The 113,792-nt window shown below is 71.6% G+C and carries 97 protein-coding genes and 3 pseudogenes (2 of these 100 running past the window's edge); 51 read left to right on the top strand and 49 right to left on the bottom strand.

Features of this window, described 5'->3' with window-relative positions:
- The 8 genes from hpnC to KKZ08_RS34130 form a co-directional block, all read right to left on the bottom strand.
- Window positions 1–731, bottom strand: the 5' portion of a protein-coding gene (gene hpnC / locus KKZ08_RS34165) for a squalene synthase HpnC (RefSeq protein WP_223778113.1). Its footprint begins 169 nt before the window's first position; the window shows 731 of its 900 coding nt (coding positions 1–731); the start codon lies at window positions 729–731; its stop codon lies off the left edge, out of view.
- A gap of 346 nt (window positions 732–1,077) precedes the next feature.
- The gene (locus KKZ08_RS34160; RefSeq protein WP_223779303.1) at window positions 1,078–1,830 is read right to left on the bottom strand and encodes an ABC transporter ATP-binding protein; all 753 of its coding nucleotides are present in this window, start codon (window positions 1,828–1,830) and stop codon (window positions 1,078–1,080) included.
- 61 nt (window positions 1,831–1,891) lie between these two features.
- Entirely contained in the window at window positions 1,892–2,830 is a 939-nt protein-coding gene (locus tag KKZ08_RS34155; RefSeq protein WP_223778112.1) for an ABC transporter permease, read from the bottom strand.
- A gap of 95 nt (window positions 2,831–2,925) precedes the next feature.
- Window positions 2,926–3,771 (bottom strand): glycosyltransferase, encoded by an 846-nt coding sequence (locus KKZ08_RS34150; RefSeq protein ID WP_223779302.1) that lies wholly within the window; start codon window positions 3,769–3,771, stop codon window positions 2,926–2,928.
- A gap of 44 nt (window positions 3,772–3,815) precedes the next feature.
- The gene (locus tag KKZ08_RS34145; RefSeq protein WP_223778111.1) at window positions 3,816–4,595 is read right to left on the bottom strand and encodes a CDP-alcohol phosphatidyltransferase family protein; all 780 of its coding nucleotides are present in this window, start codon (window positions 4,593–4,595) and stop codon (window positions 3,816–3,818) included.
- Complete coding sequence (locus KKZ08_RS34140) at window positions 4,573–5,637, bottom strand: iron-containing alcohol dehydrogenase family protein (RefSeq protein ID WP_223778110.1); 1,065 nt, start codon at window positions 5,635–5,637, stop codon at window positions 4,573–4,575. Before KKZ08_RS34140 ends, KKZ08_RS34145 begins: the two co-directional genes overlap by 23 nt.
- The gene (locus tag KKZ08_RS34135) at window positions 5,625–6,362 is read right to left on the bottom strand and encodes a phosphocholine cytidylyltransferase family protein (protein ID WP_223778109.1); all 738 of its coding nucleotides are present in this window, start codon (window positions 6,360–6,362) and stop codon (window positions 5,625–5,627) included. The genes KKZ08_RS34140 and KKZ08_RS34135 overlap by 13 nt, the downstream gene beginning before the upstream one ends.
- On the bottom strand, window positions 6,359–8,143 hold the full coding sequence (locus KKZ08_RS34130) for a DUF5941 domain-containing protein (protein ID WP_223779301.1): 1,785 nt from the start codon (window positions 8,141–8,143) through the stop codon (window positions 6,359–6,361). Before KKZ08_RS34130 ends, KKZ08_RS34135 begins: the two co-directional genes overlap by 4 nt.
- A 267-nt stretch (window positions 8,144–8,410) precedes the next feature.
- On the opposite strand from KKZ08_RS34130, the gene galE reads away from it, so the two are divergent.
- The 4 genes from galE (at window position 8,411) to idi (ending at window position 12,704) form a co-directional block, all read left to right on the top strand.
- A complete protein-coding gene (gene galE / locus KKZ08_RS34125; protein ID WP_223778108.1) occupies window positions 8,411–9,394 on the top strand; it encodes a UDP-glucose 4-epimerase GalE in 984 nt (327 codons plus the stop codon).
- Between the two features lie 186 nt (window positions 9,395–9,580).
- Window positions 9,581–10,519 (top strand): cation diffusion facilitator family transporter, encoded by a 939-nt coding sequence (locus tag KKZ08_RS34120; RefSeq protein ID WP_223778107.1) that lies wholly within the window; start codon window positions 9,581–9,583, stop codon window positions 10,517–10,519.
- 173 nt (window positions 10,520–10,692) lie between these two features.
- Window positions 10,693–11,964 (top strand): bifunctional class I SAM-dependent methyltransferase/N-acetyltransferase, encoded by a 1,272-nt coding sequence (locus tag KKZ08_RS34115; RefSeq protein WP_223778106.1) that lies wholly within the window; start codon window positions 10,693–10,695, stop codon window positions 11,962–11,964.
- Between the two features lie 146 nt (window positions 11,965–12,110).
- Window positions 12,111–12,704, top strand: coding sequence for an isopentenyl-diphosphate Delta-isomerase (gene idi, locus KKZ08_RS34110; RefSeq protein WP_223778105.1), 594 nt, complete (start codon window positions 12,111–12,113; stop codon window positions 12,702–12,704).
- Here the strand turns inward: idi and KKZ08_RS34105 are convergent.
- The gene (locus KKZ08_RS34105) at window positions 12,670–13,188 is read right to left on the bottom strand and encodes an ATP-binding protein (protein ID WP_223779300.1); all 519 of its coding nucleotides are present in this window, start codon (window positions 13,186–13,188) and stop codon (window positions 12,670–12,672) included. The two genes, idi and KKZ08_RS34105, sit on opposite strands and share 35 nt — an antisense overlap.
- A 129-nt stretch (window positions 13,189–13,317) precedes the next feature.
- Window positions 13,318–13,965 (bottom strand): DUF308 domain-containing protein, encoded by a 648-nt coding sequence (locus tag KKZ08_RS34100; protein WP_223778104.1) that lies wholly within the window; start codon window positions 13,963–13,965, stop codon window positions 13,318–13,320.
- A gap of 69 nt (window positions 13,966–14,034) precedes the next feature.
- Between KKZ08_RS34100 and KKZ08_RS34095 the strand changes: the two genes are divergently transcribed.
- Complete coding sequence (locus KKZ08_RS34095; protein ID WP_223778103.1) at window positions 14,035–14,787, top strand: enoyl-CoA hydratase/isomerase family protein; 753 nt, start codon at window positions 14,035–14,037, stop codon at window positions 14,785–14,787.
- Here KKZ08_RS34095 and KKZ08_RS34090 read toward each other — a convergent pair.
- The 3 genes from KKZ08_RS34090 to KKZ08_RS34080 all read right to left on the bottom strand — a co-directional run bounded on the left by KKZ08_RS34090 (window position 14,775) and on the right by KKZ08_RS34080 (window position 18,002).
- On the bottom strand, window positions 14,775–16,088 hold the full coding sequence (locus KKZ08_RS34090; RefSeq protein ID WP_223778102.1) for an MFS transporter: 1,314 nt from the start codon (window positions 16,086–16,088) through the stop codon (window positions 14,775–14,777). The genes KKZ08_RS34095 and KKZ08_RS34090 overlap by 13 nt on opposite strands.
- A 250-nt stretch (window positions 16,089–16,338) precedes the next feature.
- Window positions 16,339–16,971 (bottom strand): DJ-1/PfpI family protein, encoded by a 633-nt coding sequence (locus KKZ08_RS34085; protein ID WP_223778101.1) that lies wholly within the window; start codon window positions 16,969–16,971, stop codon window positions 16,339–16,341.
- A gap of 14 nt (window positions 16,972–16,985) precedes the next feature.
- Window positions 16,986–18,002 (bottom strand): GlxA family transcriptional regulator, encoded by a 1,017-nt coding sequence (locus KKZ08_RS34080; RefSeq protein WP_223778100.1) that lies wholly within the window; start codon window positions 18,000–18,002, stop codon window positions 16,986–16,988.
- 111 nt (window positions 18,003–18,113) lie between these two features.
- Here KKZ08_RS34080 and KKZ08_RS34075 point away from each other — a divergent pair, with 111 nt between their 5' ends.
- The 3 genes and pseudogenes from KKZ08_RS34075 to KKZ08_RS34065 all read left to right on the top strand — a co-directional run bounded on the left by KKZ08_RS34075 (window position 18,114) and on the right by KKZ08_RS34065 (window position 21,817).
- Entirely contained in the window at window positions 18,114–19,040 is a 927-nt protein-coding gene (locus KKZ08_RS34075; protein ID WP_223778099.1) for a hypothetical protein, read from the top strand.
- Between the two features lie 104 nt (window positions 19,041–19,144).
- Window positions 19,145–19,276, top strand: a pseudogene (locus KKZ08_RS34070) (LPFR motif small protein); the annotation flags it as partial.
- Between the two features lie 111 nt (window positions 19,277–19,387).
- The gene (locus tag KKZ08_RS34065; RefSeq protein WP_223778098.1) at window positions 19,388–21,817 is read left to right on the top strand and encodes a Tex family protein; all 2,430 of its coding nucleotides are present in this window, start codon (window positions 19,388–19,390) and stop codon (window positions 21,815–21,817) included.
- Between the two features lie 19 nt (window positions 21,818–21,836).
- On the opposite strand, the gene KKZ08_RS34060 is transcribed toward KKZ08_RS34065, so the two are convergent.
- From KKZ08_RS34060 to KKZ08_RS34040, 5 genes are all read right to left on the bottom strand, one after another.
- Entirely contained in the window at window positions 21,837–23,495 is a 1,659-nt protein-coding gene (locus KKZ08_RS34060) for an ABC-F family ATP-binding cassette domain-containing protein (protein WP_223778097.1), read from the bottom strand.
- Window positions 23,496–24,236: 741 nt separating this feature from the next.
- Window positions 24,237–25,268 (bottom strand): oxidoreductase, encoded by a 1,032-nt coding sequence (locus KKZ08_RS34055; RefSeq protein ID WP_223778096.1) that lies wholly within the window; start codon window positions 25,266–25,268, stop codon window positions 24,237–24,239.
- A gap of 90 nt (window positions 25,269–25,358) precedes the next feature.
- Window positions 25,359–27,038: a BCCT family transporter gene (locus tag KKZ08_RS34050; protein ID WP_223778095.1), complete on the bottom strand. Its 1,680-nt coding sequence runs from the start codon at window positions 27,036–27,038 to the stop codon at window positions 25,359–25,361.
- A 138-nt stretch (window positions 27,039–27,176) separates the two neighbouring features.
- The gene (locus tag KKZ08_RS34045; protein ID WP_223778094.1) at window positions 27,177–28,457 is read right to left on the bottom strand and encodes a M14 family metallocarboxypeptidase; all 1,281 of its coding nucleotides are present in this window, start codon (window positions 28,455–28,457) and stop codon (window positions 27,177–27,179) included.
- Entirely contained in the window at window positions 28,454–30,433 is a 1,980-nt protein-coding gene (locus tag KKZ08_RS34040; RefSeq protein ID WP_223778093.1) for a Xaa-Pro dipeptidyl-peptidase, read from the bottom strand. The genes KKZ08_RS34045 and KKZ08_RS34040 overlap by 4 nt, the downstream gene beginning before the upstream one ends.
- Window positions 30,434–30,634: 201 nt before the next feature.
- Between KKZ08_RS34040 and KKZ08_RS34035 the strand changes: the two genes are divergently transcribed.
- Window positions 30,635–32,146, top strand: coding sequence for a M1 family metallopeptidase (locus KKZ08_RS34035; protein WP_223778092.1), 1,512 nt, complete (start codon window positions 30,635–30,637; stop codon window positions 32,144–32,146).
- 69 nt (window positions 32,147–32,215) lie between these two features.
- Here the strand turns inward: KKZ08_RS34035 and KKZ08_RS34030 are convergent, their stop codons facing one another.
- The 4 genes from KKZ08_RS34030 to KKZ08_RS34015 all read right to left on the bottom strand — a co-directional run bounded on the left by KKZ08_RS34030 (window position 32,216) and on the right by KKZ08_RS34015 (window position 37,924).
- The gene (locus KKZ08_RS34030) at window positions 32,216–33,259 is read right to left on the bottom strand and encodes an oxygenase MpaB family protein (protein WP_223778091.1); all 1,044 of its coding nucleotides are present in this window, start codon (window positions 33,257–33,259) and stop codon (window positions 32,216–32,218) included.
- A 177-nt stretch (window positions 33,260–33,436) separates the two neighbouring features.
- Window positions 33,437–34,243, bottom strand: coding sequence for an alpha/beta fold hydrolase (locus KKZ08_RS34025; RefSeq protein WP_223778090.1), 807 nt, complete (start codon window positions 34,241–34,243; stop codon window positions 33,437–33,439).
- A 209-nt stretch (window positions 34,244–34,452) separates the two neighbouring features.
- Window positions 34,453–35,949, bottom strand: a complete 1,497-nt coding sequence (locus KKZ08_RS34020; protein WP_223778089.1) for an amino acid permease — start codon at window positions 35,947–35,949, stop codon at window positions 34,453–34,455.
- 160 nt (window positions 35,950–36,109) lie between these two features.
- Window positions 36,110–37,924: an AMP-dependent synthetase/ligase gene (locus KKZ08_RS34015; RefSeq protein ID WP_223778088.1), complete on the bottom strand. Its 1,815-nt coding sequence runs from the start codon at window positions 37,922–37,924 to the stop codon at window positions 36,110–36,112.
- Between the two features lie 190 nt (window positions 37,925–38,114).
- Between KKZ08_RS34015 and KKZ08_RS34010 the strand changes: the two genes are divergently transcribed.
- Window positions 38,115–38,885 (top strand): MerR family transcriptional regulator, encoded by a 771-nt coding sequence (locus tag KKZ08_RS34010; RefSeq protein WP_223778087.1) that lies wholly within the window; start codon window positions 38,115–38,117, stop codon window positions 38,883–38,885.
- 50 nt (window positions 38,886–38,935) lie between these two features.
- Here KKZ08_RS34010 and KKZ08_RS34005 read toward each other — a convergent pair whose 3' ends face one another.
- The 4 genes from KKZ08_RS34005 to KKZ08_RS33990 all read right to left on the bottom strand — a co-directional run bounded on the left by KKZ08_RS34005 (window position 38,936) and on the right by KKZ08_RS33990 (window position 44,948).
- Complete coding sequence (locus KKZ08_RS34005) at window positions 38,936–41,119, bottom strand: 3-hydroxyacyl-CoA dehydrogenase NAD-binding domain-containing protein (RefSeq protein WP_223778086.1); 2,184 nt, start codon at window positions 41,117–41,119, stop codon at window positions 38,936–38,938.
- A gap of 228 nt (window positions 41,120–41,347) precedes the next feature.
- Window positions 41,348–42,562 carry an acetyl-CoA C-acetyltransferase gene (locus KKZ08_RS34000; RefSeq protein WP_223778085.1) on the bottom strand — a complete coding sequence of 405 codons (1,215 nt, stop codon included), beginning with the start codon at window positions 42,560–42,562 and terminating at the stop codon, window positions 41,348–41,350.
- Between the two features lie 48 nt (window positions 42,563–42,610).
- On the bottom strand, window positions 42,611–43,753 hold the full coding sequence (locus KKZ08_RS33995; RefSeq protein ID WP_223778084.1) for an acyl-CoA dehydrogenase family protein: 1,143 nt from the start codon (window positions 43,751–43,753) through the stop codon (window positions 42,611–42,613).
- 55 nt (window positions 43,754–43,808) lie between these two features.
- Window positions 43,809–44,948 carry a CaiB/BaiF CoA-transferase family protein gene (locus tag KKZ08_RS33990; RefSeq protein WP_223778083.1) on the bottom strand — a complete coding sequence of 380 codons (1,140 nt, stop codon included), beginning with the start codon at window positions 44,946–44,948 and terminating at the stop codon, window positions 43,809–43,811.
- Between the two features lie 153 nt (window positions 44,949–45,101).
- On the opposite strand from KKZ08_RS33990, the gene KKZ08_RS33985 reads away from it, so the two are divergent.
- Window positions 45,102–45,551, top strand: coding sequence for a DUF523 domain-containing protein (locus tag KKZ08_RS33985; protein ID WP_223778082.1), 450 nt, complete (start codon window positions 45,102–45,104; stop codon window positions 45,549–45,551).
- A 70-nt stretch (window positions 45,552–45,621) separates the two neighbouring features.
- Window positions 45,622–46,863, top strand: a complete 1,242-nt coding sequence (locus tag KKZ08_RS33980; RefSeq protein WP_223778081.1) for a saccharopine dehydrogenase NADP-binding domain-containing protein — start codon at window positions 45,622–45,624, stop codon at window positions 46,861–46,863.
- 58 nt (window positions 46,864–46,921) lie between these two features.
- On the opposite strand, the gene KKZ08_RS33975 is transcribed toward KKZ08_RS33980, so the two are convergent.
- Window positions 46,922–48,367 carry a glyceraldehyde-3-phosphate dehydrogenase gene (locus KKZ08_RS33975; protein ID WP_223778080.1) on the bottom strand — a complete coding sequence of 482 codons (1,446 nt, stop codon included), beginning with the start codon at window positions 48,365–48,367 and terminating at the stop codon, window positions 46,922–46,924.
- 58 nt (window positions 48,368–48,425) lie between these two features.
- Window positions 48,426–49,115, bottom strand: coding sequence for an endonuclease V (locus tag KKZ08_RS33970; protein WP_223778079.1), 690 nt, complete (start codon window positions 49,113–49,115; stop codon window positions 48,426–48,428).
- A gap of 150 nt (window positions 49,116–49,265) precedes the next feature.
- Here KKZ08_RS33970 and KKZ08_RS33965 point away from each other — a divergent pair, with 150 nt between their 5' ends.
- From KKZ08_RS33965 to KKZ08_RS33950, 4 genes are all read left to right on the top strand, one after another.
- Entirely contained in the window at window positions 49,266–49,781 is a 516-nt protein-coding gene (locus KKZ08_RS33965; RefSeq protein ID WP_223778078.1) for a hypothetical protein, read from the top strand.
- 119 nt (window positions 49,782–49,900) lie between these two features.
- Entirely contained in the window at window positions 49,901–51,343 is a 1,443-nt protein-coding gene (locus KKZ08_RS33960; protein WP_223778077.1) for a flotillin family protein, read from the top strand.
- A gap of 13 nt (window positions 51,344–51,356) precedes the next feature.
- The gene (locus KKZ08_RS33955) at window positions 51,357–51,815 is read left to right on the top strand and encodes a GNAT family N-acetyltransferase (RefSeq protein ID WP_223778076.1); all 459 of its coding nucleotides are present in this window, start codon (window positions 51,357–51,359) and stop codon (window positions 51,813–51,815) included.
- A gap of 10 nt (window positions 51,816–51,825) precedes the next feature.
- Window positions 51,826–52,125: a YciI family protein gene (locus KKZ08_RS33950; protein WP_223778075.1), complete on the top strand. Its 300-nt coding sequence runs from the start codon at window positions 51,826–51,828 to the stop codon at window positions 52,123–52,125.
- Window positions 52,126–52,143: 18 nt separating this feature from the next.
- Here KKZ08_RS33950 and KKZ08_RS33945 read toward each other — a convergent pair whose 3' ends face one another.
- Window positions 52,144–53,271, bottom strand: a complete 1,128-nt coding sequence (locus KKZ08_RS33945) for an oxidoreductase (RefSeq protein WP_223778074.1) — start codon at window positions 53,269–53,271, stop codon at window positions 52,144–52,146.
- 213 nt (window positions 53,272–53,484) lie between these two features.
- On the opposite strand from KKZ08_RS33945, the gene KKZ08_RS33940 reads away from it, so the two are divergent.
- Window positions 53,485–53,901, top strand: a complete 417-nt coding sequence (locus tag KKZ08_RS33940) for an SsgA family sporulation/cell division regulator (RefSeq protein ID WP_223778073.1) — start codon at window positions 53,485–53,487, stop codon at window positions 53,899–53,901.
- A gap of 72 nt (window positions 53,902–53,973) precedes the next feature.
- Here KKZ08_RS33940 and KKZ08_RS33935 read toward each other — a convergent pair whose 3' ends face one another.
- Both KKZ08_RS33935 and KKZ08_RS33930 read right to left on the bottom strand, forming a co-directional pair.
- On the bottom strand, window positions 53,974–54,846 hold the full coding sequence (locus tag KKZ08_RS33935; protein ID WP_223778072.1) for an isocitrate lyase/phosphoenolpyruvate mutase family protein: 873 nt from the start codon (window positions 54,844–54,846) through the stop codon (window positions 53,974–53,976).
- A gap of 261 nt (window positions 54,847–55,107) precedes the next feature.
- Entirely contained in the window at window positions 55,108–56,040 is a 933-nt protein-coding gene (locus KKZ08_RS33930) for an SMP-30/gluconolactonase/LRE family protein (protein WP_223778071.1), read from the bottom strand.
- A 114-nt stretch (window positions 56,041–56,154) separates the two neighbouring features.
- On the opposite strand from KKZ08_RS33930, the gene KKZ08_RS33925 reads away from it, so the two are divergent.
- From KKZ08_RS33925 to KKZ08_RS33905, 5 genes are all read left to right on the top strand, one after another.
- Entirely contained in the window at window positions 56,155–56,601 is a 447-nt protein-coding gene (locus tag KKZ08_RS33925; protein ID WP_223778070.1) for an Lrp/AsnC family transcriptional regulator, read from the top strand.
- A 288-nt stretch (window positions 56,602–56,889) separates the two neighbouring features.
- A complete protein-coding gene (locus tag KKZ08_RS33920; protein WP_223778069.1) occupies window positions 56,890–58,542 on the top strand; it encodes an ATP-binding cassette domain-containing protein in 1,653 nt (550 codons plus the stop codon).
- Between the two features lie 10 nt (window positions 58,543–58,552).
- Window positions 58,553–60,886: an excinuclease ABC subunit UvrA gene (locus KKZ08_RS33915; RefSeq protein WP_223778068.1), complete on the top strand. Its 2,334-nt coding sequence runs from the start codon at window positions 58,553–58,555 to the stop codon at window positions 60,884–60,886.
- Between the two features lie 36 nt (window positions 60,887–60,922).
- A complete protein-coding gene (gene ddaH, locus KKZ08_RS33910; protein WP_223778067.1) occupies window positions 60,923–61,711 on the top strand; it encodes a dimethylargininase in 789 nt (262 codons plus the stop codon).
- 156 nt (window positions 61,712–61,867) lie between these two features.
- Complete coding sequence (locus tag KKZ08_RS33905) at window positions 61,868–62,839, top strand: acyl-ACP desaturase (protein ID WP_223778066.1); 972 nt, start codon at window positions 61,868–61,870, stop codon at window positions 62,837–62,839.
- A 616-nt stretch (window positions 62,840–63,455) separates the two neighbouring features.
- Here the strand turns inward: KKZ08_RS33905 and KKZ08_RS33900 are convergent.
- Both KKZ08_RS33900 and KKZ08_RS33895 read right to left on the bottom strand, forming a co-directional pair.
- On the bottom strand, window positions 63,456–63,704 hold the full coding sequence (locus tag KKZ08_RS33900) for a WhiB family transcriptional regulator (RefSeq protein WP_223778065.1): 249 nt from the start codon (window positions 63,702–63,704) through the stop codon (window positions 63,456–63,458).
- Window positions 63,705–63,910: 206 nt separating this feature from the next.
- A complete protein-coding gene (locus KKZ08_RS33895) occupies window positions 63,911–64,708 on the bottom strand; it encodes a VOC family protein (RefSeq protein WP_223778064.1) in 798 nt (265 codons plus the stop codon).
- A 232-nt stretch (window positions 64,709–64,940) separates the two neighbouring features.
- Here KKZ08_RS33895 and KKZ08_RS33890 point away from each other — a divergent pair, with 232 nt between their 5' ends.
- On the top strand, window positions 64,941–66,179 hold the full coding sequence (locus tag KKZ08_RS33890; RefSeq protein WP_223778063.1) for a glycoside hydrolase family 64 protein: 1,239 nt from the start codon (window positions 64,941–64,943) through the stop codon (window positions 66,177–66,179).
- 30 nt (window positions 66,180–66,209) lie between these two features.
- Here the strand turns inward: KKZ08_RS33890 and KKZ08_RS33885 are convergent, their stop codons facing one another.
- A complete protein-coding gene (locus KKZ08_RS33885; RefSeq protein ID WP_223778062.1) occupies window positions 66,210–67,241 on the bottom strand; it encodes a LacI family DNA-binding transcriptional regulator in 1,032 nt (343 codons plus the stop codon).
- Window positions 67,242–67,341: 100 nt separating this feature from the next.
- Here KKZ08_RS33885 and KKZ08_RS33880 point away from each other — a divergent pair, with 100 nt between their 5' ends.
- A complete protein-coding gene (locus KKZ08_RS33880) occupies window positions 67,342–67,707 on the top strand; it encodes an NUDIX domain-containing protein (RefSeq protein ID WP_223778061.1) in 366 nt (121 codons plus the stop codon).
- Window positions 67,708–67,759: 52 nt separating this feature from the next.
- On the opposite strand, the gene KKZ08_RS33875 is transcribed toward KKZ08_RS33880, so the two are convergent.
- On the bottom strand, window positions 67,760–68,794 hold the full coding sequence (locus tag KKZ08_RS33875; RefSeq protein ID WP_223778060.1) for a multicopper oxidase domain-containing protein: 1,035 nt from the start codon (window positions 68,792–68,794) through the stop codon (window positions 67,760–67,762).
- 198 nt (window positions 68,795–68,992) lie between these two features.
- Between KKZ08_RS33875 and KKZ08_RS33870 the strand changes: the two are divergent.
- Both KKZ08_RS33870 and KKZ08_RS33865 read left to right on the top strand, forming a co-directional pair.
- Window positions 68,993–71,537, top strand: a pseudogene (locus KKZ08_RS33870) (ThuA domain-containing protein).
- An 80-nt stretch (window positions 71,538–71,617) separates the two neighbouring features.
- Window positions 71,618–73,768 (top strand): family 16 glycoside hydrolase, encoded by a 2,151-nt coding sequence (locus tag KKZ08_RS33865; protein ID WP_223779299.1) that lies wholly within the window; start codon window positions 71,618–71,620, stop codon window positions 73,766–73,768.
- Between the two features lie 305 nt (window positions 73,769–74,073).
- On the opposite strand, the gene ligD is transcribed toward KKZ08_RS33865, so the two are convergent.
- Window positions 74,074–75,105: a non-homologous end-joining DNA ligase gene (gene ligD, locus KKZ08_RS33860; RefSeq protein WP_223778059.1), complete on the bottom strand. Its 1,032-nt coding sequence runs from the start codon at window positions 75,103–75,105 to the stop codon at window positions 74,074–74,076.
- Between the two features lie 73 nt (window positions 75,106–75,178).
- Here ligD and KKZ08_RS33855 point away from each other — a divergent pair, with 73 nt between their 5' ends.
- The 6 genes from KKZ08_RS33855 to KKZ08_RS33830 all read left to right on the top strand — a co-directional run bounded on the left by KKZ08_RS33855 (window position 75,179) and on the right by KKZ08_RS33830 (window position 80,965).
- Complete coding sequence (locus tag KKZ08_RS33855; protein ID WP_223778058.1) at window positions 75,179–76,252, top strand: ATP-dependent DNA ligase; 1,074 nt, start codon at window positions 75,179–75,181, stop codon at window positions 76,250–76,252.
- 124 nt (window positions 76,253–76,376) lie between these two features.
- Entirely contained in the window at window positions 76,377–77,309 is a 933-nt protein-coding gene (locus KKZ08_RS33850) for a TerC family protein (protein WP_223778057.1), read from the top strand.
- A 47-nt stretch (window positions 77,310–77,356) separates the two neighbouring features.
- On the top strand, window positions 77,357–77,590 hold the full coding sequence (locus KKZ08_RS33845) for a hypothetical protein (protein WP_223778056.1): 234 nt from the start codon (window positions 77,357–77,359) through the stop codon (window positions 77,588–77,590).
- A 30-nt stretch (window positions 77,591–77,620) separates the two neighbouring features.
- Window positions 77,621–77,995, top strand: coding sequence for a hypothetical protein (locus KKZ08_RS33840; RefSeq protein ID WP_223778055.1), 375 nt, complete (start codon window positions 77,621–77,623; stop codon window positions 77,993–77,995).
- Between the two features lie 189 nt (window positions 77,996–78,184).
- The gene (locus tag KKZ08_RS33835; RefSeq protein WP_223778054.1) at window positions 78,185–79,981 is read left to right on the top strand and encodes an FAD-dependent oxidoreductase; all 1,797 of its coding nucleotides are present in this window, start codon (window positions 78,185–78,187) and stop codon (window positions 79,979–79,981) included.
- A gap of 42 nt (window positions 79,982–80,023) precedes the next feature.
- Window positions 80,024–80,965: a DUF3048 domain-containing protein gene (locus KKZ08_RS33830; RefSeq protein WP_223778053.1), complete on the top strand. Its 942-nt coding sequence runs from the start codon at window positions 80,024–80,026 to the stop codon at window positions 80,963–80,965.
- A gap of 6 nt (window positions 80,966–80,971) precedes the next feature.
- Here the strand turns inward: KKZ08_RS33830 and KKZ08_RS33825 are convergent, their stop codons facing one another.
- Window positions 80,972–81,439, bottom strand: coding sequence for a MarR family transcriptional regulator (locus KKZ08_RS33825; protein WP_223779298.1), 468 nt, complete (start codon window positions 81,437–81,439; stop codon window positions 80,972–80,974).
- 188 nt (window positions 81,440–81,627) lie between these two features.
- Between KKZ08_RS33825 and KKZ08_RS33820 the strand changes: the two genes are divergently transcribed.
- From KKZ08_RS33820 to pcaD, 6 genes and pseudogenes are all read left to right on the top strand, one after another.
- Window positions 81,628–82,383: a CoA transferase subunit A gene (locus KKZ08_RS33820; RefSeq protein WP_223778052.1), complete on the top strand. Its 756-nt coding sequence runs from the start codon at window positions 81,628–81,630 to the stop codon at window positions 82,381–82,383.
- The gene (locus KKZ08_RS33815) at window positions 82,383–83,039 is read left to right on the top strand and encodes a CoA transferase subunit B (RefSeq protein ID WP_223778051.1); all 657 of its coding nucleotides are present in this window, start codon (window positions 82,383–82,385) and stop codon (window positions 83,037–83,039) included. The genes KKZ08_RS33820 and KKZ08_RS33815 overlap by 1 nt, the downstream gene beginning before the upstream one ends.
- Before the next feature lie 41 nt (window positions 83,040–83,080).
- Window positions 83,081–83,869, top strand: coding sequence for a protocatechuate 3,4-dioxygenase subunit beta (pcaH, locus tag KKZ08_RS33810; protein ID WP_223778050.1), 789 nt, complete (start codon window positions 83,081–83,083; stop codon window positions 83,867–83,869).
- Entirely contained in the window at window positions 83,869–84,438 is a 570-nt protein-coding gene (gene pcaG, locus KKZ08_RS33805; RefSeq protein WP_223778049.1) for a protocatechuate 3,4-dioxygenase subunit alpha, read from the top strand. The genes pcaH and pcaG overlap by 1 nt, the downstream gene beginning before the upstream one ends.
- Entirely contained in the window at window positions 84,435–85,856 is a 1,422-nt protein-coding gene (gene pcaB / locus KKZ08_RS33800; protein WP_223778048.1) for a 3-carboxy-cis,cis-muconate cycloisomerase, read from the top strand. The genes pcaG and pcaB overlap by 4 nt, the downstream gene beginning before the upstream one ends.
- A pseudogene (pcaD, locus tag KKZ08_RS33795) lies at window positions 85,853–87,009 on the top strand (3-oxoadipate enol-lactonase). Before pcaB ends, pcaD begins: the two are co-directional and overlap by 4 nt.
- 35 nt (window positions 87,010–87,044) lie before the next feature.
- Here pcaD and KKZ08_RS33790 read toward each other — a convergent pair.
- Both KKZ08_RS33790 and KKZ08_RS33785 read right to left on the bottom strand, forming a co-directional pair.
- Complete coding sequence (locus tag KKZ08_RS33790) at window positions 87,045–87,971, bottom strand: SDR family oxidoreductase (protein ID WP_223778047.1); 927 nt, start codon at window positions 87,969–87,971, stop codon at window positions 87,045–87,047.
- A gap of 23 nt (window positions 87,972–87,994) precedes the next feature.
- Window positions 87,995–88,759, bottom strand: coding sequence for an SDR family oxidoreductase (locus tag KKZ08_RS33785; protein WP_223778046.1), 765 nt, complete (start codon window positions 88,757–88,759; stop codon window positions 87,995–87,997).
- Window positions 88,760–88,827: 68 nt separating this feature from the next.
- Here KKZ08_RS33785 and KKZ08_RS33780 point away from each other — a divergent pair, with 68 nt between their 5' ends.
- The 4 genes from KKZ08_RS33780 to KKZ08_RS33765 are packed head-to-tail and all read left to right on the top strand — an operon-like array spanning window position 88,828 to window position 92,295.
- The gene (locus tag KKZ08_RS33780; RefSeq protein WP_223778045.1) at window positions 88,828–89,589 is read left to right on the top strand and encodes an enoyl-CoA hydratase family protein; all 762 of its coding nucleotides are present in this window, start codon (window positions 88,828–88,830) and stop codon (window positions 89,587–89,589) included.
- The gene (locus tag KKZ08_RS33775; RefSeq protein WP_223778044.1) at window positions 89,586–90,458 is read left to right on the top strand and encodes a CoA-transferase; all 873 of its coding nucleotides are present in this window, start codon (window positions 89,586–89,588) and stop codon (window positions 90,456–90,458) included. Before KKZ08_RS33780 ends, KKZ08_RS33775 begins: the two co-directional genes overlap by 4 nt.
- On the top strand, window positions 90,455–91,228 hold the full coding sequence (locus tag KKZ08_RS33770) for a CoA-transferase (protein WP_223778043.1): 774 nt from the start codon (window positions 90,455–90,457) through the stop codon (window positions 91,226–91,228). The genes KKZ08_RS33775 and KKZ08_RS33770 overlap by 4 nt, the downstream gene beginning before the upstream one ends.
- A gap of 17 nt (window positions 91,229–91,245) precedes the next feature.
- A complete protein-coding gene (locus KKZ08_RS33765; RefSeq protein WP_223779297.1) occupies window positions 91,246–92,295 on the top strand; it encodes a nitronate monooxygenase in 1,050 nt (349 codons plus the stop codon).
- Window positions 92,296–92,461: 166 nt separating this feature from the next.
- Here KKZ08_RS33765 and KKZ08_RS33760 read toward each other — a convergent pair whose 3' ends face one another.
- From KKZ08_RS33760 to KKZ08_RS33745, 4 genes are all read right to left on the bottom strand, one after another.
- Window positions 92,462–95,113, bottom strand: coding sequence for an AAA family ATPase (locus KKZ08_RS33760; protein WP_223778042.1), 2,652 nt, complete (start codon window positions 95,111–95,113; stop codon window positions 92,462–92,464).
- 171 nt (window positions 95,114–95,284) lie between these two features.
- Window positions 95,285–96,442: an acetyl-CoA C-acetyltransferase gene (locus tag KKZ08_RS33755; RefSeq protein ID WP_223778041.1), complete on the bottom strand. Its 1,158-nt coding sequence runs from the start codon at window positions 96,440–96,442 to the stop codon at window positions 95,285–95,287.
- Window positions 96,443–96,488: 46 nt separating this feature from the next.
- Window positions 96,489–97,076: a TetR/AcrR family transcriptional regulator gene (locus KKZ08_RS33750; RefSeq protein ID WP_223779296.1), complete on the bottom strand. Its 588-nt coding sequence runs from the start codon at window positions 97,074–97,076 to the stop codon at window positions 96,489–96,491.
- Between the two features lie 120 nt (window positions 97,077–97,196).
- Window positions 97,197–97,997: an SDR family oxidoreductase gene (locus KKZ08_RS33745; RefSeq protein ID WP_223778040.1), complete on the bottom strand. Its 801-nt coding sequence runs from the start codon at window positions 97,995–97,997 to the stop codon at window positions 97,197–97,199.
- A gap of 173 nt (window positions 97,998–98,170) precedes the next feature.
- Here KKZ08_RS33745 and KKZ08_RS33740 point away from each other — a divergent pair, with 173 nt between their 5' ends.
- The 4 genes from KKZ08_RS33740 (at window position 98,171) to KKZ08_RS33725 (ending at window position 103,578) form a co-directional block, all read left to right on the top strand.
- Window positions 98,171–99,373 carry an acyl-CoA dehydrogenase family protein gene (locus KKZ08_RS33740; RefSeq protein ID WP_223778039.1) on the top strand — a complete coding sequence of 401 codons (1,203 nt, stop codon included), beginning with the start codon at window positions 98,171–98,173 and terminating at the stop codon, window positions 99,371–99,373.
- Complete coding sequence (locus tag KKZ08_RS33735; RefSeq protein WP_223778038.1) at window positions 99,373–100,359, top strand: acyl-CoA dehydrogenase family protein; 987 nt, start codon at window positions 99,373–99,375, stop codon at window positions 100,357–100,359. Before KKZ08_RS33740 ends, KKZ08_RS33735 begins: the two co-directional genes overlap by 1 nt.
- 987 nt (window positions 100,360–101,346) lie before the next feature.
- Window positions 101,347–102,531: an anhydro-N-acetylmuramic acid kinase gene (locus tag KKZ08_RS33730; RefSeq protein ID WP_223778037.1), complete on the top strand. Its 1,185-nt coding sequence runs from the start codon at window positions 101,347–101,349 to the stop codon at window positions 102,529–102,531.
- 99 nt (window positions 102,532–102,630) lie between these two features.
- Complete coding sequence (locus KKZ08_RS33725) at window positions 102,631–103,578, top strand: DUF2510 domain-containing protein (protein ID WP_223778036.1); 948 nt, start codon at window positions 102,631–102,633, stop codon at window positions 103,576–103,578.
- A 153-nt stretch (window positions 103,579–103,731) separates the two neighbouring features.
- Here the strand turns inward: KKZ08_RS33725 and KKZ08_RS33720 are convergent, their stop codons facing one another.
- Window positions 103,732–104,316, bottom strand: a complete 585-nt coding sequence (locus KKZ08_RS33720) for a TetR/AcrR family transcriptional regulator (protein ID WP_223778035.1) — start codon at window positions 104,314–104,316, stop codon at window positions 103,732–103,734.
- Window positions 104,317–104,497: 181 nt separating this feature from the next.
- On the opposite strand from KKZ08_RS33720, the gene KKZ08_RS33715 reads away from it, so the two are divergent.
- Together KKZ08_RS33715 and KKZ08_RS33710 are read left to right on the top strand one after the other, a co-directional pair.
- Window positions 104,498–105,343 (top strand): phosphatase PAP2 family protein, encoded by an 846-nt coding sequence (locus tag KKZ08_RS33715; RefSeq protein WP_223778034.1) that lies wholly within the window; start codon window positions 104,498–104,500, stop codon window positions 105,341–105,343.
- Window positions 105,340–106,251, top strand: coding sequence for a DMT family transporter (locus KKZ08_RS33710; RefSeq protein ID WP_223778033.1), 912 nt, complete (start codon window positions 105,340–105,342; stop codon window positions 106,249–106,251). Before KKZ08_RS33715 ends, KKZ08_RS33710 begins: the two co-directional genes overlap by 4 nt.
- Window positions 106,252–106,347: 96 nt before the next feature.
- Here the strand turns inward: KKZ08_RS33710 and KKZ08_RS33705 are convergent, their stop codons facing one another.
- From KKZ08_RS33705 to KKZ08_RS33695, 3 genes are all read right to left on the bottom strand, one after another.
- The gene (locus tag KKZ08_RS33705) at window positions 106,348–107,235 is read right to left on the bottom strand and encodes a phospholipid scramblase-related protein (protein WP_223778032.1); all 888 of its coding nucleotides are present in this window, start codon (window positions 107,233–107,235) and stop codon (window positions 106,348–106,350) included.
- A gap of 196 nt (window positions 107,236–107,431) precedes the next feature.
- On the bottom strand, window positions 107,432–107,638 hold the full coding sequence (locus tag KKZ08_RS33700) for a valine--tRNA ligase (protein WP_223778031.1): 207 nt from the start codon (window positions 107,636–107,638) through the stop codon (window positions 107,432–107,434).
- 221 nt (window positions 107,639–107,859) lie between these two features.
- Entirely contained in the window at window positions 107,860–109,917 is a 2,058-nt protein-coding gene (locus KKZ08_RS33695; RefSeq protein WP_223778030.1) for a phospholipase C, phosphocholine-specific, read from the bottom strand.
- Between the two features lie 272 nt (window positions 109,918–110,189).
- On the opposite strand from KKZ08_RS33695, the gene KKZ08_RS33690 reads away from it, so the two are divergent.
- The 3 genes from KKZ08_RS33690 to KKZ08_RS33680 all read left to right on the top strand — a co-directional run bounded on the left by KKZ08_RS33690 (window position 110,190) and on the right by KKZ08_RS33680 (window position 112,620).
- Complete coding sequence (locus KKZ08_RS33690; RefSeq protein WP_223778029.1) at window positions 110,190–111,392, top strand: serine hydrolase domain-containing protein; 1,203 nt, start codon at window positions 110,190–110,192, stop codon at window positions 111,390–111,392.
- A 43-nt stretch (window positions 111,393–111,435) separates the two neighbouring features.
- Complete coding sequence (locus tag KKZ08_RS33685; RefSeq protein WP_223778028.1) at window positions 111,436–111,984, top strand: DinB family protein; 549 nt, start codon at window positions 111,436–111,438, stop codon at window positions 111,982–111,984.
- Between the two features lie 135 nt (window positions 111,985–112,119).
- The gene (locus tag KKZ08_RS33680) at window positions 112,120–112,620 is read left to right on the top strand and encodes an FBP domain-containing protein (protein WP_223778027.1); all 501 of its coding nucleotides are present in this window, start codon (window positions 112,120–112,122) and stop codon (window positions 112,618–112,620) included.
- Between the two features lie 41 nt (window positions 112,621–112,661).
- On the opposite strand, the gene KKZ08_RS33675 is transcribed toward KKZ08_RS33680, so the two are convergent.
- Both KKZ08_RS33675 and KKZ08_RS33670 read right to left on the bottom strand, forming a co-directional pair.
- Window positions 112,662–113,051 (bottom strand): (2Fe-2S) ferredoxin domain-containing protein, encoded by a 390-nt coding sequence (locus tag KKZ08_RS33675; protein WP_223778026.1) that lies wholly within the window; start codon window positions 113,049–113,051, stop codon window positions 112,662–112,664.
- A gap of 65 nt (window positions 113,052–113,116) precedes the next feature.
- Window positions 113,117–113,792: the 3' portion of a 6-phospho-beta-glucosidase gene (locus KKZ08_RS33670; RefSeq protein ID WP_223778025.1), read on the bottom strand. The gene runs 671 nt beyond the window's last position; 676 of the gene's 1,347 nt are visible here — the last part of the coding sequence; the start codon falls outside the window, past its right edge — the gene reads right to left on this strand; its stop codon occupies window positions 113,117–113,119.

The raw sequence follows: 113,792 nt of genomic DNA, 5'->3' as shown, positions 1-113,792 counted from the left end.
CCCACCAGGGGGGTGCCTTCATTCAGGAGGCCGCGGGCGCGTTCCGTTTCGTATGCGACCAGTGCGCGCACCGATGCGCCTGCTGTGGGCGCGGCCAGGTCGGCCTCGCTGACGTGGAAGAGCGACATGTCCTCGATGGGCAGGTAGATGCGGTCGCGTCGCAGGTCCTCGGCGACGTCCTGGATGTGCTCGACGATCTGGAGGCCGGTGCAGACGGCGTCCGAGCGGCGGAGGCGTTCGGGGGTCTCGGTGCCGGTGATGGCGAGGACCAGGCGGCCGATGGGGTTCGCCGAGAGCGCGCAGTACGCCACGAGGTCGTCGTACGTCTCGTAGCGGGAGACGTGCTGGTCCTGGCGGTTGGCCGCGATCAGGTCGAGGAAGGGGCCGGGGGTGAGGACACCGCGCTCGGCCGCCGGTCCCAGCGCCCGCACCAGCGGATGGCCCGCGACGCCACCCGCGAAGACCGTGCCCAGGTCGGCCTCGACGGCGTCGAGCATCCGCAGCGGGTCGCGGGCGTCGGCCGGGTCCACACCGAGGCAGCGGGCGTGACCGGCTGCGGGGGCGAGGTCGCCGTCGCCGATGTCGTCGATGAGCCGCACGACGCCGTAGACGGCCATGAGCTCCTCGCGCCAGGCACGGGGCAGGAAGAAGGGGGCCACGGGGAAGTTCTCGTGCGCGGCCTTGTCGAGGACGGCGGACGCATCGCGGAGCCGGAGATCTTCCGTAGCCATTGCCGTCACATCTCCCGTTCTACACTGCCGACCCAATACATCCTATTTCGGACACGCCGCCCAGCCCTGGCCGAGACGGGCCGTGGCCCGGCCGGGGCGCCGCGCGATATCGCCCCACTTGCCGCGAATCAGCACCGGTACAGCTTACGTTGTACAACCCCGCACGCATCGTCGGGGTGTTCGGCACATCACAACAGCACACCGATTGGCGTCAACCTTCCCCGTACGCCGACGAGTTGGGAGCCGGGTGGGGCGCGGCGGGACCGGAGACACGGCAGGGCCCCGCCGGGAAGATCCCTGCGGGGCCCTGCCGCCGAACGAGTACGTCCGCGATGGCGCAAACGGACTACTTGCCCGTGAACTTCTCGTACTCCTTGATGACCTCGTCGGTCGGGCCGTCCATGCGCAGCTCGCCGCGCTCCAGCCAGAGCACGCGGTCGCAGGTGTCACGGATGGACTTGTTGTTGTGGCTGACGAGGAAGACCGTGCCGGCCTCCTTGCGCAGCTCCCGGATGCGGGCCTCGGAGCGCTTCTGGAACTTGCGGTCGCCGGTGGCCAGGGCCTCGTCGATCATCAGGACGTCGTGGTCCTTGGCCGCCGCGATGGAGAACCGCAGGCGGGCCGCCATACCGGAGGAGTAGGTCCGCATCGGCAGGGTGATGAAGTCGCCCTTCTCGTTGATCCCGGAGAAGTCGACGATCTCCTGGTAGCGCTCCTTGATCTGCTCGCGGGACATGCCCATCGCGAGTCCGCCGAGGATGACGTTGCGCTCACCTGTCAGGTCGTTCATCAGGGCCGCGTTCACACCGAGCAGGGAGGGCTGGCCGTCGGTGTAGACCTTGCCCTGCTCGGCGGGGAGCAGGCCCGCGATGGCGCGCAGCAGGGTGGACTTGCCCGAGCCGTTCGAACCGATCAGGCCGATGGCCTCGCCGCGGTAGGCGGTGAAGCTGACGCCGCGCACGGCGTGCACCTTGCGCACACCGCGCTCCTCGCCGCGCCGGAGGATGCGGCTCAGCGCGGAGGTGGCGCTGCCCTTGCCCGTCTTCGCGCCGTTGACGCGGTAGACGATGTGCAGCTCGTCGGCGATGACGGTGGGGATGTGCCCCTTGTCGAAGTTCTTGCCGGCGCTGTCCGCGGCACTCTTGTCGGCGCTCTTGTCGTCAGCCACGGCCGTACCGCTCCTCAGCCTTCCAGAAGTACACGAAGCCGCCGACGGCGAGCAGCACGGCCCAGCCGAGTGCGACCGCCCAGACGTGGTTGGGCAGGTAGTCGTTGCCGTAGCCGTCGATGAGCGCGAAGCGCATCAGGTCCATGTAGATGGCCGCCGGGTTCCACTGGAGCACGTCCGCGATCCAGGCGGGCTTGCCCTCCAGCATGACGGGGATGGAGAACATCACGCCGGACGCGTACATCCACGTACGCATCACGAACGGCATCAGCTGCGCGAGGTCGGGGGTCTTGCTGCCCAGCCTGGCCATGATCATCGCGAGGCCGGTGTTGAAGAGGAACTGCAGCGCCAGGACCGGGATGATCAGCAGCCACGACAGCCGGGGATAGTGGCCGAAGCCGATCGTGATGACGAACAGCACGATCATCGAGAACAGCAGCTGCTGGAGCTGCTGGAGGGAGAACGAGACCGGCAGCGAGGCGCGCGGGAAGTGCAGCGCGCGCACCAGGCCGAGGTTGCCCGAGATCGACCGGACGCCCGCCATCACCGAGCTCTGCGTGAAGGTGAAGACGAAGACGCCCGTCACGAGGAACGGGATGTAGACGTCGCGCTCGAAGCCCCGGTCGGCCTCCAGGATCAGGCCGAAGATCAGGAAGTAGACGAGCGCGTTCAGGAGCGGCGTCGCGACCTGCCACAGCTGGCCGAGCTTCGCCTGGCTGTACTGCGCGGTCAGCTTCGCCTGGGAGAAGGCGAGGATGAAGTGGCGCCGTCCCCAGAGCTGGCGGACGTACTCGAAAAGTCCGGGCCGTGCGCCGCTGACGGTCAGACCGTACTTGGCGGCGAGTTCGGCGCGGGAGAGCCCGTCATCGGGCGGCGGTGTCGACGGGGATGCTGTCACCGCGACTCCGCCGTCATGCGTTGTCTCACTCACGAGTGGAAACTTTCGTCTTCAGATGCGCAGCCGGTCGGGCGTAGGCATGGGCCAGGGACCGGGGTATGGCCCAGATGCTCTCAGATCCGAGCTTGTCAGATGACAGGAGGTCGGCCCAGTCGCGTCAGCCGCCACACCGTACGCCACTTCATGGGAGTACGCGGGCCGCACGGCGTCGTCCAGCCCTCCTTGAAGCCGCCGAACCAGGCCTTCAGGGCCGGGCCCGAGGGGCGTCGGGCGAGGGTGAGCAGCAGCCAGACGCCCAGGTAGACCGGGACCAGCAGGGCGGGGAGGTTGCGGCGGGCCAGCCAGACGCGGTTGCGGGCCACCATGCGGTGGTAGACCGCGTGCCGGGAGGGGGCGGTCGTCGGGTGCAGGAGCACCATGTCGGACCGGTAGTCGATCATCCAGCCGGCGTTCAGCGCGCGCCAGGCGAGGTCGGTCTCCTCGTGGGCGTAGAAGAACTCGCCGGGCAGCGGGCCGACCTCGGCGATGACCTTCGTGCGCACCGCGTTGGCGCCGCCGAGGAAGGTCGTCACGCGCGAGGAGCGCATCGGGTCGGAGGCCCGCAGCCGCGGCACGTGGCGCCGCTGGGTGACGCCCGTGTCCGGGTCCGCGATGCGGAAGCTGATGATGCCGAGCTCCGGGTCGGCCGCGAAGGCCTCGCGGCACAGCTGGGCCGTGTCCGTGTGGGCCAGCAGGCCGTCGTCGTCCAGGAAGAGCAGGATGTCGACGTCGGTGCCGCCGGGGCCGAAGGCCTCGATGCCGACGTTGCGGCCGCCGGGGATGCCGAGGTTCTCGGGGAGCTCGACGGTGCGGACGCCTTCGGGGACGTCCGGCACCGGGGCGCCGTTGCCGACCACGACCACCTCGACCCGCTCGCCGTCCTGCTTGGCGACCGAGTCGAGGAGGGCGCGCAGCTCCTGCGGCCGGTTGCCCATCGTGATGATGACGGCGCCGACGGTCAGCTCTTGTGCCGGGGTGTTCACTTCAACCTGCTCGATACGAGGATGGACACGAGGTGGAGCAGGGTCTGGAGCATCGCGATGCCCGCGAGGACCGCGACCCCGACGCGCGAGAAGAACAGGTCGCCGCGGGCCTGGTCCACGATCGCGAGGACCAGGATCAGCAGGGACGCCTCGACGCCGAGGATCAACCGGTGGAACTTCAGCGCGGCGGCCGCCTTGCGGGCCAGCGCCATCCCGGAGGAGCGCGGCTCGGACGCCGACTCCTTGACCGGCTCCTTGCCCGTCTGGTGGCGGGCGACACCGACGAGGTCGGTCTCGGCCTTGATCAGGATCGCGCCGAGGGCGGCCAGGGTGCCGAGGAAGGCCCACAGCCAGTCGATGCGGCCGCTGCCCCACAGGTCGGCGGCGCGCAGGCCGAAGCCGACCAGGACCGCGGCGTCGCACAGGTAGGCGGCGACCCGGTCGAGGTAGACGCCCGCCATCGAGTACTGCTTCTTCCAGCGGGCGATCTCACCGTCCACGCAGTCGAGCAGCAGGTAGAGCTGGACCGCGAGCACGCCGAGCACGGCGCCCGTGATCCCCGGCACCAGCAGGGCAGGGGCGGCGAGGGCGCCGGCGACGGTCATCACGTAGGTCAGCTGGTTGGGCGTGACCCGCGTGTTCACCAGGTGCCGGTCGATGCGCAGGGAGACCTCGCGCATGTAGAGCCGGCCGGCCCAGTGTTCGCCGCTGCGCCGGTCCTTCACCCCCGGGGGGTGAACGACCGGGCGGAGCTCAGCTACCGATGGCTTTTGCATAGTCGGCGTATGCGTCCCTGATCTGGTCGGTGGACAGGTCGAGGTGTTCCAGGATCGTGTAGCGGCCCGGGCGGGTCTGCGGAGCGAACTCCACGACCTTCACGAACTCTTCCACGGTGAAGCCGATCTCCTCCGGCAGCACGGGCAGGCCGTGGCGGCGCAGCACCGAGGCCATGTACGCGGACTCCTCGCGGGCACCGCGCAGGTGCATCGCGAAGGCCGCGCCGAGGCCGCACTGCTCGCCGTGGCTGGCGGCGCGCTTGGGGTAGAGGAGGTCGAAGGCGTGGTTGATCTCGTGGCAGGCGCCGGACGCCGGGCGGGAGTCGCCCGACACGGACATCGCGATGCCGGTGAGGACCAGGCCTTCGGCGAGGACCTGGAGGAAGCCGTCGTCGCCGACCCCGCCGGGGTGGCGCAGGACGGCCTCGCCTGCCTGGCGGGCCATGGCGGCCGCCAGGCCGTCTATGTCCTCGCCGCGCTCGCGGGCGGCCAGCTCCCAGTCCCGGATCGCCGAGATGTTGGAGAGGGCGTCGCCGATGCCGGAGCGGACGAAGCGGACGGGCGCCTCACGGATCACATCGAGGTCGATGACGACCGCGATGGGGTTCGGCACGCCGTACGAGCCGCGGCCCGCGTCGTTGTCGAGGGTCGCGACGGGCGAGCAGAGGCCGTCGTGCGACAGGTTCGTCGCGACGGCGACCAGGGGCAGGCCCACGCGCGCCGCGGCGTACTTGGCACAGTCGATGATCTTGCCGCCGCCGAGGCCGACGACCGCGTCGTAGCGGCCCTTCTTCATGGCGTCGGCGAGCTTGATGGCGTCATCGAGGGTGCCGCCGCCGACCTCGAACCACTCGGCGCCGGGCAGCGACGGCTTGAGGCGGTCGCGCAGGACCGCGCCGGAGCCACCGCTGATGGCGATGGCGAGCTTGCCGGTCGACGAGCAGATCCGCTGGTCGGCGAGGACACCGGCCAGGTCGTCGATCGCCCCCGGCCGGATGTCGACGACGACCGGCGAGGGGATGAGCCTCGTCAGTACTGGCACGCGATCTCCCGGCCCTTGGCGAGGTCGTCGTGGTTGTCGATCTCGACCCACTTGACGTCGCCGATCGGGACCACGTCGACCTTGAAGCCGCGGTTGACGAGCTCCTGGTAGCCGTCCTCGTAGTAGAGGTCGGGGTCCCGCTCGAAGGTGGTCTTCAGGGCATCGGCCAGCTCGTCGGCGGCGGAGCCCTCGATGAGGGTGACGCCGATGTACTCACCGGTGGCCTCGGAGGGGTCCATCAGCTTGGTGATGCGCTGGACGCCCTTGGCGTCGTCGACGATGACCTTCATCTCCTCGTCGGCGAGCTGCTTCACCGTGTCGAGGGCGAGGATGATCTTCTGGCCGTTGCCGCGGGCGGCGAGCAGCGTCTTCTCGACGGAGACCGGGTGCACGGTGTCGCCGTTGGCGAGGATCACGTCGTGCTTGATGGCGTCACGGCCACACCACAGGGAGTAGGCGTTGTTCCACTCCTCGGCCTTGTCGTTGTCGATCAGCGTCAGCTTGAGGCCGTACTTCGCCTCCAGGGCCGCCTTGCGCTCGTAGACGGCCTCCTTCTTGTAGCCGACGATGATCGCGACCTCGGTCAGACCGATCTCCGCGAAGTTGCCGAGCGTCAGGTCGAGGATGGTCGTGTCGCCGTCGACGGGCACCAGGGCCTTGGGCAGGGTGTCCGTGTAAGGGCGAAGACGCCGTCCGGCGCCGGCCGCCAGCACGAGGCCGATCATGCGGGTTCTCCTTCATCGTGTACGGCGGGTGCGCCACGCTTGTGAGCGGTCACCCAGAAGTGGATGCTCTCGACGAGCACCACCAGTGCCACGGCCACGGCGAGTGCCGTGAGCGCGACGGTGAAATCTGTGGCGGACAGCAGGGCCGCTGCCAGCGCGACCACGAGGGTCCTGCCCTCCTGGCCGCCGATCGCGCGCACCAGCCAGGCCGGCGGCGCGCCGGTACCGCCCTTGATGCGGTACACCGTGTCGTAGTGATGGTAGGCGACCGCGGCCACCAGTCCGAAAGCCGCCGGAAGCGCCCCGTTCACATCGGCTTTGGCCGCCAGGACCAGGACCGTGCCGTATTCGGCGGCGCGGAAGAACGGCGGGACCAGCCAGTCCAGGGGCGCCTTGAGGGGCATGACCAGGGCGAGGCCGGACAGGGCGACGTACAGCGCGGCGGCGGCCACGACAAGGGGGCTGCCGTAGGGGTTGCTCAGCGCCGCGCCGACGAGCACGGCACCGCCGACGAAGGCGAGCACGGGGGCGGCGCGCAGCCAGGCCCCGGGCTTGAGCGCGGCGAAGGCCGAGGCCAGCGGGCCGTTGTCGGCGAGGTCCGCGAGGGCTCCGGCGGCCCGGTCGGTGCGGGTGGCCTTGCGGGTCAGCGAGCGCAGGACACGGCCGGCCGTGGTGTAGCAGGCGGCGAACGCGCAGCCGATGAGCAGGACGACGAGGGTGATGCGCGGGGTGGTGACCGCGGTGAGCACGGCGATCATCGCCCAGCGCTCACCGATGGGCAGCACGATCATCCGGCGCACCCAGACCGTCCACCCGACGCTGTCGAGCTTGTCGGAGATGGCGGCGGTGGGGCTGGTGTTGGCGGTGGCGTCGTGATTCGCCTCGTTGAAGGAGAAGTCGACGACGTGCCGGCAGGTCTGGAGCACCATCGCGCCGAGCGCCAGCGCCCATACGTCGTCTCCGCCGCGAGCGGCGCCGAGCGCGAGGCCCGCGTAGTAGGCGTACTCCTTCGCGCGGTCGAACGTCGCGTCGAGCCAGGCGCCGAGCGTGGAGTACTGCAGGGAGTAGCGGGCGAGCTGCCCGTCCGTGCAGTCAAGGACGAAGGAGAAGATCAGCAGCAGACCGGCCGCGACGAAGCCGCCGCGCGTCCCGGTCGCCGCGCAGCCCGCCGCGATCAGGGCGGTGAGCAGCGAGGCGGTGGTGACCTGGTTCGGGGTCAGACCCCGGCGGGCGCACCAGCGGGCGATGTAGCGGGAGTACGGGGAGATGCAGTACGTCGTGAAGAAGCCGTCCCGCGACTTGACCGCGGTGCGCAGGCGGACGGCCTCGTCGTCGACGGCGGCGACGGCCTGGCGCGCTTCGTTGCGGGTCTGCGGGTCGGTGGGGACGGTGGCCACGAGGGTGCCGAGCTCGGGGCGGTGCACGTCCGTCGCGCCGGACTCCATGGCCGCGGCGAGGGAGTCCGGGAGCGGGGCGGTGGCCTCGGCGCTCGTCCGCAGCGCGTGGGTGAGGGCCGTGCGCGCCTCCGGCTTGGCGGTGACGGCGCCGGGCACCGCGGAGGCGGCGAAGCGGGGGTCGGTCAGGCCGAGGCGCAGGGCGTGGACGTGACCGACGAAGCGCGCGTCGACGACGGCGACCCGCTGGTCACCCGGCACGGCGGCGAGCAGCGTCTCGACGTCCGCCGCGTCGGAGGCGACCCGCACGTCGAAGCCGAGGGACCGCAGATCGCCTTCGAGCGGCGACCCGGGGACCGGCTGACCGGTGAGGATGGCGGTCGACAGACGAACTCACTCCTTGATTCCCGGCGCGGCTCGCGCCGGGCACGTGCGTAAGGGGGGCGCCCCTGGCCACAGCGGCCGGGCGGCACGTCGGCAGAGGCTATCGGATGATGAGAAGCGGGCGTTCACCACCCGTTCACGCCCCGATAAGGGCGGCCTGCGAGGGCCTCGGCCTTCGCGATCATCATGGTGGATGGGGGGCCGCCCCTCCAAACCGTGCCCGGATCGCGCCCGGCTTGCCCCCATAGCGTTGGCTTAGGGTGGGCGCCCATGACTTGGCTGATCACCGGCGGGGCCGGATATATCGGGGCACATGTGGCGCGCGTCATGGCCGGCGCCGGGGAGGACGTCGTCGTCCTGGACGACATCTCCTCGGGAGTGCCCCGGCGGCTGCCCGCGGACGTCCCCCTCATCAGGGGTTCGGCGCTCGACGCCGAGTTGTTGCGCCGCGTCCTCGCCGAACACGGCGTCACGGGTGTGGTGCATCTCGCGGCCCGGAAGCAGGTCGCGGAGTCCATGGCCCAGCCGCTGCGCTACTACCGGGAGAACGTGGGCGGCCTGGCGACGCTGCTGGAGGTGGTGGCCGAGGCGGGCGTGCGGCGGTTCGTGTTCTCCTCGTCGGCCGCGGTGTACGGCAACCCGCCGGACGTGGATCTCATCGGGGAGGACACGCCCTGCGCGCCCGTCAGTCCCTACGGCGAGACGAAGCTCGTCGGGGAGTGGCTGGTGCGGGCGGCAGGGCGGGCGCACGGCATGGGGACGGTGTGCCTGCGCTACTTCAATGTGGCGGGCGCCGCGGCCCCCGAGCTCGCGGACACGGGGGTCTACAACGTGATCCCGATGGTCTTCGACCGTCTCACCCGTGACGAACCGCCGCGCATCTTCGGCGACACCCATCCGACGCCGGACGGGACGTGCGTACGCGACTACATCCATGTGTCCGACCTCGCGGAGGCGCACCTGGCGGCGGCCCGGCGGCTCACGGGCGGCGCCACGGGCGACCTGACGGTGAACATCGGCCGCGGCGAAGGCGTTTCCGTACGCGAACTGATCGACCTCATCGGCGAGGTGAGCGGTGACCGTCGGCCGGCGCTGGTGGAGCCGGTGCGCGCCGGTGACGCGCCGCGCGCCGTGGCCGACGCGCGGCGGGCCGCCGAGGAGCTGGGCTGGACGGCTCGGCGCGGGGTGCGCGAGATGGTCGAGTCGGCGTGGGCGGGCTGGCGCCTGCACCACGCTCCGGCCCCTCGCGACTGATCATCCGATCATCGGGGCGCCCTGACCTTCACCCCTTCCCCAGACGGCAATCATTGCCATTTTCGCAGGTCAGGGAGATGACAACGGTGTTCAGTGCCGCGTTGCCAGATACCCCCCACCCGTAGTTCACTGTGGTCGCGCGACGACCGAACAGCAGACCGACGACCGACACGGGAGGCGGGCTCCATGGGGGCTGGGCACGATCACGGACACACACACGGGGCAGCGGCGACGGGGACGGCGGCCCAGGCCCACAAGGGGCGGCTCCGGATAGCGCTCGCCATCACGGTCATCGTGATGTTCGCCCAGATCGTGGGCGGCCTCATGGCGGATTCGCTCGCGCTCATCGCGGACGCCACGCACATGGCGACGGACGCGCTGGGGCTCGGCATGGCCCTGCTCGCCATCCACTTCGCGAACAGACCGCCCACCGAGAGCCGCACCTTCGGCTACGCCCGCGCCGAGATACTCGCCGCGCTCGCCAACTGCCTGCTGCTGCTCGGCGTGGGCGGCTACGTCCTGTACGAGGCCATCGAGCGGTTCGTCACGCCCGCCGAGACCCAGGGCGGCCTCGCCGTCTTCTTCGGCGCCTTCGGTCTGGTCGCGAACATGATCTCGCTCTCCCTGCTGATGCGCGGCCAGAAGGAGAGCCTCAATGTGCGCGGCGCCTTCCTGGAAGTCGTGGCGGACACCCTCGGCTCGGTCACGGTCATCGTCTCGGCGACCGTCATCATGCTCACCGGCTGGCAGGCGGCGGACCCCATCGCCTCGCTCGTCATCGGCGTCATGATCGTCCCGCGCACCGTCAAGCTCCTGAAGGAGACCCTGAACGTCCTCCTGGAGTCGGCCCCCAAGGGCGTCGACATGGCGGAGGTGCGGGCCCACATACTCGACCTGCCGGGCGTCGAGGACGTCCACGACCTGCACGCCTGGACGATCACCTCGGGCATGCCCGTGCTCTCCGCGCACGTCGTCGTGGGCTCCGACACCCTCGACTCCATCGGCCACGAGAAGATGCTCCACGAACTCCAGGGCTGCCTGGGCGACCACTTCGACGTGGAGCACTGCACCTTCCAGCTGGAACCGAGCGGTCACGCGGAGCACGAGGCGAAGCTCTGCCACTGAACGGCGCGACCGGCGGTGCTATATTCGTCCGAACTTTTGGGATCCGAGGAGGTGGGTCGATGTCTGCCGTGGCCGACGCCGCCCTGCGCGGCGACACGTGCATCCCCGCTTCCCGGGCTCGCGCCTGACGTTTCTCGCACGTCCGCGGGCCCCTTACCCAAGGGTTCCCCACGTTGACCGACAACGCTTCCCTCACTGAGATCACCGACGCCTTCTTCGCCCTGCACCACGGCCTGCCGCGGCAGGGCCCGGGCTCCGACGACACCACCCGGCGGCTGCTCTCCCTCGCGGGGACGCTGCCCGAGCGCCCGCGCGTGCTGGATCTGGGCTGCGGGCCCGGCCGGGCCGCGCTCCTGCTCGCCGCCGAGGCGGGTGCCGAGGTGACGGCCGTCGATCTGCACGAGCCGTTCCTCGACGAGCTCCGGGCGTCCGCGCGGGCGTGCGGGCTCGCCGGCTCGATCACCGCCGTCAAGGCCGACATGGCCGAACTCCCCTACCCCGACGGGTCGTTCGACCTCGTGTGGGCCGAGAGCTCGGCCTACAGCATCGGCTTCGACAACGCGCTGCGTGCCTGGCGCAGGCTGCTCGCACCCGGCGGGACGCTCGTCGTCACCGAGTGCGAGTGGACGGCCGCCGAGCCGTCCGCCGCCGCGCGCGCCTTCTGGGAGCGGCACTACACGCTGCGTACCGGCGAGGAGAACGCCCGCGCCGCCACCGCCGCCGGGTACTCCGTGCTCGGGACGCACCAGCAGCCCGAGTCGGACTGGGACGAGTACTACGGTCCCCTGGCCGCCCGCGCGGACGCGGCGGACCCCGGCTCGCCCGGTATGGCCGAGGCCCTCGCCGCCACGCGCGAGGAGATCGCGATGCGGCGTGAGCACGGGACGGAGTTCGGTTACACCGGCTACGTCCTGCGTCCCGTCGCGTCCGGCTCCTGGCCGACCCGGCCGGAGAGCGCCGCCGACGCGGCCGCCGTGCACGCCGTGAACGGCGCGGCGTTCGAGACCGGGGCGGAGGCCGACCTCGTGGAGGCGCTGCGCGCGGACCCGGAGGCCTGGCTCCCCGGTCTGTCGTACGTCGCCGAGGCGCCGGACGGCTCGGTCGCCGCGTACGCGCTGCTCACCCGCTGCCGGGTGGGCGGGGCGCCCGCGCTGGCCCTCGCGCCCGTCGCCGTACGCCCGGAGCATCAGCGGACGGGGGCAGGATCGGCCGTCGTCCGTGCGGTGCTGGACGCGGCACGCGCGCGTGGGGAGCGGCTGGTCCTCGTACTGGGGCATCCGGCGTACTACCCGAGGTTCGGTTTCGAGCCCGCTTCGGGATACGGGATCAGGCCAGGGTTCGAGGTTCCCGACGAGGCCATGATGGCCCTTGTCCTGAACGAGTCCGGTGATTCCGCGCCGCTGCCACAGGGCACGATCAAGTATCCGGCCGCTTTCGGGGTCTGAGGCCCCTCCGGGCGCCCTCACGGGTGGTGTCCGGCCGGCATGTCCCGGCGCGTTGGTACGCGCCGGGACATGCGGCCCCCGGAGTGCCTGGAGTGTCCGGAACGTACGGCAGACTTGAGGCTCGAAGACCGAAGCGAAGGATGGGTATGCCGATCACACCTGCCACCGCGGCGAACAGCTCGTCGAACGGCACCGGAGAAGCGATCTTGCTCGAACTCGTCGACGAGGACGGCAGGACGATCGGCACGGCGGAGAAACTCTCCGCTCATCAGGCGCCCGGGCAGTTGCACCGGGCGTTCTCCGTTTTCCTCTTCGACGAGCGGGGGCGGCTGCTGCTCCAGCAGCGCGCCCTCGGCAAGTACCACTCCCCCGGCGTCTGGTCGAACACCTGCTGCGGCCACCCCTACCCGGGCGAGGCGCCCTTCGCCGCGGCCGCCCGGCGCACGTACGAGGAGCTGGGGGTGTCGCCCTCGTTGCTCGCCGAGGCGGGCACCGTGCGCTACAACCACCCCGACCCGGACTCGGGTCTGGTGGAGCAGGAGTTCAACCACCTCTTCGTGGGGATGGTCCAGTCGCCGCTGCGCCCGGACCCCTCCGAGGTCGGTGAGACCGCGTTCGTGACGGCCGAGGAGCTGGCGGCCCGGCACGAGAAGGGGCCGTTCTCCGCCTGGTTCATGACTGTGCTCGACGCGGCGCGGCCCGCCATCAGGGAGCTGACGGGCCCCTCCGCGGGCTGGTAGCCGCCGGGCTTCGGGGGCAGGGCTTCAGGGGCAGGGCCGCCCAGATGACCTTGCCCCCGCTCGCGGTGTGCTCGACCTCGCAGGCGCCGCCCGCCTCCCGCGTGATCTCGCGGACGAGGAGGAGTCCACGGCCGCCCGTCTGCCCGTGGTCCGCCTCCAGGGCCGTCGGGCGGTAGGGGTGGTTGTCCTCGACCGAGACACGCACCCATTCGGCGCCGACCGCGACCTCCACCGCGAGCATCGGCGAGAGCAGGGCAGCGTGGCGCACCACGTTGGTGACCAGCTCGGAGACGATGAGCAGCAGCCCTTGGATCAGCTCGTCCGATGCCGGTACGCCCTGCCGGGCCAGCAGGTCGCGCACCGCGTGCCGTGCCTGGGGGACGGAGGCGTCGACGGAGGGGGCGGTGAAGCGCCACACCCCTTCGTACGGCACCCGTGCGTCACCGCTGGGAAGTGGGCCCGGCCCCCTCCCGTCGTTCTCCATCGTCCGGTCGCCGCCCTCGCGCTCGATTGTCACCACACATCGAGTGTTGGGAAGGCACTGGTTCGGACCGCGCTACTGACCAGAAGTCAGCGATTATCGACGCGATTTGATCGGGGGCGTATGACAGCGTCAGTCGTACGACTGATCCTGCCCCCCTTGTTCGCCCTTCACGGTTTCTTCAGGTTGTACGAGGCTGACGATCCCGCGGCCCCCGATGCCGGTGGCGATCAGTCCCAGGCCGTCGAAGAGCAGCGCCAGGGAGAAGAAGCAGCCGATGACGTACTGGCTGCTGCTGGGCCATTCGGCGAGGACGAGGATGCCGAGCAGCAGGCCGAAGGCGCCCTGCACCAGCGTCCAGCCGAACTGCGGGCCGCGCACCACCAGGCTGCCGACCAGGCGGAACACCCCGCCCGTGAGGAAGAGCAGCGCCGCGAACATGGTCAGCGCCTCCGCCGCCACCTCGGGCCGGCGGATGATCACGACGCCCGCCGCGAGGTTCAGCGCCGCGACCACCACGCCCAGCCAGAAGAAGCTGCTGCCGCGCGACTGGACGGCGTGCAGCAGGCCGACCAGGCCGCCGACCAGCAGGAGCCAGCCGAAGAGCAGCATCGAGGTCAGCGTGGCGAGACCGGTGTAGACGAGGCCGATGATCCCGGCGACCGCCAGGACCACGCCCAGCACCGCGAGCCAGCCGAAGCCACGGCTCAGACGCTTGCTTTGGGCCTGCGCCGTCGTGTTCCGCGGCCGCACGTACTTGGGGTCCTTGCGTCTGGCCATCAGCGTCTCCGTATCGCTCGGCGCCCCTTCTTGATCGTACGTTCGAGGGGTGCGGATAGCATCCGGCGCATGGAGCCCCAGCTGAGGCACACCGTCACGGACGGCGTCGCCACCGTCGTCATCGACCATCCGGCCAAGCGCAACGCCATGACCGAGGACATGTGGCGCCGGGTGCCGCCGCTGCTGGCGGAGCTGGCCGCCGATCCGGCCGTACGCACCGTCGTGCTCACCGGCGAGGGCGGCACCTTCTGCGCGGGCGCGGACATCTCCTCCCTGCGGGGGTCGGCGCAGACGGCGCAGGACCTGGCGGTCCGGGCCGAGGAGGCGCTCGCGGCCTTCCCCAAGCCGACGCTCGCCGCGGTGCGGGGCTACTGCGTGGGTGGCGGCTGCCAGCTGGCCGCGGCGTGCGACCTGCGCTTCGCGGACGAGGACGCCTCGTTCGGGATCACTCCGGCCAAGCTCGGGATCGTCTACTCGGCGTCGTCCACCCGGCGCCTCGTCTCTCTGGTGGGGCCGGCCACCGCCAAGTACCTGCTCTTCTCGGGTGAGTTGATCGGCGCCGAGCGGGCGCTGCGCGCCGGCCTCGTGGACGAGGTGCTGCCCTCGGGCGGCCTCGACAAGCGGGTCGCGGAGTTCGCCCGGACCCTCGCGTCGCGCTCCCGGCTGACGCAGGCGGCGGCCAAGGAGTTCGCCGCGGGGCACACCGGCCGGGAGGCGTACTGGCGGGACCAGGCGCGTGGCAGCGGCGAGACCGCCGAGGGGGTCGCCGCCTTCCTGGAGCGCAGGCAGCCCCGCTTCACCTGGCGCGTTCAGGCCGACTGAGCGGGCTTTCGCGGGCGCTCGGCGCCGTCCGACGGGCCGTCGAGCACCGGGCCCAGGCGGGCGAGCGGGGACGCCGACATCAGCACCGGGGAGAGCATCATCCCCGCGGCCGTCACCAGGAGGGCGGTGCGCGGCCCCCACTCCTGCGCGAGGAACCCGCCGAGCAGGGAGCCGAGCGGGGTCATGCCCATGCCGACGAAGGTGACCGTCGCGGCCGCGCGGCCCTGCATCCCGGCGGGTGTGAGGGCCTGGCGCACCGCCATCACCGTGACGTTCACCAACTGGCCGAAGGTTCCGAACACGAAGTTGACCGCGAGGAGCACGGCCAGGGTCGTCGCCGATGAGCCGTGCAGCGCCGGCACGCACAGCAGCACACCGTCGCCGAGCGCGGCCGCAGTGACGAGCACCGGGCCGTGCCCGAACCGGCCCGGCAGGCGTGCGGCCAGCACCGAGCCGAGGAGCGCGCCCGGCCCCGTCGCCGCGAGCACGAGTCCGACGGCGGTCCCCGTCAGGTGCAGTTCCCTCGGGAGGAAGAGCAGGTAGGCGGTCATCATGGCCGCGAGGAAGAGCTGGAAGGCGGCCGAGGCGAGACACACGGTCCGCAGCGGGCTCGTGGCGACGAAGCGGAGGCCCTCAAGGATCCGCCGTCCCGTCCGGACAGGACGTGCCGACCGCTCCGGGATCTCTTCGCCACGGCGGACCCGTCTGATCGACAGGAACGACAGGGCGAAGAACAGCGCGCCGGAGACGGCGGCGACCGGCACCGACAGGAGGGACACCAGCGCTCCGCCGAGGGCGGGGCCGCCGATCTGCGCGGCGGACCGGCTCCCCTCCAGGGCGCTGTTGCCCCGTACCAACTGATCGCGTCTCACCAGCCGTACGAGCGACGACTGATAGGCCACGTCGAAGAAGACGGACAGCGCGCCGACGGCGAAGGTGACCGCGAGGAGCGCGGGCAGGCCGAGCCCTCCGAGGAGGGCCGACACGGCGGCGGCGCCGAAGGCCAGGGCCCGGCCGGCGTCCGCCCACACCATCACGGTGCGGGTACGCCACCTGTCCACCCACGCGCCGGCGAGGAGCGAGAGCAGCAGGATCGGCGCCTGGCCCACGGCGCGGAGTGCGCCCAGCCGATCGGCGCCGACGTCGAGGGTCAGGACGGCGTAGAGCGGCAGGATCACCAGACCGGCGTGTTCACCCAGCTGGGAGGCGCTCTGGCCCAGCCAGAGCCGGCGGAAGTCATTGTCCCGCCACAGGTCGCGTCCATCGGACGTGGCGGGTACATCGGAGGAAGCGGACGGCACACGGACCCCTGGGAACACAGGCGACGAGGCCCGCCGCCCGGCGCGTGGGCGGTGCGGGCGGGGAAGGGCTCGCTGTGCCGCGTATCAGGGGCAGCACGCGATGACAGGCCGGTCAGGGCCTACGACGTCAACGCGCGCTCGGGCGACCGGGCATGTCTCGGCTCCTCATGTCCTCACGTCCTCATGGGTCACTCGGTGTCCCCGCACCCTATTTCCCGAAGGGCCCGGCGCGAAAGGCGGTTCTTCGCGGCTACTGCTCGAAGCGGCTGCGGTCGCGGAAGCGCGCCACGAGGTGCGCGGGGGCCTTCTCCGGGGAGCCGGCGTCGTAGGGCGGCTGCGGGTCGTACTCGGTCAGGAGCTGCACGCTCTGCGCGTGCTCCTCGCCCGCGATCCTGCCGGCCAGCGTGAGCCCCATGTCGATGCCCGCCGAGACACCGGCCCCGGTGACGTACTTCCCGTCGAAGACGACCCGCTCCCCCGTGGACCGCACGCCCAGCCGGTCCAGCATCGGCAGCGCGAGCCAGTGCGAGGTGGCGCGGCGGCCCGTGAGGAGGCCCGCGGCGGCGAGTGCCAGGGAGCCGGTGCACACCGAGGTCGTCCAGGTCGTGGTGGCGTCGACGGTGCGGAGCCAGCCGAGGAGCTGCTCGTTCTCCATCTGGTCGCTCTGTCCGGGGCCGCCGGGGACGACCACGATGTCGGGGCGCGGGACGTCCGCGAAGGACTTGTCGGCGACGAGCGCGAGGGTGCCGCTCTCGTCGCGCACCGGGCCCGTCTGTTCGGCCACGAAGACGGTCTCGGCGCCGGGGAGGTCCTTCAGCGTCTGGTACGGACCGATGGCGTCCAGGGCGGTGAAGCGTTCGTAGAGGGCAATGGCTATCTGCATGGTGTGTCCCTTCCCTATGGGTGTGGGCGAGTGGGGGACGTGGTGGTCGTGCCGGTCGGCGCCGTGCCGGGGCGGAAGCGGCGGCGGTACTCCGCGGGCGCCGCGCCGAGCGCCTTGACGAAGGCGCGGCGCATGGCCTCGGGTGTGCCGTAGCCGCACGCGCGTGACACCTCCTCCACCCCGTCGGAGGTGTCCTCCAGGAGCCTGCGGGCGTGTTCGACGCGGACGCGCTCGACGTACTTGCCCGGTGTCAGGCCGGTCTCGGCCTGGAAGGCGCGGGCGAAGTGGCGGGGCGAGAGGCGGGCCCGCGCGGCGAGCGCGTCGACCGACAGGTCGCCCGCCGGATGCTCGGTGATCCACTGCTGGACGTCGCGCAGCGGTTCGCGCCGCGCCGTCTGGGCGCAGAGCTGGGCGCTGAACTGCGCCTGGTTTCCCGGGCGGCGCAGGAAGACGACCAGGTGCCGGGCGACGGTCAGCGCCACCGCGCGGCCCAGGTCCTCCTCCACGAGCGCCAGGGCGAGGTCGATCCCCGCGGTGACCCCGGCGGACGTCGCGACGTGGCCGTCGCGCACGTAGATCGGGTCGGGGTCGACGTCGACGCCGGGATGGTCCTCGGCGAGCTTGGCGCAGTACGCCCAGTGCGTCGTCGCCCTGCGGCCCTCCAGGAGGCCCGCCTCCGCGAGCCGGACGGCACCGGTGCAGACCGACACCAGGCGCCGGGCGCGCGGGCCGTGGACGCGCAGCCAGCCGGTCAGCTCCGGGTCCGGGGAGCGCGTGCCCGTGCCACCGGGGACGAGCAGCGTGTCCGGAGCCGGGGCGTCCGGGGCGGCGGGCAGCGCGCAGTCCGGCACCAGCGTCAGGCCGCTGGACGTCCGCACGGGGGCGCCGTCCAGGGAGGCGGTGCGGACGACGTATCCGCCGTCGGCGCCGTCGAAGCAGCGCGCCGCGCCCGTGAAGACCTCCACCGGGCCCGTGACGTCGAGGCTCTGGACGCCGTCGAAGAGGACGACCAGGACGGTTCGTTGCTCCATGCCCCGATTCTTGGCCTCGGGGAGGATGGCCGCAATGACGAGTACCCCACCTTTCCTGCCATCCGGCGGCCACCGAGGAGCGCCATACCAACCAGTAGGTACCGTGCCCCCATGACCTCTTCGACGTCCTCCTCGACGACTTCTTCGACGACCCCCTCGACGACCTCGTCCTCGGCGGCCACGCCGCACCCGCGCGCGGGACGCCGCTGCCACAACGTCCTGAACTCCCTGCACTCGACGCACTACTTCTCGCCGGACGTGACGCGGGAGCTGGCCGGGCTCGGGATAACGCATCCCAGCGCCGTCAACTTCGCCGTGCGCGCGGCGGCCTTGGGCGCCGTCGGCGCGGGCACCGTGACCGCCGCCTTCTACAACTACAAGCACGACCTCGTCGCGGCCCACGTCCCCGAGGTGTGGAGCACCGCCGCGCCGAAGGAGGTCCTCGCCGCGCGCCTGCGTGCCGTCGACGCCACGCTGCGCAGGCTGCTCGGCGAGGAGGCCGTCGCCTCACCGGAGATGGCGGAGGCCGCCGGGCTCGCGCTACGTGCCGCCGAGGCCTGCACCCGCACCGCGCGTCCCCTGTACTCCGCGCACGCCGATCTGCCCGTCCCCGAGGAGCCGCACCTCGCGTACTGGCACGCGGCGACGCTGCTGCGCGAGCACCGCGGCGACGGACACCTGACCGTGCTGCTCGGCGTCGAACTCGACGGCCTGGAGGCGATGGTGACCCACACCGCCACCGGCAAGGGCATCGCCCCGAAGTGGGTCCTGAAAAGCCGCGGCTGGTCCCAGGAGGAGTGGGACGCCGCCGAGGAGCGGCTGCGCGGGCGCGGACTGCTCGGCTCCGAGGGCGAGTTGACCGAGGCCGGCGTGGCGCTGCGCAAGGACATCGAGGCGGAGACGGACCGTCTGGACCGGGCACCCTACGCACACCTTGGCGCGGCTGGTGTCGAGCGTCTGACGGAGCTGGGGAGCGCGTTCATCGGCGCGGCGCTGCGGGCCGGGGCGTTCCCGGCGGATCTGGTCGGCAAGGGCTGAGGCGCACTCCTGCGGGCACGGCGGCATGGCCCAGCGGCTGCGAGGTACCCGTCCGTCTCCTGGCCGCCACCCCGGCCGCGCCGGGAGACGAAAGGGGAATCCTCATGTTCCGTGCCATCGCGGACATACTGCGTCAGATCGCCGGCGCCATCGCCACCGTCGTCACGCTGCCGTTCCGGGCGGTGGCCCGGCTGTTCGGCGGAGCGTCCAGTTCCGCGGGGCGGGGCGGCCGGAGCGCCGGCCGAGGTTCCGGCCGCATGGGCCGCACCCGCCGGGTCTGATCACCCACTGTCAGCGCCACCTGCCACAATTGCCCGGCAACCTCAGTGAGAAGGCGGTACCGGAACGTGGCAGCTTTGACGACGTCCACTCCCTCGTCCATCGAAGGCAGGATCGCCGAGGAACTCGGCGTGCGGGAGCGGCAGGTGAAGGCCGCCGTCGACCTGCTCGACGGCGGCTCGACGGTGCCCTTCATCGCGCGCTACCGCAAGGAAGCGACCGAGATGCTCGACGACGCGCAGCTGCGCACGCTCGAAGAGCGCCTGCGCTACCTGCGTGAGCTGGAGGACCGGCGCGCCGCGATCCTCGACTCGGTCCGTGAGCAGGGCAAGCTCACCGACGAGCTGGAGGCGCGGATCCGCGAGGCGGACACCAAGGCGCGCCTGGAGGACATCTACCTGCCGTTCAAGCCGAAGCGGCGTACCAAGGCGCAGATCGCCCGCGAGGCGGGGCTCGAACCGCTGGCCGACGGTCTCCTCGCCGATCCGGGAGTGGAGCCGCAGGCCGCCGCCGCGGCGTTCGTGGATGCCGACAAGGGCGTCGCGGACCCGCAGGCCGCCCTTGACGGAGCGCGCGCGATCCTCGCCGAGCGCTTCTCCGAGGACGCCGACCTGATCGGCGAGCTGCGCGAGCGCATGTGGGTGCGCGGGCGCCTCGTCGCGAAGGTCCGCGAGGGCAAGGAGGAGGCGGGCGCCAAGTTCGCCGACTACTTCGACTTCGCCGAGCCCTTCACGGAGCTGCCCTCGCACCGCGTCCTCGCCATGCTGCGCGGCGAGAAGGAGGAGGTCCTCGACCTCGTCCTCGAGCCCGAGGAGGCCGACGCCGCGCCGGGGGTGCCTTCGTCGTACGAGGGGATCGTGGCCCAGCGCTTCGGCATCGCCGACCGCGGCCGCCCCGGCGACAAGTGGCTTCAGGACACGGTGCGCTGGTCCTGGCGGACCCGCATCCTGGTCCACCTCGGCATCGACCTGCGGCTGCGGCTGCGCACGGCCGCCGAGGACGAGGCGGTGCGGGTCTTCGCCTCGAACCTGCGGGACCTGCTGCTCGCGGCGCCCGCGGGTACGCGCGCGACGCTGGGCCTCGACCCCGGTTTCCGTACGGGTGTGAAGGTCGCCGTCGTCGACGCCACCGGCAAGGTCGTCGCCACCGACACGATCCACCCGCACGTCCCGGCCAACAAGTGGGACCAGTCCCTGGCCACGCTCGCGAGGCTCGCCAAGGAGCACGCGGTCGACCTGATCGCCATCGGCAACGGCACGGCGTCGCGGGAGACCGACAAGCTCGCCGCCGACCTCATCGCGAAGCACCCGGAGCTGAACCTCACCAAGGTGATGGTCTCCGAGGCGGGCGCCTCCGTGTACTCCGCATCGGCCTTCGCCTCGCAGGAGCTGCCGGACCTCGACGTGTCCATCCGCGGCGCGGTCTCCATCGCGCGGCGGCTCCAGGACCCGCTCGCCGAGCTGGTGAAGATCGACCCGAAGTCCATCGGCGTCGGCCAGTACCAGCACGACCTGTCGGAAGTGAAGCTGTCGCGTTCGCTCGACGCCGTCGTCGAGGACTGTGTGAACGGCGTGGGAGTGGACGTGAACACCGCCTCCGCCCCGCTGCTCGCCCGGGTCTCGGGTATCGGCGCGGGCCTCGCGGAGAACATCGTGGCCCACCGCGACGCGAACGGCCCGTTCAAGAGCCGCAAGGGCCTCAAGGACGTGCCCCGGCTCGGCCCGAAGGCGTACGAGCAGTGCGCCGGCTTCCTGCGCATCCGCGGCGGCGACGACCCGCTGGACGCCTCCAGCGTGCACCCGGAGGCGTACCCGGTGGTGCGCAAGATGGTGAAGTCGGCGGGCGGCGCGGTCTCCTCGTTGGTCGGGAACACGGCTGTGCTGCGCTCGCTGAAGCCGGACGATTTCGTGGACGACGTCTTCGGGCTGCCCACGGTCACCGACATCCTGAAGGAGCTGGAGAAGCCCGGGCGCGATCCGCGTCCCGCGTTCAAGACGGCCACCTTCAAGGACGGCGTCGAGAAGATCTCCGATCTGGCCGCCGGGATGGTGCTCGAAGGCGTCGTCACGAACGTCGCGGCGTTCGGGGCGTTCGTGGACGTCGGTGTCCACCAGGACGGTCTGGTGCACGTCTCGGCCATGTCCAGGAACTTCGTCAAGGATCCGCGGGATGTCGTCAAGCCCGGCGACATCGTCAAGGTGAAGGTCATGGATGTCGACATCCCGCGCAAGCGGATCTCGCTGACGCTGCGGCTCGATGACGAGGCGAGTCCCTCGGGTTCCGCGGGTTCGGGTTCCTCGGGCCAGGCCGGTGGGGAGCGGCCGAAGCGCGGCGGGCGTCCGCCTCAGCAGCGGCGGCAGGGGCAGGGTGGCCAGGGACAGCGCGGTGGTCAGGGCCAGCGTGGGCAGAAGCCGCAGCGGCAGGGCCCGCCGCCCGCCAACGACGCGATGGCCGAGGCGCTGCGGCGGGCCGGTCTGCTCGATCCGAAGCGGCGCTGAGTCCGGGGAGGGGCGGAGGTCAGAGTGACAGTTCCGTCACTTTGCCCTCCGTCACCTCCAGGCGGCGCGTCACGCTCACCGCGTCCAGCATGCGGCGGTCGTGCGTGACCAGCAGGAGCGTGCCCTCGTAGGCCTCCAGAGCCGACTCCAGCTGCTCGATCGCGGGCAGGTCGAGGTGGTTGGTCGGCTCGTCGAGGACCAGGAGGTTGACGCCTCTGCCCTGGAGCAGGGCGAGGGCCGCGCGGGTGCGTTCGCCGGGTGAGAGCGTCGCCGCCGGGCGCAGGACGTGGTCCGCCTTCAGGCCGAACTTGGCCAGGAGCGTGCGGACCTCCGCGGGTTCGGTGTCCGGCACGGCCGCGCAGAACGCGTCGAGCAGGGACTCCTCGCCGTGGAACAGCGCGCGGGCCTGGTCCACCTCGCCGACGAGGACGCCGGAGCCGAGGGTCGCGTGGCCCGCGTCGACCGGGACGCGTCCCAGGAGGGCGCCGAGCAGCGTCGACTTGCCCGAGCCGTTCGCTCCGGTGATCGCCACGCGGTCCGCCCAGTCGATCTGGAGGGTGACCGGGCCCAAGGTGAAGCCGCCTCGGCGCACCTCCGTGTCGCGCAGGCTCGCGACGACCGCGCCGGAGCGGGGCGCCGCCGCGATCTCCATGCGGAGTTCCCACTCCTTGCGCGGTTCCTCGACGACGTCGAGGCGTTCGATCATGCGCTGGGTCTGGCGGGCCTTGGCGGCCTGCTTCTCGCTGGCGTCGCTGCGGAAGTTCCGGCCGATCTTGTCGTTGTCGCCGCCGCCTGCCTTGGCGGCCTTGCGGCGGGCGTTCTTGACTCCCTTGTCCGCCCAGGAGCGCTGCATCTGGGCGCGGCTCTGGAGCGCCGACTTCTTGTCCGCGTACTCCTCGTACTCGTCACGGGCGTGGCGGCGGGCCACCTCGCGCTCCTCCAGGTACGCGTCGTAACCGCCGCCGTAGAGGTTGATTTCCTGCTGGACCAGGTCGAGTTCGAGGACCTTGGTGACGGTGCGGCTGAGGAACTCGCGGTCGTGGCTGACGACGACCGTGCCGGCGCGCAGGCCCCGGACGAAGCCCTCCAGGCGTTCCAGGCCCGCCAGGTCGAGGTCGTTGGTCGGCTCGTCGAGGAGGAAGACGTCGTAGCGGGAGAGGAGGAGGGAGGCGAGGCCGGCACGGGCCGCCTGGCCTCCGGACAGGGACGTCATCTCCTGGTCCAGGCCGACGGTCAGGCCGAGGGACGCGGTGACCTCCTCGGCGCGCTCGTCGAGGTCCGCGCCGCCGAGGGCCAGCCAGCGCTCCAGGCTGTCCGCGTAGGCGTCGTCCGCGCCTGGTGCGCCGTCGACCAGGGCCTGGGTGGCGTCGTCCATGATCCGCTGGGCTTCGGCGACGCCGGTGCGGCGGGCCAGGAACGCGCGGATCGTCTCGCCGGGGCGGCGGTCCGGCTCCTGAGGGAGGTGGCCCACGGCGGCGGACGAGGGCGACAGCCTCAGGTCTCCCGCTTCCGGGGTGTCCAGGCCGGCGAGCAGCCTCAGGAGGGTGGACTTGCCCGCGCCGTTGGCGCCGACTAGGCCGATGACGTCGCCGGGGGCGACGACCAACTCCAGGCCGGAGAAGAGGGTGCGGTCGCCGTGGGCGGCGGTGAGGTCTTTGGCGACGAGGGTTGCGGTCATCAGGGGGGTGATTCTACGGGTGGGGGGTGCTCGGTCTTTCTGTGCCTCAGGGGCGTCCGTGGCTCGGGCGCCTGAGGGTGTTGGGTGGGGCGGGGGCGGGTAGGTCCGTGCGCGTCCCCTCCGGTGCGGTCGCGGCTACGGGACGTCGTCAGGGCGCGTCCTCTGCGGGGCGGTCGCGGCTGCGGGGCCTTCTGGGGCGTGCCTCGGGTCGTCTTGGGGGCGGGGCCGCGGGGGTAGGTCCGTGCTCGCCATCTTGGCGCGGGGCCTTTGCTGCTTCGGCGCCCTGGTGACCACCACTGTGCTCCGCGCGCACCTACCCCCACGTCCCCTCCGGCGCGCTCGCGGCTGCGGGACGTCGTCGGTGCGCATCCCCTCCGGCGCCGTCGCGGCTGCGGGGCCTTCTGGGGCGTGCCTCAGGGTGCCTTGGAGGCGGGGCCGCGAGGGTAGGTCCGTGCTCGCCATCTTGGCGCGGGGCCTTTGCTGCTTCGGCGCCCTGGTGACCACCACTGTGCTCCGCGCGCACCTACCCCCACGTCCCCTCCGGCGCGCTCGCGGCTGCGGGACGTCGTCGGTGCGCATCCCCTCCGGCGCCGTCGCGGCTGCGGGACGTCGTCGGTGCACGTTTCCTCCGGTGCGCTCGCGGCTGCGGGACGTCGTCAGTGCAGCCTTCTCCGTCTCGCTCGCGGCTGCGGGGCGTCGTCGGTGCCCGTCCTATCCGGTGCGCTCGCGGCTGCGGGCGGGCTATGGGGTGGCGGTGGGGGTCACCAGGACGCTGGTTGTTGTGCGGGCCACTACGTAGGAGTCGCCCTTGGTGGCCTTCGGGGTCAGGGGGACGCGGTGTTCGCCGGGCTCCAGGACCTCGTCGAAGATCTCGTGCACGTGGGTGCGGGACAGGCGGTCCATGCGGTAGGCGATCAGTTGGACCCGGCACGTCGAGGTGACTTCGAGCCGCGCCGCCTCGCGGCACGCCGCCAGGGCGGTGAGGCGGCGCTGTTCCTGGGGGCTGCGGTCCAGGGCGTGCTCGATCTGGGCGACCAGGAGCGGCACGATCGGGGCGAGGCCATCGACGTACGCCACCTCGGCCCCCGCCCGGTCGAACGCCTCGCGCACGGACTTCCTGGTCTCGTCGGGGACCGTGCGGCCGAAGGCGACGGCGCCGTAGGTGCGCAGCTCGTCGGGTGGGACGCCCGCCGCGTCCGCCGCGATCTCCGCGCCGATGCCGATCGTGCGCAGGGCCGCCGCCAGCTTGGCGAGGAGCGCGACGCGGGCGCCGATCAGCAGGACCCGGCGGCGGGTCTGCGGCTCGTCGGCGGCGAGCAACTGGCCGAGCGCCTCGCGGTATTCGGTGCCTCGGAAACGGAAGGGCCCTATGCCTTGGTAGCCGTTGAGCTCCAGGTCGGCCGGTTCCGCGGTCTGCCAGGCGAAGTCGCGCCAGATGAAGTCGTCGCCGTCCGGGGCCTTCTCGATGACCGCGGTGACCGCGCCGCAGGCCAGGTCCTCGCATTCGGGGCAGCCGTAGATGACGTAACGCCCGTCGCGCAGCGGTGCTTGGGCCTCCAGGAGGAGACGGCGTACGTGTGCCGTGAAGATGGCGGGCGGGATGTCGGCGGCCAGCGGCGACACCGCGTCGAGGTCGGAGAGCTGGAAGAGCAGGGGGCGCCCGTTCACGATGAAGTCGACGAAATCCCGGTGCACTTGGAAGTCGCCGTTGGCGAGAACTCCACCGGCGCGCATGGCCGGTGCCAGACCGAAGGTCGCGTACTCGGCAGACATGCTGTGAGTATCCCCACCCGGAGGGTGATGTGAGCACGGCATGACAGATTCGGAGGCGGCACGCGTCGGGCGTGCCGCCTCCGGGGGCGGTCAGGTGGTCTTGACCGGGTCGTTGTCCGTCTCCAGGCCGTCGCCCTCGTCGTCCTGGGCGGGGCCGATACGGATCTCGAAGTCGCCGTCATACTGCTCGTGGCCCGCGATCACGGCCTTCTCGACGGCTTCCGTGCCGTGCTCGCCGCGCACGATCAGCGGGTCGTGGCGCAGGTCCCTCATCAGGGACACGCACATTCCGATCATGACGAGCGTGAAGGGTGCGGCGACCAGGATCGTGAGGTTGCGCAGGCCGGTCAGCGCGTCGCCCGTGCCGTCACCGATCAGCAGCATGATCGCCGCCACGGCGCCGGTCACCATGCCCCAGAAGATCACCATGAACCGGCCCGGCTCGAGTGCGCCCTTCTGGGAGAGCGTGCCCATGACGATCGACGCGGCGTCCGCGCCCGACACGAAGAAGATGCCCACGAGGATCATCACGAGGAGGCTGGTGACGGTGGCGATCGGGTACTCGTGGAGCAGGCCGAAGAGCTGCGCCTCCGGGGTCGTCTGGTCCTTGAGGCCGCCGCGGTCCGCGACCGTCATGGCGCTGCCGCCGAAGACCGCGAACCAGATGAGGCTGACCGTGCTGGGCACCAGGATGACGCCGCCGACGAACTGACGGATCGTACGGCCGCGGCTGATCCGCGCGATGAACATGCCGACGAAGGGCGTCCAGGAGATCCACCACGCCCAGTAGAAGACCGTCCAGCTGCTCAGCCAGTCCGCGACGCCCTTGCCGCTGGAGGCCTCGGTGCGGCCGATCAGCTGGGGCAGGTCGTCGAGGTAGGCGCCGAGCGACGTCGGCAGCATGTCGAGCATGATGACCGTGGGGCCCGCGATGAACACGAAGACGACGAGCAGCAGCGCGAGCACCATGTTGATGTTGGACAGCCACTGGACGCCCTTCTCCACACCGGAGACGGCGGACGCCACGAAGGCCAGGGTCAGCACGGCGATGATCACGACGAGCAGCCCGGTGCCCGCGTCCTCCATCCAGTCGAGCACCTCGATCCCGCTGCCGATCTGCAGGGCGCCGAGGCCGAGCGAGGCGGCCGAGCCGAAGAGCGTGGCGAAGATGGCCAGGATGTCGATGACCCGGCCCCAGGCGCCGTGGGCGTGCTTCTTGCCGATGAGCGGTTCGAAGACGGCGCTGATGGTCTGGCGCCGGTTGCGCCGGAAGGTGCTGTACGCGATGGCGAGACCCACGACCGCGTAGATCGCCCACGGGTGGAGCGTCCAGTGGAAGAGGGTGGTGGCCATCGACGTCTCCATCGCCGCGGCCGAGTCGGCCGGGTCGGTGCCCGGCGGTGGCGCGGTGAAGTGGGCCAGGGGCTCGCTCACTCCGTAGAACATCAGGCCGATGCCCATACCGGCGCTGAACATCATGGCGACCCAGGAGACGGTGCGGAACTCCGGTTCCTCCCCCTCCTTGCCGAGGGTGATCTTCCCGTACCGGCTGACGGCCAGCCAGAGCGCGAAGACCACGAAGCCCGTGGCGGTCAGCATGAAGAACCAACCGCCGTTGTGCATCAGGCCGTCGAGCATGTCCGTGGTGACGTTCTTGAGCGAGTCCGTCGCCACCGCGCCCCAGACCACGAACGCCAGGGTGACGGCGGCGGTCACGCCGAACACCACCCGGTCCGTGCGGGGGGACCGGCCGTCGGGGGCGGGCGCCATGATTTCCTGGGACCCTCCCCCGTCGTCCGCCTGTCGCTGATCCTGCGTCACAAGTGACACCTTTCAAAGGGGTCGATCGAATACGTCGAGACTTTGTTCCCGCTACCCCCTACCACATGTGACGCACATCTCCCCGCTTCAACAGCTCATGTCGGGCCGAGCTGTGACCATGTGATACGGCGCACGTTCGTCCAGCAGGAGCGGCACGAGGGCCCGCGCGGACTGTCGCAGCGGGACGTAGGCACCGGACTTCTGGCGCTTCACCGTGACGCCGTGCAGCGCCAGTTCGTCCTTGATGTCGGCGTACTGGGCGGCGTCCAGGCGGTAGCCGCAGGGCGGGTCCTGGATGACCTCGGACGGCTCGGCGGGGTCGTTGTCGGCGCCGCCGAGGTAGACCGGACCGTGGTCGCGGTAGCCCTCGGCGCGGGCCGCGCCGGTGGCACGCTCCAGGCGGGCGCGCCGCTCGTCCGAATAGTCGAAGAGCCCGTCGAGTGCGGAGACTTGGGACTTCACGCGGCGGCGGTTGTTGAGCGCCTCGTCCTTCTTCTCGGCCTCGGTGACGGGGTCGACGCGGCTCTCGATGAGCAGGCCCGCCGCGTGCTTGATGCCGGAGACGTTGCGCAGGATGCGCTCCTGGCCGTCGCCCGCGGTCTGCTTGACGGGTTCGCCGGTGACGGGGTCGGTCCAGATGCCGTAGGTACCGGTGGTGTATCCGTCGGCCTCGGCGGCCGGTCGTACGTACGCCTTCGAGAGGGTCTGCGCCTCCGTGTGCACCGCCTCGTCGGTGTTGAGGTTGCGCGGCCAGAGGTCGAAGAGGTCCTTGTCGTAGTACTTGGGGGTCGCGCCGTACTCGTGCAGGTCGTAGATGACGTCGGGCTCGCGGTCGCGGATCACGGCGGCCAGGGCGCGGCCCTCGGCGGTCTTCAGGGCGATGTGGTCGCGGTTGATGTCGACGCCGTCGGAGTTGCCGCGGGTGTCGGCGGCGCGGCCGTCCGGGTTGGCGGTGGGGACGACGAGGAGCGTGGTGCGCTCAAGGAAGCGCCGGGTCTTCTTGTCCTTCGCGTACGCCAGGTCGCGGACCGTCGACAGGCAGGCCTCGCGGCCCGAGGGTTCGTCGCCGTGCTGGCTGCATATCAGCAACACGGTGCTGCGGGTGGGGCGTTCGGCTATGCGGACCAGTTGCAGGGGGCGGTTCTGCTTGGTGGTGCCGATGCGGGAGACGGAGACCCGGTCGCTCGCCTTGTCGACGGTGGTCAGGAGCCCCTGTTCCTCGGGCTGGCTGGTCCAGCGGGCGCCGTCGCTTTCCTCGAAGCCGGTACGGGGTGGCGTCGGCGTCGCCTGGGCGGGCGCCGTCAGGAGCGGCGCGGCGAGCGCGGCGGTGGCGCAGGCCAGCGCCAGGGTGCGGATGCGCGGTGTCATGAAGTACTGCCTCCCGGGACGGGGTTGAGCGGACGCGGCGGGGCCACGCCGTCGAGACGGGACTCGCGGGGGGTGACGGATGTGGAGGTGGCGAACGCCTTCGCGCCGCCGACCAGGGGCACCTTCGCCCAGGTGCGGGCCAGGTCGATGGTGAGCGTCGGCGTGTCGGCGGGCGGTTCGATGAGGTGCCTGTCGGTGCCCGCGACGATCAGTGCGAGGCGGTGGCCCTTGGGCACGACGTGGTCGCTCGCGGCGAGGTTGAGGGTGATGGTGTGGGGCTTGCCGGGGGTGAGCGGCCGGCCGCGGTCCGCGTCGGCCCAGTTGCCGAGGTCGGCCCAGCCACGGCTGAAGATCGTGTGTTCGACGGTGGCGGTCTTCGCCTCCGTCTCCTTGAAGCAGGCGCTGTCGCCGGTGGTGCTCGCGCCCCAGCAGGTGCGTTCGGGGAGCGTGGTGATGCCCTCGTCGTCGTGGGCGTAGTCCCGGATGGTGGCGGGGCCGAGGTCGACGAGGACGGCGGAGAGGTGGGCGGTGCGGGTGGTGGGGGTCGCCGTGACCGTGACCGTGGAGGAGCCGGACAGGCGCAGGTCACGGGCGAGCGGCCTGCTGATGAACCCGGCCTTGGCGGGGGTGGTGGTGTGGACGCGCTCGGCCCAGTCGGTCTCGTTCAGGCTCGGGTCGTCGGTGAAGGTCTCGGTGCCCTTGCCGGGGCGCGGGCCGAGGGTGCCGACGCCCGGTGAAGTGCCCTTGGCGGGGCGGAGCTTGACGGTGTCCGTGCCGCGCGGGGGCCAGACGCGGTCGGTGGTCCAGCGGTCGGGGGCGCGCTCGATGTCGGCCATCGGTTCGCGGTCGACGCCGTTGTCGACGCCGAGGAGTTCGTGGTCGAACCAGCGGTGCAGGGTACGTACCCACTCCGCGCGGCGGAAGTCGAAGGGGTCGACGTGGCCGGCCTGGCTGAGCCAGAGCTTGCGGTCGACGCCGTGCTCGGCGAGGGCGTCCCACCACTGGCCGAAGTGCTTCATGCGGACGTTCAGGTCCTGCATGCCGTGTACGGCGAAGACGCTGGCCCGCACCTTGCCGGCGTCGGGGACGTGATCGCGCTCGCTCCACAGGCGGGTCCAGTCGCCGCTGCGGGGCGCGCCGTCGACCAGGCGCTGCTTGACGGCGCCGCAGCGGGCGCGGGCCTCGGGGCTCTCCACGGCCCGTGCGAGGCCGTCGGGGCCGCTGCCGAAGAGCGGGGCGCCCTTGGCGAAGTAGTAGTCGTACCAGGAGGAGATGGCGCCGATCGGCACGATCGTCTTCAGGCCCTTGACGCCGGTGGCGGCCACGCCGTTCGCGACGGTGCCGTCGTAGCTCTTGCCGATCATCCCGGTGCGGCCGTTGCTCCAGGACGCCCGCGTGCGTTCGTCGCCGGTGCGGCTGGTGTAGCCGCGGGCGCGGCCGTTCAGCCAGTCGACCACGGCCTTGGCCGACTGGACGTCGGAGCGGCCGCCGATGTCGACGCAGCCGTCGGAGCGGTTGGTTCCGGCGAGGTCGACGGCGACGTAGCCATAGCCGCGGGGGACGAAGTAGTTGTCGTAGTAGAGCGGGAAGCGGACCGGGTCGCCGTTCTCGTCGTACGTCTTCTTCTGGCTCTCGTTGCCCCGCCCGCAGCACGCGTAGTACGGGCTGGCATCCATGATCACCGGGATGCGGCGGCCGGTGCGGTCCGTTTCGCGGGGTCTGATGATGTCGACGGCGACGCGGTCGGTCCTGCCGTCCGCGTCACCGTCGATCCTGGTGTCGACCCAGGCGGATTCACGTATGGCGTCCTCGTACGAGTACACGGGCCGGCTCTCGCCCGCGCGGCGGGGCACCTGGTCCGGCGCGCCCGAGGCCTGCGCGGCGCCCGGGGACATGAGGGTGGCCAGCAGGGCGGCCAGGGCCGCCAGCAGCAGCGGTCGCCTGAGGAGGCGGGCGCGTCGCGCACGTATCGGCATGGCGCGGAAGGTACACCGGTGAACTGCCGCGCGACAGAGGGCCGCACGGACCGCGACAGGCGCATGGGACATCGAGGCACATGTCGGCCGAATGGCGATCGTGTGACAGTCGGGACCATGGACATGACGCATGCGGGAGGGGCTGAATAGGGTCGTCGATCAAGACGAAACGTTTTGTGCCCCTACGACTTGGAGCTTGACGTGCACCGCAGACTCATCGCCCCGGGCGCGCTCGCGGCCTCCCTCGCTCTGCTGGCGATCCCGGCATCGGCCGCGGACTTCTCCCCCGGGGCCCCGGGCATCGGCGATCCCTATTACCCGGCCAGCGGCAACGGCGGTTACGACGTCTCACACTACGACCTGAGGCTCAAGTACCAGCCCGCGACCGACCTCCTCGAAGGCACGGCGACGATCAACGCCCGCACCACGCAGAACCTTTCGCGCTTCAACCTCGACTTCGGCCTGAAGGTCTCCGAGGTACGGGTCAACGGCAAGAAGGCGAAGTTCGAGAAGACCGGCGACCAGGAGCTGGAGATCACCCCGACCGCCGGCCTCACCAAGGGCACACCGGTCACCGTCGTCGTGCGGTACGCGGGCAAGCCGTCCGAGACGAAGATCGGCGGCTACACGGCCTGGCACCGCACGCCGGACGGCGGCGTCGCGGCGCAGGAGCCGGAGGCCGCCGCGTGGTGGTTCCCCTCCAACGACCACCCGCTGGACAAGGCGACGTACGACATCTCGGTCTCGGTGCCCGACGGCACCCAGGCGATCTCCAACGGCGTCCTGCAGTCGCAGAGTTCCCGGCTCGGCTGGACCCGCTTCAACTGGCGCTCCAACAAGCCGCAGGCGAGCTATCTCGCCACGCTCGCGGTCGGCAAGTTCGACATCACGACCGACAAGACCGAGAGCGGCCTGCCGGTCCTCAACGCCTACAGCAAGGACCTCGGCGACAACGCGGGGGCGGCGCGGGCCAGCATCGAGCGGACGACCGAGGTCGCCGAGTGGCTGGAGACCGTCTTCGGCAAGTACCCCTTCAACGCGCTCGGCGGATACGTCCCGAACGTGAAGACCAGCTACGCCCTGGAGACCCAGACGCGGCCCTTCTACAGCCCGGCCGCGTTCGCGAACGGCTCCAACGCCTCCATCGTCGTCCATGAGCTGGCCCACCAGTGGTACGGCGACAGCGTCTCCGTGCACGGCTGGAAGGACATCTGGGTCAACGAGGGCTTCGCCCGCTACAGCCAGTGGCTGTGGTCGGAGAAGGAGGGCGAGGGAACGGCGCAGGAACTCGCGGACTACGTGTACGCGCAGCGGTCCGCTGACGACCCGTTCTGGACGGTCAAGCCGGGCGACCCGGGGCCCGACAAGCAGTTCCACATCGCGGTCTACGACCGGGGCGCGCTCGCCCTCCAGGCGCTGCGCAACGAGATCGGCGACGAGGACTTCTTCGCCATTCTCAAGGGCTGGCCGCAGCAGTTCGCGTACGGCAACGCCAAGGTGGGCGACTTCGTCAAGTACGCCGAGAAGATCTCGGGCAAGCCGCTCGCCGAGCTCTTCGACACGTGGCTGTACCAGCCGTCGCGGCCGGACGCGCCGACCGCGCGGGACGCCGGGTTCGCCCGGTCGGCCGTGGCGCCGGCCAAGCCGAAGTCGTGGAAGCAGATCGCCGACACGAACGGTGTGCACGACCACGGTGACGGTCACGACCACTGAACGGTGGCCGGCGTCCCCGGCGGTGGCGTGAGCCGCCGCTGAGGGTGTGGTGAACCGCGCCGCCCGGTCTCAGTGCCGGGCGGCGCGGTGCCGTGCGCGGGCCCGCCGCGCGAACGGCAGGTAGCGCAGTCGCTCCGGCAGCAGCGGGACGAGCGTGCGGACCACGAGGCCGAAGCGGCGCAGGGCGCGTTCCTGGCGGGGCGTCCAGGGCAGGCCGAGTGCCTGGCGTGCGTCCGGGGGCATGAGGCCGATCGTGAGGAAGCGGCGGAAGCGGGCCAGTGGGGGCAGCAGCAGCGGCCACGCTGCTCTGACCAGGGCGCGCACCGGGCGCGGGCCTCGGTCCGGCGGCGGGACGGAGGCGTCGGTGGCGGTCAGTTCCCGGGCCACCGGCGTCAGTTCGAGTTCTTCGGCCAGGATCTTGCGGTAGTACGGCCAGAACTCCTCCGGCGTCCGGGGCATGTCCCGGTCGTGGATGCCGAGGATCCGCCCGACCTGGAGCCACTCCGCGTACAGCTGCCGCTCCTCGGCCTCGGTGAAGGGGCGGCCGAGGTAGCGCTGCGCGTGCCGGTAGACGGGGAAACCGGTGGCGTGGACCCAGGCGTAGGCAGCGGGCATGAGCGCGTGGTAGCGGTGGCCGCGGGTGTCCGTGCCCTGGATGGTGCGGTGCAGCGCGCGGAGCCTGCGGCCCTCGACGGCCGCCTCGTCGCCGCCGTACACCCACAGCAGGACCGAGCGCACGGAGCGCTCACCGCGGCCCCACGGGTCGGTCCGGAACACCGAGTACTCATCGACGCCCGCACCGACCGCCGGGTGCGCGACCTGCATGGTGAGCGCGGAGGGCAACATCAGCAGCGCGCGAATGTCACCCGCGATGGTCCAGAGGATGCCGCCGGGTGGGGGTGGGGTGGGGTCTGAACGGCGTGTGCGGGTGCGAGTGCGGTGGGTGTGGTGAGGGTGACGGTGGGGGCGGGGGTGTGCGTCGTTACGGGCGCGGTCGTGGTGGTCGTCGTCACTGCCGGTGCGTACGTCACCGCCGACGCTGCTGGCGCCGTCGCCACTGCCCACGCCACCGCCACGATCCTGGTCGCTGTCGCGGACATGGTCGGGCTTCATGCGACGTGCTCCTCGGCCTTGCGGGGTCGGGCCCGGCTGCCGGAGCGGATCTGGGCTGCGGGTGCCGTGCCCGGTGGTGCGTGTTCCAGTATGCGACCGGGAGTGCGTCAGCTGTTGGCGGGGGCGGAGGGTGAGGGAAGGGAAGCCAGGGTATCGCGCCGCCCCGCGCGCGTCGGATCACCGCGCGGCCGCGTACGCCTCCACGATCGCGTCCGCCACGGCGGACGGTTCCCGCAGCGTCGGGAAGTGGTCGCTGCGCACGAGCCGTACGAGGCGGCAGCCGGGGATGCGCTCGGCCATGATCTCGTTCACCCGGACCACCTCGGGCTGGTCCCGCTCGCCGAGGACGAGGACGCACGGGACGTCGAGTTCGCCGAGCCGGTCGAAGGCGGGCGGGTCGGGCACATGGTGCGGGTGGCCGGCGAACCAGGCCGGGATCGCCGACCTGATGTGCGCCTCGGCCTCCGGGTCGTCCCCGGAGCCGCCGGCGGCCGAGGTGCGCAGCACCAGCGCCACGATGCCGTCGACGTCCCCCGCCACGGCGAGCCGGCCGACCTCGGCCGTGAACTCCCGCGAGACAAGGTCCTCGGCGCCCGTCACGCCCGGGACCATCAGCGCGAGGCCCGCCACCCGCGCCGGGTCACGGAGCGCGAGGCTGATGGCCGTCGCGCCGCCCATGCTCGATCCGGCGAGGACCGCCCGGGCGACGCCGAAATGGTCGAGGACCGCGATCAGGTCCTCGACCAGGGAGTACGGCGCGGTGGGCGCCGGGGACCTGCCGTACCCCCGCGCGTCGTAACGGATCACGCGGTACCGCTCCGTGAGGCGGGGCAGGACCGGGTCCCAGAGGCGGGAGTCGCCGACCCCGGGATGCAGAAGGACCAGGGGCAGGCCGTTGCCGCCCGCACCGCCGGGTCCCCCGCCCGGTGCGCCCGAGTCGTGCGCCCAGACTTCGCCGTCCTTGACCGACACCATCGCGTCCATATGCCGAGTCTGTGGCGGCGATGGCGAGGCCGCCAGGGGCCGCGCCTCGCGAGGGCCCGAACGCGTACGTCCATGACCTGAACCCGCCGGACCGGCACGTGAGGGAAGCCTTCGAGGCCCCGCCGAACAGCACGGTGGCGCCACCCCGGAGAGACGTGATCTCCGGCGTGACGCCACCGTTCCGCCAGTCCGGCTCTACCGGTCCGGCTCTACCGGTCCCGCTTCTCCTGCGGCCCGGTCAGACCCTGCGGCTCCGTGAGGCCCTGCGCCTCACGGTCCACCCGCTTCCTGACGCCGAACCAGCCGACGACCAGGGCCGCGCCCACGATCGGGATCAGGAACAGCGTCTTGCGGCCCACCTCGGCGTCCTTCCACATCAGGCAGAGGACGGCCAGCAGGAACGCGATCGTCACGTACTCGGTGACCCCGCTGCCGGGCAGGCGGAACTTCGGCCGGGTGATCACGCCCTCCTTCGCGCGGCGCACGAAGGCCAGGTGACACACCATGATCATGATCCAGGTGCCGATGATGCCGAGCGACGCCACGTTCAGGACGATCTCGAAGGCCTGGTCCGGAACGATCCGGTTCAGGCCGACGCCGAGCACGCCGATGGAGGCGGTGAGCAGGATGCCGCCGAAGGGCACCTGGTTGCGGTTCATCTTCGCCGTGAACTTGGGGGCGGAGCCCGCCATCGCCATCGAGCGCAGGATGCGGCCGGTGGAGTACAGGCCGGAGTTCAGCGAGGACATGGCCGCGGTGAGGACCACGAAGTTCATCACGTCACCGGCGGCCGGTACGCCGATCTTGGACAGCACCGTCACGAAGGGGCTCTGGTCCGCCGAGTACACGGAGCCCGGCAGCAGCAGCGCGAGGAGGACCACCGAGCCGACGTAGAAGAGGCCCACGCGCCACATGATCGAGTTCACCGCGCGGGGCACGATCTTCTGCGGGTCCTTGGTCTCGCCCGCCGCGACGCCGACCAGTTCCAGGGAGGCGTACGCGAAGACGACGCCCTGCATCACGATCACGACCGGCATCATGCCGTTCGGCAGGAAGCCGCCGTGGTCGGTGATCATGCTCAGGCCGGGCTTCCCGCCGCCCACCTCGTGCCGGCTCGCCAGCAGGAAGACACCGATGATCATGAACGCCGTCAGCGCGGCGACCTTGATGATCGCGAACCAGAACTCCATCTCGCCGAAGTACTTCACCGAGATGAGGTTCACGGAGAGCACCACCGCGAGGGCGATCAGCGCGAGCACCCACTGGGGGATGTCGGTGAAGAAGCTCCAGTAGTGCGTGTACAGGGCGATCGCCGTGATGTCGGCGATGCACGTGGTCGACCAGTTGAGGAAGTACATCCAACCGGCGAAGTACGCGCCCTTCTCGCCGAGGAACTCACGCGCGTAACTCACGAACGAGCCGGACGACGGACGGTAGAGCACCATCTCGCCGAGGGCGCGGACGACGAAGAACGCGAAGATGCCGCACACGAGGTACGCGAGGGCAAGCGCGGGGCCCGCCGAGTGGAGGCGGCCGCCCGCCCCGAGAAAGAGCCCAGTGCCGATCGCGCCACCAATGGCGATCATGTTGACGTGACGGGCCTTGAGGTCCTTGCTGTAACCGGCGTCGCCCGCGTCCGCGGGGGCCTGGGACGCATCTGTGCGGGATGCGTCCAGGACGGCCGAATCTACGGCTTCCTTGCTCACGTGGGGGATCTACTCTCTGGTGCCCGGAAGAGCTCCGGGGTCCGGATGGTGCTCCGGCCCACGACACCCCTGACGCGCGCGGACCGACGGGACACCTTCCCTCAGAGATCGGCGTCCACGCGGTGGCGCACGTCACATAGCGGCACTTCTCACATGCTGGTCAGGGGGTGTACAGGGCATCGATGACCTGCTCGTACTTGTTGCGGACGACCCGGCGGCGCAGTTTCAGGGACGGGGTCAGCTCGCCGGTCCCGGGGCCCCATTCCTCCGCGAGGAGACGGTGGCGCTTGACCTGCTCGGTGCGGTTGAGGCGCGCGTTGGCGGCGGCCACGGCGCGGTCGATCTCCTCCCGTACGGCCGGGTGGGAGACGAGTCCGGGGAGGTCGCCCTCGATGCCGCGCGCGGCGGCCCACGCGGGAGCCAGCTCCGGGTCCAGGACGAGGAGCGCCACCAGGTAGGAGCGGCCGTCGCCGTGCACGAAGGCCTGGCCGATCAGGGGGTGCTCCTTGAGCGCGTTCTCGACGAGGGCGGGCGAGACGTTCTTGCCGGTCGAGGTGACGATCATTTCCTTCTTGCGGTCGGTGATCCACAGGAAGCCGTCCTCGTCGATCCGTCCGATGTCGCCGGTGGCGAACCAGCCGTCGGCGTCGCGGGCGCTGTCGACGCCGCCGTCGGGCCGCAGATAGCCGTCGCAGACCGTCTCGCCGCGCACGAGGATCTCGCCGTCGTCGGCGACACGTACCTCCAGGCCGTCGAGCGGGCGACCCACCGAGCCGAGGCGGAACGCGTCAGGGGTGTTGGCCGTGACCACTCCGGAGGTCTCGGTGAGACCCCACGCGTCCATGATCACCAGGCCGAAGCCGGCCCAGAAGCGGGCGACGTCCAGCGGCATCGGCGCCGAGGCGCTCGCGGTCCACACCAGGCGGTCGAAGCCGGCCGACGCGAGCAGCGGGTCCAGTACGTGCTCCTTGGCCTGCCGGTACGCGGCCTCCAGCTCGGCGGACGGTTCCTCGCCGCGCTCGCGGCAGGCGACGTGCGCGCGTGCCGTCTCGTTCGCCGCCTCGACGGCGCGCCGCCGCTCCTCGGGCAGCCCGGCGAGCGCCGCCCGCACGGACGCGGCGAGCTTCTCCCACACGCGCGGGACGCCGAAGAACTGGAAGGGGTGCAGCTCACGCGCGGTGGCGGCGACCTGTGCGGGGTCGGCGCACAGGTAGACATGCGCGGCGCGCAGCGTCGGCAGGTAGATGCCGAGCAGCCGCTCCGCGATGTGGGCGAACGGCAGGTAGCAGATGTGGCCGACGTGCGCGGGGAAGTCGACGACAGCGTCCAGGGCGATGCCGCCCACGAGTACGTTGCGGTGGGTGAGGCGCACGCCCTTGGGGTCGCCGGTGGTGCCGGAGGTGTAGACGACGGTCAGCGCGTCGCCCGGCCGGATCGCGCGCCAGGCCTTCTCGAAGGCCTGGGGGTCGAAGAGGCGGCTGCCCGTGGCGTGCAGCGAGCCGTACGTCCGGTGCTCCCCCGCATCGGCGGCCTCCACCACGACGAGGCGCTCCAGAGGGGCCGTGGCGTCCGTGAGCAGCGGCTCCCAGCGCGGGCGTTCCTGGGCGCCCTCGACGATCGCGAGGCGGGCCCCGCTGTGCCGGACGATGTGCGCGATCTGCTCGGGTGCCGAGGTGCCGTACACGGTGACGGGGACGGCGCCGAGGTGCGTCAGGGCGAGGTCGCTCAGCCAGTGCTCGGGGCGGTTGCCCATCATCATCAGGACGTGCTCGCCGCGCTCGACGCCGAGCGCCTCGTACCCGGCGGCGAGGACGGCCACCTTGCGCCGTGCCTCGCGCCAGGTGAGCGTCGACCACCCCTTGCCCGAGCGCCAGGAGAGCGCCGGGAGGTCTCCGTGGTCCTCGGCATTGCGGAGCAGCAGGGCGGGGAGCGTGATGCCGGCGGGGTCTGAGGGAAGTCTCAGGATCGTGGTCATGACCGCCTCCTGGTGCCATCGGCTGGGGCGTGAGCGGACGCGCGACTGCGGCTTCGCCGGCCGCACGACGGAGCATGTGACTGGCCCGGAGGGTTTCACAACACTGGTGTGCCAGCAATACTGTTGGACCGGATTGCCGCACGACCGGCGAGAGGTCCGCCGGAGCCGGCCGGGGAGGGAGGGCGCTGCGATGACGACGGACACCGAAAGCGTGTCGACGGACGCGGGGGCGGCGCGGCCCGGCGCCGAGGAGCCGACGCTCACGGTCGATGAGCTGGCCGCGCGCGCGGGCGTGACGGTCCGCACGATCCGCTTCTACAGCACCAAGGGTCTGCTGCCGCCGCCGGTGATCGGCCCGCGCCGCGTCGGGCACTACGGCCAGGACCATCTGTCCCGGCTCGCGCTCATCGAGGAGTTGCAGCACCAGGGGATGACGCTCGCGGCGATAGAGCGGTATCTGGAGCAGCTGCCGCCCGGCCTGAGCGCGCACGACCTGGCGATCCACCGTGCTGTGGTGGCCTCCTGGGCGCCGGACTCCGCCGAGGACATGCCGCGCGCCGAGTTGGAGCGCAGGGCGGGCCGCGCGCTGGGCGAGGAGGACCTGGACCGGCTCGCGGCGATGAGCGTGATCGCCCGGACACAGGTCCCGGGGACGTACCGCGTGGATCTGGGGCTGCTGCGCCTCGGGGTGCGGTTGCTGGACGTACCCATCGCGCACGAGACGATCCTGGCGGCGCGCACGGTCCTGATGGAGCACACGCGTTCGGCCGCGCACGAGCTGTCCCGTCTCTTCCGTGACGAGGTGTGGGGTCCTTACCGCGAGCGTGAGTCGGACCCCGAGCACGTGGCGGCGATGCGGTCGCTGTCGGCCCATATGCAGCCGATGGTGGTGCAGGCGCTGGTGACGGCGTTCCAGCGGTCCCTGAAGGAGGAGCTGCGGGAGTGGCTCAAGGAGAGCTGAACGCACAGCCCATAAGGAGCTGAGCCACCCCCGCGCAGGAAGCCACGAGGTCAGTCGTCGCTGAACTTCTCGCCCTTCTCCGCCTTCTCGACGAGCAGTGCGGGTGGCGTGAACCGCTCTCCGTAGCGCTCGGCCAGCTCACGCGCGCGTGCCACGAAGCCGGGGAGGCCGCCTTCGTAGCCGTTGATGTACTGGAGCACGCCGCCCGTCCAGCCGGGGAAGCCGATGCCGAGGATGGAACCGATGTTGGCGTCGGCGACCGACGTCAGGACGCCCTCCTCCAGCAGGCGCACCGTGTCGAGCGCCTCGGAGAAGAGCATGCGCTCCTGCATGTCCTGGAACGGGATCTCGTGCCCCGGCTTGGTGAAGTGCTCGCGCAGACCGGGCCAGAGCTTGCCGCGCTTGCCGTCCACGTAGTCGTAGAAGCCCGCTCCCCCGCTCCTGCCGGGGCGCTCGAACTCGTCCACCATGCGGTCGATGACGGTGTCCGAGGGGTGGCCCGCCCAGGTGCCGCCCGCCTCCTCTACGGCCTTCTTCGTCTCGTTGCGGATCTTGCGGGGCAGGGTGAGGGTCAGCTCGTCCATCAGGGAAAGGACCTTCGCCGGGTAGCCCGCCTGGGCCGCCGCCTGCTCGACGGAGGCGGGCTCGATGCCCTCGCCGACCATCGCGACGCCTTCGTTGATGAACTGCCCGATGACGCGCGAGGTGAAGAAGCCGCGCGAGTCGTTGACGACGATCGGCGTCTTGTTGATCTGGCGTACGAGGTCGAACGCGCGGGCGAGCGCCGCGTCGCCGGTCCGCTCGCCCTTGATGATCTCGACGAGCGGCATCTTGTCGACGGGCGAGAAGAAGTGCAGGCCGATGAAGTCGACCGGGCGCGTGACGCCCTCGGCCAGGGTGGTGATCGGCAGGGTGGAGGTGTTGGAGCAGAGCAGGGCGTCCGGCTCGACGATGTCCTGGATCTCCTGGAACACCTTGTGCTTGAGCGAGGTGTCCTCGAACACCGCCTCGATGACGGCGTCGCAGCCCGCGAGCGCCTGCGGGTCGGCGGTGGGCGTGATGCGGGCGAGCAGCGCGTCAGCCTTCTCCTGTGTCGTACGCCCCCGCTGGACGGCCTTGGCGCAGAGCTTCTCCGAGTAGCCCTTGCCCCGCTGCGCGGCCTCGGCCGAGACGTCCTTCAGGACGACCTCGATGCCCGCGCGGGCGCAGGAGTACGCGATGCCGGCGCCCATCATCCCGGCGCCGAGGACGGCGACCTTGTGGACCTGGCGCGGCTCGATGTCCTTGGGGCGGTTGGCGCCGGAATTGACGGCCTGGAGGTCGAAGAAGAACGCCTGGATCATGTTCTTGGCGATCTGGCCGGTGACCAGCTCGGTGAAGTACCGGGCCTCGATGGTCAGCGCCGTCTCGAAGTCGACCTGGGAGCCCTCGACGGCCGCCGCGAGGATGTTGCGCGGGGCCGGGTAGGGGGCGCCCGCCGTCTGCTTCTTGAGGTTGGCGGGGAACGCGGGCAGGTTCGCCGCGAACTTGGGGTTGGCCGGGGTGCCGCCGGGGATGCGGTAGCCGGGCTTGTCCCAGGGCTGCTGCGACTCGGGGTTGGCGTCGATGAAGGCGCGGGCCTTCTCGATCATCTCCTCGGGGGTGGCGGCCACTTCGTGGACGAGGCCGTTCTCCAGGGCGCGCCTCGGGTTGTACTGGGTGCCCTGGAGGAGCACCTTCAGGAGCGCGTCCGTGATGCCCATCAGGCGTACGGTGCGGGTGACGCCGCCGCCCGCGGGGAGCAGGCCGAGGGTGACCTCGGGCAGGCCGATCTTGGAGCCGGGGGCGTCCAGGGCGACGCGGTGGTGGGAGGCGAGGGCGATCTCGTAACCACCGCCGAGCGCCGCGCCGTTGATGGCGGCGACGACGGGCTTGCCGAGGGTCTCGATGCGGCGCAGCGACCTCTTGATGGCGTTGCCCGTCTCGAACGCCTGCTGGGCGTTCTCGGGACCGACCTTGATCATGTCCTTGAGGTCGCCGCCCGCGAAGAAGGTCTTCTTGGCGGAGGTGTAGATGAACCCGCGGATCGCGTCCTTGTCGGCGGCGACGGCGGCCTCCGCGCGGTCGGCGATCGCGGCGATGGAGTCCTTGAACGCCTGGTTCATGGTGTTCGCGGACTGGTCGGGGTCGTCGAGGACGAGGGTGACGACGCCGGTGTCGTCCTGTTCCCAGCGGATGGTCGTGCTTGTGGTCATGTCTCTGTCTCCGTGAAGTCTGTGGCAGGCGGGGTCTGGGGAGGGCGGTTGGGGTTCATGGCCGGCTGACCGCCGGTGGGGGCTGGTCGCGCACACGCGGCGGAGCCGCATATGTCACAGCCCCGCGCCTCATGAAGGCGCACGCAGTGCGTCCTTCAGGGGCGCGGGGAACTGCGCGAGCAACCACGACGCACCGGCGGCCGGCGACGCACCCGCACCCCTACGGCGCTACACCCGTTCCACCACCGTCGCGATGCCCATCCCGCCGCCCACGCACAACGTGGCCAGCCCGTACCGCAGATCCCGCCTCTCCAACTCATCGACCAGCGTGCCGAGGATCATCGCCCCGGTCGCACCCAACGGGTGCCCCATCGCGATGGCGCCGCCGTTCACATTCACCTTGTCCAGGGACAGACCCATGTCCTTCACGAAGCGCAGCACGACCGCCGCGAACGCCTCGTTGATCTCGACGAGGTCGATGTCGTCGATGGTGAGCCCGGCCTTGGCCAGCGCCTTGCGGGTCGCGGGCGCGGGCCCGGTCAGCATGATCAGCGGCTCGGAGCCGGAGACGGCCGCCGAGACGATCCGCGCACGCGGCGCGAGGCCGTACCGCTCACCGACCTCCTTGGTGCCGACGGCGACCAGCGAGGCGCCGTCGACGATGCCGGAGGAGTTGCCCGCGTGGTGGACGTGGTCGATCTCCTCGATCCAGTGGTACTTCTGGAGCGCGACCGCGTCGAAGCCGCCCATGTCGCCGATGTCCTTGAAGGACGGCTTCAGGCCCGCGAGGGAGTCGGCGGTGGTGCCGGGGCGCATGTGCTCGTCGTGGTCGAGGACCACGAGGCCGTTGCGGTCCTTGACAGGGACGACGGACCTGCCGAAGCGGCCGTCCTTCCAGGCCTCGGCGGCGCGCTCCTGCGAGAGGGCCGCGTACTCGTCGACGTCACGCCGCGAGAAGCCCTCGATGGTGGCGATGAGGTCGGCGCCGATGCCCTGCGGCGCGAAGTTGGTCTCGTAGTTCGTCATGGGGTCGGCGAACCAGGCACCGCCGTCGGAGGCCATCGGCACCCGCGACATCGACTCGACGCCACCCGCGAGGACGAGGTCCTCCCAGCCCGAGCGGACCTTCATCGCGGCGAGGTTGACCGCCTCCAGACCCGAGGCACAGAAGCGGTTCTCCTGCACGCCCGCCACCGTGTCGGGCAGTCCGGCCGCGATGGCGGCGATCCGCGCGATGTCGGAGCCCTGGTCGCCGACAGGCCCGACCACGCCTAGGACGATGTCGTCGATGGCCGCCGGGTCGAGGCCGGGGAAGCGGTCCCGGATCTCGTGGATCAGGCCGACGACGAGGTCGATCGGCTTGGTGCCGTGCAGGGCACCGCTGGCCTTGCCGCGTCCGCGCGGGGTGCGGATCGCGTCGTATACGTACGCTTCGGTGGTCACGCGTGAGCCTTTCGGGGGTGTCCGGGAGGGGTGTGGAGGTGCGGGGGCTCAGTCGAGCAGGGAACGGCCGATGATCTCCTTCATGATCTCGGTCGTGCCGCCGTAGATGGTCTGGATGCGTCCGTCGGTGAAGGCCTTCGCGACGCGGTACTCCGTCATGTAGCCGTAGCCGCCGTGCAGTTGCAGGCAGCGGTCCGCGACACGCTTCTGCAGCTCGGTGGCCCACCACTTGGCCATCGACGCGTGCACCGCGTCGAGCTCCCCGTTCGAGTGATCGACGATGCACCGGTCGAGGAACGTACGGGTGACGGCGCACTCGGTGGCCATCTCCGCGATCTCGAAGCGGATGTGCTGGAGCTTGGCCAGCGGCCGCCCGAAGGCCTCGCGCTCCTTCACGTACGCCGTGGTGATCTCCAGGAGGTGCTCGGCGGCGGCGATCCCCGCCACGGCGATGCCCATGCGCTCCTGCGCGAGGTTGGTCATCAGGTGGACGAAGGCGCCGTTGAGCTCGCCGAGGAGGTTCTCCTTGGGGACGCGTACGTCGTGGAAGAACAGCTCGGCGGTGTCCTGGGCCTTCTGGCCGATCTTGTCGAGGTTGCGGCCACGCTCGAAGCCCTCCATGCCGCGCTCGACGACCAGCAGGGACAGGCCGTGCGCGCCGCCTTCGGGGGACGTCTTGGCGACGACGATGACGAGGTCGGCGAGGATGCCGTTCGAGATGAACGTCTTGGAGCCGTTCAGCACCCAGTGGTCGCCCCGGTCCTCGGCCCTGGTGCGGATGCCCTGGAGGTCCGAGCCCGCGCCGGGCTCGGTCATCGCGATGGCCGTGATGATCTCGCCGGTGCAGAAGCCGGGCAGCCAGCGGCGCTTCTGCTCCTCGGTGGCGAGCGAGGTCAGGTAGGGGCCGATGATGTCGTTGTGCAGGCCGATCGCGAGCCCGGCGGCGCCCGCGCGCGTGAACTCCTCGGCGAGGACGGCGGAGTAGCGGAAGTCGGCGTTCCCGCCGCCGCCGTACTCCTCCGGGACGGCGAGGCCGAGCAGCCCCTGCTTGCCGGCGGCGAGCCACGCCTCGCGGGACACGATGCCGTCCTTCTCCCACTGTTCGTAGTGCGGGAGGACCTCCTTGGCGAGGAAGGTGCGCACGGTCTCGCGGAACGCGTCGTGCTCGGCGGAGAAGAGCTGCCGTTTCATCGGTACGTGGCCTCCTGGGGCCCGGTGCGGGCCTGCCCTTGGCGGTTGACGGTCATCATGGCCGCGTCGGCCGCGTGAGGGCCGGTACGTCCCAGTCGCGGGCCACGTCGGCGGTGTCGGCCCCCGGCTGCGCGGGGCCGCTGCGCACGCGCGTGGGGGTGGCGGAGAAGCGGGGCGCGGGGGCGGGCTGGGTGATGCCGCCGTGGTCGGTGAAGGTGCCGCGGGCGGCGAGGTGGGGGTGCGCGGGCGCCTCGCGCAGGGACAGCACCGGCGCCACGCACGCGTCGGAGCCCTCGAAGGCTTCCGTCCACTCGTCGCGCGTACGTTCCTTGAAGCGGGCGGCGACGGCCTCGCGCAGTTCGCCCCAGCGGGCCGGGTCCTTGCGGGCGGGGGCCACCTCGGTCAGGCCGAGCAGCGCGATGAACTCGTCGTAGAACTGCTGCTCCAGGGCGCCCACGGCCATGTGGCCGCCGTCGGAGGTCTCGTAGGTGCCGTAGAAGGGGCAGCCGCCGTCGAGGAGGTTGGCGCCGCGACGGTCCTGCCAGCCGCCGGCCGCGAGCATGCCGTGGATCATGGCGGAGAGGTGGGACGCCCCGTCCACGATCGCGGCGTCCACGACCTGCCCCTCGCCACCCGCGCGCGCGTGGGTGAGCGCGGCGAGGACACCGACGACGAGGTAGAGCGAGCCGCCCGCGTAGTCGCCGACGAGGTTCGCGGGGATGGCGGGCGGCTCCCCTTCGTTGCCGATCATGCCGAGGGTGCCGGTGATGGCGATGTACGCGATGTCGTGCCCTGCGCGGGGTGCGAGCGGCCCCTCCTGGCCCCAGCCGGTCATCCGGCCGTAGACGAGCCGCCGATTGCGCGCGTGGCAGGCCTCGGGGCCGACGCCGAGGCGCTCGGCCACGCCGGGGCGGTAGCCCTCGATGAGGACGTCGGCACGCTCGGCCAGGTCGAGGACCTGCGCGGCGCCGTCGGGGGCCTTCAGGTCGACGACCACGGAGCGCTTGTTGCGGTTGGTGACGTCGTACGCCGGGTCGATGGCGAGGCCGCCGCCGCCCGGCCGGTCCACGCGTACGACGTCGGCGCCGAGGTCGGCCATGAGCATGGCCGCGAACGGGCCGGGCCCGATGCCCGCCAGCTCCACCACACGCACCCCGGCGAGCGGACCGTTAACGCCCTTGCCCGGTACTGCCATTGAGCCCCCAGCACTACGACACATATGACACAACTGATGTAACACCAGTGATGCTAAGAACGTGTTCCACGGTGCACAAGCCCCTGGCGAGCAAGCGCTTAGCGAATTCTGCCGCCCGCCCTTGCCCGGCCCGGCGGCGCTTAGCCTGAGGGCATGGATTCCGTACTGGTCAGCGCGTGTCTGCGGGGAGTTCCGTGCCGCTACGACGGACGCGACAAGGCCTCGCCCGAACTCGACGCGGCCGTGGCGGGTCGCGAGGTCGTGTCGTTCTGCCCGGAGGCCGCAGGCGGGCTGCCGACGCCGCGCCGCCCCGCCGAGCTGGTCGGCGGCGACGGGCACGACGTGCTGGACGGCAGGGCGCGGGTCGTCGAGGACACGGGGCGCGACGTGACGGCGGCGTTCGTGGACGGCGCGCGGCGGGCGCTGGCGGCCGCGCGGCGCGCCGGTTGCACCGAGGCCCTGCTGATGCCGCGCAGCCCCTCGTGCGGACACGGGGCGGTGTACGACGGGTCGTTCGGCGGGGAGTTGGTGGCGGGCGACGGAGTGACCGCGGCGCTCTTCGAACGCAACGGCATCGTGGTGCGGCCGGCCCCGGGGGTGTAGCCGCGGTGTCCGAGGGGGCAGGCTAGCCTCGGGCACCCACGACCGCCCCGGCGTACGACGGAGAGGTGCCATGACCAGTCAGCACGGCGAGAGCAGCGGGGACGACAGGAACAGCGGGAACACCGCGAGCGGTGCGAAGAGGGAGCGCGCGTACGACATCGTGCTCTTCGGAGCGACCGGCTTCGTGGGGGTGCTCACCGCGGAGTACCTCGTCGCGCACGCGCCCGAGGGGCTGCGCTGGGCGCTCGCGGGGCGCGACACCGCGAAGCTGGAGAAGCTGCGCGAGCGGCTGGCCGCGCTCGACCCGGCGTGCGCCGAACTGCCTCTGGTGCGCGCCGATGTGGCGGACCCCGCCTCGCTGCGGGAGATGGCAGGCCACGCGCGCGTGATGGCCACGACCGTCGGCCCCTACCTGACGTATGGCCAGGAACTGGTCGCCGCGTGCGCGGACGCGGGCACGGACTACGTGGACCTGACGGGTGAGCCGGAGTTCGTCGACCTCATGTACGTGCGGCACGACGCCCGCGCGCGGGAGACCGGGGCCCGCCTCGTGCACGCGTGCGGCTTCGACTCGGTCCCGCACGACCTGGGCGCGTACTTCACGGTGAAGCAGCTGCCCGAGGGCGTGCCGCTGCGGGTGGACGGGTTCGTGCGGACCAACGGGCGGTTCTCGGGCGGCACCTTCGCCTCCGCGCTGAACCAGTTCGGGCGGGGGCGGCAGATGCTGGCCGCCGCGAAGGAGCGGCGGCGCCACGAGCCCCGCCCCGTCGGCCGCAAGGCGTACGCCCCGCCGAGCCCGCCGAGGTACGCGGGTGAGGTCGGCGCCTGGGCACTGCCGCTGCCGACGATCGATCCGCAGGTCGTGCAGCGCTCCGCGCGCGCCCTGGAGCGGTACGGGCCGGACTTCCGCTACCGGCACTACGCGGCCGTGAAGACGCTGCCGATGGCCCTCGGCGGCCCGGTCGCCCTCGGCGGTCTGCTGGCGGCCGCGCAACTGCCGCCCGTACGGCAGTGGTTGTCCGGCCGCCTCAAGCCCGGCGACGGACCGAGCAAGGAGGTCCGGGACCGGACGTGGTTCTCGGTGCGGTTCGTCGGCGAGGGCGGCGGCAAGCGCGTCTTCACCGAGGTCTCGGGCGGCGACCCGGGGTACGACGAGACGGCGAAGATGCTGGCCGAGTCGGCGCTGTGCCTCGCGCTCGACGAGCTTCCGGCGGCCGCCGGACAGGTCACCACGGCCGAGGCGATGGGCGACGCGCTCATCGCGCGCCTGGACGCGGCGGGGCTCACCTTCCGGGTCGCCTCGGTGCGCTGACCGGAGTCGGGTGCCCCGCCCCGCGCGGGGCGGGGCACCCATGAGGATTACGTGCGGATCAGGCGCCCGGCACCGGGTACGTCGGGTACTCCACCCCGGAGACGTGCTGGACGACGCGGATGACCTGGCACGAGTAGCCGAACTCGTTGTCGTACCAGAGGTAGAGGATCGCGTTGTCGCCGTCGACCTTGGTCGCGCCCGCGTCGACGATCGAGGCGTGGCGCGAGCCGATGAAGTCGTTGGAGACCGCGTCGGGGGCGCTGGTGAAGTCGATCTGGCGCTTGAGCGGCGAGGTGAGCGACACCTCGCGGAGGTAGTCGAGGACCTCCTCGCGGGTGGCCTCGCGGCCGAGCGTGAGGCTCAGGATGGCGATCGAGACGTCCGGTACCGGGACGCGGATCGAGCTGCCCGTGATGGGCGCCTTGAGGTCCGGCAGCGCCTTGGCGACGGCGGAGGCGGCACCGGTCTCGGTGATCACCATGTTGAGCGGCGCCGAGCGGCCGCGGCGGTCCGCCTTGTGGTAGTTGTCCAGGAGGTTCTGGTCGTTGGTGAACGAGTGGATGGTCTCCACGTGGCCGCGCAGCACGCCGTACTCGTCCGCCATCGCCTTCAGCGGCGGGACGATCGCGTTGGTGGTGCAGGAGGCGCAGGACAGGATCCGCTCGTCGGGCTTGATCATGTCGTGGTTGACGCCGTGCACGATGTTGGGCACGTCGCCCTTGCCCGGGGCGGTCAGGACGACCTTGTCGACACCGGGGCGCAGGTGCTTCGAGAGGCCCTCGCGGTCGCGCCACTTGCCGGTGTTGTCGATGAGGATGGCGTCCTTGATGCCGTACGCCGTGTAGTCGACCTCGGAGGGGTCGTTGGCGTAGATCACCTTGATCTCGTTGCCGTTGGCGATGATCGTGCTGTTCGCCTCGTCCACGGTGATCGTGCCCTGGAACTGGCCGTGGATGGAGTCGCGGCGCAGCAGGGAGGCGCGCTTGACGATGTCCTGTGCGCCGCCCTGGCGGACGACGATCGCGCGCAGCCGCAGGCCGTTGCCGGAGCCGGCCTTCTCGATGAGGAGGCGGGCGACGAGGCGGCCGATGCGGCCGAAGCCGTAGAGGACGACGTCGCGGCCCTCGCGGCACTCGATCTTGTTCTCACCCGTGGCGCCGGCGACGGCCTCGGCGGTGAAGTCCGCCACCGACAGGCCGCGGTCGTCGGTCTTGTACGTCGCGGCGAGCATGCCGATGTCGATCTGCGACGGGCCGAGGTCGAGCGCCGTCAGAGCCTGGAGGAAGGGCAGCGTCTCGGTGACCGACAGTTCCGCGCCGGCGATCTGCCGGGCGAAGCGGTGGGTCTTGAGGATGCTGACCACCGACTTGTTCACCAAGGAGCGGCTGTGCAGCAGGACCGTCACGTCCCGCTCGCGGTGCAGCTTCCCGATGAGCGGGATCATCGACTCCGCGATCTCCTCGCGGTGCTTCCAGTTGGTGAACGAGTCGTCGTTGACAGTCACAGGTTTCTCTTTCGAGCTAGGCGGCGCTCATATGCTAACCCGCTCCTGTTTTGATCGTTCAACCGGTCGCTTCCCGCAGCGCCGACCGGCACAGGGCGTCCGCGCGGCGGGTGGTTTCCGGCAGGCGGTAGCGAGGGGTGAGCCGCAGGGCGTGGGCGCACGCGTCCGCCAGCGTCACCCGGTGGCCCACCGACACGAAGACGGGTTTCACGCCCTCGCGCGTGCGCAGCGCACGGCCGACCTCCTCCGTGCCGTCGAGGAGGGGTGAGGCGCTTCCGCGCGGGGCGGCCGGAGCCTCGTACGAGAAGGTGAACGGGTTCTTGGCGACGCCCATCGTCGCGAGGCCGGTCAGGACCCCGAGGTGGCTCGCGAGGCCGAAGCGGCGCGGGTGCGCCACGCCGTAGCCGTCGCAGACGACGAGGCCCGGGTCGGCCGTGAGGCCCCGGAGCGCGGTCAGCACGGTGGGGATCTCGCGGAAGGCCAGCAGCCCGGGTACGTAGGGGAACGCCACCCTGCCGACCGCCGTCGCCTCCTCGACCACGTCGAGCGTGGCCGCGTCGAGCACGACGACGGCAGCGGCGACGATGTCCCGCTCGTCGTCGTACGCGACATCGACCCCGGTCACGTGTCCGGTGCCGGGCGGCGGGCCGGGTTCGTCGAGGACGACGCGGGCCCGCAGTTCGTCCTGGACGGCGCGCGCCGTCTTCTCGTCGGTGGGCCAGTCCCGGGGCAGTGAGCAATTGATCATGGTGCGGGCCAGCCTAGTGGGGCGCCCCTCGGCGCCGACCGGCATTAAGGACGCGTAAAGATTGCCGGAAACAGGCAATGTGAGCGGCCGTACCGGCATGCCAGGATCCTTCCGTACCGAGGTGAACGGCATGACGGGGGAAGTGGTCCGATGACGGTCTTTCTGGGTCTCGGCATCGCGGGCATCGTGCTGCTGGTGCTCTCGCTCGTCCTCGACGGAGTGCTCGAAGGGCTCTTCGAGGGAGCGGGTGTGCTGGACGGGCTCTTCGACGGGCTCCTTTCACTGCCGGTCGTCGCCGGGTTCGTGTCGATGCTCGGCTTCGGGGGAGCGATCGTGCTCGGTACGACGGGTCTCGGCGCGGGTCCCGCCACTGCGGCGGGGACCTGCGCCGGGGCCGGGGCCGGCTGGCTCACGTTGAGGCTGACCCGCGCCTTGATGCGCGACCAGAGCGCGCCCACACCGCGCGGCGACGACCTCGTCGGCACCGCGGGCTCCGTCGTCACCGCGATCCCGGCCGACGGCTACGGCGAGGTGCTGCTGCGCCTCGGGGGCCAGCCCGTGAAGTTCGCGGCGCGCAGCTCCGTGGCCGTGGCGCGGGGCGCCGAGGTCTGGGTCGACGCGTCGCTCTCGCCGACCTCGGTGACCGTACGGCCCGTGGAGCGCTGACCCCCGGCCCGTACCGAACACCACTGCACTGCACCGCACCGCACCGCACCGCACTGCACTGCACCGACCACCATCACGTAACCGATCTGCCGTCCCCGGATGGCAGGGGGGAATGCACCATGAGTCCAGTCCTGACCGCCGTCATCGGCGTCGTCGTACTCGTCGTCCTGCTGGCGCTCGTCGTCATCACGCGCTACAAGGTCGCGGGGCCCAGCGAGGCCTTCATCGTGACCGGGCGGCGCGGCAAGAGGTCCACCGATCCCGACACCGGCCGTGTCATGACCGACAACAGCGGCCAGAAGGTCGTGGTCGGCGGTGGCGTCTTCGTCGTGCCGTTCGTGCAGCAGAAGTTCACGCTCGACCTGTCCTCGCGGCACATCCCGATCGCGGTGCGCGGCGCCGTCACGCTGCGCGGCGTGAAGGCCAACCTCGAAGGCGTCGCCATCGTGAAGGTCGGCGGCACCGAGGACTCCATACGCGCCGCCGCGCAGCGCTTCCTCGTGCAGCAGGACGGCATCGTCGGCTTCACCCAGGAGGTGCTCTCCGGAGCGCTGCGTTCCATCGTGGGGCGCATGTCGGTGGAGGACATCATCCGTGACCGCGCCGCCTTCGCCGGGCAGGTCGCCGAGGAGGCCGAGGCCAGCCTGTCCGGGCAGGGCCTGGTCCTGGACGCCTTCCAGATCCAGGACATCACCACCGAGGGCTCCTACCTGGAGGACCTCGGCCGCCCCGAGGCCGCCCGCGCCAAGCAGGAGGCGGACATCGCCGAGGCCGTGGCGCGCCGCGCCGCCGAGCAGGCGCGGCTGAAGGCCGAGGAGGAGATCGCGATCGCCCAGCGGACGTTCGCGCTCAAGCAGGCCGAGATCAAGGCCGAGACGGACGAGGCGGCGGCGCGGGCCGGCGCCGCGGGCCCGCTCGCCGAGGCCGCGCGGCAGCAGGACGTCCTGACCGAGCAGGAGAAGGTCGCCCAGCGCCAGGCCGCCCTGACCGACAGCGAGTTGGACACCAAGGTCCGCAAGCCCGCCGACGCCGCGCGCTACCAGGCCGAGCAGGAGGCGGAGGCCCGCAGGATCGCCCTGGTCAAGCAGGCCGAAGCGGACGCGCAGCGGGCCCGTCTCACCGGTGAGGGCGAGAAGGCGCACCGTGCCGCGCTCGCCGACGCCGTACGTCTGGAGGGCGAGGCCGAGGCCGCCGCGATCGGCGCGAAGGGTGCCGCCGAGGCGGAGGCGATGCGCAAGAAGGCCGACGCGTTCGCGCAGTACGGTGACGCCGCCGTCCTCCAGATGGTCGTCGAGGTCCTGCCGAGCGTGGTCGCGAAGGCGTCCGAACCGCTCAGCGCGGTGGACAAGATGACGGTGATCTCCACGGACGGGGCGAGCCAGCTCTCCCGCACGGTCGCCGACAACGTGGCCCAGGGCATCGAACTGCTCGGCTCCACCACGGGAGTCGACCTCGCCGAGCTGCTGCGGGGCATCACCGGCGGCAAGGCCCCGACCCCCGCCGAGGCCGCTCCCGTCGGCGCTCCCACCGCGGCCAACGGCAGGATCGACGTCACCGACTAGGCATACTGCCGCCATGAGTTGGAACCTGCGCCCCGCGAAGACGGCGGACATAGAGATCATCGCGGAGCTGCGCGCGACGGTGATGCGGGCGGATCTGGAGCGGCTCGGCCGGTTCGATCCGCACCGCGTGCGCCGGCGGCTGCGGGACTCCTTCTCCGCGGAGCACACCTCGGTGATCGAGACGGACGGCGCCTTCGCGGGGTGCGTCACCCTGCGCCCCGCCGAGGGCGGCCACTGGCTCGAACACTTCTATCTGGCCCCGCACCGGCAAGGGCGGGGCCTCGGCTCCGCCGTCCTCGGCACGCTGCTCGAGCGCACCGACGCGGAGGGCTCCACCGTCCGCCTGGACGTGCTGCGGGGCAGCGCCGCCCGGCGGCTGTACGAGCGGCACGGGTTCACGGTGGAGGACGAGGATCCGGTGGACGTGTTCATGGTGCGGGCGCCCCGGGCCGCCGCCGGGCGCCCCGGGTAGCCTCGCGATCATGTTCATTCTCGAATTGACCTACACCGCCCCGGTCTCCGCCGTCGACGAGCAGCTGGCCGCCCATGTGGCCTGGCTCGACGAGCTGTACGAGGCCGGGGTCTTCATCGCCTCCGGACGCAAGAACCCCCGGGACGGCGGCGTGATCATCGCCGTCGCGGAGGACCGCGCGCGGATCGAGGAGATCACCGCCGCTGACCCGTTCGTGCTGGCCGGCGTCTGCGCGTACCGCATCACGGAGTTCTACGCGACGAAGACGGCCCCGGAGCTCGCCCCGTACCGCGAGGAACTGCCCTCCTGACACGACCGGGGCCCTGTCTCAGCGGGGCTCCAGGCGGGCGATCCTGCCTTTCTCGCCGGACGCCCAGCAGCCCCGGTCCGCGGCGCAGTCGACGGTGTCGAACGACCCCGCGTCGACCGTCCGCCAGCTCCGCCCGCCGTCCCTCGTGACGTCGGTGCCCGTCGGACCGACCGCGAGGGCCGTGGCACGGCTGTGCGGGAACCACGCGACCCCCGAGCGGTATGCGGGCGGCGGGCGTCCGGCCGGGGTCCAGGTGCGGCCGCCGTCCCCGGTGACCGCGGCCGCCTCGGGCGAGGCCTGTCCCGGCCGGTAGTCGCCGCCGGCCGCGATGCCGTGCGTGCGGTCGCGGAAGGCGAGGCCGAAGACGCCGCGGGCCGGGTCGCCCGCCGGGATCGGCGCGTCGGTGGCCGTCCAGGTCAGGCCCCGGTCGGCGGAGTGCAGGACACGCGCGCGTGCCGCCCCGCCCGTGGCCAGCCACACGTCACGCGGCCCGGAGGCGACCAGGCACTGGCCGCTCGCCGCGAAACCGGCCTCGCCCTCCAGCGCCGCCGGCATGCCGGCGCTCGGCAGGACCTTCCAGGAGCGGCCGCCGTCGGCCGTGGACAGGATGCGGTACTTCCCGTCGACCGGGTCGCTCATCGCCAGGCCGTGGCGGCGGTCGAAGAACGTCATGCAGTCGTAGAACGCCTTGGCGTCGGTGTTGCGGAAGGACTCCGTCCAGGTCGCGCCGCCGTCGTCGGTGCGCAGCACGCGGGAGGCCTCGCCCTCGCCGATGGCGAGCACCACCGCGCGCCGGCCGTCGAAGGCCTCCACGTCCCGCAGTTCGAGACCGGCGCCTTCCGGTGGGGACACATCGCGCCAGGTCCTGCCGCCGTCCGAGGTGCGCAGCACGGTCCCCTTGGTTCCCGCCACCCAGGCCGTGTCACGGCTGACGGCGGCGAGGCCTCGGAAGCGGGCGTCCGTGCCGCTGTCCTTGAGCCGCCAGCTCAGGCCCTTGCCAGGGGCGGCCCCGGGCCCGGCAGTGCTCGTGGTGGTCCCGGTGGTCGCGGTGGCGGGGGCCGTCGGCACGGCCGCGGCGAGTGCCGCCCCGCACAGTCCCACCAGCACCGCACGACGCATCGACTTCGACTTCCCCATGGCCCTCATGGCGGGCGAAGCTAGCCGACCCGCCGGGCCTCGTCCAGATGGCCTGAAGGCGTCCCCCGCACCACCGGCTCCGGGAACCACGGGCGCTCCCACGGTGTCGCGGTGACAGAGGTCACTCGGTCTCACCCGCCTTTCGTGTGCACGGATCGCGTCATTCCGTCGTCTATTCAAGTGCCGACCCCAGTCGTCCAGCAGTCAGTGAGGGAGCAGGCGTTGTCCACCGTCATCGAGCAAGCCGTAGAGGCCCGCCTGGTCGCCGCCGCGCCACGGATGCCGACCATTCCCGCAACGCTCCACTACGACCGGCGCGACCCCTTCGCCGTACGGATGAGCTTTCCCGCCCCGGCGACGCTGGAGGGCGTCGAGGTGTACTGGACCTTCGCCCGCGAACTGCTCACGGGCGGCGTGGAGCGCGCGGTGGGCGACGGCGACGTGCGGGTGCGACCGTACGGCTTCGACCGCACGGTCGTGGAGTTCCACGCGCCCGAGGGCACCGCGATCGTCCACATCCGCACCGGGGAGCTCCGCCGCTTCCTGCGCCGCACGACGGCCCTGGTGCCGGTCGGCCATGAGCACCACCACGTCGACCTGGACCAGGACCTGGCCGAGCTGATGCGGGACGCGTGCTGAGGCGCTGACGCGCATGCCGGTGAGCGCCCGCCCCACCGGGCCTCTCACGGCCCGCCCCACCGGGTGCCTCCCTCAGGCGCCGCCGATCAGCGAGTTGAGCTCCCCGTAGTCGAGGCCGCCCGCGAGCGGCCCGTACGTCCCCTTCGACAGCAGCTCCAGCGCGGCCTCCCGGACGACGGCGTGCGCGGCCTGGGCGATGCCGGAGCCGACGCTGACCCGCGCGACCCCGAGCGCGGCGAGCTCCGCGACGGACGGTGCCCCCGGCCCCGCCATCACGTTGAGCGGCCCCTGGACGCCCGCCACGAGCGCCCCGACCGTCTCCGGGTCCACGGCGCCGGGCACGAAGATCCCGTCCGCTCCCGCCTCCCGATAGGCCGCGGCCCGCTCCAGGGTGAGCGCCAGCCGGTCCGCCGGCTCCCCCACGCCCCGCAGATACGTGTCCACGCGAGCGTTGACGAACAGCGGCACGCCCGCCGCGTCCGCCGCCTCGCGGGCCGCGGCGATCCGCTCCACCTGCCCCGCCACCGGCCTCAGCGGCGCGTGCCCCTCGTACGCAGCGTCTGCGGCGTCTGCGGCGTCTGCGGCGTCTGCGGCGTCTTCGATGTTCACGCCCACCGCCCCCGCCGCCAGCACCGCCCGCACCGTCTCGGCGACGCCTGCCGGGTCCGCGGCATAGCCGCTCTCGATGTCGGCGGTCACCGGCGCCTCCACCGCCGCGGCGATCGTGGCCACGGCGTGGAGCGCGCGGTCCCTGTCGAGCCGGTCGCCGTCCGCGGCACCGAGGTCCCAGGCGACGCCCGCGCTGGTGGTGGCGATCGCCGGGGCGCCCGCGGCCGCGATGATCCGGGCGCTGGCGGCGTCCCAGGCGTTGGCGAGCACGAGGGGGCGGCCGGCGGTGTGCAGGGCATGGAAGGCGAGGGCGGCGTCATGGAGGTTCGTCGTCATGCGGCGTACTCAATCAACGCCGCACGCCCGGGGTCTGGCGAGAATCCGACATCTGCGTCGGGGGCCGCGGCGGTTTCAGCCACCGCCTGCGCCACCGACGAAGGTGCGCAGCCTGCCGGTGGCCGCGCACACGACGAGGGCCGCGTCGCCGGGTGACACCGGTGCAGGCCGTGCCACGGGCCCTCGGCGCGCCGCCCTCCGCGCTGGTCGAGAAGGGAGGCAGCGCGTCGGGGAAGGCCCGACGCAAGGGTCGGCCCGGGGTCAGGGGCGGCGCGGTACCCGCGGCTGGCCGGTGACTCCCATCACCAGCGAGTACAGCGAGGTCGTCGCGGTGATGAAGAGGCGGTTGTTCTTGGGGCCGCCGAAAGCGATGTTGGAGACCGGCTCGGGAATGTTCAGGCGGCCGATGAGCGTCCCGTCCGGGGCGTAGCAGTGCACGCCGCCCTCCATGGCCGCCGCCCACAGCCGGCCGCCGTCGTCGAAACGGATGTTGTCGAAGCTGCCCACGCCGTCCGTGGCGCGGGCGAAGACCTCGCCGTCGGAGAGCGTCCCGTCGTCGCGGACGTCGAAGACGCGGATGACGCGGGCCCGCGTGTCGGAGACGTACAACTGCCGCTCGTCGGGCGAGAAGACGAGTCCGTTCGGCGCCTCGAAGCAGTCGGCGACCAGGCGTACCTCCCCCGTCTCCGGGTCGATCCGGTAGACGTTCAGGCCGTCGAGTTCGCGTTCGGCGCGGAAGCCCTCGTAGTCGCTGGTGATCCCGAAGTCGGGGTCGGAGAACCAGACCGAGCCGTCGGAGCGTACGACGGCGTCGTTCGGGCTGTTGAGCCGCTTGCCGTCATAGCGGTCGGCGAGCACGGTCACCGTGCCGTCGGGCTCGGTGCGGGTGACCCGGCGGTTGCCCTGCTCGCAGGAGATCAGGCGGCCCTCGCGGTCCAGTGTGTTGCCGTTGCTGTGCCCGGCCTGGCGGCGGAAGACCGAGACGGCCCCGGTCTCCTCGTCCCAGCGCAGCATGCGGTCGTTGGGGATGTCGCTCCAGATCAGCTGGCGCCAGGCGGGGAGGTAGAGGGGCCCTTCGGCCCAGCGGCAGCCACCGTGCAGCTTTTCGAGGCGGTCGTCGCCGCTGGCGCATTTCCCGGTGCGGAACCGGTCGTCCAGGACCTCGTACAGCGTGGCGTCATTGGAACCGGACATGCGTACCCCCAAGCGTGCTGCGACTGAATGTCGTATGGCTGGCGTGGACTATGCCAGAACGCTATATGGTTCCGTCATGGGGATGGTGAACGACATGGGGGAACGGTGAACGACATGGACGACGTCGACCGGAAGCTGATCGCGGCGCTCCAGCGGGACGCGACCACCGCGTACGCCGCGCTCGGCAAGGAGGTCGGTCTCTCGGCGGGTGCCGCCCACGAACGGGTGCGCAAGCTCCGCGAGCGGGGCGTCATCCGGCGCACCACCATCGAGGTGGACCCGGCGGCGCTCGGCCGGCACGTCCTGGCCTTCGTGATGGTCGAATCGGCCGCCTGGATGGGGGACTCGGCCGACGCCTTCGCCGCGATCCCGGAGATCCAGGAGGCCCACGTCATCGCGGGCAGCGCCTCGGTCCTGGTGAAAGTGCGCGCCGCGACGACGGAGCAGCTCCAGGACGTGCTGCGCAGGCTGTACGCGATCCAGGGCGTGAGCGGGACCCAGGCGACGGTGGCCCTGGAGACCTTCTTCGAGCGGCCGGTCCCACCTCTGCAGAGCCCATAGCCATAGCCCATAGCCATAGCTCATAAAAGCGTTGACAGGGTCCAGCGGCCCTTCTTACCGTGTACTCGGTTCTGTTGCCGTCGATAGGAGAAGGACGTTGCTCGTCTGAGGTCATGAGACACCGCGTCACGCAGCTTCCGCTGCCGTGTACGTCGCGTGCGACCTCGGCATACGAGCCGTCCCGTCCCCCGGCACAGGCCTTTTTCCTTCCATGGCCTCAGCACCGCCGCGGTGTCTCGAACGCGTTGCCCCTGACCGCGCTCCACACCACGCAACCGCGAGGCCCGTATGTCTACTTCCTCCACCTCCCCCACCTCCGTCACCTGCACGTCGCTCACCTTCGCCTGGCCGGACGGCACCGGCGTCTTCGACGGGCTCCAGGCGGCCTTCGGACCCGGCAGGACCGGCCTCATCGGCATCAACGGCTCGGGGAAGTCAACCCTGTTGAAGCTGATCGCCGGTGAACTGACGCCCACCGACGGCGCGGTCAAGGTCGCCGGCGAAGTCGGTTACCTGCCGCAGAACGTCACCCTCGACACCGGACTGCGCGTCGACGAGGTCCTCGGCATCGCCGCGACGCGCGCCGCCCTGCACGCCATCGAGGCGGGCGACGCGCGCGAGGAGCACTTCACCGCCGTCGGCGACGACTGGGACGTCGAGGAGCGCGCCCTCGCGACCCTCGACCAGCTCGGGCTCGGCCATATCGGTCTCGACCGCACCACGGGCGAGGTCTCGGGCGGCGAGTCGGTGCTGCTGCGCCTGGCCGCGCTGCTTCTGCGCCGACCGGACGTCCTGCTGCTGGACGAACCGACCAACAACCTTGACCTGTACGCCCGTCGGCGCCTGTACGCGGCCGTCGAGGCGTGGCACAAAGTCCTCGTCGTGGTCAGTCACGACCGCGAACTCCTTGACCTGGTCGACCAGATCGCCGATCTGCGCGAGGGCGAGGTCAGTTGGTACGGCGGCAACTTCAGCGCGTACGAGGAGGTCCTCGCCGCCGAGCAGGAGGCGGCGGAGCGCATGGTGCGCGTCGCCGAGTCCGACCTGCGCAAGCAGAAGCGCGAACTGGTAAACGCCCACCTCAAGTTGGCCCGCCGCAAGCGGTACGGCCAGAAGATGTGGGACCAGAAGCGCGAGCCGAAGATCGTGATGGGCGCCCGCAAGCGGGCCGCGCAGGAGTCCGCGGGCAAGCACCGCATCATGCACGAGGAGAAACTCGCCGAGGCCAAGGAGCGCCTCGACGACGCCGTGGAGGCGGTTCGGGACGACGACGTGATCCGCGTCGACCTGCCGAACACCCTGGTGCACCCCGGCCGCACCGTCCTCACCCTCGGCGGTCTGGAACTGTGCTACGGGGCCCGCGTCCAGGGCTGGTTCGAGCTGCGCGGCCCCGAGCGGATCGCGCTGATCGGGCGCAACGGCGCGGGCAAGACGACGCTGCTGCGCACGATCGCCGGGGAGCTGCGACCGGTCTCCGGCGAGGCACTGGCGCACGTACCGCTGCGCTTCCTGCCCCAGCGGCTCGATGTGCTCGACGACGACCGTACCGTCGTCGAGAACGTGGCGGCGTACGCTCCCGACGCGAGCAACAACCGCGTCCGGGCCCGCCTGGCCCGCTTCCTGTTCAAGGGGGCCAAGGCCGATCAGCGGGCGGCGACCCTGTCGGGCGGCGAGCGGTTCCGGGCGGCGCTCGCGGCGCTGCTCCTCGCCGAGCCGGCGCCGCAGCTGCTCATGCTCGACGAGCCGACGAACAACCTCGACATGGCGAGCGTGAAGCAGCTCTCGACAGCCCTGGAGTCGTACCAGGGCGCGCTGATCGTGGCCAGTCACGACCTGCCGTTCCTGGAGTCCATCGGCATCACGCGATGGCTGCTCCTGGACGGCGAGCTGAAGGAGATCACCCAGGAAAAGAAGACAGAGGCTGTCGGGTATTCCGGCTAGCTTCGCGCGTATGCACCCAGACACCCGACATGACACACACCAGCACATCACCATCGCCGGAGCCCGCGAGAACAACCTCAGGGAGGTGGACCTGCGCATCCCGAAAGGCCGCCTCACGGTCTTCACCGGGGTGTCGGGCTCCGGCAAGTCGTCGGTCGTCTTCGACACGATCGCGGTCGAGTCACAGCGCCAGCTGAACGAGACCTTCACCTGGTTCGTGCGCAACCGGCTGCCGAAGTACGAGCGGCCGCACGCGGACACCATCGAGGATCTCTCGCCCGCGATCGTCGTCGACCAGAGGCCGATCGGCGGCCACTCGCGCTCCACCGTGGGCACGATGACGGACATCTACTCCGTGATCAGGGTGCTCTTCTCCCGGCACGGCACACCCAGCGCGGGCCCGGCGACGGCGTACTCCTTCAACGACCCGTCGGGCATGTGTCCCGAGTGCGACGGCCTCGGCCTCAGCGTGCGGCCCGACTACGACCGCATCCTCGACCCCACCAGGTCCCTGGCGGACGGCGCGATCCTCTTCCCGCCGTTCGCCGCGGGGACCTGGCACGGCCAGACCTACACCAACACGCCCGACCTGGACCCGCACAAGCCGGTCGGGCAGTTCACCGACGCCGAGCGGGAGTTCCTGCTGCGGGGCGGCCGCGAAGGGCGCGGAAAGCCGCGCGCCAGGAAGGTGCCCGTCCACAACACCGGAGGCTCCCGCGACACCGACTACGAGGGCCTCGCGGACCGCTTCGAGCGGCTCTACCTCAACCGCGACCTCTCCTCCCTCTCCCAGAAGACCCGTGACGTGGCGCAGGCCTTTCTCCACGAGGGCCCCTGCCCGGCGTGCCGCGGCGCCCGCCTCAACCCGGCGGCGCTCGCCACCCGGATCAACGGCCTGGGGATCGCCGACTGCACGCGGATGGAAGTCACCGACCTCATCGAGGAGTTGGGGCGCATCGACGACCCCGTGGCGGGCCCCATCGCCGCGGCGGCCGTCGCTGCGCTGGAGCGGATCGAGGCGATCGGCCTCGGCTACCTCAGCCTGGACCGCGAGACGTCCACGCTCTCCGGCGGCGAGGGGCAGCGGCTGAAGATGGTGCGCCATCTCGGCTCCAGCCTCACCGGCATGACGTACATCTTCGACGAACCGAGCGTCGGTCTGCACCCGCGTGACGTCGGGCGCCTGGGCGACCTGCTGCTGCGGCTGCGAGACAAGGGCAACACCGTCCTGGTCGTCGAGCACGACCCGGACGTGATCGCGATCGCCGACCATGTCGTCGACATGGGCCCGGCGGCCGGTACCGGCGGCGGCCTGGTCGTCTTCGAGGGCACCCCGGCCGAGCTGCGGCGGGCGGACACGCTCACCGGCCGCCACCTGCGCCGCGTCCGGGGCGTCAAGGAGAATCCGCGCCGGGCGACCGGCGGGCACTGGATCAAGGACGCCGGTCTGCACAACCTCAAGAACGTCAGCGTGCGGGTGCCGGCCGGGGTGCTCACCGCGGTCACCGGCGTCGCGGGATCGGGCAAGAGCACGCTGGTGTCGAAGGCGTTCACCGAGGCGCACCCGGACGCCGTGGTCGTCGATCAGTCGTCCATCGGCATCTCGGGCCGCTCGACCCCGGCGACGTACCTCGGGATCATGGACACCGTACGCAAGCTCTTCGCGCGGGAGACGGGCGCCGAGGCGAGCCTGTTCAGCTTCAACTCGCGTGGCGCGTGCGAGCGTTGCCAGGGGCGCGGAATCATCTACAGCGACCTGGCGTTCATGGACCCGGTGACCACGACGTGCCAGGCGTGCGAGGGGCGGCGCTTCAAGGACGAGGTGCTGCGCCTGACCGTCGACGGCCGGTCCGTCGTCGACTTCCTGGCCATGACGGCCGAGGACGCCCTCGACTTCACCGCACGCTTCGACGACACGGCGCTCCGCCGCCGGCTGGGCGCCCTGCGGGACGTGGGGCTCACCTACCTCACGCTCGGCCAGCCGCTGAGCACCCTGTCCGGCGGGGAGCGCCAGCGGATCAAGCTGGCCACGCAGCTGCACCGCACCGGCACGACGTACATCCTGGACGAGCCGACCACCGGCCTGCACCTGGCGGACGTGGACGGGCTGCTCGCGCTGCTCGACCGGCTCGTCGACGCCGGGAACACGGTGTTGGTCGTCGAGCACAACCTCGATGTCGTCAAGCACGCGGACTGGGTCATCGACCTCGGCCCCGGCGGCGGCAAGCACGGCGGGCGGATCGTCTTCGAGGGGACGCCCGCCCAACTCCTGGATGCGGAGGGGTCGTTCACCGCCGACCATCTCCGAGGCGCTCTGGGCCAGGAGCGGGCGGACGCTGCATGATGTGCGGCACTGCCCCGCCCGCGTGAGGAGAGTGCCGTGCCCAGCAAGAAGGCCCTGGTCCGCCGCCCCAGCCCGCGCCTCGCCGAAGGCCTGGTCACCCACCTGGAACGCACCCCGGTCGACGTGGAACTCGCGCTGCGGCAGTGGGAGGCGTACGTGGGGGCGCTGGACGCCCACGGCTGGGAGACGCTGGAGGTGGAGCCGGCGGACGACTGCCCGGACTCGGTGTTCGTCGAGGACGCGGTGGCCGTCTTCCGGAACGTGGCGCTGATCACCCGCCCGGGGGCCGAGCCCCGGCGGGGCGAGACGCCGGGCGTGGAGGAGGCCGTGGCGCGGCTCGGCTGTTCGGTGAACTGGATCTGGGAGCCCGGCACGCTGGAGGGCGGTGACGTCCTCAAGATCGGCGACACGCTCTACGTGGGGCGGGGCGGCCGGACCAACGCCGAGGGAGTGCGGCAGCTGCGGGCCGCCTTCGAACCGCTCGGCGCGCGCGTGGTCACTGTGCCCCTCGCCACACCCTTCAGCGAGATCCTGCACCTCAAGTCCGCGGTGACGGCGCTGCCCGACGGGACGGTCATCGGGTACGAGCCGCTGGTCGGGAGCCCCTCCCTCTTTCCGCGCTTCCTGCCCGTGCCGGAGGAGCCGGGCGCGCACGTGGTGCTCCTCGGCGGGGGAAAACTGCTGATGGCGGCGAGTGCGCCGAAGAGCGCGGAGCTGCTCGCCGATCTCGGATTCGACCCGGTTTTGGTGGACATCAGTGAATTCGAGAAGCTCGAAGGCTGTGTGACGTGCCTCTCAGTCCGGCTCCGCGATCTGTACGCCTGACCAGTATTGAGGCCTCTGTTGCGGGGGAGACGGGCGGGGGCCGGTTTCACTGCCTCTTTACGGAGGGCTTAACCTACGGCAACGTAACCTACGACACCGTAGGTAGTGCACCGCTCGCACTGCTCGTAAGTACTCCCGTCCCGCTATGGAGCCCACGTGACGATCACCTCTCCCCACCTCGGCAGCACGGACAGCTGGACCGATGCCCGGCTGCTCTACGCGCTGGAGGAAGTGGTCGAGCAGGAACTCAATCGCCACCTCAAGGTGGCCAAGGACTGGATGCCCCACGAGTACGTCCCGTTCTCCGACGCCCGCAACTTCCCCGGCTTCTTCGAGGACGGCGAGGCGTGGGAGAAGGGCCAGTCCCCCGTCACCGACATCGGGCGCATCGCCCTGGTCGTGAACCTGCTGACCGAGGACAACCTCCCCAGCTACCACCACGAGATCGCCTCCCTCTTCGGCCGCGACGGCGCCTGGGGCACCTGGGTGCACCGCTGGACCGCCGAGGAGGGCCGCCACGGCATCGTGATGCGCGACTACCTCCTCGCCTCGCGCGCCGTCGACCCGGACGAGCTGGAGCGCTTCCGGATGGTCCACATGAGCGAGGGCTTCGAGTCGGACAACCGCCACTCGATGCTGCACTCGGTGGCGTACGTGGCCTTCCAGGAGCTGGCGACCCGCATCTCGCACCGCAACACCGGACATCAGTCCGGCGACCCGGTCTGCGACCGCATGCTGGCGCGCATCGCCACGGACGAGAACCTCCACATGGTCTTCTACCGCAACCTGCTCAAGGCCGCCTTCGAGCTCGCGCCGGACCTGACGATGCAGGCCGTGCGGGACGTGGTGGTCAACTTCCGCATGCCGGGCCACGGCATGCCGGGCTTCGAGCGGGCCGCCGCGCAGATGGCCATCGGCGAGGTCTACAACCTGCGTATCCACCACGACGACGTGCTCCAGCCCGTGCTGCGCTTCCTGAAGGTCCTGGAGATCGACGGGCTCGGCCCCGAGGGGCTCCAGGCCCAGGAGGAGCTGGGCTTCTACATGGGCGGTCTCGACTCGGAGGCGTCGAAGTTCGACGAGAGGCTGGCAGCTCGCAAGGCCCGGATGGCGGCACGCAAGGCCTGATCCGCCCGCGAGGGCCCGCGCCGCGCGACCTGTGGGCCGTCCAGCCCGGGTCGTGCGGCGCGGCCCGGCGGGGCCACAACGGGTACGCGGCAGGGCCACGCGGCGTGCAGGGCCTGGCCCGGCCGCGCCGCACGCCCTGTGAGCGTTCAGCGGAAGTCGCGCCGGGGATCCGCAACAGATACGGAGGCAGCGCCGCCCAGCACGCAAGGCCCGAAGCAGGCGGCACGCAAGGCGCGGCCCCTTCACACCCAGCCGCGCCGCGTGGCCTGTGGGCGTCCAGCCCGGGTCGTGCAGCGGGCCCGCATCGATGTACGGGGCAGAGCAAAGGCGCCGATTCCGCCCGGCGGGCGCGAGACCTACCGCTCAGCACCGGCGGGCCGCCGGGTCAGGGCAGCCGGCGAGCCCCAGACACGTACCGTCACACGCGAGGCGCCCACCACGCGAGTGACGGCGCCGCCGCCCGCAGGGCACACCGTCGAACCCCAGGGCACCGGCGCCACGCCCCGCCGAGCCCGAGGCCCCCGGCGCGCACAAGGCACACCATCAAGCCCAGGCCCAGGCCCAGGCCCACGCCCCAACAAGGCACACGCCCACGCAAGGACGTATCAAGGGCGAGTCACGTGCGAGGCACACGTCTGAGGGCGTAGCGCTCCTTTTCGGAGAGGCCGCCCCAGACGCCGAACCTCTCGTCGTTGGCGAGTGCGTACTCCAGGCAGGCCGGGCGCATCGCGCACATCCGGCAGATGTCCTTCGCCTCGCGCACCGAGCTCCCGGGCTCGGGGAAGAAGAAGTCCGCTCCGGTCTGCGCGCACAGCGCCTGCTCCTGCCAGGCGAGTTCGGGCTGGGCCGTCATGTCGATCTGCATGCCGTCGATACTGCCCCGGCGCGCGAAACAGACGATCAACGAACGATCAACGACCGCCCGGCCCGCGTTTCGCTCCCGGCCCGGGCTAAGGGCCCGATCACGATCGCACACCGCCGGGCCGTCCGGCGCCCCGATAAGCGCTGCCCTTCGGACACCGCCGCGAAACCCTCACCCCGGAGCCACCGGACAACCCACCCCCCCGGCGGCTACGGCTCCATCTGCTCGCCGGGAGGGGCCGGTTGAAGCACCGCGAACCGTGCGCCCGCCGGGTCCGCCAGCTTCGCGAAACGGCCCACCCCGGCCATCTCCACCGTCGCCATCCGCACCGAGCCGCCCGTCCGCCCGGCCTTGGCGACCGCGTCGTCGCAGTCCGCCACCTGGAAGTACGGCAGCCAGTACGCCCCCTCTTCCGAGGGGTCGCTGTCGAGCGGCACGATGCCGCCGAACATGTCGTCCGGGGTGCCGTCGGCGGGATGCACCATCGTGTACGTCCCTCCGGGGAAGGCCATCTCGGTGGTCTGCCAGCCGAAGACCGAGCCGTAGAACGAGGTGGCCGCGGAGACGTCCGGGGTGTACAGCTCGCTCCAGACCAGGCCACCCGGTTCGTTCAGGACATCGAGGCCCTCCAGCCGGCCCTGCTGCCACACCGAGAACGGCACACCGGCCGCGTCGGCGAGGCCCGCCATGCGGCCGAGGTCGAGGACGTCCGCGGCCTCGAAGAGCGACCTGCCGCCGGCCTGCTCGACCGACTTGACCGTGGCGTCCGCGTCCGCCGTGCGGAAGTAGAGCGTCCACGCGGGCGGCGCCTCGTCCACGGCCATCGCCATCGCTCCCGCCGCGGTCCTGCCGGAGAGCTGGAACTGGCTGTAGCCCCCCACCTCGGGGCCGCCCTGCTGGAGCTCCCAGCCGAACAGCTCACGATAGAAATCGCTGACGGTGCCGAGGTCGGGGGCGCACATGTCCGCCCAGACCGGAGCTCCCACAGCGAAACGGGTAGTAAGCATGATCGACTCCTTTGTCGCATCTCTGCCGGTGTCGTGCCTGTCTGATCCCTGCCGGTGTCGTGCTGTCTGTCCACCGCTCTTCGAGTCTGGCATCCACCACTGACACTCCGCCTGCCGTCACTTCGTGAACGAGCAAGATTTTTGAGAGCGCTCTCAGTCACAACTCTTGACGCCTCAATCACCCGCCGCGACAGTGGTGCACCACCCCCCACAACCGTGCAGGAGACCTTCCGTGATATCGCGTCGAACGTTCCTGACCACCACCGCCGGCGCCGCGGGCGCCCTCACCTACCCCCTCTGGGGCAGCACTCTCAGCCCCAGCGCGCGGGCGGGCGGCAAGGCCGCGCCCGCCACCTGCGAACTCGCCCTGAAGAACAAGTCGCTCCCGGGCCGGGTACACGCCTACGTCACCGGCCACGAACAGGGCACCGGCCGCTGGGTACTGCTCAAGCCCGACGGCGGCGTCTACCGCCCCGACTCGCCGTCGGCACCGCAGACCCCGCTGCCCGTCGACTGCGCCATCCCCCTCGGCGCGGCGGGCTCGACACCGAGGGTATTGACGCTCCCTCAGATGTACGGCGCGCGCGTCTACTTCGTGCGCGACGCCAAGCTGGACTTCTTCCTCAACCCGGGCCCCTCACTGGTCGAGCCCGCCTTCGCGACCCGGGCGGACCCCAACTACGGCCGCACGTGGTCGTTCTGCGAGTTCACCTTCAACCCCCAGCAGCTCTACGCCAACATCAGCTACGTCGACCTCGTCACCGCGCTGCCCATCGGCCTGACCCTGGAGGGCGACGGCACCCACACCGTCGCCCCGCTGCCCGACGGCGCCGTGGGCAGGATCGCCTCTGATCTCGTCGCGCAGGCGGCGAAGGACGGGCAGCCGTGGGACGACCTGGTCATCAGGGCCGACGACGGAGGCGTGCTGCGCGTCATCTCGCCGCAGAACCTCATGGCGCCCTACTTCGACCGGCCGGACCAGATGCCCTTCCGCGACGTCTGGAACCGCTACATCGACCAGGTGTGGGACAAGTACCGCTCCACCGATCTCAGGATCGACCTCCAGGGCGGCCGGGGCGTGTTCACCGGGCGCGTCAGCGGTGACGTACTGACGTTCAACGGCGGGCACTCCTTCGCCAAGCCGACGTCGAAGGACATCTTCACCTGCAACCACGGCCCCTTCGCCAACAACCCGGGCGACCCGGACGACAAGAAGGGCCTCCTCGCGCGGCTCGCCGCCGGGTTCAACCGCAGCATCATGCTCACGCACCCGCAGCAGCCGGGCGGCGCCACCGCCGCCGACTACTACCGGGGCGAGGTGACCAACCACTGGTCACGCGTCGTACACGCCAACTCCCCCATCGGGTACGCGTTCCCGTACGACGACGTACGTCCCGACGGGCAGCCGGACGTGTCGGGGGCGGCGCACGACGGCAACCCGCGGCGGTTCACGGTGAGCGTGGGGTCCTGACCGCGCGGCCCCTCGGACGCCGCATCGGCCTCACGCCGAGGCCCGGCGCACCAGGGCCGTGGGCAGCACCACGTTCGCCGGTTCACAGGCGACGTCCTCGCCGTCCCTGCCCCGCAGAAGCATCCGGGCCATCAACCGGCCCATCTCCTCGATGTCCTGACGGACCGTCGTCAGCGGCGGATCGGCCTGCTCGGCCACCGGCAGCATGTCGTCGAAGCCGACCACCGCCACGTCGTCCGGCACCCTCCTGCCCCGCTCCCTGAGCACCCGGAGGGCGCCGGACGCCGACAGGTCGTTGGCCGCGAAGACGGCGTCCAGCTCCGGCGCGCGGTCGAGCAGTTCCCGCATCGCCCGCTCCCCTCCCGCGGGCGTGAAGTCACCCTCGGCGATCAGGCACGGGTCCACGTCGCCCAGTACGTCCCGGTAGCCGTCGAGCCGGTCGACCGCGGAGGTCTGGTCGAGGGGGCCCGTGATGTGCGCGACGCGGCCGCGGCCGAGTCCCACGAGATGGCGCACCGCCTCGCGCGCGCCGCCGCGGTTGTCGCAGTCGACGTACGGCGCTGCCCGCTCGTCCGCGGCGGCGTCCGGCCAGCCGGGGCGGCCGCCGAACACGGTCGGCACCGCGGCACACCGGATGATGCCGGGCAGCGGGTCGTCGAGGTGCAGGGAGAAGACGAGGGCGCCGTCGACGTGACCGCCGGCGAGGTAGCGACCGACCCGCTCATGGTCGTCCCGCCCCTCGGTGAGCAGCAGGACCAGCTGCACGTCCCGAGCGGTCAACTCCTTGCTGATGCCACGCAGTTGCAGTGCGAAGAACGGGTCGGCGAAGACTCGGGTCTCGGGCTCGGCGATCACCACGGCGACCGCGTCGTGGCGCCGGGTGACCAGGCTGCGGGCGGCGCGGTTGGGGACGTAACCGAGTTCGTCGACCGCGTGCCGCACTCTCTCGGCGAGCGTCTCGCGCACCCCGGGGTCGCCGTTGACGACGCGGGAGACGGTGGCTCTGGAGACCCCGGCGCGGGCGGCCACGGCCTCCAGGGTCGGGCGCGGTTCCTCGGTCACCTTCGGTCACTCCTCCCTGACGGTGTCAGGGGGCATCCTCCCGTATCGGCTCGGCGGCCGCCTCGGCGAGGGGTGCGGGCGCAGGGCCTACCGTGAGGGCATGTCAGACGATGAGTACCGCGTGGCCGTGGAGGACGGCATCGAGTTCCCGGTCCCCGCCGACGGCGAGCGCTGGGCGGTCGGGGCCGTCATCCTCAACCGGGACGGCGCCGCCTTCGCCCAGCGACGCGGCCCCGGCCGGCGGCTCTTCCCCGACTGCTGGGACATCGTCGGAGGCCACGTCGAGCCCGGCGAGTCCCTGCTGGACACGCTCGCCCGCGAGGTCGCCGAGGAAACCGGCCGGCACCTGCGCCGCGTCCGGCGCCACCTCGGGACCAGCACACCGCTTACGGCTGGTTCGGCCCCGACGACCTCCCCCGCCTCAAGGAGAACCGGGCCCCCGGTGAGCACCTCGTCCACGACCTGATCGCGAAGGCCCTGCAAGCCCGCCCTGCCCAGTGAGCCCGCCCTGACCAGCCCTAGTGGTGAGCGTGCCCCCCAGCAGCAACCCGCGACGGCGCCCCGGACTTCGACGACGCCCTTGACTTCGCCGCACCCCCGCCCCGATGGTGCGGCTCATAGTCCGGAATCGTCCCGTCCGCCTTCTTCACCAGGAACAGCCCCGCCATCCCCATGTCCGAGTGGCTCTGCACATGGCAGTGGTACATCCAGGCCCCGGCGCCCACCCCTTCACCCGCGACCACCTGGAAGCCGAAGGAGTCGCCCGGCCCCGTGATCTTGTCGTCCAGGATCTGGCTGGGGTCGTCGGGGCCGGTCAGCATGCCCGTACGGTTGTCCGCCCAGCGGTGACCGTGCACGTGGAACGTGTGGTAGTACTCGCCGTGGGTGATCGAAACGAACTCGACCCGATCCCCCACCGTGGCCTCGAAGTTGGGGCTGTCGTGGCCGGATCTGTTGTTGATCGTCATGTCGTTGAAGACGATCGTGAACGTCTTGTCGGGCAGCAGATCGCCCTTGCGGCGCACGATCAGCGGACCGTAGAGCCCCTTCCGTACGCCACCGGTGCCGTGATCCGTGCCGACCACGTGGTCGTGGTAGTGCCAGTACCCGGCGGTGCCGGGCCGCCAGGTGCCGTCCTTGCGGCGGCCCGGGGCGTGGGTGCGCCAGGTGTAGGTGCGTCTGCCGCCCGGTTCGACATCGCTCCTGGTGTGCTTGGTGCCGTCGCTGGAGATCTCGTAGTCCATGCCGTGGACGTGCAGACTGGCGGCCACGTCCATGGTGTTCTCGAACTCGATGTGCAGGGTGTCGCCCTCGTTCAGCTCGATGAGCGGGCCCGGGATGGTCGCCTTGCCCTTCTCCAGGCCGTAGCCCATCTGCCCGTCGGGGAGCTTCTCCGCGTACATCTTGATGCGCTTGACCTCGCCACCCGCGGGCGCCGTCCGCGGGGCCTCGGCCGTGCTCGCGTCGGGCGCGCTCACGACCGACAACGATGTCACCCCGGCCACCGCCGCGCCGCCCGCGAGCACCCTCCGGTTGAAGCTCCGTCTGTCCATGCCGAACTCCCCACTGCGGTACGGAGACTGACGGGGCACAGGAGGCCCCCGGACGGCCACACGGTATCGGCCGAGTCTTTGTTTATCCACACGCAGGACAAAGTTCGTGCTATCGCGGTGATACCTATTGGCGAGTTGCGAAAAGAGGTCTAGCTTCGTCGGCGCTGTTGCTGTGACCGACGAGGGGTGGGTGTACTCATGCGGCGCACACCGCATCAAGAGCCCTTGACCGTACGAGGGTTGAGCAGGAAACGACGCAGACCGAACCACTCACGCCGGGCCTGGACGGCCGCACTGCTGTCGGGAGCCCTGGTCACCGGGGCGCTCTCGGCACAGGCCGCCTCCGCGCGGCCGTACCCGGAACCCGCGGCCGTACCCGGAACCGCCGCTGACAACGATGTCCCTACCCTCGCCGCCCGGCGGCGCCAACGTCAAGGTCCTCGTCTTCCACGGCTCGGCGGCGGGCGGCGACGAGTCCCCCGTGGTCAACGCCGGTATCGAGGCGATCGAGGAGATCGGCCAATCGGGTCCGTCCGCCCAGCGGTTCAAGATCGTGGCGACGGACGATCCGGCCGTCTTCACGGACGAGCGCAGACTCGGCACCTTCAACGCCGTGGCCTTCCTGACCGGTGGCGGCGACATCCTCGACCCCGAGCAGGAAGCGGGCCTGGAGGCCTACATGGAGGCCGGTGGCGGCTTCCTCGGCGTCCATGACGCGGCCCGCGCCGAGCCGTACTCGACCTGGTTCACCGGCCTGATCGGCGCCCGGCCCGCCGACGCGAGCCCGGCGGACGTCCAGCGGGCGACCGTCGAGGTCGGCGACCGCGAGCATCCGGCGACCAAGGGTCTGCCCCTCCAGTGGAAGCGGCCCGACCGGTGGCTGAACTGGACGAAGAACCCCTCGGGTGACGTACACACGGTCGCCCGCGTACGGGAGTCGACGTACCGGCCCGGCACCGGCAAGAACGGCTGGGACCACCCGGTGTCGTGGTGCCGCGACTACGACGGCGGACGCTCCTTCTACACCGGCATGGGCGGCACCGCGTCCTCGTACGACGAGGCGGACTTCCGCGGCCATCTGCGCGGCGCCCTGCTGTGGACGACCCGCATCGCGCGCGCCGACTGCAAGGCGACGATCAACGCCAACTACAAGGCGGAGCGCCTCACCCAGGCCAATCAGCCGGGGCAGAACGACCAGATCGGCGAGCCGCACGGCCTGGTCACCGCACCCGACGGGCGGGTCCTCTACATCGGGCGCGGCGGCGCCGACTCCTCCCAGCCGGTGATCACCGACTGGAACAACCCGGACATCGGCAAGGGCAGGGGCGAGGTCCACGTCTACGACCCGAGGACCAAGAAGGTGACGCTCGCGGGTGCCGTGTCGGTCTTCGGCAACAAGGGCGGCGGCGATGAGCTGATCAAGGTCGAGGAGGGCCTGCTCGGCATCGAGATCGATCCGAAGTTCGAGCAGAACGGGTGGGTGTACCTGCACTACACGCCCCACGCGAAGATCAACCGCGAGACGCACATGGCCGAGCGGTACGTCTCCCGCTTCACGCTCGACCGGGCCACGAACAAGCTGGACATGGGCAGCGAGAAGGTGCTGCTCAAGTGGCCGGTGCAGATCCACAGCTGCTGCCACTCGGGCGGCGGGATGGCCTGGGACTCCAAGGGCAATCTGTACATCGCGACCGGCGACAACAACTCCTCGCGGTTCACGGACGGTTACTCGGGCAACAACCCCGAGCCGAACTTCAAGGGTGTCTCCTTCGCCGACGCCCGCCGCACGGCCGGCAACACCAACAACCTCAACGGCAAGATCCTGCGCATCCACCCGGAGCCCGACGGGACGTACACGCTCCCCGAAGGGAACCTCTTCACCGGCCAGGAGCAGGACGAGGGCGGCGGCAAGACGCGCGGCGAGATCTATGTGATGGGTGTCAGGAACCCCGCGCGCATCTCCATCGACAAGAAGACCGACACTCTGTACGCGGGGTGGGTCGGCCCGGACGCGTCCGCGCCGTCGACGACGTGGGGCCCGGCGAAGTACGACACGTTCGCCGCGATCACGCACGCCTCCAACCGCGGCTGGCCGTACTGCATGGGCAACAACCAGCCCTATCGCGACCGCAACCTGCCGGACCCGTCGAAGCCCCTCGGCTGGTACGACTGCGAGAACCTCAAGAACGAGTCGCCGAACAACGACGGCCTGGTGAACATCCCGCCGGCCGAGCCCAACAACATCTGGTACTCGCCGCAGGGCGGTGGCATCGACTACCCGCGCGACGCGAACGGCGTGCCGAGCTACAAGACCGAGGAGCAGAAGCAGCTCCTGCCGTGGCTCAAGGGCGGCGGCCAGGCCACGATGAACGGCCCGGTCTACCGCTACGACGCGGCGGGCGCGAGCGCCGACACGTGGCCTTCGTACTGGGACGGCAAGTGGTTCGTCGGCGACTTCTACGACGGCGACCAGCCGCGGCACGCGGTGCTCACCGACCCGAAGACGGTCGGCGACGGCGGTCTCCCGGTGCACGCCGAATCACTGAAGAAGATCATCCCGATCGGCAACGACGGCATCAAGAACCTCATGGACTGGAAGTTCGCGCCGGACGGCTCCCTGTACGTCCTGGACTACGGCCGCGGCTTCTTCACCTCGGATTCCAAGTCCGCGCTGTGGCGCGTGACGTACAAGGGCGGCGGGCCGACCCCGGCCGCCGGCGATCTGGCGAGGAGGGCGGGATGAGGCGTTCCCCGATGGCTGGCTTCGCGGCACGGACCGTGCGGGAGCGAAGACTGTACACGGCGCTGCTGGCCTCGCTCCTCATGGTGCTCGGCCTGACGTCGACGGCGGCCACGGCACGCGACGACAACAACGGTCTCGCGGCGGCACAGACACTGACCTGGACGGCCGACAACGACATCAACAAGTACAAGTCGGCGCCCACCACAGCGGTGGCGGGACCGACGACGATCGTCTTCGAGAACAGTGAGGCGACCGGCAACACGACGGGCATGCCGCACACACTGACGTTCGACGTCTCGGACCCCGAGTACAACAACGACGTCCCGCTGAACATCCTGGCCAACCCCAACGACGACCAGGGCGGCAAGCACACGGCCGAGGTCACTCTCACCCCCGGCCGCTACCGCTACTACTGCACGATCCCGGGCCACGGAGCGATGCAGGGCATCCTGGTGGTGACCGAGGGCGGCGGCGAGGACACCACGGCTCCCCAGACGTCGGCGAAGGTGGAGGGGCAGACCAACGCCGACGGCGCGTACGTCGGTTCGGCCTCGGTGGCCGTGAGCGCCACGGACGAGGGCTCGGGCGTCGAGAGGATCGAGTACGCGCTCGGGGCGGACGGCGCGTGGCAGCCGTACACCGCGCCCGTGGTCGTCGACCAGGTCGGCTCCCACAAGATCCGTTACCGGGCCTCGGACCGGGCGGGCAATGTGGCGGCGGAGAAGTCCGTCGACTTCAAGGTCGTCGCGCCGTCGACGGACGACAGGACGCCTCCGGAGACGTCGGCCACGGTGTCCGGCGAGAAGAACGACCAAGGGCAGTACGTCGCGATGGCCACGGTCACGGTGACGGCGTCCGACACCGGTTCCGGCGTCAACACGATCGAGTACGCGATCGGTGACGGCGGCGCCTGGAAGGCGTACACCGGCCCGGTCATGGTCCACGAGACGGGCACCCACAAGGTCCGTTACCGCGCCGCCGACAAGGCGGGGAACCAGGCGGCCGAGAAGTCCGTCGAGTTCACCGTGGTCGCGCCTCCGGTCGAGGACAGGACGCCTCCGGAGACGTCGGCGAAGGTCGAGGGCGACAAGGACTCCGACGGCGCCTACCTCGGCAGGGCCAAGGTGACGGTCACCGCGACCGACTCGGGCTCGGGGATCGCGAAGATCGAGTACTCCTTGGACGGCGGCCCGTACCTGGCGTACGAGGCGCCGGTCGTCGTCGACCGCGTGGGGCGGCACACCGTTGCGTACCGGGCGAGCGACAAGGCGGGCAACACGGCCGAGGCCAGGACGGTCTCCTTCACGGTCTCCGAGGGCGGCGGCGTCCCGGCGCCCACCTGCCCGGAGTTCGACGAGCGGTTGACGGTGATCGTGGGCACGGTCGACACGGGCGTCCCCAACCGCGTCACGAACAACCGCTGCCGCATCAACGAACTGATCGAGGACGAGAAGGAGTGGACCTCGCACGCGCTCTTCCTGAAGCACGTCAAGACCGTTACCGACAGGCTTCTTAAAGAAGGCGAGATCGACCAGCGCGAGTACAACAAGATCAACCGCGCCGCCAAGCAGTCGGGCATCGGCAAGCCGGGCCAGACGGACGGCTACCGCAAGATCTTCGACGGCACCAAGGAGTCCTTCGACAAGTGGGAGCAGGTGGGCGGCGGCAAGTTCGGGCTCAACGACGACGGCACGATCACCAGCAGCACCACCGTCCAGGGCATGGGCATGCTGTGGTTCCCGCAGCGGAAGTACGGCGACTTCTCGCTGAAGCTCCAGTGGCGCGACGACGCCCCGGGCAACGGCAACACCAACTCCGGGGTATTCGTGCGCTTCCCGCAGGTCCACGACCACCCGGAGGAGTCGCGTCCGGAGTGGGTGGCCATCAAGTACGGGCATGAGGTGCAGGTGCTCGACCGGCCCGACGGCGACATGTACAAGACGGGGTCGATCTACGGCTTCGACCGGGTGGGTCTGGCCGGCGCCGGCGTCACCCCGAAGGGCACGTGGAACGACTACGAGATCCGCGTGGTGGACCAGCACTACTCGGTCTACCGCAACGGCGTCCTGCTCAACGAGTTCGACAACGTCGGCGGTCAGGACTTCACGCCGCCGCGCGGTGACGACCCGGGCACGGACGGGCGCCGTTACGCGTCCGGCTATCTCGGGCTCCAGGTCCACGGGGTGACGGACGTGGTGTCGTACCGGGACATCAGGATCAAGGAGCTGTAGAGCGTCGTAGCCGCGAGGCGTCGCGCCCCGGCGCCCCCGCCCCGCCCGGGGTGGGGGCGCCGTGCGTTGTCAGTGGTGTGCGGCATGCTGTGATCGCGCCCCGCGTGCGTGCGCTGATGACGGGGGCCGAGGGCTGCCCGGCGTAGGTGGCGATCACTCTGTGGCACATACGGAGGGACGCGGCGGAGGTGCTTCCGGTCCTTCTCGACCAGTGGACGACGACCCCGGGCTCCCGCCCCACCACGGCCGCCTGCTGGACAGCTGCCCGCGCCTGACAGCTGCCGCCGCCTGACGGCTGCCCCGGGCTAGTCCTCGTGCTTGGCGCGGCTCGGCTGCACCCGTTTCGGTTCGCCCGGCATCTTCGGGTACTCCGGCGGGTACGGCAGGTCGCCGAGCCCGTGGTCCTTCTCGTCCTTGGTGGCGAGTTCCAGGAGGGCTTCGAGGGAGTAGGCCCGCTCCTCCATGCGCGCGTGGACGTCGCCGACCTCCGCGAAGCGTCCCGGCATGGTGGCGATGTCGAAGTCCTCGGGCGCCGCGTCGTCGACCTCGTCCCACCGCAGGGGCGCCGACACGGGGGCGTGCGGGCGGGCCCGTACCGAGTAGGCGGAGGCGATGGTGCGGTCCCTGGCCGTCTGGTTGTAGTCGACGAAGATCCGTTCGCCGCGCTCCTCCTTCCACCACGCCGTCGTGACCTGCTCCGGCATGCGCCGCTCCAGCTCGCGCCCGCAGGCGATCGCGGCCCGCCGCACCTGAGTGAAGGTCCAGCGCGGTTCGATGGGCACGAAGACGTGCAGTCCCCGGCCGCCGGAGGTCTTGGGCCAGCCGGCCAGGCCGCCGAACTCGTCGAGGACGGCCCGCAGTTCATGTGCGGCGCGTACCGCGTCGGCGTAGTCCGTGCCGGGCTGCGGGTCGAGGTCGATGCGGAGTTCGTCGGGGTGGTCGATGTCGTCGCGCCGTACGGGCCAGGGGTGGAACGTGAGCGTGTTGTACTGGGCCGCCCAGATCACGGCGGCGACCTCGGTGGGGCACATCTCGTCGGCGGTGCGGCCGCTGGGGAAGGTGATGGTGGCGGTGGGGATCCAGTCGGGGTGGTTCTTCGGCGCCCGCTTCTGGTAGAAGAACTCGCCGGCCGCCCCGTCCGGGTAGCGCTGCAAGGTGGTGGGGCGGTTCCTGAGCGCGCGCAGGATGCCGGGGCCGACGGCCAGGAAGTACTGGGCGAGGTCCAGCTTGGTGTAGCCGCGCTCGGGGAAGACGACCCGGTCCGGGCTGGACAGGCGGACCGTCCGCTCCCCCGTGTCGATCTCCACGGCCGCGCTCTTGCCCTTGGTTTCACCCATGGAGCAACGCTAAACGGCCCGGTCATTCACCGCATACCGGGCGATATGCGGTGGACCACCGCAGAATCGGAGTATGGATCTGCCGGTGATGCCGCCCGTGAAGCCCATGCTCGCCAAGCCCGTGGCGAAGATCCCGCCGGGCATGCAGTACGAGGCCAAGTGGGACGGGTTCCGTGCGATCGTCTTCCGCGACAGTGACGAGATCGAGATCGGCAGCCGCACGGGCAAGCCCCTCACCCGCTACTTCCCCGAGTTGGCGGCCGCGCTGCGGGAGCGGCTTCCGGCGCGATGCGTGATGGACGGCGAGATCGTGATCGCCAGGGACGGACGGCTGGACTTCGACGCGCTCACGGAGCGCATCCACCCCGCGGCCTCGCGCGTCGCGACGCTCGCCAAGCGCACCCCCTCGTCCTTCGTCGCCTTCGACCTGCTCGCCCTCGGGGACGAGTCGCTGACCGCCACCCCCATGGCGGAACGCCGCGAGCGCCTGGTGACGGCGCTGTCCGGGGTGACACCGCCCGTCCATGTCGCACCGGCGACGACCGACACGGAGGTGGCGCGGCGCTGGTTCGAACAGTTCGAGGGCGCGGGTCTCGACGGGGTCATCGCCAAGCCGCTCGATCTGCTCTACCGCCAGGACGAACGCGTCATGTTCAAGGTCAAGCACGAGCGCACGGCGGACTGCGTGGTCGCGGGCTACCGCCTCCACAAGAGCGGCCCCGTCGTCGGCTCGCTCCTCCTCGGCCTCTACGACGAGGGGGGCGCACTCCAGCACGTGGGTGTCGCCGCGGCCTTCACCATGAAGCGGCGGGCGGAGCTGATCGACGAGCTGGAGCCGCTGCGGATGGAGTCCGCGCAGGGGCACCCGTGGGCCGCCTGGGGAGACGAGGCGGCGCACGAGACGGCACGGCTGCCGGGCGCGCCGAGCCGCTGGTCCGGGAAGAAGGACCTGTCGTGGGTGCCGGTACGCCCCGAGTGGGTGTGCGAAGTGGCGTACGACCACATGGAGGGCGGGCGGCGCTTTCGCCACACGGCGCGGTTTCGCCGGTGGCGCCCCGACCGTGGACCGGAGAGCTGCACCTACGCCCAACTGGAGGAGCCGGTGCGGTACTCGCTCACGGACGTGCTGGGCCCGCCGCCGGGCTGAGCGCCGCCCACAGGAGTACACGCAGGAGTACCCACAGGAGTAGCGCTGCCAGGAGGACAGTCACGGCCGCGCACCGCACACTCGAAAGAGATGTCCGGTTTGTCGCAGCCGAGGGGTTGGGGCCATGCACAGTGTGCCGTTCTGGCTATGGATGGTCTTCGTCGTCACCGTGCTGGTGTCCTTGGCGGTCGACCTCCTCGCGCACCGGCACGCCCACGTCATCGGCTTCCGGGAAGCCGCCGCCTGGAGCGGGGTCTGGGTCGGGCTGGCCATCGCCTTCGGCGCCGTCGTCTTCCTCGTGGTGGGCACGACCGCCGGGGTGGAATACACCACCGCGTGGCTCCTGGAGAAGAGCCTGTCGGTCGACAACCTCTTCGTCTTCGCGCTGATCTTCGGCTATTTCAAGGTGCCGCGCGCATATCAGCACCGCGTACTGTTCTTCGGCGTACTCGGCGCCCTGGTCTTCCGCGGCATCTTCCTCGCCGCGGGCGTGGCCGTGGTCAGCCGCTTCACGGCCGTGCTGTTCGTCTTCGCGATCATCCTCTTCTACAGCACCTACAAGATCCTCAAAGAGGAGGAGGACAGTTTCGACCCGGGCAAGAGCATCGCCGTACGCCTGCTCCGCAAGGTCATTCCCGTCCGGGACGAATACGCTGGCACGCGTTTCTTCGTGAAGGAAGCCGGGAAACGCGTCGCCACCCCCCTGCTGGCCGTCGTCGCCGCGATCGAGGCCGCCGACCTCGTCTTCGCCGTGGACAGCGTGCCCGCCGTGCTGGCCGTCAGCAGTGACGCGTTCATCGTCTACACCAGCAACGCTTTCGCCATTCTCGGTCTGCGTGCCCTGTTCTTCATGCTCGCGGGCCTGCTCGACCGCTTCCATTACCTCAGCAAGGGCCTGGCCATCATCCTCGCCTTCATCGGCGTCAAACTCGTGTTGCAGGCCTCGCACAAGACGGTCAGCGACGCCATCCCCGAGATTCCGTCACCGATCAGCCTTGCCGTCATTTCCCTCGTCCTGGCCGTCTCCGTAGGCCTCAGCCTGCTGCGCCCGAAATAGACCGCAAAAGGATGCCAAAAAACACCAAGTAACAGTAAAGTGATGCTATGAACGGCGAGCGGAAACACCGGACGACGACCGCGTCAGGGCATGTCTGCGGCTCGTGCAAGCAACCTGTCGACGCCGTGGTGGTGCGCCACAAGAGCCTCGGTGTCTTCGTCCCCGCCTGGGTGGCGGGGCCATGCCAGAATCCGCGCTGCGAGGAGTACGTCCCCGAGTCCGCGCACATCGTCTGGACGCGCAGCGGCTGGGAGCGGAAGACCGGCCGGGTGCGCCGCTGACGCGCGACGGCGGGGACGGGGAGGTGGCCGATGTCGCACGACTCCCGCTTTCACCTCGACCGGGGAGGACACTCGATCACCGTGTGCGTCGGCGGCGCACGGGACCCGGTCGAAGTCCTGGTCGACGGCAAGGTCGTCGCCACCTGCCAGAAGCGCCGTCGCGGCGTCACGGTGCTGACGGCCGAGACGCCCGACGACGAGCCGCGGCCCTTCACGCTCCGGGTCGACTGGTCCGCCGCGACCGACGGCGGACCGGCGGTCCTCCTGGAAGCGGAGGACGGCCGCACACTCATCCCTCGGGTGTCCCCCACCCCTTCGCGAACGCCTCCGCGAGGCGCCTCCCCGACACGTGGCCCCCTACAGCGGCTGCTCCGGCTCGCGCGGCGGCCCACGGGACGCCACTAGGCACGGCCCCGCTGAGCCGGCACACCGCGCGGCGGCTCACCACGAGGCACTACTGAGGCGGCAAACCCTCCCGCCACCGGAATCACGCCAATGTGTGAAGCTGCTCCCCCGCATCTTCCCCCTCACCCCTCACGACCGTAGGCTCCTGCGCCTGACACGTCAGTTACCGACGGTAAGGGGGGCTGGGGCATGGGGCACAGTCGTGCCGAGGGAAGCACACGGCGGGGGTTCGTCGCGGGGGCCGCCGCGGTCGGCGGGGCGACCGCGCTGGGCGTGGGAGTGGGAGTGGCCGCGGTGCCTGCCGCCGCCGCGGCGGGAGCACCGCGGGCGAAGCACTCCGTGGCCGTACTCGGCGGCGGTGTCGCGGGGCTGACGGCCGCCCACGAACTGGCCGAGCGCGGCTTCGCCGTCACGGTCTACGAACGCCGGGCGCTCGGCGGCAAGGCCCGCAGCATGGACGTGCCGAACAGCGCCAAGGGCAACCGCAGACCGCTGCCCGGCGAGCACGGCTTCCGCTTCATCCCGGGGATCTACCACAACCTCCCGGACACCATGCGCCGCATCCCCTTCCCCGGGAACGCCAACGGCGTGTGGGACAACCTCGTCGCGCCCCGCGAGATGTCGTTCGCGCGCACCGGCCGCGAGGACCTGCGCATGCCGATCCCGTGGTCCGGCAGTCAGCCGGAGCAGGTCAGCCTCGACGACATCGCCCGCGCGCTCACCGCTCTGCTCGACACGGCCTTCAACCTGCCGGCGCACGAGGTCGCGTACTTCGTGAACCGCGCCCTGGTCTTCCTGACCAGCTGTGACGAGCGCCGCGACGACGACTGGGAGTCGACGCCGTGGTGGGACTTCGTGCGCGCCGAGAAGATGTCGAAGGACTACCAGCGCCTCCTCGCGATCGGCGTCACCCGCAACATCGTGGCGACGAAGGCCGAGGAGGCGAGCACCCGCACGGTGGGCACCCTCGGCGAGGCCTTCGTTTTCAACGCGCTCGGCCAGGGCGCCGACGGCCCGCCCGACCGGATCCTGAACGCGCCCACGAACGAGGCGTGGATCGACCCCTGGGTGACCCACCTGAAGTCGCTCGGCGTCGAGTTCCGCGTCGGCTGGACGGTCCGCGAGCTGGCGTTCGGCGACGGCCGCATCACCAAGACCGTGATCGAGGACCCGGGCGGCGTACGGCGTGACATCACCGCCGACCACTACGTGCAGGCCATGCCGGTGGAACACGCGCGCAGGACGTGGAGCGCGGCGATGAAGGCGGCCGACCCGCAGCTGGCACGCTGCGACAAGCTGCAGACGGACTGGATGACGGGCATCCAGTTCTATCTGACCGAGCGCCCGCCCCTCGTGAAGGGCCACTTCAACTGCGTCGACTCGCCCTGGTCGCTGACCGGCATCGCGCAGGCGGGCCACTGGCCCGAGCGCGACTTCCCTGCCGACTACGGCGACGGGGTGGCGGTCGACTGCCTGTCGGTGGACATCTCCGAGTGGGACAAGCCGGGGGTGCTGTACGGCAAGACGGCCAAGCAGTGCACCCGCGAGGAGGTGGCCAAGGAGGTGTGGGCACAGCTCAAGGCGGCGCTCAACGACACCGGCAAGACGGTCCTGAGCGACGGCAAGCTGCACTCGTGGTTCCTCGACCCGGGCGTCGACGGCCTCGGCACGCCGAACCCCACGAACGAGGACGAACTCCTCATCCACCCGGTGGGCACCCTGCACAACCGCCCGTCGGCCGCGACGAAGATCCCCAACCTCTTCCTCTCCGGTGACTACGTGTCCGTGGACATCGACCTCGCGACCATGGAGGGCGCCAACGCCGCGGCCCGCCAGGCGGTCAACGCGCTGCTGGAGCGGGTGGGCTCCGACCAGAAGCCGTGCACGGTGCGACCGCTCTACCGCGCCCCGGCCATCGAACTCGCCAAGCGCCACGACCGCACCCGTTACCGACTCGGGCTGCGCAACGCGCTTGATTTCGGCTGATAGCGGGCATCGTCGGGGTAAGACGTACGCATGAGACGGTTGATGCGGACGCGCGCAGGGCTCGGGGCGGTGGTGCTGGTCGTACTGGCGGCCGGCTGCACGGTGGAGACCGACAAGCCGGAGCCGCCCTTGGGCGGCCCGAGCGGCGGCCCCGGCGGCAGCCCCGCCGGCGCCGCCGCGGTCGCCGTGAAGATCGACAACGTTCCTCAGGCGCGCCCGCAGACGGGCCTGGACGCCGCGGACGTCGTGTACGCCGAACAGGTGGAGGCGGGGCTGAGCCGCCTGATGGCCGTATACGCGTCCCGGCTGCCGCCCGTGATCGGGCCGGTGCGCAGCGCGCGGGAGACGGATCTCGAACTGCTGCGCCAGTTCGACGCGCCCGTGCTCGCGTTCTCCGGGGCGCAGTCGAAGCTTCTGCCGCTGATCGCGGACGCGCCCCTGCGGGCCGTGCCGCCGGACAAGGCACCCGGTGACGCGTACTACCGGGACGACGCCAGGGCCGCGCCGCACGATCTCTTCCTGCGCCCCAAGGCCCTGAAGGTCACCCCACACGCGGACGCCCTGGAGAGCACCGGTTTCCGGTTCGGGCCCGCGCCGGCGGGGGGCACCCCGGAGACGCACCGGACGGTCCGCTTCCCTTCGGCCCGCTTCGCCTTCGACTGGGTGGAGTACGAGGGCCGTTGGCGCATCACCATGGACGGCGAGCGGGCGCGTACCCCCGACGGCAAGGAGCTGGCCGCTTCCACGGTCGTCGTGCAGTACACGAAGGTGCGGCAGTCCCGCTTCCACGACCGTTCGGGCAACATCTCGCCGTTCACCGAGACGGTCGGCGAGGGCAGTGCGCGCGTCCTGCGGGACGGGCGCGCCTTCGACGCACGCTGGAAGCGCGCGGCGGCCACGGACGGCACGGCGTTCGCGACGCCCGACGGCAAGCCGCTGCCGTTCGCGAAGGGGCAGGTGTGGGTGGTGTACGCGCAGGCGTGAGCGCGCTCACGCCTGCCGGGACGCCGGCGGCTCCCCTGGGTTGCGCAGGCTCTCCGCCGCGTCCGCGACCCGCCGGATCAGGTCGAAGAAGACGCTCTGCTCGTCGGTGGAGAGCGGGGCGAGGAACACCTGGTTCATCCGCGCGGTCCGCACGGTCAGTCTGCGGTGCGTGCTCCTGCCCTCGTCGGTGAGGCGCAGCAGATAGCGGCGGCCGTCCTGTGGGTCGCGGACCTTGTCCAGCAGCTCACGGCGGATCAGTCGGCTGATGACCTCGGCGACCGTGGACCGGTCGAGGCCCACCCGCTCCCCCACGGTGCGCTGGTCGAGGCCGGGCTCGGCGACGAGGGCGTTGAGGACCGCGAACTGCGGTGAGGTGATCTCCTCGGACACCATGGTGTTCCACAGGAGGTAGTGCGCCTGCTGGAGACGCCGGGCCAGGTGCCCGGGATGGGTGGCGAGGTCCACCGCGGCCATGGGGCCCTCCGCTTCTCCGGGACTGTTCATCGGTGCACTGAACATTACCCGCTCCCAACCCTGTATGCCGCCCACTCTTGCCAGGCAGTTGGGCGGCTCCTATCCTCGCAGAATTACTCAGTGCCCTGATTAATTGCCCCATGGGTCGACCTGATCGATGCGGGCCGGGAAGAGAGGGGGGTGCGCGGATGGACAAGGTGGTGGCCACGGCCGCCGAGGCGGTGGCCGATGTCTGGGACGGGGCGTCGCTCGCGGTCGGCGGCTTCGGTCTGAGCGGCGTACCGAACGAACTGATACGGGCGCTGCACGTCTCCGGGGCCTCGGACCTGCGCGTGGTGTCCAACAACTGCGGCGCGCTGGACTCGGGCCTCGCGGTGCTCCTTGCGGCCGGCCGCATCGCCCGCGTGACCGGCTCCTACATCGGCGCCAACAAGGAGTTCGCCCGGCAGTACCTGGGCGGCGAACTGGAGGTCGAGATGATCCCGCAGGGCACGCTCGCCGAGCGGCTGCGGGCGGGCGGGGCCGGCATCCCGGCGTTCTACACCCCGGCCGGGGTCGGCACACAGGTCGCCGATGGCGGCCTGCCGTGGCGCTACGACGGCCAGGGCGGCGTCGCGCTCGCGTCACCGGCCAAGGAGGTGCGGGAGTTCGACGGCACCCCGTACGTGCTGGAGCACGGCATCCGCACCGACTTCGCGCTGGTGCGGGCGGCCAAGGGCGACCGGCACGGCAATCTCGTCTTCCGCAAGGCCGCTCGCAACTTCAACCCGCTCGCGGCGATGGCGGGCCGCGTCACCGTCGCGGAGGTGGAGGAGCTGGTGGAGCCCGGCGGGATCGACCCGGACGCGGTGCACCTGCCGGGGATCTTCGTGCAGCGCGTGGTCGCGCTCACCCCGGAGCAGGCGGCGGAGAAGCGGATCGAGAAGCGGACGGTGAGCGGCTGATGCCCTGGACCCGTGAGCAGATGGCCGCCCGCGCCGCGCGTGAACTGCGCGACGGCCAGTACGTGAATCTGGGCATCGGCCTGCCCACACTGATCCCCAATCACCTCCCGCCGGGCGTCGAGGTGGTCCTGGAGTCCGAGAACGGCCTCCTAGGAGTGGGCCCCTACCCCGCGGAGGCCGAGGTCGACCCCGACCTGGTCAACGCGGGCAAGGAGACGGTGACCGTCCTGCCGGGCGCCTCCTTCTTCGACTCGGCGCTCTCCTTCGGGATGATCCGCGGCGGCCACATCGACGTCGCCGTGCTCGGCGCGATGCAGGTCTCCGCACGCGGGGACCTCGCCAACTGGGCGGTCCCCGGCAAGATGATCACCGGGATCGGCGGGGCGATGGACCTGGTGCACGGCGCCCGAACCGTCATCGTCGTCATGACGCACACCACCAAGGACGGCTCCGCGAAGATCGTCGAGGAGTGTGGGCTGCCGCTGACCGGCAAGGGATGCGTCGACCGGATCATCACCGACCTCTGCGTCCTCGACGTGACGGAACGGGGCGAACCGGGCCTTGAGCTGGTCGAGTTGGCGCCGGGGTGCACGGTGGAGGACGTCGTCGCGCGTACCGCCGCTGAGATCCGCCTTCCAGCGGGCTTCACGTCTTGAACACGGGAATGACGACCTCTACTTCGGAGACGCGGTACACCATGACCACGACGACCTCCTCCCCGTCCGCCGGGCCCCTGCCCGACGGACTCAGCCAGGACGCGATAGACACCGAAGTGGCGAAGGCGCAGACCACGTCGGCCGGCGGGCACCACCCGCCGCGCGACTACCCGCCCTACCGCAGCAGCCACTTCCGTCACCCGAAACAGCCGCTGGTCCCGCTGCGCGACCCCGAGGCTGTGGAGCTCAGCGGTCCCGCGTTCGGCGTCACGGACGTCACCGCCCTGGACCGGGACCTGACGCGCCAGCACCAGGGCGAGCCGCTCGGCGAGCGGATCACCGTCAGCGGCCGGGTCCTTGACCGCGGGGGGCGGCCCGTGCGCGGCCAGCTGGTCGAGCTGTGGCAGGCCAACGCCTCCGGCCGGTACGCCCACCAGCTGGACCAGCACCCGGCGCCGCTGGACCCGAACTTCACGGGCTTCGGCCGCTGCCTGACCGACGACGAAGGAACGTACTCCTTCACGACCGTCAAGCCGGGCGCCTACCCGTGGCGCAATCACGTCAACGCCTGGCGTCCGGCACACATCCACTTCTCGCTCTTCGGCACGGCGTTCACCCAGCGCCTGGTCACCCAGATGTACTTCCCCGGGGACCCGCTCTTCCCGTACGACCCCGTGCTGTGCTCGGTGACCGACGAGTCAGCGCGCCGACGCCTCGTCTGCGCCTACGACCACGCCCTGTCCGTTCCCGAGTGGTCGCTCGGATACCGCTGGGACATCGTCCTGGACGGCCCGTCCGCGACGCTCTTCGAGGAAGGCGACCACCACTGATGCCCGCGTCCGCCGCCACGCCGCTTCCCACGCCCTCCCAGACCGTCGGGCCCTTCTACGGTTACGCGCTGCCCTTCGCGCGCGGCGGTGAGGTCGCCCCCGTCGGCCATCCGGACACCATCACGCTGCACGGGTACGTGTACGACGGCGCGGGGCAGCCCGTCCCCGACGCCCTGATCGAGACCTGGCAGCCCGCCCCGGACTGCTCGCGCACGGGCGCGCCGGGTTCGCTGCGGCACGACCCCGTGACGGGGCGGGTCATCGGGCGCGACGGCGTCGCGTTCACCGGCTTCGGCCGGGTGCCGACCGACGCGGACGGCCACTGGGCGGTACGGACGCTGCCACCGGGCGGTGTCTCGTACATCTCGCTCGCCGTCTTCGCGCGCGGGCTGCTGCATCACCTGTACACGCGCGCGTACCTCGTGGAGGAGCCCGGGGACGCGCTGCTCGGCTCGCTGGACGCCGACCGGCGCGCCACGCTGATCGCCCGGAGCGAGGCGCCCCGCACGTACCGGTTCGACGTCCGGCTCCAAGGGGCGGACGAGACGGTCTTCCTGGAGTTCCCGTGAGCGGCCTGTTCTCTCCCGGGTGGGTCGGTTCCGCCGCCGAGGAAGCGACCGGCGACCTCGCCCTCCTCCAGGCCCTGCTGGACGCCGAGGCGGCGCTGACCCGCGCCCAGGCGGCGGTGGGCCTCGCCCCTCCGGAGGCGGCCGCGGCGGTCACCAGGGCGGCTTCGGACGCGACCCGCTTCGACGCGCGGGACCTCGCGCTCCGCGCGCGGGAGGGCGGCAATCCGGTGATCCCCTTGGTGGCCGACCTCACGGCGTCGGTGCCCGCCGACGCGGCACCCTACGTCCACCGGGGCGCGACGAGCCAGGACATCCTCGACACCGCGCTGATGCTGGTCGCCGCACGCACGCTGGACCCGCTCCTCGCGGACCTGTCCCGCGCGGAACGCGCCCTGGCCCGCCTCGCGTCGCGGCACCGGGACACGGTGATGCCGGGCCGCACGCTGACACAGCACGCGGTGCCGACGACGTTCGGGCTGAAGGCCGCGGGGTGGCGCTCGCTGGTGCTCGACGCCCGGGACCGCCTCGCGGGGGTGCGGGCGGCGCTGCCCGTGCAACTGGGGGGCGCGGCGGGAACGCTGGCGGCCTTCTCGGCGTACGGGGGCGGGGAGCCGGCCGTGCGCGGCGAGGAGCACGAGCAAGGGCCGCCCGGAGCGCTCGTGGCGGCCTTCGCGCGTGAGTTGGCGCTCGTCGAGCCGCTGCTGCCCTGGCACACCCTGCGCACGCCCGTCGCCGACCTCGCGTCCGCCCTCGCCTTCACGGCGGGGGCCCTCGGCAAGGCGGCGGTGGACGTGGCGACGCTCTCCAGAACCGAGATCGGCGAGCTCTCCGAAGGCTCCGGCGGGGGCTCGTCCGCCATGCCCCACAAGGCGAACCCGGTCCGCGCCACGCTCATCGCCGCCGCCGCGCGCCGCGCGCCCGCCCTCGCGGCCACGCTCCTCGGCTCACTCGCCGCCGAGGACGAGCGGCCCGCGGGTGCCTGGCACGCCGAGTGGGAACCCCTGCGCGACCTGCTCCGCCTGGCCGGTGGCGCCGCCCGCGACGCGGCCGAGCTGGCCGAAGGGCTGCGCGTCCACCCGGAGGCCATGCGCGAACACCTCGGCCTGACCGGCGGGTTGCTCGTGTCCGAGCGGCTCGTCGCCACCCTCAGCCCGCTGCTCGGCCGGGCCCGCGCGAAGGAACTCGTGGGCGAGGCGGCACGGCGCACCCGCGCCGAGGGGCGCACGCTCGCGGAGGTCATCGGGGAGATGCTCGGCGAGATCCTGGCCGAGGAACCCGCTCCGAAGGGGACCGACCTCTCCGCACGCGCCGCCCTCGCTGCCCTCTGTGATCCGTCCAGTCTCTCCGAACTCGCCGATCCCACCCGCTACACCGGCTCCGCCGGCACCTTCACCGACCGCGCCCTGGAGCGACGTTGACGACCCACCCGACCGGCAAGCTGCCGCACCACACCATCGAGGGCCCGGACAGCGCTCCCCCGTTCCTCCTCGGCCCGTCCCTCGGCACGTCGACCGCCCTGTGGGACGCCGTCGCGCCCGAACTGGCCACCGCGCGCCGGGTCGTGCGCTGGGACCTGCCCGGCCACGGCGGCTCCCCCGCGGAGCTGATCGGGCCCGGCGCCACGGTCGCCGACCTCGCCGGACTCGTCCTCGCGCTCGCCGACGCGCTCGGCATCGACCGCTTCGCGTACGCCGGTGTCTCGCTCGGCGGTGCCGTCGGACTGCACCTCGCGGCCCGCCATCCGGAGCGCGTGACGAGCCTCGCCCTCGTCTGTACGTCGCTGCACTTCGGCGGCGCGGATGCCTGGCGGGAGCGGGCCGCGACCGTGCGCCGCGAGGGCCTGGCCGCGCTCGCGGAATCGGCGCCGCGGCGCTGGTTCACGCCCGGATTCACGGTTCCCGCCCTGGTGGCCGACCTCTTGGCCGCCGATCCGGGGGCGTACGCGGCGTGCTGCGACGCCCTGGCCGCGTACGACCTGCGGGACGGCGTGGCGTCGATCACCGCGCCCACGCTGGTGCTCGCCGGGCGCGAGGACCCCGCGACACCGCCCGCCCACGCACGGGAGATCGCCGACGCGGTGGCGGGCGCGTCCCTGGTGGAACTCGCGGGCGCCTCGCATCTGGCGCCCGCGGAGCGCCCCGCCGCCGTGAGCGCGCGCTGCGCGCCCACTTCGCCGGTCCGGCGGCCGGAGGTGGCGCGGCCGTGCGCCGCGCGGTGCTCGGCGACGCGCACGTCGACCGCGCGCAGGCCGCCACCACGCCCTTCACCGCCCGCTTCCAGGACTTCATCTCCCGCTACGCGTGGGGGGAGATCTGGACCGATCCCACGCTCTCGCACCGCGAACGCAGCATGATCACGCTGACCGCGCTCGGGGCCCACGGCCACCTCGCCGAGCTGGCCCTGCACGTCCGCGCGGCCCGCCGCAACGGCCTCACGCCCGAGGAGATCGGCGCGGTCCTGCTCCAGACGGCGGTCTACTGCGGGGTGCCGGCGGCCAACGCGGCGTTCGGGGTGGCTCAGCGCGTGCTGGCGGAGGAAGAACAAGAAGCGGGGCCGCAGGGACGTGACTGAGGTCTGGACAGCGTGTCCCGTATACAGGCCGGGGCTCAGCGTGCCCCGTACACAGGTCGGGGCGGCTCGGCGTCGGTGAGGAGCTTGCGGGCCGTCCCGCCCGCTTCGGCCGGGGTCCAGCGGGCCCCCTTGTCCGCGGTCGGCCCCGGGCGCCAGCCCTCCATGACGGTGATGCGGCCGGCCTCCGCCTCGAAGACGCGGCCGGTGACCCCGGCGGAAGCGGTGGAGCCGAGCCAGACGACGAGCGGTGACACGTTCTCCGGGGCCATCGCGTCGAAGGCTCCGTCCTCCGGGGCGACCATGGTGTCGGCGAACGTCTGCTCGGTCATCCGGGTGCGGGCAGCGGGCGCGATGGCGTTCACGCGTACTCCGTAGGCGGCCAGTTCGGCGGCGGCGACCAGGGTGAGGCCGAGGATCCCCGCCTTGGCCGCGCTGTAGTTGCCCTGCCCGACACTGCCCAGCAGGCCCGCTCCCGAGCTGGTGTTGACCACGCACGCGTGCGGCACGCGTCCGGCCTTCGCCTCGGCCCGCCAGTGGGCCGCCGCGTGCTTCAAGGGGAGGAAGTGCCCCTTGAGATGGACCCGCATCACCGCGTCCCAGTCGTCCTCGTCGAGGTTGACCAGCATGCGGTCGCGCAGGAAGCCCGCGTTGTTGACGAGGGTGTCGAGGCGTCCGTACCTGTCGAGGGCGGCGTGCACCAGCGAGGCGGCGCCGTCCGATGTCGCGATGTCACCGCCGTGCGCGACCGCGTCGCCGCCCGAGGCGCGGATCTCCTCGACGACGGCGTGCGCCGGCCCGCCGGACCCCCCGGAGCCGTCGGGCCCCACGCCGAGGTCGTTGACGACGACCCGGGCGCCCTCGGCGGCGTACGCGCGCGCGTGGGCGCGGCCCAGCCCGCGGCCCGCCCCCGTGACGATCACGACGCGGCCCGCACAGATCCCGGATGTGGCGGCTGAAGTCATGGGGCAGCTCCCTATTGAGGCGTTCAGCGGTTGACCGAGGCGGCGTCCAGGAAGGCGGGGCGCTCGCCGCCGCCGTGCAGGTGGAGGGCGGCGCCGCTGATGTACCGGGCCTGTTCGGAGGCGAGGAAGACGCAGGCGTCACCGACGTCCGCGGGGTCGGCGAGGCGGCCGAGCGGCACGGTGGCGGCGACCCTGGCGACGCCCTCTTCGTCGCCGTAGTGGAGGTGGGCGCTCTCGGTGCGGGCGAGGCCGAGAACGACGGTGTTCACGCGCACGGCCGGGGCCCATTCGACCGCCATGGTCCGGGCGAGGTTCTCCAGGCCGGCCTTCGCCGCTCCGTACGCCCCGCTGCCGGGCGAGGGCCGGGTGCCGCTGACACTGCCGATCATCGTGATGCTGCCGCCCGACCGCTGGGCGCGCATCACGTCGTACGCGGCGAGCGAGGCGTAGAGCGGGGCGAGGAGGTTCAGTTCGACGATCTTCGCCTGCCGGGCGGGGGCCGTGTCGGCGAGGAGACCGAACGGCGTGCCGCCCGCGTTGTTCACGAGGGCGTCCACGGAGCCGTGGTCGGCGGCCACTTGGCGGAAGAAGGCGTGCCCGGCCTGTGCGTCGCGCAGGTCCAGCGGCCGGAACTCCGCCGTGGCGCCCGCCGCTTGGACCGGCTCGTCGGGCGGCCTGCGGGCACAGACGACGACATGGGCGCCGGCGGCGAGGAAGCCGCGGGCGATTCCGGCGCCGACGCCGCGGGTGCCGCCGGTGACGACGGCCACCTGTCGGGTGTCAGTCATCGCTGCTACCTTTCCAACTAACAAATGTTTGGTTGAAGGCGTGTGGTCGAAAGGTAGCGGATCCTCTGATGTCTGTCTCCACCTCCGTCCCGGAGCCCACGCAGGGCGTGGCGGTCGTCACCGTCGACTATCCACCGGTCAACGCCCTTCCTGTGCGGGGTTGGTATGCCGTGGCGGACGCCGTGCGCGCCGCCGGGCGCGACCCCGCCACACGCTGCGTGGTGCTGGCCGCCGAGGGGCGGGGGTTCAACGCCGGCGTGGACATCAAGGAGATGCGGCGCGACAGCGGCCACACCGCGCTGATCGGCGCCAACCGCGGCTGCTACGCGGCGTTCTCGGCGGTGTACGAATGCGAGGTGCCGGTCGTCGCCGCCGTGCAGGGCTTCTGTCTGGGCGGCGGGATAGGCCTCGTGGGCAACGCGGACGCGATCGTGGCGAGCGAAGACGCCATGTTCGGCCTGCCCGAGCTGGACCGGGGCGCGCTGGGGGCCGCCACCCACCTGGCCCGCCTGGTGCCGCAGCATCTGATGCGCGCGCTGTACTACACCTCGCGCACCGTGACGGCAGCCGAACTGCACGCCCACGGCTCCGTGTGGCAGGTCGTCCCGCGTGCTGAACTGCGCGATGCCGCCCTGGAGTTGGCGCGCGAGATCGCCCGCAAGGACGGCACACTGCTGCGCTTCGCGAAGGCCGCCATCAACGGCATCGACCCGGTCGACGTGCACCGCAGCTACCGCTTCGAGCAGGGCTTCACCTTCGAGGCGAATCTCAGCGGCCTGGCCGACCGCATCCGCGAGGACTTCGGGACGCGAGGGGAAGGCGGGACATGAGCGGCAGGACAGGCAAGATCATGACGCCCGAGGAGATCGTGGGGCGTCTGGAGAGCGGAATGACCCTCGGCATCGGCGGCTGGGGCTCGCGCCGCAAACCGATGGCGCTGGTGCGCGCGCTGCTGCGGTCCGGCGTCACGGGCCTGACCGTCGTCTCCTACGGCGGCCCGGACATCGGCCTGCTCGCCGCAGCGGGCCGCATCCGCAAGCTGATCACGGCGTTCACCACGCTCGACTCGATTCCGCTGGAACCGCACTTCCGCGCGGCACGCGAGCGTGGCGCCTTCGAACTCGTCGAGCTGGACGAGGCGATGCTCATGCAGGGCCTCACCGCGGGCACCCAGCGGCTGCCGTTCCTGCCGATCCGCGCGGGCCTCGGCTCCGACGTGCTGCGGGTCAACCCCCAGCTGCGTACGGTCACTTCGCCGTACGAGGACGGCGAGGAGCTGGTCGCGGTGCCCGCCCTGCGGATGGACGCGGCGCTGGTGCACATGAACCGCGCAGACCGGTTCGGCAACGCCCGCTATCTGGGCCCGGACCCCTACTTCGACGACCTGTTCTGCGAGGCCTCCGACACCGCGTACGTCTCGTGTGAGCAGGTCGTCGACCCCGGGCGGCTCTCCGAGCACGCGGCGCCGCAGTCCCTGCTGATCTCGCGGCACACGGTGACGGGCGTGGCCGAGACGCCGAACGGCGCGCACTTCACGTCCTGCGTGCCCGACTACGACCGCGACGAGCCCTTTCAGAAGGCGTACGCCGACGCCGCCGCGGACCCGGAGGCCTGGGCGGCCTTCCGCGCCCGCTTCCTGGCCGGCACCGAGCGGGACTACCACCTGGCCGTCCGGACCTGGCACAAGGAGCAGCGATGACCCCGGCCGCCGAGCGGACCGTCACCCGCGCCGAGTACTGCGTCATCGCCTGCGCCGAGGCCTGGCGGGACGACGGCGAGATCCTCGCGTCCCCCATGGGCACGATCCCGTCCATCGGCGCGCGCCTCGCCAAGCTGGCCTTCTCCCCCGACCTGCTGCTCACGGACGGCGAGGCGCTGCTCATCGGCGACGTCCCGGCACTGGGCACCGCGTCGGGCGTGACCGAGGGCTGGCTGCCGTACCGCAAGCATCTGACGATGGTCATGGGCGGGCGGCGGCACGTGATGATGGGCGCGAGCCAGATCGACCGCTTCGGGAATCAGAACATCTCGTGCATCGGCGACTGGGCGCGCCCCCGACGGCAATTGCTCGGTGTGCGCGGCGCCCCGGCCAACACGATCAACAATCCGGTGAGTTACTGGATCCCGAGGCATTCGACGCGCGTCTTCGTCGAGAAGGTCGACATGATCAGCGGTGTCGGGTACGACAGCGCGGCCGCCGCGGGCCCCTCCGCGACCCGCTTCCACGACCTGCGCCGCGTCGTCTCGGACCTCGGCGTCTTCGACTTCGCTACGTCCCATCACGCGATGCGGGTGGTCTCCCTGCATCCGGGGGTGACGCTCGGCCGGGTGCGGGAGGCCACCGGTTTCGCGCTCGCCACTCCGGACGGCGGTCTGCCGTACACCCGCGAGCCGACGGACGAGGAGCTGCGGCTGATCCGCGAGGTGGTGGACCCGCGGGGTCTGCGCGAGCGCGAGGTGCGCGCGTGACGGCGGCCCCGCCCGTCATCGAGACGCCGCTGACGAAGCTGGTCGGGGTGCGGCACCCGATCGTGCAGACCGGCATGGGCTGGGTGGCGGGCCCCCGCCTGGTCTCGGCGACGGCGAACGCCGGGGCGCTCGGCATCCTGGCCTCCGCGACCATGACGGTCGAGCGGTTGCGCTCGGCCGTGCGCGAGGTGAGGTCCCGTACGGAGGCGCCGTTCGGGGTCAATCTGCGGGCCGACGCGGGCGATGCCCGGGAGCGTGTCCGGGTCATCGTCGAGGAGGGCGTGCGCGTGGCGTCCTTCGCGCTGGCGCCGTCCAGGGAGCTCATCGCCGAGCTCAAGGACGCGGGCGTGGTGGTGATCCCCTCGGTCGGCGCGCGAAGGCACGCAGAGAAGGTCGCCGCGTGGGGCGCGGACGCGGTCGTCGTGCAGGGCGGCGAGGGCGGCGGTCACACCGGCGAGGTGGCCACGACGGTCCTGCTGCCGCAGGCCGTGGACGCGGTGGACATCCCGGTGGTCGCCGCGGGCGGGTTCTATGACGGACGGGGCCTGGTCGCCGCGCTCGCCTATGGCGCGGCGGGCGTGGCCATGGGCACGCGTTTCCTGCTCACCTCGGACTCGCCGGTGCCGGACGCGGTCAAGGCGCGCTATCTGGCGGCCTCCGTGAGGGACGTCACGGTCACCACGCGCGTGGACGGCCTTCCGCACCGGATGCTGCGCACGGAGCTGGTGGCCGGCCTGGAGAAGTCGGGCGGCCTCGCGTCCCTGGCCCGGGCGGTGCGGCATGCGGCGGCGTTCCACAGGCTCTCCGGGCTGGGGTGGGCCCGGATGGCGCGCGACGGCCTCGCGATGAGGCGCGGCAAGGACCTGACGTGGAGCCAGGTCCTCCTCGCGGCGAACACGCCGATGATGCTGAAGTCGGCGATGGTCGACGGCCGCCCGGACGCGGGGGTGATGGCGTCGGGCCAGATAGCCGGCCTGATCGAGGACGTGCCGTCGTGTGCGGAGTTGGTGGAGCGGGTGATGGTGGAGGCGTGGGAGGTGATGGGGCGACTGGGGGCGAGGGGGTGAAGCAGTCGGACCTGGCGTCAAGCTCCGGGCCTTTCGAGGCAGGGCCGGATCAAGGGACGCGTAGGCCTCCTGAGTCCCGCCAAGGGCCACCCCGCGCCGGGGCGGCGGGCCCCGGACCCGCCCGAGGTGAAGCCGACGCCCAGCTGCCCCGCGGTGCGGCCCGGCGTCAGCCCTTCACCAGGGGCATGTGTGCGAGCGCCCGCTCCGCGAGGCCGTCGGCTCCGCAGGTCCGTGCGAGGGTGAGACCGCGTTCCAGCTCCGGCACGGCGTCCGCCGCGATGCCGTACTCGACTCGGGCCACCGCGTGTTCGTACGCACAGGGCGACGCCTCCAGGTAGGTCGCCGCCTGGCGGTACAGGGCGATGGAGCGCGGGCCCGTCTCCAGGGCGGCCGCACACCGCAGGGCCTCGCCGATCGCTGTGTCCGTGCCGAACCGCTCGGCCTGCATGCGGGCGTCGGAGACGAGGTGCGCGGCCCGCTTCGGGTCCTCGTGCGCCAGGGCGCGGGCGAGGTCGTACGCCCACGGCGCGAGCACCGTGTTGTACTGGCCGCGCGCGGTCAACGCCTTGGCGGTGGCCTCCAGTTCGTTCAGCCCCTCGTCCGTGCGGCCGAGCGCGAGCAGCAGTCTGCCGCGTACGGTCATGGCGTCCGGGACGTAGATCGTGGAGGCGGAGGGCGGCGCGAAGCCGTAGCGGTCGGCGATGGCGCCCGCCTCGCCGATGTGCCCGCGCGCCAGGAGCGTGTCGATGAGCATGCTGGCCGCCTCCCAGTGCATGGGCAGGCCCTTGCCGACGCGGTCGGCAAGGCGCAGGCTCTCGCGCAGGGAGTGCTCGGCGTCGATCAGCCGCCCGCGCCTGCGGTACACATAGCCGAGGAAGGCGTGCGCGAGGGCGAGGTGCCCGCCGCTCCAGCCCGCCGTCTCGTACGCGCGCACGGCCTCGGTGAACAGGCTCTCCGCGCGGTCGAGCCGGTCCGCGAAGGCGTAGGAACCGCCGAGCATCAGACGGAGCTCGAAGCTCCACTCCGTGTCGGTCCAGCCGAGTCCCGGCGCGAGGCGGCCGTTGACGAGGGCGCGGTCGCAGAGTTCGACGACCAGTTCCGCGTTCTCACCGCGGGTCATGGCGTCGAAGGCGCGCAGGATCAGCAGGGCGCGCTCGGAGTTGTCGCGGCCGGTCAGCGGGCCCGCGAGCTTGGCCAGCCGCCGCGACCGTGCCGGGGAGTCCTCCTCGCCCGCGTGGATGCCCTCCCACATGTAGTGCACGGCCTGGAGGCGCAGCAGCGCGGGCCCCTGGTCGAGCCGTGCCGATTCCTCGGCGATGGCCCGCAGTCCCTCCCCCCGCTGGTCGTTGTGGACGAGGGCCTGCGAGAGCCGGCAGACGGCGTCGACGCGCAGCTCCTGGTCGAGGCCACGCATGGAGAGCGCCTCGCGCAGGTGCTTGATGGTGGTGGCGGGCGAGGTGAGCAGCGTGGCGCAGCCCAGTTCGTAGAGCACGCGGGCGTGGATCTCGGGCAGCGGTGGTTCCCGCAGGGCGCGCTCCAGGCAGCGGCGGGCCGCGTCGGGCGCGCCGACGGCGAGATGTTCGGCCGCGGCCTGGCGCAACTGCTCGACCAGGTCGGGATCGTCCTCGGGGTGCACCTCCAGGAGATGCCGGGAGGCGGCCGCGGCGCCCCGGCCCTCCTGCGTGACGACGGCGGCGGCCACGCCGTGCATGGCGGTGCGGGTGGCCGAGGGGATGGAGCGGTAGATCGTGCTCTCGATCTGGGGGTGGACGAACTCCAGGCCGTCCTCGTCGCGGAGCAGGATGCGCGCCGCGCAGAGCTGCTCGGCGCAGCGCTCGGCGGTGGCGCGGGGCATGCCCGCGAGCCGGGCGGCCATGTCCAGGGAGATGGCGGTGCCGAGGATGGCGGCCGCCCAGGCGAAGCGGGTGGCGTCGGTGCCGAGGTCTTCGAGGCGGGCGATGAGGCCTTGGCCCTTGGCCGTGCGGTTGAGGGCGCGCAGGGTGTCCGCCGAGCTCTCCACCGGTTCGAGGTCACTGTCCTGCACCTTGGCGAGCAGTTCGACGGATTCGTAGGGGTTGCCGCCGGTGACCGCCCACACCTCGCGGCAGAACGGGGCGTCGGCGTGCTCGCCGAGCGTGGCGCGGGTCAGCCCCGCGGCGGCGTCCGGGGTAAGCGCGTGCAGCGTGCTGAAGGAGCGGGCCGACGCGGCGACCGACGCCAGATGGCGTGCGCTGTCTCCCCCGGCCTCGCCGGGCCGGTGGGCGATCACGACGAGCACGGACAGCTCGGGCAGGCGGCGGGTGAAGGCGGCCAGCCAGTGCAGGGTCTCCTGGTCGGCCCAGTGCGCGTCGTCGATGAGCAGGACCAGCGGCCATTTGAGCTGCGCCAGCCGGGAGACCACTTCGACGAGGCCGTCGCAGACACCTTGGGGATCGGCCTGCCGGCCGCCGGGCTCGACTACGCCGAGGGCCGGGCCCGCGATGTCGTACCAGTCGCCGAGGTATTCGCGTTCCTCCTCGGGCGTGAACGACACCAGTGCGGGCTGGAGGAGCTGGCGTACGACGTTGAAGGGGACGGAGGTGACGGCTTCACCGCCGCGTGCGTACCAGACCGTGGCGCGGCGTGCTTCCGCGATGCGGCGCACTTCGGCGAGCAGCGCGGTCTTGCCGATGCCGGCCTCGCCGCGGAAGACGAGCAGGCCGCCCGCGCTCATGGCGTCCGCGCAGAGTTCCTCGACGGCCTGGGTCGCCGCGGCGAGTTCGGCGTCGCGCTCCCACAGTGGGGCCCAGGCGGCTCCTCCGGGCCGTCCCTGCGTCATCGCGCTACCTCCCGGAGTCGCTCGATCGACGTACAGAAGTCGAGACTAGCCGGGTCGGGGCCGGTGTGGAGCGCTGTCGGCGCAGGTACTCCCGCAAGGGGTGAGGAAGAGTCCGTTTCGTGGACGCGGAGGGGTTTCCGCATGGCTGCCGGGAGCGGTACGGACGGGGTGTCAGAGGCGTTCGATGATCGTCACGTTCGCCTGGCCGCCGCCCTCGCACATCGTCTGGAGGCCGAACCGGCCGCCCGTGCGCTCCAGTTCGTGCAGGAGCGTCGTCATGAGCTTCGCGCCGGTCGCGCCGAGGGGGTGGCCGAGGGCGATCGCACCGCCGTTGACGTTGACCTTCTCCGGATCCGCGCCGGTCTCCTTCAGCCAGGCGAGGACGACCGGGGCGAACGCTTCGTTGATCTCGACGAGATCGATGTCGTCGATCCGCATGCCGCTCTTCTTGAGGGCGTACGCGGTGGCGGGGATCGGTGCGGAGAGCATCCGGATGGGGTCCTCGCCGCGTACGGAGAGGTGGTGGACGCGGGCGCGAGGCGTCAACCCGTGTTCCGCCACGGCCCGTTCGCTCGCGAGGAGCATGGCCGCGGCGCCGTCGGAGACCTGGGAGGAGCAGGCGGCGGTGATCGTGCCGTCCGCCAGGACGGGTGCGAGGCCCGCCATCTTCTCCAGGGTCGTGTCGCGCCGCGGGCCTTCGTCGGTGGTCACGCCGCCGTACGCGACGACTTCGCGGTCGAAGCGGCCCTCGTCGATGGCGCGTACGGCGCGTCGGTGGGAGCGGAGCGCGAACTCCTCCATGTCACGGCGGGAGATGTCCCACTTGGCGGCGATCAGCTGGGCGCCGTGGAACTGGTTCACGGGCCGGTCGCCGTAGCGGGCGCGCCAGCCTTCGCTTCCCGCGTATGGGCCTTCGGTGAGGCCGAGGGGTTCGGCGGCCTGCCGGGACGCGAAGGCGATGGGGATCATCGACATGTTCTGTGTGCCGCCCGCGACGACGAGGTCCTGGGTGCCGGACAGGACGCCCTGCGCCGCGAAGTGGACGGCCTGCTGGGACGAGCCGCACTGCCGGTCGATCGTCACGCCGGGTACCTCTTCGGGGAGTCCGGCCGCGAGCCAGCTGGTGCGGGCGATGTCCCCGGCCTGCGGTCCGACCGTGTCCAGGCAGCCGAGGACGACGTCTTCCACGGCGGAGGGGTCGATTCCGGCGCGCTCGACCACCGCCTTCAGGACGTGGGCGCCCAGGTCGGCGGGGTGGACCCCGCAGAGGCCCCCCTTGCGCCGGCCGACGGGGGTGCGGACCGCTTCGACGATGTAGGCCTCGGCCATGACTGCGTGCTCCTCGGTCGTGGGGCGCCGCGTGGCGGCGTGCCTCTTACATACGTACGGAGATGCCGTCCAGGACCATCGACAGGTACTGCCGGGCGATCTCCTCGGGGCTGTGGCCTCCGCCGGGGCGGTACCAGGACGCGGCGACCCAGACGGTGTCGCGCACGAAGCGGTAGGCGAGCCGGATGTCCAGGTCGTCGCGGAAGACGCCTTCCGCGACGCCGCGCTCCAGCGTCGTCAGCCACGTCTTCTCGAAGCGCTGCTGGGAATCGGACAGGTACTCGAAGCGCTGCTGCGCGACCAGGTGCCTGGACTCCTTCTGGTAGATCGCGACGGCGGCGCGGTGCCGGTCGATCTCCCGGAAGGACTCGGTGACGAGCGCTTCGAGCGTCGCGCGGGGGTCGAGCCCGGCCTGCAGCACGGTGTCGTACCCGTCCCACAGTTCGGTGAGGAAGGTGCGGAGGATCTCTTCGAGCATCGACTCCTTGGAGTCGAAGTGGTAATAGAGGCTGCCGGCGAGCATGCCCGCGGCGTCGGCGATCTTGCGGACCGTGGTGGCGTTGTACCCCTGTTCGGCGAAGACTTCCGCGGCGATGCCGAGGAGTTCGCGGCGCCGCTCGGGGGAGGGGCTCACCTGGGGCTTCTTCTTGGTGGTACCGCTCGGCCCGCCGGTGCTCCGGTTCTTGGCGCTCTGGTTCTTTGTGCTCTGGTTCTCGGTGCTCTGGTTCGATTTCGACACACGGTCATTCTCCGCCTAGGCGTGCTGGCTGCTGACCGAGACGGTCTCGCCCGTCATGTACGAGGAGTAGTCGCTGGCAAGGAAGACGATGACGTTGGCTATCTCCCAGGGCTGCGCGAACCGTCCGAAGGCCTCGCGGGCCGTGAGCTCTTCGAGGAGCTCCGGGGAGGTGACCTTCGCGAGGTGGGGGTGCACGGCGAGGCTCGGTGAGACCGCGTTGACCCGGATGCCGTGGGGGGCGGCCTCGATCGCGGCGCAGCGGGTGAGGGCCATGACGCCCGCCTTCGCCGCGGCGTAGTGGGACTGGCCGGCCTGGGCGCGCCAGCCCAGCACGGAGGCGTTGTTCACGATCACGCCGTGGCTCTGGCCGGAGTCGGCCCGAACGCTCGCCCGCATGCGGCGCAGGGCGGCGCGGGTGCAGCGGAACGTGCCGTTCAGCGTCACGTCGATGACCTTGTCCCACTGCCCGTCGGTCATCTCCGTCAGCTCGGCCGTGCCGCCCAGTCCCGCGTTGTTCACGACGATGTCCAGGCTGCCGTGCCGCCGCTCCGCCAGCTCGAACAGGCTCTGGACCTGTGCCTCCTCGGTGACGTCGCACGGAATGCCGTCGATCCGGTCGGCGCCGAACTCCTCGGCGAGCGCCGCCGCCGTCTCCTTCGTGCGGCGCGGGTGGGCGTCCCCTATGACGACGCGCGCGCCCTCTTCCAGGAAGCGGCGCGCGGTGGCGCCGCCGATGCCCGCGCCGGCGGCCGCCGTGATCACGGCGGTGCGGCCCGCGAGCAGGTCGTGTCCCGGCGGACAAGCGGGTGCGTCCATGAGCGGCCCTCCGTCTCGGTGCTGGCTCGGCGAGCGCGACTTGTCGTCGCGAGCTTGTCGCAGGCTTGTCACGGGCCTTGGCTCTCGACTCCCGCACTGCCTTCACGGTAATCTACCAAACACTTGTTAGGGAAGAGATAAGCACCGGGCGGCCAGGAGGAGGTGGGGCGCTGATGGATCTCGACTTCACCGCCGGGGAGGGCGAGTTCAGACAGCGGGCGCGCGACTGGCTCACCGCGCATGTGCCGGGCGTGCCGCTGCCCTCCCTGGAGACCGAGGAGGGCTTCGCGGCCCACCGGGAGTGGGAGCGCGAGCTCGCCGCCGGCCGCTGGTCGGTGGTCTCCTGGCCCGAGGAGTACGGCGGTCGGGGCGTCGACATCGTCAAGTGGCTGGTGTTCGAGGAGGAGTACTACGCGGCGGGGGCGCCCGGCAGGGTCTCGCAGAACGGCGTCAGCCTGCTCGCCCCGACCCTCTTCGACTTCGGCACCGCCGAGCAGCGCGCGCGGGTGCTGCCCTCCATGGCGACCGGCGAGGTGATCTGGGCCCAGGCCTGGTCGGAGCCCGAGTCGGGCTCGGACCTCGCGTCACTGCGCTCCACCGCCCGCCGCACGGAGGGCGGTTGGCTGCTTCAGGGGCAGAAGACGTGGTCGTCACGGGCCGCCTTCGCGGATCGCGCGTTCGGACTCTTCCGCAGTGAGCCGCGCGAGACCGGCGCGGAGACCGTGAGCAAGCCGCATCAGGGCCTCACGTATCTGATGTTCCCGCTCGACGCCGACGGTGTGACGGTCCGCCCCGTGGGCCGCCTGGACGGGAAGCCGGCCTTCGCCGAGCTCTTCCTCGACGACGTCTTCGTGCCCGACGACGACGTGATCGGCGAGCCGGGTCAGGGCTGGCGCATCGCCATGTCCACCACGGGCAACGAACGCGGCTTGATGCTGCGCTCCCCCGGCCGCTTCCTCGCCTCCGCGGACCGCCTCGTGCGGCTCTGGCGGGCGCACGGCGACCCGGCGGACACCGCGCTGCGCGACCGTGTCGCCGACGCCGTCATCGGGGCGCGCGCGTACGAGTTGTTCACGTGGGCCACCGCGTCGCGCTTCGCGGCCGGGGAGCGGATCGGCGCCGAGTCCAGCCTCAACAAGGTCTTCTGGTCGGAGTACGACATCGCGCTGCACGAGACGGCGCTGGATCTCCTGGGCGCGGACGGTGAGCTGGTCGACCGCGCGACGGCGGAGGCCGGCCTCTCGCGGTCCGACAACGTCGACTGGGCGGAGGGCTACGTCTTCTCGCTCGCCGGGCCCATCTACGCCGGCACCAATGAGATCCAGCGCGACATCATCGCCGAGCGGCTGCTCGGCCTGCCGAAGGGACGCCGCTGATGAGGTTCCTCCTGGACGCGGAACAGCGGGAGTTCGCGCGGACCCTCGACGCGATGCTGGCGGCGGCCGACACGGTGACGGCCACGCGCGCGTGGAGCACCGGCGACCACGCGCCGGGCCGCGCGGTCTGGGCGCGGCTCGCGGAGGCGGGGGTCTTCGCGCTGCCGGTTCCGCAGGAGTACGACGGCGTAGGCCCGCTGCCCGTCGAAACGGCCGTCGCCTTCGTGGAGTTGGGCCGGCACGCCGTGCCTGGTCCGGCCGTCGAGACGGTGGCCGTGGCGGCGCTGTTGACACGCCTCGCCGAGCTGGGCGAGCCCGGGCCGACCAAGCGGTTCCTCCCCTCGCTCGCCTCCGGTGCCGTGAGCGCGACGCTGACGCTGCCCGGCGGGGGGCCGTACGCGCTGGACGCGGACACGGCGGGCCTGGTCCTCGCCGTGGCCGACGGTGAACTGCGGCTCGCGCCCGGCCACGCGCGCGTGCGGCGCTCCCTCGACCCCGCGCGCCGCCTCGCCGCCCCGCTGCCCGGCGGTGAACCACTCGCCACGGGCCCGGCCGTGGCCGACGCCGCGCGGCACGCGACGGACTGGGCGGCGCTCGCCACGGCCGCGCAGGCGCTCGGTGTCGGGGCGGCGCTGCTCGACAGGACCGTGGCGTACGTGAAGCAGCGCGCCCAGTTCGGGACGCGCATCGGGGCCTTCCAGGCCGTGAAGCACCGGCTCGCGGACGTCCTGGTGCGGCTGGAGTTCGCCCGCCCCCTGGTGCTCGGCGCGGCGCTGACCATGGCCCCCCGGGACATCGCCGCCGCCAAGGTCACGGCAGGCGAGGCGGCATACGGAGCGGCCCGCGCCGCACTCCAGTTGCACGGGGCGATCGGATACACCGCGGAGTTCGACCTCTCCCTGTGGCTCACCAAGGCGAGGGCGCTGCGGAGTGCGTGGGGGGACCCGGGGGTGTGGCGGGGGAGGGTCCTCACCGGGGGCGCGTGATCGGTGCGCGCTGCGGCGAACGCGGAGATCTCGGCGGTGCGTCCGGCGTTGCGGCGCGGAGATCTCAGCGTCGCGCTCGGATCGCGGCGCGGAAATCTCGGCAGTGCGTCCGGCGGCGCGGTGGGGAACTCAGCGGCGCGTCAGGCAGCGTGGCCGGGAAACTCAGCACTGCGCCCGGCGGCGCGGCGCGGGAATCTCAGCACGGCGCCCGGCAGCGTGGCGCGCACCGCCCAGTCGGCGCGGCGTGAACAGCCCAGTTGGCTCGGCGCAACAGCGGAACTAGGCGCTGCGCAAACAGCCCACGTCGGCGCGGCGCAAACCATCCAGCCAGGCGCGGCGCCAGATGCGGAGTTGGGCACGCGGCGCGAACAAGCGAGTCGGACGCGGCGCGCACAGCACAGCCAGGCGCGGCCCGAACAGCCCACGCGGGCGCGGCACGACATGCAGAGTTGGCTCGGCCCGAACAGCCCACTCGGGCCCAGCACCGACAACCCAGTCAGGCACGGCACGACATACGGAGTTGACCCCGCGGCGCAAACAACCGACCTGAACGTAACGCGAACACCCCAGCCGGACCCACTTCGCCAAACGCCACACCCCCTGAGCCCACCCCACCACCAACCGCACAGCAACGCCCTCCACCGCCAATCCGCCCCCGCCCAGCAGGCGCGACGCCCACCCAAAAGGCGCCCCACCGCGCCCCACCCCGCGCGGCCGCGCGTAGCGCACGGCGGATGCGCGGCGCAGAGGCCGGGCGCTCGGCCGGGCCCCCGCGCGGGAGACTCTCTTCGCGCCTCGTCCGCCCTCACGGCCGCGTTCCGTGCGACGCTGGAACACGCTCCACGGCCCGTGTCGCACGCTCCGGCGGGTCTCCGTCCGGCCGGGATGCCTCGACCCCGTTCCGCTTTCCGGGGAGGCGCGTTGAGCCCCGTCGGCGGGATGCGATGATCAAAATCATTGGCGAGCCGACCGAGAAGGAGGCCCCACGTGCGCGTGATCGGGCTCATGTCAGGGACCTCGTACGACGCGATCGACGCCGCCGCGGCCGATCTGGCCCTCGACGGGGACCGGTTGACGCTCACGCCCCTCGGGCTGATCAGCCGCGGCTATGACGAACGGCTGCGCGCCGGCCTCGCCGCGGCGATGCCGCCCGCGACCACCACGCTCGCCGACGTCTGCCGTCTGGACACCGCCATCGGCCGCGCCTTCGCCGCCGCCGCGGTGGAGGCGGACCGCGAGCTGTGCGACGGGCGGGCCGAGTTGGTCGCCTCGCACGGCCAGACGGTCTACCACTGGGTGGCGGACGGGCAGGTGCACGGCACGCTCCAGATCGGCCAGCCCGCGTGGATCGCCGAGGCGACGGGGCTGCCGGTGGTCGCCGACTTCCGCCCGCGCGACATCGCGGCGGGCGGCCAGGGCGCGCCCCTGGTGAGCCTCGTGGACCGGATGTGGCTGCGCGGCCGCCCCGGCGTCCCCGCCGCGCTGAATCTCGGCGGCATCGCCAACATCACCGCCGCCGACGGCACGGCCTTCGACACGGGCCCCGCCAACGCCCTGATCGACGCCGCGGTGAGCGAGGCCACCGGCGGCCGCCTCGCCTACGACCTGGACGGCGAGCTGGCCGCCCGCGGCGCGGTACACCCAGGGCTCCTTGACCGCCTCCTCGCCGAGCCGTACTACGCCCTCGCGGCACCGAAGACGACCGGCAAGGAACTCTTCCATCTGCCCTATCTGCGTACGGCGTTGAAGGGGTACGAGGCGCTGTCCACCGAGGACGTCGTCGCCACGCTCACGCGGCTCACCGCCCGCACGGCCGCCGACGCCGTCCGCTCGGTGCGGGCCTCGGAGGTCATCGTCTCCGGCGGCGGCACCCGCAACCCCGTGCTGATGGCCTTCCTGCGGGCGGAGTTGGGCGGCGGCATCCCCGTGCGCACCTCCGACGAGCTCGGTATGCCGGCCGCGGCGAAGGAGGCGTACGCCTTCGCCGTCCTCGGATTCCTGACCCTGCACGGGCTGCCGGGGACGGTCCCGACGAGCACGGGAGCACGCCACGCGAGCGTGCTGGGCTCCATCACGCCGGGGCGACGGGGCACTCCGTGGCCCGAGACGCTCCCGGAGAAGGAGGCCCCGACCCGCCTGGTCGTCAACGGCCATGGCAGCCGGGCGCGGTAGGCGGCGGGGCGACCGCCCCACCGGCAGGAGGAGGGTGGCAGTGTCCCTTTCCGGGCCCCTCTCATGCCACTTTCACGCTGTACTCATACGCTGGCGCCCATGACGCAGATGACTCCTCCAGGCTGGTACCCCGATCCCGGCCAGGCCGCCGGCGGTCCTCCCACCGAGCGTTGGTGGGACGGGAACGTGTGGACGGATCAGGTGCGCGCCGCCGCGGGCACGCATGCCTACCCGACCCAGCCGGCCTTTCCGGCCCACCCGGGGCAGCCGCCCGCGCCACGGCGCGGACTGCGCGTCGCCATAGCCACGGGCGTGGTGCTGGCCGTCCTCGCCGGGATCGGCGGCGGGGTGTACGCCCTGACCTCCGACGACGACAGCGGCGGCGACGGCGGCTCCGCGGCCAAGGAGCCGTCGTCCGGAGCCCCGCGGGAGCCCGGGGATTCGCAGGCGCCCCGGTCGCCGGACGGCCCGGGCGGGCCGGACACACCCCGGACGCCGGGCCAGGAGTCCGGCTTCGTGAGCGATCCGGTGAACGGCATCCAGATACCCGTACCGGACGGCTGGACCGGTGGGAGGACCCGGGTGGGCGCCGGGGTGCAGACGGAGCCGATCCCCTGTCCGGGCAACCCGGACGAGCGGTGCACGCGCGGCAGCGCGTACTCCCAGTCCGCCGAGGAACTGGGCATCGACGCGAAGACCCCCGAGGCGGCCGCCAAGGCGGACATCAAGAAGAACGCCAAGGAAGGCTACGGCGGCAAGACCTACGGCAAGATCACCTCGCACAAGGTGCTGGCCTCCAGGTCGATCACCGTCGCGGGCCAGAAGGGCTACTACGTCCGCTGGAAGGCGGTCACGGAGAAGAGCGACGACGGCTACGTCGAGTCGCTCGCCTTCCCCTCCCCCGCCAAGAAGTCGAAGATCGTCGTCGTCCGCATGGGCATCGACGACAACCCCAGGGCGCCCTCGCCGTCCTACATGGACCAGATCGCGAAGGGCATCAAGGCGGGGCCCGCCGGGGAGGGCGGCGGAGCCGGGCAGGACGTGTAAGGAGCGCCGACGGGACGTGGTCCCGATGGGCCGGGCGGGGTTCCTCGCCGCTCAGGAGGAACCCCGCCCGGCCCGGGGGTGCGCGCCGCCCCCGTCCCCACGGTGCGGCGCGGGCAGGCCCGAGTCCCCCATCCAATGGACTCGGGCCCACGATCAGGTGAGGCCGAGCGCGGGCAGCACGCAGGCCTCGACGAAACGGGTCAGATACTCCTCGTCGGCGTGGGCGCCTTCGATGATGGGCCTCGCCCGCAGCACGCCGAACAGCTGCACCGTGACGAACTCCACCGCCGGGTGCCCCTCGGCGATCTCGCCGCGCTCCACACCGCGCCGGATGATCGCGTCCATGGCCTGGAGCTCCGGCTCGACCAGTGTCTCGCGCAGCACCCGCTGAAGGTCCACGTCCTGGAGGACCGCGTGGCTGAGCGCCTGGACCAGCATCGTGTCACGCCCCGACTGCTCGCCCGCTGCCCGGGCCGCCGCCCGCAGGTCCCCGGCGAGGCTCCCGGTGTCGATGCCCTGGAACCGCACGCAGCGGTTGGCCCGCAGCGCAGCGGCCACGAACTGGGGCTTGGACTTCCACTGGCGGTAGAGCGTGGACTTGCTGCACCGGGTGCGGGCGGCGACACCCTCCATGGTCAGAGCCTCGTACCCGCATGCGCGGAGCTGGTCGAGGACGGCGTCGTAGAACTCCTGCTCACGCTCGGGCGTGATCTTCGAGCGGCTCGACGTCGACGTCATGGCTCTTCCCCTCGGTACGGCGGCCGGATCAGCTCGATCGACCCTTCGTCGACTCGATCAGCCCTCATCGATACGCCAGTGTACCGGTACGCCGCCGTATCGGTACACTGGCGTATCGATGAGTGAGGCGCTTCCTCGCTCCGCACCGCACTACCCAGTCATCATGCAAAGGGGCCGGGGGATGGATTCCCGAACCGAGCCTGCCGAACGGGAGCCGGACACAGCTGTCCGGCCACCCCTCGTCCGCGAGCTCCTCCTCGTCGTAGGGCTTTTCCTCGTCTACAAATTCGGCAGGCAGCTCGCCAACGGCCACACCGGCGAGGCGTTCCACAACGCGCACCGCGTATGGGACGCCGAGCGGACGCTGCGCCTGCCCGGCGAGGGCGCCGTGCAGGACGCCCTGCTGAGCGGCGACACGCTGATCCACGTCGCGAACACCTACTACGCGACCGTGCACTTCCCGGCGACGCTGCTCTTCCTGGTCTGGCTGTACCTGCGCCGGCCCCGGCACTACGTCTGGACGCGGCGGGTGCTCGCCGTGCTGACCGCCGCCGCGCTCGTCCTGCACCTCGGCTTCCCGCTCGCGCCGCCGCGGATGCTGGACGCCGCGCACCTCGTGGACACGGCGCAGGTGTACGGGCCCTCGGTGTACGCCGCCAAGCCCGCGACCGACACCATGGCCAACCAGTTCGCGGCCATGCCCTCCCTGCACTTCGGCTGGGCGCTGATGCTGGCCATCGGCCTGATCGTCGCCACCTCGACGCGGTGGCGCTGGCTGTGGCTGCTGCACCCCCTGCTGACGCTCCTTGTGATCGTCGGCACCGCGAACCACTACTGGCTCGACGCGATCGTGGCGACCGCGCTGCTCGGCGTCGCGCTCGCGGTCATCCGCCTGCCGCGCCCCGCCCGGTCGCTGGTCGTACGGCGCTCCGGGGATGCCCGTCCCGAGCCGGAGCCCCGGGCCACGGTCTCGGCGGACCCCCTCCCCCGTACGCCGGAACTGATCACCTCGGGGGCCGGTCAGTGAACGCCACTCTTCTCGCCGTCGCGCTCTCCCTCGTCTCGGCGGGTGCCTACGCCGCCGCCGCGGTCGCCCAGGAACGGCTCGCCTCACGGATCGCCGAGGGCGAGAGCGGGGCCCTGCGGATGCTCGGCAGCGGCGTCTGGTGGTCCTCGGTGGGGCTCAACGCCGCCGCCGCGCTGCTGCACGTGGCCGCCCTGAAGTACGGGCCGCTCACGCTGGTCCAGCCGCTGGGCGCGCTCACGCTCGTGGCCGCCGTGCCGCTCGGCGCGCGGCTCGCGGGGCGCCGGGTCACGCGTCTGGAGTGGCGCGGCACCGGCCTCACGCTCATAGGCCTCGGGGCGCTGCTCCTGACCGCTTCGGGACCGGCGCCGAACGACACGCTGACGGTGCCCGAGGCGCTGGTCGTGGCCGCCGCGACGATGGCGGTCATCGGGATGCTGTCCCGCCCCGGCACGCGGCCGGGACTGCGGCACGCGACCGCGTCCGGCTTCGCCTCCGGGGTCGCCTCGGCGCTCACCCAGACCGTGACGGTGGCCGTGACCGACCGTACGGGGCCGCTGCTCGGTCCGCAGGTCGTGATCGTGGCGCTGCTCGTCGCGGCGTTCGCCGCCGGTGGTCTGCTGCTCTCGCAGACCGCCTACCGCGGCGGCCTCGGCGCACCGCTCGCCGTGGTGACCCTGTCCAACCCGCTGGCGGCCTCGGTCATCGGCGTGGCCCTGCTCGGCGAGCGGCTGCGGGGCGGCGCCGGCGGGATCCTCGCCGCGGTGGCGGGCGCGATGGTGGCGGCGTACGGAGTCGTGGTGCTCACCCGGTCGCCACGGAGCCCCGCGGCCGAGCCGGCGCGGGAGTACCTGCCGTCGATCCCCGGCCCGTCCGTGGAACCGGCGGCGCTGCGCCTGTCACGGCCCTGACCGGGCGGCGTACGCACGCGAAACGGCGTCGGCCGCCCTCCCTGCGGGAGGGCGGCCGACGCCGTTTTCATACCTGCGCCTACCGGCGCGGCCCGGTCACCCGAAGCCGCGGGAGTCCTGCTTGAGGGCCGTGTCGACCGTCAGGGCCGTCGCCACGACGAGGCTCAGGAGCGGCTCGGGCAGCTGGTAGTGGATCTGGAGGACGTAGTTGTCCGCGGTGGTGAACATGGTCTTGGCGAGACCTTCCCAGGTCTTCGTGATCCGGGCGACCTCGTTGTCCGCGTGGTCGACGATCGAGAAGTTCCAGGCGCGCCAGTTCTCCGCCTTGATCGCGCCGACCTGCCGGCCGTCCGCCATCATCGCGAAGTTGATCTTGCCGATCATGTTCTGCTGGACGATCTCGCCGACCGGCTGCCCGTCGGCGCGCTCGACGATCACCCGCGACTTCATGAACTTCCGCGGGCGGGTCAGCAGCATCTGCGGCTGGCCGTACGCGTCGCGGATCTCCAGCTTGTGCGTCATGAACTGGTCGATGCTGGCGACGAAGCGAGCGATCTTCTTCAGCGCGCTCTGGCCGACCTGCACGACCGAGCCGAGCGTGTTGCCCGCCTGGTCCATCACGCTGTACTCGTTCGTCAGCTCGATGAGCTTGGCCTTCTGGTTCACCACCAGGACCGGCTCGGTGAACAGCGTGCCGCCGCCCTGCGCCGACGGCGTGACGCCCGCCTGCTGCTGCACCTGACGCTGCACCTTCGCCGGGTCGACGGCCGGGGGCGCGACCGGCGCGGCCTGCGGCCGGCCGAACTGCCCCTGCGGGGCCTGCGGCTGCTGCGGCACCTGCTGGGCCTGGGCCTGCGCCGGCTGGCCCTGCGGGGCCGGGCTGGTGTGCTCCGTCCACTGGGAGCCGTCCCACCAGCGGAGGAGTTGCGGCGCCCCGTGCGGGTCCGGGTGCCAGCCTGCGGGTGTGTTCGAATGCGTTGTCACCCGGGTGACCCTACCCTCCGGATATGGGCGGTCCGCCAGCCCCTTGCGAGGTCGTGACCTCCCCGCGAAGCCGTCGGGACACTCACAGCGTGACCTCGACCTTCAGGGCGCCCTGCGCGTCCCGCAGTTGCACCGCCGCGATCCGCCCCGCCGCCCGGACGTCGTCCGAAGCCGCCGCGAAGCGGTCGAGGGTCGCTCACTCCGCCGTGACCAGCACCCCCGCGGCCTCGGCCCGCATCGAGAGCCGGGCCTGCGACTTGGCCTTGCGGACCGCCGCGATGGCCTCGGCCGCCGTGGCGAGGACCGCCGCGTCGCCCGCGTACTCCCGCAGTGCGCAGGCGTCCGGCCAGGCGGCGCGGTGCACGGAGCCGTCCCGCCACCAGGAGACTTCCTTGCCACGCATGCGCTGGCAGCGCGTGACGGCGTCGGTGTGCGTGTACGAGAAGACGAATACGCCCGACTCGTCCCAGCGCCGCGACCACTTCTCTTCGAGCCCGTCGAGGACGGGCTTGTCGGGGGCCCCGGAGGGGCGGGGAGGGGGTGTTCGTCATGCGCCCCGACGCTAGCCGTGGCTCCGACGCGACTGCCTCCCCTTTTCGCTGCGCCTCCCGGGGCCCCGCGCCCTCAGGCGGTGATGATCGCCGGATCGCTCACGCCCGCCGCGCCGGTCTCCACATGGCCCGCGAGCCGCCGCAGGAAGCCCGCGTCGGCGTCGGACTTCACGGTGACGTCGTACCAGCGCTTGCTCGCCCGCAGGTCGACGGTGTGCTGCACGGTGGCGCCCGCCTTGACCTTGAAGGTCTGAGGCGTGCCGCCGTAGGCGTTGGTCAGTGTGAGGTTCACGTCGGTGCTGCCCGCGTTCCTCAGGGTCAGCTTGAGGTTGCCCGTGGTTCCGTCGTGCCGGGCGGTGACCTCGGGGCCCGCCTTCTTGCCCGGGCCCTTGAAGGTGCGCAGGAAGCCGTTCGGGCCGAACACCGACAGGTCGTACGTACCCCCGGAGTACGCCGAGTTCCACGTGTCGGAGAGGGTCTTGCCCGCCTCTGTGGTGTACGTCCAGGGGCCGTCGGTGCGGTTGGCGGAGCGGACGTGGAAGCAGACGCCCGCCTTGTCGCCGCCGCCGAAGGTCAGCGTGAACTTCCCGGCGGCCGCGTCCGCGCCGCCGTCCACCAGGGGCGCGTACGGCAGGGCGCGGGCGGGCCGGGAGCCCGCCTCCTGCTTGGGCAGCTTCGAGCCCGCGGGCGCCTTCGGCACGTAGTCGGGGTGGCGCTTGTCGTCCGGCGGTTCGTACGCGGCGGTGTCCGGCAGCGCCGCCGGGCCGGTGTCCTTGCCGCTGAAGTCGAAGGCGGAGGTGAGGTCGCCGCAGACCGCGCGGCGCCACGGCGAGATGTTCGGCTCCTTGACGCCGAAGCGCTTCTCCATGAACCGGATGATCGACGTGTGGTCGAAGACCTCGGAGTCCACGAAGCCGCCGGTGCTCCACGGCGAGACGACGATCATCGGGACGCGCTGGCCCAGGCCGTAGTGCCCGGCCGCGTAGGAGGCGTTGCCCGGGAAGTAGTCGAGCGCCGTGTCGACGGTGGACTTGCCCTGGGCGGCGTCCTTCGGGACGTACGGCGGGACGATGTGGTCGAAGTAGCCGTCGTTCTCGTCGTACGTGACGAACAGCGCCGTCTTCGCCCACACCTCGGGGTTGGCGGTGAGGGCGTCCAGGACCTGCGCGATGTACCAGGCGCCGTAGTTCACCGGCCAGTTGGGGTGCTCGGTGAAGGCCTCGGGGCAGGCGATGTAGGACACCTGCGGGAGGCGGTCCGCCTTCACGTCGGCCTTGAGGATGTCGAAGTAGCCGTCGCCCGCCTTGGCGTTGGTGCCGGTGCGGGCCTTGTCGTAGAGCGGGTCGCCGGGCTTGGCGCTGCGGTACTTGTTGAAGTAGAGGAGCGAGTTGTCGCCGTAGTTGCCGCGGTAGGCGTCGTCGATCCAGCCCCAGTGGCCCGCGGCGTCCAGGCCGTCGCCTATGTCCTGGTACACCTTCCAGGAGACGCCCGCCTGCTCGAGGCGCTCGGCGTACGTCGTCCAGTCGTAGCCCGCCTCCTGGTTGCCGAGGACCGGGCCGCCGCCCTTGCCGTCGTTGCCGACGTGGCCGGTGAGCATGTAGTAGCGGTTGGGGTCGGTGGCCCCGATGAAGGAGCAGTGGTAGCTGTCGCAGATCGTGAACGCGTCGGCGAGCGCGTAGTGGAACGGGATGTCGTCCCGTTCGAGGTACGCCATCGTCCGCTCGGACTTCGCGGGGATCCACTGGTCGTACTTGCCGTTGTTGAACGCCTTGTGGCCGCCTGCCCAGTCGTGGTCGAGGCCCGCGATGAACTGCATGCCGAGGTTCTCGGCGTCCGGGTGGAAGGGCAGGACCTCCCTGCCGCCGCTCGGCTGGTGCCAGACCGGCTTGCCGTTGGGCAGCGTCACCGGGCGCGGGTCGCCGAAGCCCCGTACGCCCTTCATCGTCCCGAAATAGTGGTCGAAGGAACGGTTCTCCTGCATCAGCACCACGACGTGCTCGACGTCCTGGATGGTGCCGGTGGCGCGGCGCGCGGGCAGCGAGGCGGCGCGGGCGATGCTCTGGGTGAGCGCGGCGTAGGCCGCGGTGCCGCCGGCCAGCTGCATGAAACGGCGCCGATTGAGTTCAGGCATGTGTGTTTCCGACCTCGTGTTTCGTGGGGGCGGTCCGTGGGGGACGCGAGCGGGTGAAGTGTGTCAAGGGGAGCAAGCGATACGGAAGGGCCCGTGACCCGCGGGTGAAGAGAAGTCCAACCTTCGGCGGGCTCGACACAAGGCTCCGGCCTTTCCCCGCCGGTGGCCGTCCCGGGCGTGTCGGATGTGACGGGCGCCTCCAAGGGGTAGGTGCCGTGGGCAACCATGCGGCACCATGAGGCCCCGACCCGTCTCACCGCCCGGGAGAGTCCATGACTGTGCGCGTCCACGGCACCTGTGCACCCGGATTCGAGCACGTACGCGAGGAGTTCATACGCAACTTCACCGAGCGCGACGATCTGGGGGCGTCCGTCGCGGCCACGGTCGACGGCGCGTTCGTCGTGGACCTGTGGGCCGGTGACGCCGACCGCACGGGCTCCCGCCCCTGGGAGCGCGACACGCTGGTGAACGTCTACTCCACGACCAAGGGCATGACGGCGCTCTGCGCCCATCTGCTCGTGGACCGCGGCGAGTTGGACCTGGACGCGCCGGTCGCGCGGTACTGGCCCCGGTTCGCGCAGGCGGGCAAAGCGGACCTTCCGGTGCGGTGGCTGCTGAGCCACCGCAGCGGGTTGATCGCGCCGGGCGAACCCCTTGGCCCCGGCGCGGTGTACGACTGGGAGAAGGTCACCGAGGCGCTGGCGGCCACCGCGCCGTGGTGGCGGCCCGGCACCGCGCAGGGTTATCACGCGGTGACGTTCGGCTTTCTCGTCGGTGAGGTGGTGCGGCGCGTCACCGGGGTCTCGCTCGGCGCCTTCCTGCGTGCGGAGGTGACCGGGCCGCTGGGCGCCGACGTCTTCATCGGTACGCCGGCGAGCGAGCACGGGCGGTGCGCGGACATGGCGTCGGCACTGGGCCGGCCACAGGGCGCGCTCGACCCGGTCCCGGAACCACCGGTGCGCGGCCTCGACGACCACCCGATGGCGCCGGTCACGCTGGCCTTCGGGTACCTGCCGCTCAGCGACGTGAACGGCGCGGCCTACCGGAGCGCGGAGATCCCCGCGGCCAACGGCCATGCCACGGCGCGCGGACTCGCCACGGTGTACGCGGAGTTGGCGTGCGGCCGGCTGCTGGCCGCCGAGACGGTGGAGCGGCTGCGCACGGGGCAGAGTGGCGCCGACGAGCCGGACCTGGTGCTGCGCGCGGGCACCCCGCTCGCCGAGACCTGGCAGTGGGGCCTCGGCTTCATGCTCAATCAGTACGGGCAGGCGGGCCCCAACCCCCGGGCGTTCGGGCACGGCGGTGCGGGTGGCTCCTACGCCTTCGCCGACCCGGAGAACCGCGTCTCGTTCGCGTACACGATGAACCGCATGGGCGCAGGAACGTCCGGGGAGGATCTGCGCAGCGTGCATCTGGTCGGCGCGCTCTACAAGGCGCTGAAGGTTCTGGGTGCGCCGGGGCCATTGGGGTCGTAGGGGTCGCACGGGCGCGGGTCGAACCGCGCTGCATGATGGGAACATGACCACACGCAGACGAGCCGCCTTCTTCACGGGCGAAGAGTCCGACGCCCGGTACGGCACCCCCACCACCGGCGACGAACGGACGCTTCTCGCCAACTTCCTGTGGGCCCAGCGCGCGACCCTGGAGCTCAAGTGCGCCGGGCTGCGGGAGGAGTTGGACCGGCGGTCCGTCGCGCCCTCCGCGCTGTCGCTGCTCGGCCTCGTCCGGCATCTCACCGACGTGGAGCGCCGCTGGTTCCGCAGGGATCTCGCCGGGCAGGACGCGGGGCCCCTCTACGCCACGCCGGACAACCCCGACCAGGACTTCGACGGCGCCGTGGCGGAGCCCGGGGCCGTCGAGGAGGCGTGGGCGGCCTGGCGTGCGGAGGTCGCGTTCGCCGAGGAGTTCGTCGCCGAGGCGGCCGATCTCGACATCGAGGGCCAGGACTCCTGGCTGGGCGCCGTGTCGCTGCGCTGGGTGCTGGTGCACATGATCGAGGAGTACGCGCGCCACAACGGCCACGCCGACCTGATCCGGGAGCGGATCGACGGTGCCGTGGGGTTGTGAGGTCGAGGTCACGTGCAGGCGGACGGGGCAGGGGCCGAGGTTCCGCTTTCCGGCGTGACAGCGGGCCCGGCCATGGAAGGTACGGCGGAAAAAATGAGAGGACAGTTCCGTTTGTCCGTTGATATCTTTCGGATCATGGAACCCGTCAGTGAAAAAGAGATCCGCGCCTCCTTCGTGAACTGTTCGAAGGGCGAGGCGAACAGGCTCACGCTGCCGACGGGCTTCGCCGACACCCCCTGGAGCGACCTGGACTTCCTGGGCTGGCGCGACCCCAAGGCCCCCGAGCGCGGCTATGTGGTGACGTGGCGGGACGGCGAGCTCATGGGCATCGCGCTGCGCGCCTCGACCGGGCCGCGCAAGAGCCTGCTCAAGTCCAGCATCTGCTCGGTCTGTGTGACCCCGCAGGCCGGCTCCGGCATCACGCTGCTCGTGGCCCCGAAGGCCGGGGCGGCGGGCCGTCAGGGGAACTCGGTCGGTCTGTACGTCTGCGCGGATCTGGCCTGCTCGCTCTATGTGCGCGGCAAGAAGACGACGGTGCTCGCCCGCCGCTTCGAGGAGAGCCTCTCCCTGGAGGAGCAGAACGCGCGAACCGTGCAGAACCTGCACGGCTTCCTGGACCAGGTGCTCGCCGGCTGACCACGGGGCCGGGGCCGGAGCACCCGTGCGACGGCCGGCGGTCAGACCGCGCGGGGGTCCACCAGCTGGAGCACGAGGGTGTCCGAGGGCTCGGCGAGCCCCGGCCCGCCCGCCTCGGCCCAGGCAAGTATCCCGTCGAGCGACTCGTCGTCGGTGACGAAGCCGACCCAGGCCGCACGGCCGCCCCGCCTGCGGCCTTCGGACGACGGCTGGACGACGACGACATTGGCCTGGCCGCACGGCCCGAGGCAGTCGCTCGTGCGCACCGCGATCCGGCCCCGCGAGGCGGCCGCCGCCGAGCGCAGCCGCTCCAGCTGCCAGGCGTGGTCGATGCCGGGGTTCTTGCGCGCGTCGCCGCAGCAGCAGCCCCGGCACACGACGAGCGTGCAGGGGCGACGGGCGGCGGCACCGATGGAGACGACGGGACTCATCCCGTGATCATCTCAGGCCCGCCCCGCGCCCCGCGGCTCAGGTGCCGCGTCACCCCGCCGCCCCGCTACCGGCGGCCGAGGTACGCGAGCCCGGGATGCGCCGCCCGGTAGCCCGCCACCAGGCGCCGCGCGACCGTCACGGAGTCGACGAGCGGGTGCAGCGCGAACGCCTTGACGGCGGTGGCGACCGACCCGCTGTCCGCCGCGGCGAGCACCTCGCGCTCCACGGCCTTGACCGCGCACACCAGGCCGGTGGCGTGCCCCGGCAGCGGGGCCACCGTCATGGGGTGGGCGCCGTTGGCGTCGACGGAGCACGGCACCTCGATGACGGCGTCCGCGTCGAGCGCGGCGAGGGTGGTGCCGTTGCGGACGTTGAGGATCAGCGTCGCCCGTTCGTCCCGTGCGATGGCCCGCATCAACGCGAGGGCGACCTTCTCGTACCCGCCGGACTCCAGGTCCTCCTCGGCCCGCTCCCCGACGCCGGCCGCTTCCCTGTTCTCCGCCATGTACGCCGCCTCGCGCTCGGCGAGGGTGTCGTACCAGGCCTTCAGGGCCGGGGTGCCGGGATCCCGTACGGCGTCGTAGAAACGGGCCTGTTGGCCGTGGAGGAAGGCGCCGCGGGTCCGCTCGGCCTGCTGGTAGGCGCGGACGGTGTCGCGGTTGAAGTAGTAGTAGTGCAGGTATTCGTTGGGGATGGCGCCGAGCGACTGGAGCCAGTCGGCGCCGAAGAGCCTGCCCTGC

It is taken from the genome of Streptomyces sp. 135 (assembly GCF_020026305.1).
Classification (GTDB): domain Bacteria; phylum Actinomycetota; class Actinomycetes; order Streptomycetales; family Streptomycetaceae; genus Streptomyces.
Note: the sequence above shows the minus strand (reverse complement) of the source record. Positions and strands in the feature narration are given on the sequence as shown.

Coding starts and splice junctions, on each gene's coding strand:
- KKZ08_RS34150 (WP_223779302.1), bottom strand. CDS start 3,771: ATGGGCAACCGGCCGCAGGAGCTGCGCGCCCTCCTCGACTCGGTCGCC.
- KKZ08_RS34145 (WP_223778111.1), bottom strand. CDS start 4,595: ATGCAAAAGCCATCGGTAGCTGAGCTCCGCCCGGTCGTTCACCCCCCG.
- KKZ08_RS34135 (WP_223778109.1), bottom strand. CDS start 6,362: ATGATCGGCCTCGTGCTGGCGGCCGGCGCCGGACGGCGTCTTCGCCCT.
- galE (WP_223778108.1), top strand. CDS start 8,411: ATGACTTGGCTGATCACCGGCGGGGCCGGATATATCGGGGCACATGTG.
- KKZ08_RS34120 (WP_223778107.1), top strand. CDS start 9,581: ATGGGGGCTGGGCACGATCACGGACACACACACGGGGCAGCGGCGACG.
- idi (WP_223778105.1), top strand. CDS start 12,111: ATGCCGATCACACCTGCCACCGCGGCGAACAGCTCGTCGAACGGCACC.
- KKZ08_RS34105 (WP_223779300.1), bottom strand. CDS start 13,188: ATGGAGAACGACGGGAGGGGGCCGGGCCCACTTCCCAGCGGTGACGCA.
- KKZ08_RS34100 (WP_223778104.1), bottom strand. CDS start 13,965: ATGGCCAGACGCAAGGACCCCAAGTACGTGCGGCCGCGGAACACGACG.
- KKZ08_RS34095 (WP_223778103.1), top strand. CDS start 14,035: ATGGAGCCCCAGCTGAGGCACACCGTCACGGACGGCGTCGCCACCGTC.
- KKZ08_RS34085 (WP_223778101.1), bottom strand. CDS start 16,971: ATGCAGATAGCCATTGCCCTCTACGAACGCTTCACCGCCCTGGACGCC.
- KKZ08_RS34080 (WP_223778100.1), bottom strand. CDS start 18,002: ATGGAGCAACGAACCGTCCTGGTCGTCCTCTTCGACGGCGTCCAGAGC.
- KKZ08_RS34075 (WP_223778099.1), top strand. CDS start 18,114: ATGACCTCTTCGACGTCCTCCTCGACGACTTCTTCGACGACCCCCTCG.
- KKZ08_RS34060 (WP_223778097.1), bottom strand. CDS start 23,495: ATGACCGCAACCCTCGTCGCCAAAGACCTCACCGCCGCCCACGGCGAC.
- KKZ08_RS34055 (WP_223778096.1), bottom strand. CDS start 25,268: ATGTCTGCCGAGTACGCGACCTTCGGTCTGGCACCGGCCATGCGCGCC.
- KKZ08_RS34050 (WP_223778095.1), bottom strand. CDS start 27,038: ATGGCGCCCGCCCCCGACGGCCGGTCCCCCCGCACGGACCGGGTGGTG.
- KKZ08_RS34045 (WP_223778094.1), bottom strand. CDS start 28,457: ATGACACCGCGCATCCGCACCCTGGCGCTGGCCTGCGCCACCGCCGCG.
- KKZ08_RS34040 (WP_223778093.1), bottom strand. CDS start 30,433: ATGCCGATACGTGCGCGACGCGCCCGCCTCCTCAGGCGACCGCTGCTG.
- KKZ08_RS34030 (WP_223778091.1), bottom strand. CDS start 33,259: ATGAAGCCCGACCATGTCCGCGACAGCGACCAGGATCGTGGCGGTGGC.
- KKZ08_RS34025 (WP_223778090.1), bottom strand. CDS start 34,243: ATGGACGCGATGGTGTCGGTCAAGGACGGCGAAGTCTGGGCGCACGAC.
- KKZ08_RS34015 (WP_223778088.1), bottom strand. CDS start 37,924: ATGACCACGATCCTGAGACTTCCCTCAGACCCCGCCGGCATCACGCTC.
- KKZ08_RS34010 (WP_223778087.1), top strand. CDS start 38,115: ATGACGACGGACACCGAAAGCGTGTCGACGGACGCGGGGGCGGCGCGG.
- KKZ08_RS34005 (WP_223778086.1), bottom strand. CDS start 41,119: ATGACCACAAGCACGACCATCCGCTGGGAACAGGACGACACCGGCGTC.
- KKZ08_RS33995 (WP_223778084.1), bottom strand. CDS start 43,753: ATGAAACGGCAGCTCTTCTCCGCCGAGCACGACGCGTTCCGCGAGACC.
- KKZ08_RS33990 (WP_223778083.1), bottom strand. CDS start 44,948: ATGGCAGTACCGGGCAAGGGCGTTAACGGTCCGCTCGCCGGGGTGCGT.
- KKZ08_RS33985 (WP_223778082.1), top strand. CDS start 45,102: ATGGATTCCGTACTGGTCAGCGCGTGTCTGCGGGGAGTTCCGTGCCGC.
- KKZ08_RS33980 (WP_223778081.1), top strand. CDS start 45,622: ATGACCAGTCAGCACGGCGAGAGCAGCGGGGACGACAGGAACAGCGGG.
- KKZ08_RS33970 (WP_223778079.1), bottom strand. CDS start 49,115: ATGATCAATTGCTCACTGCCCCGGGACTGGCCCACCGACGAGAAGACG.
- KKZ08_RS33965 (WP_223778078.1), top strand. CDS start 49,266: ATGACGGTCTTTCTGGGTCTCGGCATCGCGGGCATCGTGCTGCTGGTG.
- KKZ08_RS33960 (WP_223778077.1), top strand. CDS start 49,901: ATGAGTCCAGTCCTGACCGCCGTCATCGGCGTCGTCGTACTCGTCGTC.
- KKZ08_RS33955 (WP_223778076.1), top strand. CDS start 51,357: ATGAGTTGGAACCTGCGCCCCGCGAAGACGGCGGACATAGAGATCATC.
- KKZ08_RS33950 (WP_223778075.1), top strand. CDS start 51,826: ATGTTCATTCTCGAATTGACCTACACCGCCCCGGTCTCCGCCGTCGAC.
- KKZ08_RS33945 (WP_223778074.1), bottom strand. CDS start 53,271: ATGAGGGCCATGGGGAAGTCGAAGTCGATGCGTCGTGCGGTGCTGGTG.
- KKZ08_RS33935 (WP_223778072.1), bottom strand. CDS start 54,846: ATGACGACGAACCTCCATGACGCCGCCCTCGCCTTCCATGCCCTGCAC.
- KKZ08_RS33930 (WP_223778071.1), bottom strand. CDS start 56,040: ATGTCCGGTTCCAATGACGCCACGCTGTACGAGGTCCTGGACGACCGG.
- KKZ08_RS33925 (WP_223778070.1), top strand. CDS start 56,155: ATGGACGACGTCGACCGGAAGCTGATCGCGGCGCTCCAGCGGGACGCG.
- KKZ08_RS33920 (WP_223778069.1), top strand. CDS start 56,890: ATGTCTACTTCCTCCACCTCCCCCACCTCCGTCACCTGCACGTCGCTC.
- KKZ08_RS33915 (WP_223778068.1), top strand. CDS start 58,553: ATGCACCCAGACACCCGACATGACACACACCAGCACATCACCATCGCC.
- KKZ08_RS33900 (WP_223778065.1), bottom strand. CDS start 63,704: ATGCAGATCGACATGACGGCCCAGCCCGAACTCGCCTGGCAGGAGCAG.
- KKZ08_RS33895 (WP_223778064.1), bottom strand. CDS start 64,708: ATGCTTACTACCCGTTTCGCTGTGGGAGCTCCGGTCTGGGCGGACATG.
- KKZ08_RS33880 (WP_223778061.1), top strand. CDS start 67,342: ATGTCAGACGATGAGTACCGCGTGGCCGTGGAGGACGGCATCGAGTTC.
- KKZ08_RS33875 (WP_223778060.1), bottom strand. CDS start 68,794: ATGGACAGACGGAGCTTCAACCGGAGGGTGCTCGCGGGCGGCGCGGCG.
- KKZ08_RS33865 (WP_223779299.1), top strand. CDS start 71,618: ATGGTGCTCGGCCTGACGTCGACGGCGGCCACGGCACGCGACGACAAC.
- ligD (WP_223778059.1), bottom strand. CDS start 75,105: ATGGGTGAAACCAAGGGCAAGAGCGCGGCCGTGGAGATCGACACGGGG.
- KKZ08_RS33855 (WP_223778058.1), top strand. CDS start 75,179: ATGGATCTGCCGGTGATGCCGCCCGTGAAGCCCATGCTCGCCAAGCCC.
- KKZ08_RS33850 (WP_223778057.1), top strand. CDS start 76,377: ATGCACAGTGTGCCGTTCTGGCTATGGATGGTCTTCGTCGTCACCGTG.
- KKZ08_RS33845 (WP_223778056.1), top strand. CDS start 77,357: ATGAACGGCGAGCGGAAACACCGGACGACGACCGCGTCAGGGCATGTC.
- KKZ08_RS33840 (WP_223778055.1), top strand. CDS start 77,621: ATGTCGCACGACTCCCGCTTTCACCTCGACCGGGGAGGACACTCGATC.
- KKZ08_RS33835 (WP_223778054.1), top strand. CDS start 78,185: ATGGGGCACAGTCGTGCCGAGGGAAGCACACGGCGGGGGTTCGTCGCG.
- KKZ08_RS33830 (WP_223778053.1), top strand. CDS start 80,024: ATGCGGACGCGCGCAGGGCTCGGGGCGGTGGTGCTGGTCGTACTGGCG.
- KKZ08_RS33825 (WP_223779298.1), bottom strand. CDS start 81,439: ATGGCCGCGGTGGACCTCGCCACCCATCCCGGGCACCTGGCCCGGCGT.
- KKZ08_RS33820 (WP_223778052.1), top strand. CDS start 81,628: ATGGACAAGGTGGTGGCCACGGCCGCCGAGGCGGTGGCCGATGTCTGG.
- KKZ08_RS33815 (WP_223778051.1), top strand. CDS start 82,383: ATGCCCTGGACCCGTGAGCAGATGGCCGCCCGCGCCGCGCGTGAACTG.
- pcaH (WP_223778050.1), top strand. CDS start 83,081: ATGACCACGACGACCTCCTCCCCGTCCGCCGGGCCCCTGCCCGACGGA.
- pcaG (WP_223778049.1), top strand. CDS start 83,869: ATGCCCGCGTCCGCCGCCACGCCGCTTCCCACGCCCTCCCAGACCGTC.
- KKZ08_RS33790 (WP_223778047.1), bottom strand. CDS start 87,971: ATGACTTCAGCCGCCACATCCGGGATCTGTGCGGGCCGCGTCGTGATC.
- KKZ08_RS33785 (WP_223778046.1), bottom strand. CDS start 88,759: ATGACTGACACCCGACAGGTGGCCGTCGTCACCGGCGGCACCCGCGGC.
- KKZ08_RS33780 (WP_223778045.1), top strand. CDS start 88,828: ATGTCTGTCTCCACCTCCGTCCCGGAGCCCACGCAGGGCGTGGCGGTC.
- KKZ08_RS33775 (WP_223778044.1), top strand. CDS start 89,586: ATGAGCGGCAGGACAGGCAAGATCATGACGCCCGAGGAGATCGTGGGG.
- KKZ08_RS33770 (WP_223778043.1), top strand. CDS start 90,455: ATGACCCCGGCCGCCGAGCGGACCGTCACCCGCGCCGAGTACTGCGTC.
- KKZ08_RS33760 (WP_223778042.1), bottom strand. CDS start 95,113: ATGACGCAGGGACGGCCCGGAGGAGCCGCCTGGGCCCCACTGTGGGAG.
- KKZ08_RS33755 (WP_223778041.1), bottom strand. CDS start 96,442: ATGGCCGAGGCCTACATCGTCGAAGCGGTCCGCACCCCCGTCGGCCGG.
- KKZ08_RS33745 (WP_223778040.1), bottom strand. CDS start 97,997: ATGGACGCACCCGCTTGTCCGCCGGGACACGACCTGCTCGCGGGCCGC.
- KKZ08_RS33740 (WP_223778039.1), top strand. CDS start 98,171: ATGGATCTCGACTTCACCGCCGGGGAGGGCGAGTTCAGACAGCGGGCG.
- KKZ08_RS33735 (WP_223778038.1), top strand. CDS start 99,373: ATGAGGTTCCTCCTGGACGCGGAACAGCGGGAGTTCGCGCGGACCCTC.
- KKZ08_RS33725 (WP_223778036.1), top strand. CDS start 102,631: ATGACGCAGATGACTCCTCCAGGCTGGTACCCCGATCCCGGCCAGGCC.
- KKZ08_RS33720 (WP_223778035.1), bottom strand. CDS start 104,316: ATGACGTCGACGTCGAGCCGCTCGAAGATCACGCCCGAGCGTGAGCAG.
- KKZ08_RS33715 (WP_223778034.1), top strand. CDS start 104,498: ATGGATTCCCGAACCGAGCCTGCCGAACGGGAGCCGGACACAGCTGTC.
- KKZ08_RS33700 (WP_223778031.1), bottom strand. CDS start 107,638: ATGCGTGGCAAGGAAGTCTCCTGGTGGCGGGACGGCTCCGTGCACCGC.
- KKZ08_RS33695 (WP_223778030.1), bottom strand. CDS start 109,917: ATGCCTGAACTCAATCGGCGCCGTTTCATGCAGCTGGCCGGCGGCACC.
- KKZ08_RS33690 (WP_223778029.1), top strand. CDS start 110,190: ATGACTGTGCGCGTCCACGGCACCTGTGCACCCGGATTCGAGCACGTA.
- KKZ08_RS33685 (WP_223778028.1), top strand. CDS start 111,436: ATGACCACACGCAGACGAGCCGCCTTCTTCACGGGCGAAGAGTCCGAC.
- KKZ08_RS33680 (WP_223778027.1), top strand. CDS start 112,120: ATGGAACCCGTCAGTGAAAAAGAGATCCGCGCCTCCTTCGTGAACTGT.
- KKZ08_RS33675 (WP_223778026.1), bottom strand. CDS start 113,051: ATGAGTCCCGTCGTCTCCATCGGTGCCGCCGCCCGTCGCCCCTGCACG.